This is a genomic window from Shewanella sp. HL-SH5, from assembly GCF_051163755.1.
GTDB classification, from domain to species: Bacteria; Pseudomonadota; Gammaproteobacteria; order Enterobacterales; family Shewanellaceae; genus Shewanella; species Shewanella glacialimarina.
The window spans coordinates 3452449-3567791 of record NZ_CP195038.1 but is presented as its reverse complement, the minus strand read 5'-3'; the positions used below and the strand labels follow the sequence as shown (position 1 = coordinate 3567791).

Below are 115343 nucleotides of genomic sequence, written 5' to 3'. Positions count from 1 at the left end.
ATAGCCAATTGAAGTAAGGGCTTTTGGATTTGATGTTGTAGGAAAGCGAATGCGGTTTAGGCCTATTCGCTTTTTTTGTGTTTAAGACTTTGGCTGTACTGTTATTGGGTAGCTTGTTTCAGTGTTGAGCCTCAATTGATTAGAATGAGTTATTGAGCTTAATTTATTTACCCAATATGATAATGGTCGGTGATGTAGGTTAGTTTAAGCTGATAGATATTTAGGGAGGTTTGATGACGTCAGGGAAGAATAAGTTTTTAATCTTGGGTGCAACGTCTAGTGCGGTAGCAGCTTTAGCTCATTTAGGTTGTATCATTTTTGGTGGTGACTGGTATCGTTTTTTTGGTGCCGGTGAGCAAATGGCTAGGATGGCTGAAAATGGTGATTGGTATCCTACAGTCGTGACTTCTATTATTGTTTTAGTGTTAACTCTTTGGGCGCTATATGGTTTGTCTGGCGCTAAAGTGATACCTAAGCTGCCTTTGCTAAAGCTTGGGTTACTCGTTATCTCTTTCATTTACTTAGTTCGTGGCGTCGCATTTGTTATGATTATGCCGATGTTTCCCGAAAACAGTTTGACGTTTTGGGTTGCCAGTTCAAGTATTTGTTTAGGTATAGGTGTCCTCTATTCTATGGGTACTTTTCAAAATTGGTTAACGCTAAGTGGAAAAGCTAATGCCTGAATAAAAAACGAGCGAAGAGAGCTCTCATTTTGCCAGTCATATTTCTACTTTATTTGCTAGTGGGTTGTCAGCTTACATAATGAGTGGTGTAGAACTACCTTATGTGTACTTTATTGATTCATTTCATATTGTAAAAATACTAACAAGAGCAGGAGTATTTGGTTTATTGTTTTATCCATTTAGTCAGTTTTTTCGTTGACTGTATTCAGACTCGAAAGCAAATATCAAGTCTAATAAATAAAACCAAGGCCCAGAACCGGCCTGAAGATATGGCTAAATCCCCTTGATTTTAGTAGGTAAAAAACGTCGTTTAAATGACCACAAATTAGATTACTCTCTACCTAGGTAAAGTTTGCTTCCGCTAATTTAAAAGCGACTTAATCAGTAAAAGTGCCTGTTACACTGTTTTAATCAAGTCGCTATTTTCGGGCTCTACTTCATTATTCAGCTAGAGTATTAAACCATTCGGCCTAATTTTCTAGCGAATAAGGTAACGGCATAATCGTTAAAGCAGATTCTTCATCACCAGCAATACGCAAAGTCGCATCAGCTTCAGTGTCATTGGCTAACACGGCCGTGAGTAATACTTGATCGCCTTGCTGAACAAACTCAATGATAGCGCCGCCACGGCGATAGCCGCCTTCAAGGGCGATTTCTAATGCGGTTTCTTCTGTTAACGTTTGGCTACTGGTGCCAGATAAGATATAAAGTGCGCGTTTGTTACCACCACGATACTTCATACGGGCGATGGTTTCTTGGCCCATGTAACAGCCTTTAGTAAAGCTGATGCCATTAATAGACTGCACGTTACACATTTGCGGTACGTATTGATTGGCATGTACGCCAGGAATATTGGGGTAACCTGCTTTGATTTCTAATGCTTGCCATGCAGCAGCGCTGTACAAGGTTTGGTTTGCATAAAGAGTTTGGGCTTTTTCTGGGCTTAACATGGCGATGAAACGCTGGCCATCTTTAAGCAGCAAACCACCATCAACCACAGTGACTTCACTGGCAGTTTCAGGGCTAACTTCGGCAAAATGTTGTTTTACAAAAGTGTTGGCATCGCTGCCTGCAATACCGATTAATTGCCAGTTAGCTGATGCATCAACTAACTCTGCTTTACTAAATACTGAATATTTTTTTAACTGGGGTAAATCAATCGCTAATGCGCTGGTGGGCATCAGCATAAATAAGCTGTCTTGTAATGCAAAAGCGCGGAAACTGGCTAACATTTTACCTTTGGCATCACAGTGCGCGCCCCAGCGCCATTGGTCTGCGGTAAGTGAGGTAATATCAGTTGTTACCTGGCCATGAATAAAACTGCGACCTTGCTCCCCCGTTACTTCTATAAGACCTAAATGATTCAGGTTAGCTAGCATTATTGCAGGTGTGTCTTGGGTGGGGGCCCAATCTGGTTGACTTATTGAAAGGCTCATAGGATTTTCCTGTAATACAGCAACATAATGCCAGCAGTGTAGCCCAATCGGTGGGGACTCTAAAGGGGCAAGACAATAAAAAACGACTATCTAAATATGATAAATAGTCGTTTTATTGTTACTGTGATCTGACGCTATCGATATTAAAACAATACGCGGGTACGAATTGTGCCTTCAATCAGTTTCAGTTCACCTAAGGCTTCTTCAGCTTGATCAGAATCGACTTCCATTACCACGTAACCAATTTCAGCGGTAGTTTGCAGATACTGAGCTGCAATGTTGATACCTTTAGCCGAAAATGCTTGGTTAATTTTGATCAACACACCAGGACGGTTATGGTGAATATGCAGTAAACGTGAGGCACCAGCGTGTTGCGCTAGTGATACTTCAGGGAAGTTAACGGCAGATACCGTAGAACCATTATCTGAGTATTTAGCCAATTTACCCGCAACTTCAATACCAATGTTTTCTTGCGCTTCAGCGGTACTGCCACCAATATGCGGTGTCAGTATCACATTCTCCAGGCCACGAAGTGGGCTAACAAATTCATCATCATTTGATTTAGGCTCAACTGGGAATACATCGATAGCCGCGCCTGCAATGTGCTCAGACTTAACAGCCTCTGCAAGTGCATCGATATCAACCACTGTGCCGCGAGAAGCATTAATGAAGAAACTGCCCTTGCGCATTTGGCTAAATTCTTTCTCACCAAACATATCTTTAGTTTGTGGCGTTTCAGGAACATGTAAGCTTACAACATCAGCTGTGGCCAGTAATGTTTCTAGGCTGTGAATTTGTGAGGCATTACCAAGGGGTAATTTATCTTCAATATCAAAGAAAATAACTCGCATGCCTAAGGTTTCAGCCAAAATACCGAGCTGAGTGCCAATATGGCCGTAACCAATGACACCTAGGGTTTTTCCTCTCACTTCAACGCTACCGTTGGCGCTTTTTAGCCAGCCGCCACGGTGACATTGAGCGTTACGTTGTGGAATGCCGCGCATCAGCATGATGATTTCACCAATGACTAATTCAGCGACACTGCGGGTATTAGAGAATGGCGCGTTGAAAACAGGCACACCGAGTTTTTCAGCTGCGGCAAGATCAACTTGGTTGGTTCCAATACAAAAACAGCCAATGGCAACCAGCTTCTCTGCATGGCTAAGTACTTCAGCAGTTAATTGAGTGCGCGAGCGTAAACCAACGAAATGGGCATCCTTGATGGACTCCAATAACTCACTTTCGCCTAGTGAGGCTTTGTGATATTCAATGTTGGTATAGCCTGCTCTTTCTAGTACATCTACCGCACTTTGGTGGACGCCCTCCAACAGCAGGATTTTTATCTTATCCTTGTCAAGCGAATGTTTCGCCATGATATGGGTACCCTCTAATGTATAATTGCTGATTTAGTACCTAGTTAAATTAGTACTTATGCTTATAATATCAATTAGTTTATGCTTGATATCTGTTCCCAAGTGACGTCAAGTTACTAACCTTAGAAACGGCCAATAAGGTCAATTCTACTTTGGGAATAATTTGCGACTTCCAGCGCCTAGTCAAAGTAGCACTTTTTTGGCCAGTTGTGGAGGGCTAGATGGCTAAAGTTAATATTCTAATTCTAGAACAATATCGAATAAGAGGAATTTACATTGCTGAATAAAGTTATATGGATGGTAATTTATGTCGCGGTGCTACTTTGGTCCGTGAGTGATCCCAAAGATATGTTCACTTGGTGGTTAGAAGCGATACCCGCTTTAATCGCGTTACCACTGTTATTTTATACTCGAAGCCGCTTCCCATTAACCCCTTTGGCCTATTGGCTGATTTTATTTCATTGCATAGTATTAATGGTTGGAGCGAGATTTACCTATGCGGAAGTACCGTTATTTGACTGGTTAGCGCAAGTGATGGGCAGTGAGCGAAACAACTATGACAAAGTCGGTCATTTTGCCCAAGGTTTTGTGCCTGTTATTGTCGCCAGAGAAATAATGTTGCGTAACGGAGTACTTCAGTTGGGAGCTTGGTGCCAGTTTTTGTCGGTATGTTTTGTATTAGCGTTCTCTGCATTCTATGAACTAATAGAATGGTGGATTGCCGCCGCAACGGGTGAAAATGCCGAAGCCTTTTTAGGCACTCAAGGCTATGTATGGGATACCCAGTCTGACATGTTTTTAGCCTTGATTGGCGGTATTTGTGGATTAGTCTTATTAACTAGTCTGCATAATCGACAAATTCAAAATTTAAATGTAGCTATTAAGCCCTAGTTAAAAACTTTATGATTTATCAGTCAAAAATACGATTAATACTTTTGACTGATAAACTTTCTCTTTGTTCTAGTTAATTTCTACTACCCTTATTACTCAGTTTATCCATTTACCTTACTTCTAGGCGTTTATGAGCAATTGTATCTGGCTTCAAGGTAAGATTTAGGTATAAAATCAAACACAGGATGATGTTCAAGTATTAAGCACTTTGGCTTATTGATGATGTGGTTAAACCTCATAGTTAGGAGCACTTGAACAAATTAAACTTTTCAGGGAGAAGAGTGATGAGTTCCAATACATATGAATTGGTTTTTTTACACCAATTATCGGCACCTTGTCATTTAGCTATTCTTGCTGAATCGATAGGCCTAAAGACACGCATCGTCAAGAGTGCTGCTGAATTAGAGTTCGAAAAAAAGTCTAATAGTTTTTACCTTGTGGCTCAAAAAGGCGCAGCCCTTGATAGCAAAGGTATTCCTCTATTAGTTTCGCGTATTGTTAATCATGTCCCCGTAGCCTTATATCAAGTAGAACGCGGCTCATTAGATCAAGAGACTGCATTATTGCTGGGGGTGCGTGGACTGCTATATTCAGATCAACGAATGGACTTAATGTTAACTGGTTTACGTAAGATGGTATCTGATGAGCTTTGGTACGACAGACCATTGATCAGTAAAATTTTTAGACGTTTAGTTCAAAAACTTGATAATAATAACGAAATCCCTGCAGATACGGTTGCCATGTTACAAATGCTGACTAATCGAGAAAGGACCATTATTCAGCTAGTGTCTAGTGGTGCTAGGAATAAAGAAATTGCCCATCGCTTATGCATTAGTGAGCACACTGTAAAAGCCCATATCTCTTCTGTTTTTCGTAAAACACAATCCCGAAACAGAGTTGAACTATTACGCTGGGCGCAAACTTATCAAACTCATTTTGAGTTGGTAAGCTAGAGTCTTTGTCTTCGGCGGATGCAGTTGATTTTCGTGGTAACAAAAGGGAGCATCATAGCTCCCTTTTTTGTATTTTTAGCGCGGCAAAATATACATTATAAAGATCAATTTGATAGTTAATTATTTATTCTGCCGTCATCTCACAGTACACTGGAAAAACAATTGTTAACTGGGTGTATTCAATGAGTATTTGGTTTAGAGAAGTAACACTTGCAGATTGCGAGCGCTTAGATGCAGGGATGAATGGCAAAGGCACACTGATGCAAACCCTAGGGATTAAAATTACCGAAATTGGTGATGACTATCTTAAGGCCACTATGCCCGCCGACCCTAGTGTACACAACCCACTTGGTATAGTGCATGGTGGTGCAAACATCGCGCTTGCTGAAACCGTTGCCAGTTATGCAGCAAACTTTGTTGTTGATTTCACCAAGTTCTATTGTGTTGGCCAGGAAATTAACGCAAACCATTTAAAAGCCTCTCGCAATGGCACATTAACTGCCACAGCAAAGCCAGTTCATATAGGCAAACGCAGTTCAGTGTGGGAAATTTTAATCCATAACAGTGCTAATGATTTATGTTGTATCTCACGGATGACAGCTGCGGTTGTTGAACGTTAGACCTCATCATATTGAGCTAAAATCTGTAGGTATGTTGAGATGAATTTTAGCATGGAAGATCCACAGACCCAGACTATACTCAATAAAACAGCGTGATAGGGGAATAAATATGGATACAGCAACAGTTTGGGAATGGGTGGGGTATCTTGCTTCGGTAGTGGTGGCGATATCCTTAATGATGGCGAATATTAAAAAACTTCGCTGGTGGAACTTAGTCGGCGCAGCGTTATTTGTTGCCTATGGTTTAGCGATTGATGCTATTCCAGTCGCGTTAGTGAATTTTTTCATTGTGTTAATTGATGCTTATTATTTAGTGAAATTGTATCGCGAGCCTGCAGCGGAACCATCTTCAGAATAACCTTGTTATTTTGCGACAACGCCGAAGCATGCTTCGGCTTTTTATTGCATTTTTAATCGGTTCTTACTTTCTTACATACTCTCCTGATTATCATAATCGATTGTTATTATCGTTTTTAATCGCTTTTATTGTTTTTTTGGTTGCTCTATTATCGCTTTATACGATAACGACAGCCGAGGAAAACACAATGGCAACCGTTTACGACTTAATTGAACAGTGGTTACTCGAAAGTAATTAGGGGAATATAAATGAGCAATGTAAATTATTTAACCAGTCAAAATGGTGCACCAATAGTTGATGATCAAAACTCTCTTTCAGCAGGTGAAAGAGGGCCTCTTTTATTGCAAGATTGGCATTTGATTGAAAAGCTGGCGCACTTTAATCGCGAGCGTATTCCTGAGCGTATCGTACATGCTAAAGGTACAGGTGTTTATGGCGTTTTTACGCTGACTAAAGATTTAAGTGACTACACCATAGCAGATCATTTTAACGGTGTGGGTAAGCAAACTGAAACTTTTGTGCGCTTCTCTACCGTAGGTGGCGAAATGGGATCAGCAGACGCAGAACGTGATCCTCGCGGTTTTGGATTACGTTTTTATACCGCTCGCGGTAATCATGACATTGTGGGTAATAATACCCCGACATTCTTTTTACGTGATGGTATTAAGTTTCCAGATTTTATCCATACTCAAAAACGTCACCCACAAACTAACCTAAAAGATCCACAAGCCATGTGGGATTTTTGGGCGCAAAACCCAGAAGCTATGCATCAAGTCACCATATTAATGTCTGATCGAGGCATTCCTGCAAATTATCGTCAAATGCACGGCTATGGGTCACACACATTTTCACTTTGGAATGCCAAAGGTGAGCGCTTTTGGGTTAAGTTTCACTTCAAGTCTCAACAAGGCGTAGTTAATTTAACCAATGAGCAAGCAGATAAGCTAAAGGGAATTGATCCTGATTCTTCACAACGTGACATGGTTGCCGCACTCGCTGACAAAAACTTCCCCAAATGGGCGGTTAATGTTCAAATTATGCCAGAGGCTGAAGCCAATACTTATGCTATTAATCCGTTCGATTTAACCAAAGTATGGCCGCACTCTGATTATCCATTGACTGAAATAGGTGAACTTGAGCTGAACCGCATGCCAGAAAACTACTTTGCCGAAGTGGAACAAGTGGCGCTATCGCCAAGTAACTTAGTACCTGGTGTCGGCGCATCGCCAGATAAGATGTTGCAAGCGCGCTTGTTTGCCTATGCCGATGCCCAACGTTATCGCATTGGGGCAAACTATAATCAGTTACCGGTTAACTGTCCGCATGCAGCTAAAGCCAACCATCATCAACGTGGTGGGGCAATGGCGGGAACTCAATGTCCATTTAATGGCAGCCAAACCGGTGGTGATGCGAGCGCTAACTATGGTCCGAATACCTCGACAACACCATTGCAGGAAGTGACTAATTTTGCTGAGCCACCACTGCGTTTAGACGGAGAAGCAGCGCGATATAGTCGTTACAACCAAGATGATTTTAGTCAGGCGGGTAATTTGTATCGCATGTTCTCAGCCGATGAAAAGCAGCGCTTAATTAACACCATTAGCGGATCGCTTATTCAAGCAAGCCTAGATGTGCAGCAAAAAATGGTCGCACATTTTAGCCAAGCAGATGATAATTATGGCCAGCGCATTGCAAAGGCATTAGGCTTATAGCAAACCCGTTAAGTTAGTGCTGATGGCATTTATATTGGTACATAAAAAGGACTGAAATTATTCAGTCCTTTTTAGCGTGTGCGGTTTGTTATTCATGCAACTAGGTTGTGCAAAGCTTGCACCCTTAGAAAATAAATTCATTATTGCTATTAAAGTTAAGGATAACCCATGAATCTTCGCGCAGTCGCTACAATTCTGTTCAGTGTTTTGTTATTACTAAGTGGTTACAGCTATAGCAATACCTCCTTGTTACAAGGCGATAATCTTTCTAAAGATGCAAGCATTAAAACAGTACCAAAACCACAAGATATCAATATCTTAATCCAAGCCGCTATAAATGATTCATTGCAGCCATTCAGTGGCAGCGTCATGTTACTCGAAAATGGCATACCACTTCTCGAACTGCAAAAAGGTGAGGGCATTCATCAAGCGTCAAGCTTCGTTATGGCATCACTCTCTAAACAAATCACCGCAACTTTGGTATTACAAGCGGTTGATGCTGGCAAGCTCGACTTAAATCACTCACTTAATCGTTATCTTTTTGACCATGTAACACTGGATAAAAGTAAGCTCCAACATGGCATTGAGACGAATTCCGATAAAAGTGCATCTTCATTTCTTCCCAACCAATATGATGAAAGAATTACCATACACCATCTGCTTAGTCACACATCGGGAGTGGATGAACTCGGCAAGCCCAATCGATTTGAGCCAGGAAGCCAATTTGAATATTCCAACTTTGGTTATGCGCTTTTAGGTCAACTGCTCGAAAAGGTAAATCAACAATCATTTGCTATGCAGATTGCTCAATTTTCACAGGTTAACAAGCTCAACGGAATTTATGCGCAAGTAGGCAGTATTGAAACCATTCGACAAAACCTGGCTTCGCTGGCTATAGGCTTGAATGAATCGGATGTTATTGCGCCTGCAAATCTGGTTATTGACGCATCATTACTTCCCGCTGGAGGATTGATTGCATCTGCAGCTGCGTTTGCCGAATTTCAGCATCAATTACACTCAGGAAAGCTTATCAGCCCTAAAAGCTATGATCTTATGACACGCTCTCATACCCGTATTAAATTTTTATGGCCGAATATGAGTTATGGCTATGGGCTTAGAATCAATACAGAAGATGGCATCACAGAATACAGCCATACAGGCTACTTACCTGGATATATGTCTATGTCACTTCATTACCCTGAATTCAATTTTGATCTGGTTATGTTAGAAAACCTATCCTTAAATCTAAATGATCTTAGTCGCGTTTTTGAACTTCACACCCAGATACGCCAAGCCATTCGGAGCAATTTATTGCTCACCAAAAAGTCACATCTAATGTGAACTGAGTCAGTTTAGCGATTTAACATGTTCTGCGGCAGCATCGATATGCCGTCCTTGGTCACTTTGGTTGCATTCCAACAAGCCTCTTAACGGAGTTTTAGTATTAAACATTGCTACCCCTAAACCGATTGTTTTGGTATTAAATTGGTTTAAATTTATGTGCTTAGATTCTTCAGGCGGTGTTGCTTTGAAGATGGCCGATACTATAGATGATTAATATTACCAATTGGTAGTGCCAAATTTTCCATTTTATGGTGAGTGTGATTGGCATTTAGCGAGCAGAACGAGGAAGAAAGCAGTACTGGATATACCACCAACTTTGTAGGATAAATATTAAATACTCAACTATGCTTTAGTGACTATTGCTAATAATGGTAATTGATTTCAGGCGCTATACTTTAAGCAGAATAAGGATATTTAGCGTTTTACCCGCACCGAGGTGATATGCAGCTTTTATTATTTTTTCATTTGGTCAAAGGATTGCTAGCACGATTATTGTTGGTATTGTCAGTCGTTTGTTTATTAAGCTTATTTTCGACCCCAACAGTATTGGCTAAGCAAACAAAATCACAATCATCTACGGTATTAAAATTTTGTATAGAAGATACTGAATTTCCACCTTTTAATTATTTTATTCGAGAAAATGGTAAACCTACTGCTGTAAGTGATGGTTATGACATTGAATTATTAGCTTTAGTTTTTTCCTCAACAGCTTTTGAATATGAAATTCAGGTACGTCCTTGGGTGCGATGCTTGCATTCTTTGCGTAATGGTTCGATTGATGCAGCCATGAGTGCATCGCTCAATGCCAAACGAGAAATCGATTTTCGTGCCTCCGAAGCCTATTATTATCTCACGCCAAGCTACTTTTACCTTAAAAGTAGCTTTATCTCAGAACCTATCATTGAAAAATTGGAAGACCTGTCGAAGTACGGTCAGGTATGTGGAATAAAGGGCTTTAATTATGTACAGTTTGGCTGGCCGCCACACTTAGGCCTAATAGAGACTCCCTACATGAGCCATTTGTCAGACATGCTCAAGAAAAATCGCTGTAAATTCTTTCTTGACCGTAAGGAGTCATTTTATGGCACCTTAGCCCTGAAACAACATGACCTTATGCCGCCAGACTTGGTGTCTAGGCCAACACCCAACAATGTAAAAGAAAGTTTTCATATGCTGGTATCAAGAAAGTCATTACATCAAGACATGATCCTTAGCCTTTTTAATGCCTCAGTGCGTAAAATGGAAAGCAGTGGCGAATTGGCTAAATTACTCAACAAGCATCAACAAAAGATCGGTGCTAATCGGTATACCGAGGAATAATCTCAATCATGGTTTTTTTACATTAATGGTCGGGTGATTTTAATTAGTTGGGCTGTTAATCAAGAAAAAACTCTCTAATAGCGGCTTCTTCTTCCATAGCATCCTGATAGCCTTTGCTAATCAGTTCGCTACAAAATCCGGGTTCAAACAGCAAGTAACTGGCAAAACTAGCGCCGCCTCCCTTACCCGTCGCGCCTGTGGTTTTCATCAAGGATCGCATGGCAAATGGCATGGTGTGCACGTGCTTAGCGGCGACTTTATCGAATTCCACTCTAGGATTTAGCGCTAACAAATTAACTGCCCGAACTTCACCTTGTTCAGTATAGGCAACTTGATTTTGAGTGATTCGAATCAGATCGTTCATCCTTAGCATGATATCCACATCATGCTCTAAGCTATCGACAAAGGCGCTATTAAATAAGTGCCCTACCATTTGTGCAAGCGAAGGCGAATGGGTGGTGGTTTCACGTTTGGGAATAACTCCCGCGTTACCACTAACCCCTATGACCAAGATTTTATCTGCACCAAATTTAAGTGCAGGACTCAGTGGCGCTAGTTGTCTTAAGGCACCATCGCCAAAATATTCTCGACTAACCTTCTCAGCGGGAAATATTGTAGGAATGGCAGATGAAGCCATAAGATGTTGAACTGCTAATCGTGTTGGCACCCCCACTCTGCGGCCTTTGCGCCAGCCTTTGATGTCTGATTTACCTTGGAAAAAACTGACCGACTCTCCTGATGTGTATCCTGTGGCGTTAATAGCGACAGCATCCAAATAACCGGCATCAATACGTTTTTGTATATTTTTAAATTGTATTGTGTGCGCGAGTAAGGCCCTTAAGGGGTCATTATTTAAAAAAGCCAACGGACGATTCATGCCAATGCCTTGATTTAGCATGGACGATAATAGGGTGCCGCCACTTTTGAGCAGATCCCATGCCCCCGCTTTATAAACCCGATCTACTGTTATGTGCTGCCAAAAATATTCAACCTTTTTTACCGCAAGACGAAAATTGTTAGCTGAAGCCGCCAGACCTACGGCATTAATTGCACCCGATGACGTCCCGCTAATAATTGAGAAAGGGTTGTGCGCATTTTTGTTGTGTAAATCAGCTATCGCCTTAAGTACACCGACCTGATAAGCACCTCTAGCACCGCCACCGGATAACACTAAGGCTCGTTTGGTCATAGTAAGATCTCTTTTGAGTTATTATCTTCATGAAATGGTAATTACATGTGCTTATTAATAGTCATGTCCCATATGACCTAGATTCACCTAGTTATCCGTTCTAGTACCTTGTAAGCATAGAACAAGTTACAGGTTATATAAGATTGTTTGCATAATTTTAACAATAAAATATGCTGATTAAATCGGCGCCTTATCATGTATTTTGTCTTATTGATTTAAAGCACGTTGTTGGCATTGAGGTCGCTGGTTTTTTAGCTGGCAGCTTGCTGCTGATAGATTAAGTGGTTAAATGTGTTTTGGACTTGGTTCTGGGGAAATGATTTAACTTACTCAGACAAATATCATCAAGAGGAGAGTGGTATTCGCTAGATGGTGTAGAATAGAGCACCTGAATAGGCTGTGAGTGGTTATTTATCACCCTTTGCGTGCTGCGCAGCTTTAAATTATTTACTGTAAACGAGATTTCAATGTCGAACGTCAATACCCTCGAACTTAATGGCTTTGTGCAACAATGTACCAGTGCTTTAGCTGATAATACGCTGCAACGTTTAGTGTTTTCAAAATACTGTGGCGACAATAAAGAACTTAAGCGTATTGCTATGCGTCCAGTGGAGCTAAAAGGCCTACGGTTGCTGTCTTGTTTATATGAATACCGTACCAATCACATTACTAAAAATGTTGAACTGGCTGAGGTTGAAACTTTGTGTCAACAATGGCTCGAAAGCGAATTTCAAAATGCACATTTGATCACCCAAGAGTGGGAGGTCCAACTGAGTATCAGCAAGAAAGGCAAGGTATTGATCAATAAATACCGCAATAAAAATGTGCCTAAAGCTGGTGAGGTCGATGCCGCAATTAATAGTGAAGCCGCGCCGCATAACCGTGCTAAAAAACGTTTTGTTGAACAAGACCGTCCTTATTTGCGCGAGTTAGGTATTACTGATGCCAGTGGCGAAATTATTCCTGCTATGTCGCGTAAGTGGAAGCAAATCAATAAATTTATTGAAGTGTTGTCACGTGCTATTGATAACACAGGTCTAGCCAACAATAGTGAAGTGCACATTGCCGATTTTGGTTCAGGTAAGGCGTATTTAACCTTTGCTGTGCACGACTATTTTATCGATAAACTGCAGGTGAGCACTCAAGTTACCGGTGTAGAACTTCGTCAAGGGCTGGTTAATTTATGCAATCAAACCGCGACTAAGCTAGCGTTAACTGGGATTAAGTTTGAGCAGGGCGATGTGCAACACTTTAAAGCCCAGGGGATTAACATCATGATAGCCTTACATGCCTGTGATGTTGCCACTGATTATGCTTTGCATATGGGGATTCAAACTGGCGCGGAAATTATCATGTGCTCGCCGTGTTGTCACAAACAAATCCGCCCACAAATGAAAAGTCCGACTTTGCTAGCACCGTTATTACAGCATGGTATTCATTTAGGCCAAGAAGCTGAAATGGTCACCGATGGCCTGCGCGCATTACTGCTTGAAGCCCACGGTTATGATACTCAAGTATTTGAGTTTATTTCACTTGAACACACCAGCAAAAATAAAATGATTTTGGCTCAAAAACGCACCCAAGCTCGCGATAACAGCGCTATATTGCAACAAATTGCCGACATTAAAGCTTTTTATGGCATTGAAGAGCAATGCTTAGAAACCTTGCTAGGTTAGACTAAAACGATATTATTTAAGCGGCTTAGATTTAAACTGAATGTGTTTAAGTTGTTTTAAATTTATGTATTGGACCTAGCTCTCGAAAGTTAAGTTTTAGCATGTGAGGTACTGCATCAAGGTGAGTTGCAGTTTACCGTAGCTTTTAAGTTGCCAAAGATTTTCTATACAGGCTAAAGATGAGTGAGCTTGATTTGGTAATTGTGGCGTGCAGTTTGGTATTGCTGTTAAATCGATAATTAGACTGTTAATAAGTGCCGTTAACGGTTGAGTATCTTGCTTTAATTGCTCACTGCACACTTTATGTTGCAGCATAGCGTGGCTAATCAGCATTATGCAGCGTAATAGTTGCTCAAAGGTACTCAGGTAAAGATCAGCTCTCGTCGAGGTGTCGGTTAATTGCTGGTTGTGTAGTTCATCTAGCGGATGACTTTCGCTATCAATCAGGTTAGCCATGTACTCCAAAGCGCTTTCTAGTTGCAGCCAATGGGTGAGTCCCATTTTGAGTAATGGTTTAAGTACTTCTGGGGATATATGGGCTGAGCTTTTCAGGTTATCTAGTTCAGTGGGCCAGTTAGTATTGAGCTTAATAGGGACTCGTCCTGATAATAAATAGCCTGTTAATGCCTTACTTTGCTGGCCTAATCTGAGTGGAATATACTCAACCATAATTAAGCCTAATAAGATTAATTCTGCACTGTTACCCTTTATCAATTCAAATTCCAGTTCACTTATTACTCCGTTATTTTTAGGGGTAATGACTTGTCCACTATCTAGCGCGACCTCAATCGTGCTTTGGTTGATGGCTACTACCCAAGTTTTTCGTGTGAAATTTGTGTCAAAAATAGCCATAAGCGCAGAGTTTAGCTCAGCTATTACTGTGCCTTTTGGCCAAATATGGTCGGGAAACAAAAAAAGGTTGGGTGTTTTTTCAGCGGTCGACACATTATATTCAGGGCGACTATGAAGGCCATTTATAACACTCCCTGTGGTTTTAAGGGTTTGCTCTTGATGGTTTTTTGAGCCGCGTACACGCAAGCCCATATCCCATTGGGCTAATTGTAATGTGCTAGTATCGAAATAATGATTAAATAAAAATTCACTTTTACAGTAAGATGAATTGTGTAATTTATTAAGGTTTTTTATTAATGAATCATGGTCTTGGGGAGACACCAACAGTTTCAACTCAATTTCAGCATTCATTGACTTATTACTCACCTTGTAATCAAATATTCATTAATGCGTCATATTTAGTTCACAATGTCACATTTCTGTAATAAAAATCCCTTAGGATTGCACCGCTCAGATAAATTATACTCTGTGCTGCAAGTGTAAATCACAGTAGTGCGAAATTGAAACTACACTGTTTCTTTATGTGGACGCTTGAGTTAGTATGCGCCCGCTTTTCCAAGTTGGAATTAATTAAATAGGTAAACGGCAATGCCAGTAAACTCTATTTTAGGTGTATTTGCAAAATCACCTTTAAAGCCTTTAGAACAGCATATCGATAAAGTTCATGAATGTGCTGCACTTCTTGTTCCTTTCTTTGACGCCACAATGGCAGGAGATTGGGATGAAGCGGTTAAAATTCGCAAACAAATTAGTATGCTTGAAAAAGATGCTGATTCGTTAAAGCGAGAAATCCGCTTAACTCTGCCCGGTGGCTTGTTTATGCCGGTTGAGCGTACTGACTTACTTGAGTTATTAACTCAGCAAGACAAAATCGCCAACACAGCAAAAGACATTTCTGGCCGTATCATCGGGCGTCAATTAGTCCTCCCTAAACCAGTACAAGAGTCGTTCAATGCTTACCTTAAGCGTTGCCTTGATGCTGTTGCGTTAGCAAAACAAGCAATTAATGAACTTGATGACTTACTCGAAACGGGTTTTCGTGGTCGTGAAGTGAAGTTGGTTGCCAATATGATCAACGAATTGGATAAAATTGAAGAAGATTCAGATGATCTTCAAATCCAGGTTCGCCGTCAACTGTATGCTGTTGAATCAGAATTGAATCCAGTTGATGTAATGTTCTTATACAAAATTATCGAGTGGGTGGGTGGTTTAGCTGATATTGCTGAACGTGTAGGTTCCCGTCTAGAGGTTATGTTAGCTCGTAACTAATCACAAGGTTATCAAGGAAAAGACATGGTTGATGTATTAATCACCAACGGCCCGACGCTAATCGCGCTTGCGGCCATATTTGGTTTTCTGATGGCGTGGGGTATTGGTGCAAATGATGTTGCCAATGCCATGGGAACTTCTGTAGGTTCTAATGCCATTACGATTAAACAAGCGATTATTATCGCAATGATTTTTGAATTTTCTGGCGCCTTTTTGGCAGGTGGAGAAGTCACCAGTACAATTCGAAACGGTATTATTGATGCTGCTTACTTTACTGATAAGCCTGAGTATCTCGTTTACGGTATGATTGGTTCATTGCTTGCAGCGGGTATTTGGTTAGTTGTCGCGTCAGCTTTAGGCTGGCCTGTATCGACCACTCACTCAATTATCGGCGCTATCATTGGTTTTGCTGCGGTAGGTGTCAATGTTGATGCAGTTGCTTGGGGTAAGGTAGTTGGAATTGTAGGTTCTTGGGTCGTAACTCCGGCTATTTCAGGTTTTATTGCTTATACCATTTTCCAAAGTGTGCAAAAACTGATTTTTGATACCGAAGACCCATTAGGTAATGCCAAACGTTATGTGCCTTTTTATATGGCGCTGGCAGGCTTTGTGATGTCACTTGTGACTATTACTAAAGGCTTAAAACATGTTGGGTTACATTTCTCTACTTTAGAAGCTTACATGCTAGCAACAGTTATCGCAGTTGCTGTTGGTCTTTTGGGTAAAGTGGCCATTTCTCGCTTAAAAATGAGTGAAAAAGCAGACCGTCAAACACAATTTGGCAATGTTGAAAAAGTGTTCGCGATTTTGATGGTTGTTACAGCGTGTTGTATGGCATTTGCCCACGGTTCAAACGATGTAGCTAATGCTATTGGCCCATTAGCGGCTGTGGTATCAGTTGTTGAAAGTGGCGGTGTCATTGGTTCTGAAGCTGTTTTAGCATGGTGGATCCTTCCGCTAGGTGCTGTCGGTATTGTGTTAGGTTTGGCGATATTTGGCCAACGCGTAATGCAAACTATCGGTAAAAACATTACTCATTTAACACCGAGTCGTGGCTTTGCTGCTGAGTTAGCTGCAGCTTCAACGGTTGTACTTGCTTCAGGAACAGGTTTACCTATTTCTACAACACAAACCTTAGTGGGTGCAGTGTTGGGTGTGGGAATGGCGCGTGGTATTGCTGCAATCAATATCGGTGTGGTTCGTAACATCGTAATATCTTGGGTAGTGACTTTACCAGCAGGTGCAGGCCTATCTATCGTGTTCTTCTACATAATTAAAAGTATCTTTAGTTAATAATAGAAGTTAATCTCGACTTAAGAAGGAAGTCCTATGACTTCCTTCTTGCATTAATGGGATTAAGTAAATAGCATTAATGGGATTACATAAATAACATGATTGCTATTTAATAGCGTTAGGGAAAAGGCTGTGTTGAAAGTCATTAATTTTTTTGCTTTGTTATTGTTGTCGTTGAGCGTTAATGCTCAAACGTCTTCACATTATATTTCAGATGATGTGTTTACCTATATTCACGGTGGACCAGGCACTGATTTTCGTATTATTGGTAGTGTAGAAGCGGGTCAACCTATTCAGTTTTTAGGTAAAACTGAAGGTGAGTATGCTCAAATTATCGATAATAAAGGCCGTGAGGGCTGGGTTCGTAGTGCGTTTGTTACCGAACAACCTAGTTTAAGAGAGCGTTTTCCGCTGGTTGAGCAAGAGCTTATTAAGGTTAATGAGCAACTTAATCAAATCTCATTGGGAACCGATAATGTTAGTCAAGACTTCGAGTTAGCCAAGCAAAAAGTGACAGAGCTTCAAGTTGCCTTAGAAAAAGCCTTAGCTGAACGAGATACCGCCCAAGCTAAAGTAGATACGACTAAACAAGATCAACAATATCAGATGTGGCAACAAGGTGGCATTATTGCTGGTATTGGTGCGCTAATTGGGATCATTTTAGTGTATTTACCCCGTCCTCAGCTGCGTAAAAAGAGTCGGTGGATGTAATTAGTCGACAATATATCAAATTTTCAAACAGAAAGGCTAACATATCATGTGTTAGCCTTTTTTGTTTTTTAGCACTGTAAGGTACTGATAATTATAAGTAGATTTTGTTCCTGACATTATCATTAAGTTAGCTAATATTAAACAGGTAAACCTTCTGCTACATTTTATGTGCACCGAAGCGAGTTTATGGACTAATAGAGAGTGTTCTTGATCACATTTTGATTGTATACTCGCCCGAATCGTACATTGTATACAAAATAAAATGCTGTAATGTACGTCACACCCATTGGTTTTTACCCTCCTTCAACTGACCATGATGGAAGCGATTATGATGTTCAAAGCGAGTGAAGTACTGGGCGGTCGCTATGACAACGCCACTCTCGAAGAATTGTTTAAAGCAGTTACTGACAATTACATTGTTGATGAAGAACAGTATCTAGCAGAGTTAATTACGCTGGTGCCCTCATCCGATGAAGAAATTCAGCAGGTGACTCGTCGAGCACATGAATTGGTGACTAAAGTTCGCCAATTTGAAAAGAAAGGCTTGATGGTTGGTGTTGATGCTTTTTTACAGCAATATAGCTTAGAAACCCAAGAAGGCATTATTTTAATGTGTCTTGCCGAGGCCTTATTACGCATTCCAGATGCTGACACAGCCGATGCATTGATCGATGATAAGTTATCAGGTGCTAAGTGGGATGCACATATCAGTAAAAGTAGCTCTGTACTGGTTAATGCCTCTACTTGGGGATTAATGCTGACGGGTAAAATCGTTAAGTTAGATCGTAAAATAGATGGTACTCCAAGCCATTTGATTAATCGTCTAGTTAACCGTTTAGGTGAGCCTGTGATCCGCCAAGCTATGCTTGCTGCGATGAAGATTATGGGTAAACAGTTTGTGCTTGGTCGCAATGTTAAAGAAGCATTAAAGAATAGCGAAGACAAACGTGAAATGGGCTATACCCACAGTTATGACATGTTGGGTGAAGCTGCGTTAACCGCTAAAGATGCACAAAAATATTTTACCGATTACAGTCATGCTATTCGCGATCTCGGTGCGCAGGCATACGATGAAACTGACGCGCCAAGACCGACTATTTCAATCAAACTTTCAGCGTTGCACCCGCGTTATGAAGTGGCCAATATCGACCGCGTATTGACTGAATTATATGACACCGTTATTAAGTTAATAGTCCAAGCTCGCCAGCTAAATATTGGTATTTCAATTGATGCTGAAGAAGTTGATCGTTTAGAGTTATCTTTAGCTTTATTCAAAAAGCTGTATCAATCACAAGAAGCAAAGGGCTGGGGCTTACTCGGTATTGTTGTTCAGGCTTATTCTAAGCGTTGTTTACCGGTGTTATGTTGGATTAACCGCCTTGCTAAAGATCAAGGTGATGAAATTCCGTTGCGCCTGGTTAAAGGCGCCTATTGGGACAGCGAGCTTAAATGGGCTCAACAAGCGGGTGAGGCGGGTTATCCGCTGTATACGCGTAAAGCGGGTACCGATGTATCATATCTAGCCTGTGCACGTTTTTTATTATCCGAATCAACTCGCGGTAACATTTACCCACAGTTTGCTACCCATAATGCACAAACGGTCGCTAGCATAGATGCTATGGCGGGTGATCGCCTATACGAGTTCCAACGTTTACACGGTATGGGACAAGAGCTTTATGACACTATGCTTGCTGAAAGCGGTGCAAAAGCTGTCCGTATTTATGCACCAATTGGTGCCCACAGAGATTTACTACCCTACTTAGTGCGCCGCTTATTAGAGAACGGTGCCAATACATCGTTTGTACATAAGTTGGTTGACCCGAAAACCCCAATCGAGTCTTTAGTGGTACACCCTTTGGTGACACTAAAAGGCTATAAGAGCTTTACCAATCATAAGATTGTTAAACCGGCGGATATCTTCGGCGTTGAGCGTAAAAATTCTAAAGGATTAAATATGAATATTATTTCAGAGTCTGAGCCATTTTTTGCGGCAATCGAGAAATATGCTCAAACACAATGGCAAGCAGGCCCATTGGTTAATGGCAAAACCTTAACCGGTGAAATGCGAGACGTAGTTAGCCCATTTGATACCACTAAAATGGTCGGTAAAGTGGCTTTTGCTGATAGCCAAGCGATTGAAACTGCTATTGCATCAGCTGAGAGTGCTTTTGCTCGCTGGTCACGTACTCCAGTTGAAATCCGTGCCACTGCATTGCAAAAACTGGCTGACTTATTAGAAGAAAATCGTGAAGAGTTAATTGCACTTTGTACCCGTGAAGCGGGTAAGAGTATCCAAGACGGCATTGATGAAGTCCGTGAAGCCGTTGACTTTTGTCGCTATTACGCGGTGCAAGCGAAGAAAATGATGGCTAAGCCAGAATTGCTTCCTGGCCCAACAGGTGAGTTGAATGAGTTGTTTTTACAAGGCCGCGGTATATTTGTGTGTATCAGCCCTTGGAACTTCCCATTAGCGATATTCTTAGGTCAAGCAAGTGCGGCATTAGCTGCGGGTAATACCGTTATTGCTAAACCTGCTGAGCAAACTTGCCTAGTGGGTTATCGCGCGGTTCAGTTAGCGCATGAAGCGGGTATTCCTACCGACGTGTTGCAATTCCTACCAGGTACTGGCGCGACAGTAGGGGCTGTATTAACCGCTGACGAGCGTATTGGTGGTGTATGTTTTACTGGTTCTACCGGTACGGCTAAGCTAATTAACCGTACTTTAGCAAACCGTGATGGTGCAATTATTCCGTTAATTGCCGAAACCGGTGGCCAAAATGCGATGGTGGTGGATTCAACTTCACAACCTGAGCAAGTGGTTAATGATATTGTGTCTGCCTCTTTCACCAGTGCCGGTCAGCGTTGTTCAGCATTACGAGTACTATATGTACAACATGATGTTGCCGATCGCGTAATTGAAGTGATGAAAGGCGCAATGGAGCAATTAACCATTGGCAACCCAAGTTCTGTGAAAACAGATGTGGGCCCGGTAATTGATGCGGCGGCTAAAGCGAACTTAAATGCCCATATTGATCATATTAAGCAAGTGGGTAAATTAATTAACCAACTAGCGTTACCTGCTGGGACTGAAAATGGTCACTTTGTTGCCCCGACAGCGGTAGAGATTGATTCGATTAAAGTGTTAGACAAAGAGCATTTTGGCCCAATCCTGCATGTTATCCGTTTCAAAGCGGCTGATTTAGGTAAGGTTATCGATGAAATTAATAGTACGGGTTATGGATTAACCTTAGGTATTCATAGCCGTAACGAAGGTCATGCTTTAAATCTTGCTGATAAAGTGAATGTGGGTAATGTGTACATTAACCGCAACCAAATTGGCGCAGTAGTCGGTGTACAACCATTTGGTGGTCAAGGTTTATCTGGCACGGGTCCTAAAGCGGGCGGCCCACACTATTTAACCCGTTTTGTTACCGAGAAAACCCGCACCAATAATATTACCGCTATTGGTGGTAATGCGACATTGTTATCGTTAGGTGACTCTGACGAATAAGTATTAATCGCTTAGTGTTAGTTAAAATAATGCCCGCAATTGCGGGCATTATTGTTTATCCCGTTTTATCAACGCAGTTGAGACAGACTCTATTGCAGAGTCGGTATGAGAGCGGGATGGTATTTTTGTTATATGATTGGCTAGATTAGTGGTGTTTTGTTTAATGATTGAGCTATTTTTGTAAAAAACCGACTGGAAGGAAAGAAGTCTAGACGTCTATGTTGCAATTTGAAATAACTTCTCTTATTCTTGGCGCAGATGATTAGGATGTGTAGGATGTAATCCTAGTATTCACTCAGATGAATATTGCTTTTCCGTCACAAGCCTAAAAATATAGAAAAAGAGAGATGACTTTGACTAAACCCACCACAAGTAACAGTTCGCCAACGGCATCCTTTATTGCTTTGTTGCCTTTATTTGTTTTTCTAGGACTATTTATTGGCGCTGGAGTGTACTTTCAAAGCCAAGGTGTTGATTATGCTTTTTATCAACTGCCGAGTGTGATTGCTATTTTACCTGCCATAATGTTGGCATTGCTGCTGTCTAAACAAAAAATCAACAACGCGATTGAAACCTTCATTGAGGGCATTGGCCATAGCAATATTATCGCCATGTGTTTAATTTATTTACTGGCGGGTGCATTTGCTTCTGTTGCGAAGGCAACCGGTGGTGTTGATGCTACAGTTGCTTTAGGTTTATCGCTGATTCCTGCTGACTTATTATTACCCGGTTTCTTTATGATAGCGGCATTTATTGCTACTGCTATGGGCACGTCAATGGGCACTATAGCGGCAGTGGCGCCTGTCGCTTTGGGTGTGGCAGACCAAGCACAAATTGAATACGCATTAATGGCGGGTGCGGTAATGTCTGGGGCATTGTTTGGTGATAATTTATCCATTATTTCGGATACGACTATCGCTGCGACTCGCACTCAGGGATGTGATATGAAAGATAAGTTTCGCGAAAATTTAGTCTTTGCTATTCCAGCCTCAATTTTAACGCTTGTTGCTTTTTCATTTGCAGGCCAAGGACAGGCTACTATTGCCCCACAACAAATTGAATTTATAAAAGTATTACCGTATTTAACCATATTGATTTTGGCCGTTTCAGGGTTGAATGTATTTGTGGTGCTAACCTTAGGTATTTTACTGGCTGGCCTGACAGGGATATTAGCTGCAGATTACAATGTCATCCAATTTGGCAATGATATTTATACTGGCTTTACCAATATGCAAGAAATCTTCATTCTTTCTATGTTGGTAGGAGGTTTAGCGGCACTGATGCAACAGCAGGGTGGCTTGGCCTTTGTGAATGATAAGGTCGAAGGGCTAATTAGCCGTTTTTCTAAGTCTGCGGGCGATACGTCACCACGCGCAGCTGAATTAGGCATAGCGAGTATTGTTGCGGCAACAAATACCTGCGTGGCAAATAATACGGTTTCCATTGTGGTGACTGGCGATATCGCTAAAGACTTAGCAGAAAAACACGGCGTTAGCCCTAAGCGAGCTGCCAGTGTAATGGATATTTTTGCCTGTATTATTCAGGGGTTGATCCCCCATGGGGCTCAAGCATTATTAATAGCATCAGTGTTTACTATTAGCCCATTAACGGCGGTATCGAATGCCTGGTATTGTATGATTTTGGCGGTTGTTGCGGTCATTATTGTGATATTTCGAAAGCGTGCATAATCTATCAATATTGATTTAAATATACCATCTGCTGACTGTATTAGCATTAGTACCAGTAAGCCCTAAACCGTGTTTAGGGCTTTTACTTTTTTAAAGATACAGGTAAGCTCGATTGTCTTATTTCTCATACCTGATCGCCTTGAATAAACAGCATACAAATTACGACTTACATCTAGTGATTGTCTTTATGTCATTAGCTGCGGCAATTATTGCCAGTATTGGCGTCTCGTCTGCATTATTTGCACAAGTACAACAAATGCAAACCAGCATCTTTACTATTCGTCCTGATATTTTAGGGGATTATATGAATTCTCCTTTAGCTGTGGTGTTTAACCTGTCTTTGCTTGCTGCTGGTGTATGTTTCTTGTTAGGCACTTTGGCTATCTATTTTACTTTTTCGGATGTCTTAAGCCGAGGAATTGCCGTTGTAGGGGGTATTGTTGGCTTGAGTATTGCGCTGATGGGGATGTTTCCAATTAACTTCTTAGAGTTACATCGTAAAGTTTCAACCTTGTACTTAGTTGGTTCGCTAGTCTTGCATTGCTTATGTTTCGCTGATTACTTTAAACCCAAAAGTACCATGACTCGAGTGGTGTTTGGATTATCGATAGTGGCAATAGTCACGTCCGTTAACTTAATTCGTTTATTAGATTGGCATTTACTTGATTTCCCTTCCTGCGATGATAATGGCAGTCATTTCTGTTGGGTGTCGTCTAGTATGTGGTTGTTAACTCAAACGAATATTTTATGGTGTGTATGCCTTGGATTAAGCATACGCCAACATATAGTTGTACAACAGTCATTATCACGTCACGTTGTGCCAGCATAAACCGGTATGACACAATATCGTTTAGCCCATTACCTTGCCCTTTGCGGCATCGCCTCAAGGCGTCAATGTTCAAGAATTATTGAGGCTAGTCGAGTCACTATTAATGGCTGTTTAGCTTTACATTCAACGGTTATTGATACTGATTTTATTGATGATATTCGTGTCGACGGTGTAAAAGTTCTTAAGCCTGAAGATAAAGTCTATTGGCTATACCATAAGCCTGTAGGAGTCGATTGTCGTTTAATTGAAAGCGACCCTAGTAGTTTACTGCATCATTTACCTGAAGGGCCAAGATTGTATCCTGCAGGGCGATTAGACAAAGATTCCCGAGGGCTTTTATTGCTCACCAATGATGGTCAATTAACCCAGCGATTAATGCATCCTGATTTTCATCATTCAAAAACCTATCATGTCAGTGTTGATAAACCTTTTGATGAGCTGTTTTTGACGAAAATGGCAGCGGGCGTGACCTATCAACAAGCCAGTCAAAACGTCACGACTCGAGCGTGCCTAGTAAAGTCTTTGGCTTCGGTACAATTCGAAATAGTATTGACCCAGGGATTAAACCGACAGATCCGTAAAATGTGTCAAGCACTAGGCTATCGGGTGATTGATTTAAAGCGAGTCGCGATAGGGGAGGTAGAATTAGGTGATTTGCCAGAAACCAAACGGCGACCGTTAACGGCCGCCGAATTAAGCATGTTAATGCAGCCAATAGGCGTTACTTAACGATTTCCATTTCTGCTAATAGATTATCGGCGTGATCAACATGCTCCATAATCCATAACATGTAGCGGCTATCAACCTGGATTGAACGGTTTTTATTGGCATCGTAGCCCCAATCACCAATAATACTTTCATACACACCATCAAATAGTAAACCGACTAATTCAGCGCGGCCATTTAGTGTTGGTGAGCCAGAGTTACCGCCAGTCGTATCTAAGGTTGATAAAAAGTTAACTGGAACAGAATCAATGGCTTTGACATAGTAGTCACCATATTGTTTTTGTTTGATTAACTCGAGTTGCTTAGCGGGCGCATCAAATGGGTCCATGCCTGTATCTTTAGCTAAGATGCCTTCTAAGCGTGTAAATGGTACTGCCACCAAACCATCTTGTGGTGTATAACCTTTCACATTACCTACGGAAACTCGTAAGCTTGAGTTGGCGTCAGCATAAACGGGTTTACCAAGCTCACGATTATAAGCAATGATAGCGTCCATAAACTGTGGACGTACTTTCATTAGGTCACCCGATAATTGCTTCTGTGCCTGCTCTAGCTTCATGCTTTCATCATAGGTACTGACGGCAAACTGAATGAAGGGGTCGTTAGACTTTTTAAAATCTGCAACCGACTTATCCATCCATGCTAAACGGGTAGCTTGATCAGCTAATTTTGTTTTAGCAAACATCTTATCTACGGTTTTATTCAGCTTCTTAGCGTCGAACTTGTTGCCAATATTGAAGGCTTTATCAAATGCTGGTAAGCGCTGTTCTGCTGGTAGGTTGGCGTAACGCGTTAACATTTCTATTAACAATGCCTTGTCGACTCTAGCTGCATAGCGACGATCAATACGTTCCATACTTGAGGTGAAATTGGCTATATCACGCTCTTGATAACCTGGTTCACGCTCCATGTCAGGTAGTGTTTTTTCGTTAGCTAAACGATATAAATCACGCGCTGTTGTCAGCATAGTTGTGTAGGTAATGTAGCCTAATAAGGTATCACGCTGCTGGTTTTGTTGGCTTTTAGTGACTAATTTATCTAATTCAACTAAGGTTTTACCATATTTTTCCTGGCGCGCCGAGTCAGTATTAATCCATGATGCTAGGTCGCTTTCTACCTTTTTGCGATCATCTAACATAGGCATTTTGCCGTAGAACTCAATCATGGAGGCAAAGTTTTTAGCATAGTTTGCTAGTCCAGCAATTAAGCTTTCATACTTAATGCGATCATCTGTGCCTTCTGCTGCAGTGTCTTTGATGATTTCAATCATGCGTTCACGCAGAATCTTACCTTCTGGATAAGCCCATTCGAATTGATTTTCAACCTCGTTTGCAGTGCGGTAACGATTAGTGCTACCCGGATAGCCTGCGACCATCACAAAGTCGCCATCACTAACGCCTTTAGCTGACACTTTTAAGAAACTTTTTGGCTCATACGGGACGTTGTCTGCATGGAAGTCCGCTGGCTTGCCATCTTTGCCTACATAAGCGCGATAAAATGAGAAGTCACCAGTATGACGAGGCCACATCCAGTTATCGATATCGCCACCATATTTACCGACACTACCAGCTGGGTTATAGGTTAAACGGACATCACGAATTTCGAGCTGCTTAACGAGATAATATTCTAAGCCGCCATGGAAGCTGTAAACCTGACAATGGTAACCGTCTTCTTTCTCACATTCAGCCACTAAGGCCTTTTCTTGTTGTTCGATACCGGTGTAAAAGTCGTTGCCTACTTTATCCATTTGGCCTTTTTTAACTTTATCGGTTACATCGGTTACCGCTTCGGTAACATAAACGCGCGACCCTGGTGTTGCCGGTAACTCTTCTTTATATGTTTTGGCTAAGAAGCCATCTTTTAATAGATTTTTTTCTGGGGTTGAGTTGTACTGAATTGCACCATAAGCACAGTGATGGTTAGTAACAACTAAGCCTTTTGGTGACACAAAGGATGCAGTACAACCTCCTAAACTAATGACCGCATTCATAGGGAATTCAGTGAGTTTAGAAATTGATTTCGCATCTATTTCTAAGCCTTTTTCTTTGAGCATGTCAGCCATGGCGGGTAACTGGTGTGGCTGCCACATGCCTTCATCGGCTTGGGCAGTAAAACTGGCAGCAATCGCCGCTGTAAGTAACCATGTTTTCATTGTTATAAGTCCATTTTGATAAAGTAATCACATGCTCAAGGGGTTTGGCAGTATGTGAAATAAACCGAATATACATTAGTGTATTTATTATTTTAGATATTTAGCGTGATGTTTAAACGACTATATTGACCCACAAAAAAGTCAGGCCTAGGCCTGACTTTAACAAAACTTGTAACAGGTTAACAGCGTCAGAAAAAACCAGTTACAAACTAAATTTAATTCTGTTAGCTATCCATTAACCCAATGCGACCATTAACTGTGCAATCACAATTAAGACCCCGATAATACCTGCTATTATCAGTGCCGGCATGCCACCCATCACTTGATAACCACCTAAGTTCTGAGGCCGCTGCTTTAGTGCCATCACGATCGGTAAAAATATGATCATCACAACTAAAGGAATAGCCGCAAAACCTAATACTTGAAAGAAGCCATCTGGATAGAATAAAGCACATAATAATGGCGGAATAAAGGTAATTAACCAGGTTTGAATACGGCCAGCGACATCACTTCGAGCACGAGTCAGTTCAGCCACATAATCAAACAGACTCATGGTGACGCCTAAAAATGAAGTGATGAGTGCGAGGTTGGCAAAAATATCAATAAATTGGCTGACAATTTGTGACTCAACTAACCCTTGTAGTGCCATTACCAGTTTAGGCAATGAGCCTCCAAGTTGATGAACTGTTGAGCCACCTAGCGTACCTAGTGTGACCAATAACCATAAAATGTAGCAAACTAATGGAATTGTAGAGCCAATTAACAGTACTTTACGCAGTGATATCGCATCACCATCAAGATAGCGCACAATCGTGGCAATACACACATGGAAACCAAATGAGGTAAACACCACAGGAATAGCAGCTAGCCATAAGTGAGTTAACTCATTGCCTTGAGCGACTTCACTCATTGTGTTAGTCAATGCAACAGCTAAATTAACATCTGGCAGTAAAAAGGCGACCACTAATACCAATAATACCACCATGGCGGTAAACAGCACTCGAGAGACTTTATCTATCCAGCTAACACCTACAGCAATAATGCCACCAAAAATGACGGTGAATAATAGCACTGCTGCTTGATTACTTAAGTTAAGACCTAATGGGGCTAAGCGGGTTTCCAGTAGGGAGGAGCCACCCATTAAATACACCATGGTTAAGGCGAATAATAAACTTAAAAACGATCCACCTTGAATTAATTGCCCTACCTTACCTAATGTTTTACCGGTAATGGCATGGACATTATCGCCTACACCGGTACGTAAATTGATTTCTAACATGAGTAAAGAGGTGTATGCAGAGATGCCCCAAATGACAATGAGCAGCAAGATAGCTGGGACGATCCCCAGTGCCGCAGTGGCTAAAGGTAATGCAAGCATGCCACCACCAATAGCAGTACCAGCGACTATCGAAATAGATCCAAGTGTTTTAAAATTCACGAACGCGTCCATATAGTTATTGTTTTATTGCAAGCGACATTAGCAGAAGGCAAACAGCTCAAGCAAGAAACTTAGTCGTTTAAAGACTTTTTGCACTGTGTAGAAACAATTACATAACATTTAGCCCGCCAACATCAAAGCCAATATTTGTATTGTGCATTCATTAGCTGGCTTGGGAATTAGGAAATGAGAAGAAGGGCATTATGATGTTGTATGCCTTTTAAGTTTGGGTTATATTGCAGCCCTCGTTTTAGGGGAGTAGCTAGCTTTAAGTTGTTGCCATCAATAACTTTTGGCGTTTATATCAACATAATTGGCCATATTGCCATGGTATAAACAACAAAGAAGCCCTTTGTTAAGCAAGACCTAGTACGGTAACAGTAGCTTAGAGGGCTTGCTGTTGCTTGTGCTTGGTTTATATGCCCTCTAATAACGCTAGGATTTTCCCTTGGAAGCACTTCTTACTTCAACCTTTACCGTGGCTATTGCTGAAATTGGCGATAAAACTCAACTGTTAGCATTATTGTTAGCGGCTCGTTTTCGCAATAAATCAGCCATTGTTCTAGGTATTTTGTTGGCAACACTACTCAATCATTTTGTCGCGGCTTGGGTCGGACAGTTTGCTATTAGCTGGCTTGATCCTCAATGGGCTAGCTATGCCGTTGCATTGTCATTTTTTGCTATTGCCCTATGGGTTCTGATACCCGATAAAATGGATGAGGATGATAATAGCTTTTATAAACTAGGCGCGTTTATGGCTACCTTCATTTTGTTCTTTATTGCCGAGATGGGTGATAAAACTCAAATTGCCACAGTCGTATTAGCGGCTAAATATGATGCACTTGCCATGGTGGTAATAGGCACTACATTAGGGATGTTAATAGCCAATGTGCCAGTGGTATTACTGGGTCATTTTAGTGCTGATAAATTACCGATGAAAATGATCCACAGAACTTGTGCAGCTTTATTTGTGGTGCTCGGCGTAGTCACTCTATTGTATGGCGTGTGATAGTTACAAAAGCCAATTCTATTAAGTGTGCGCTAATCGGCGTTATCTATTGCTTAAGAGTGCTTAAATTATAGTCAGTTGATAATCGGGTTGGGGTTAGCTTAACTTAGCTTTACTTCAACCTAGATTAACCATTGAAAATAAATGTAGAGGTTGAGCTATGCAAAGACATGGGATCACAATAGGAATTGAGCGTCATCAACAGCACTTTTTTATCATTATGAAGGTGGTGGGTAAGCTCACCCATGAAGACTATCAAATTATTACTCCGATACTGGATGATGCATTAGCGCAAGTTGCTAAGCCTAAGATGAACATGTTTGTGGATATAAGCGAACTTGAGGGCTGGGAGTTACAGGCCGCTTGGGATGACTTAAAGCTTGGAGTTAAACACCGCACCAGTTTTAATAAAGTGGCTATTTTTGGTGACCAAAATTGGCAAGGGTTAGCTGCAAAAGTGGGGGGATGGTTCATTAACGGTGAGATGATGTCTTTCAACGACAAACGTCAAGCTTTTGAGTGGTTGCAAAATTAACCACTCTTATTTGATTGCTTTAGACTGCCATGTTATCTATTTACTCGACTATTAACTTACAGCTTATTGGCGGCTGATTAATTTGTTCAATCGTCGCCTGTTGTTGATGAGTCCATAGGCTAGTATTTTGCGCCTGGTATTTAGCGCCAGAAGCTGTTCGAGTTAATAGTCCTAATTGGGATAAATTTGCTGGAGGCACGCTAGATTTTTTTTTCGCCTGACTGTAGCTGAATACTGCGGCGGGGATGACGGTATTGTTATAAAAATAGGCTGTTAATTTGTCTTGTGGATCATCACTACATTGATAATAAGTTGCACTTGGCACCTCTACAGCGCCTGCTAGAATTTGTAGCTCAGTGATGCGAGATTGGTAATTGAGTTTGGTACATTCTGTTGGGTTATTGGCTTTCCAGCAATCATTACGGCCTTTAATCCAGCCTCTTTGCTCAGCTTTAATCTGGTTAACTTGCTGCCCATCTACTTGTGAGACTAATTGGCTGAAAAGGGGCTGTAACTGAATATCCAGAAGGGCTAATTCATCAGATTGGCAAATAAGCTTCTCAATAGACCCGCGTGCTTTATTGCACTCAAAGCTAGGCGCTTGAGCCACAGATGTAGCGGCGTAGCTCTGCGGAATTGGAGTTAAACCAATCACAGTTAAACCAACCGCAGTTAACCCAATAGCAGCCAAAGCCGATAAATTTTTCATCAATGTATTTCTCTATCCATTATTCATGACAGACCATAATGACGTAATCACTAAGGTGTCGCAATTTAAGATAGCTAATTACACAGTAAAAATTTAGGCAGTCGTATTAATATTGTGACCTGCATTGCCAACAGGTGCAGGAGGCGCTGCTGCTTCAATAAGTTGCAGTGCCATTTGACCTTCCACTTTTTGCTGATCCTTCGCCATAACAGCGGCTTTCAAGCTATGGCCTGAATCAATATTTGCTGGCATGTTGCTTGGAGCGTTTACCGAAATTGTCATATAAACCTCACTTTTATTAAATAATGGTTTTTGTATTCTGTCTATTTGTATATCGGCAGGCGTATTGAATACTGTAGCAAAGATATCGGATTAATATGCTTCCTTAGCAAAATATAATAAATTCTTGGCAAAGTATTCTCTGTTGTTGGCAAATATTATAGATTGTGCACAACTAGAATATGTTATACTTGAGCAAATTTTAAAGGGAATATTTATGCCATCAGCCAACCCATTAGCACTTGAAAATCAGGTGTGTTTTTCATTATATAGCGTCACTAATGCGATGATCCGTGCTTATCGGCCTTTGCTTGATGAGTTATCACTGACATATCCGCAGTATTTAGTCATGTTAGTGTTGTGGAAAGAGGCGGGCATAAGCGTTAAAACCTTGGGTGAGCGATTGCATTTAGACTCAGGTACGTTAACCCCCTTACTTAAGCGCTTAGAAGTAAAAAAGTTAGTAATACGAGGACGTAGTGAAGAAGATGAGCGAGTTAGAGTATTACACCTTACCGAACAAGGCCAAATGCTTCGCCAACAAGCTGAATCAGTCCCTGAAATGATGCGTTGTAAAGTGGGTGGCGATCTGGCACAACTTCAGCAGCTTAAAAGTTTATGTGATAACGCGTTAAAAGTACTTAATTCTGATAAGGCATCAAGTTGTGAAGTGTGAGTTTTTTGAAAAAGGTCATTGTTTATCCTGTCGTGATATTCAAATCCCTATGTCAGAACAGTTACAGCATAAAATGACCAAACTACAGCAGTTTTTTGGCCAATTGCCTGTTGAGCAATGGCTTGAGCCTATTGCAAGCCAAGAAAATCGTTTTCGCAATAAAGCTAAAATGGTGGTGTTAGGTGCAGCACATCAACCTATTTTAGGTATTGTCGATCCCCAGGGGCAGCCCATTAGTTTATGCGATTGCCAACTGTATCCTGAAGATATGCGGCAGCTATTGCATAGATTGCAATTGTTTGTGCAACAAGCGGGAATTCCGCCTTATCGAGTCGATAAAAGTAAAGGTGAGCTTAAATTTATTCTGCTCACCAGAAGTTATATCTCTGGTGAATTTATGCTGCGCTTTGTGCTGAACAGTGAACAGGCAATTTCACGAATTAAGCGAGAACTACCTCAGTTACAGGCTGAATTTCCTAAAATCAGTTTAGTGTCGGTTAATATTCAACCTGTTCATATGGCGATTTTAGAGGGCGATCAAGAAATATTTTTAACCGATCAAACCCGTCTTGCTGATCGCTTTAATGATGTGCCTTTATATATTCGTCCTAAAAGTTTTTTTCAAACCAATCCACAGGTAGCTGAGCAACTTTATCAAACCGCTCGAGAGTGGGTAGCTGCATTTAATCCACAACATATTTGGGATTTATTTTGTGGGGTGGGTGGATTCGGACTGCATTGTGCAAGTGGCAAAATTCGGTTAACTGGGATTGAAATTGAGGCCGAAGCGATCGAGTGTGCCAAGATGTCTGCCGCAGAAATGGGTCTAGAGGACATCAGCTTTAGGGCGCTGGATTCTACCGATTTTGCTAATGGGATCGCAGCAAATGATAAACCTGATTTGATTATTGTTAATCCGCCAAGGCGCGGAATAGGCGAGTCGCTTTGTCAGTCATTAAGCGCATTTTCACCTAAAGCGATAGTTTATTCGAGTTGTAACCCAATCAGTTTAGTGAAAGATTTGGCGATGATATCAGGATATAAAATTACCAAGGTGCAGTTGTTTGATATGTTTCCACATACCGACCACTATGAAGTGCTGGTGATGTTAGAAAAGAACTCTCTTTGTCATTAAGTGTTCATAATAGTGTCATAAACTAAATCGATATAAGAATATTAGGAACTCAGCATGTGGCAAATTTTTAGTCGCTTTTTAGCATTAGGATTAATTAGTTTCGGTGGCCCAGCAGCACATATTGGCTATTTTAGAAAAACCTTTGTACAAGATTTAAATTGGCTGGATGATAAGCAATACGCCAGTTTTGTCGCATTGAGCCAGTTTATGCCAGGGCCAGGTTCAAGCCAAGTTGGCTTTGCGATTGGTTATCATAAAGGTGGATTGCCCGGGGCATTTGCAGCATTTTTAGGTTTTACACTGCCTTCATTTTTACTGTTATTTCTATTTGCTATATCTACTGCCAGTTGGTTGCAATTGGACTTGGTTGCAGGTGCTATTCACGGTTTAAAATTACTTGCTGTTGTTGTAGTCGCTGATGCTACTCTGGGTATGTTTAAGCAATTTTGCCAACGTAAAACGGCGCAATGTTTAATGGTAGCCACTGTCGCGTGTATTTTATTATTTCCGGCATTATTAACACAAATCGTGGTATTAATTGTTGCGGCTATTATTGGTGCTTTAGTTCTGACTCGCGGTGAAAATACTTCCCCTGATACACCTGAAATAAAGTTGAATTTACTGTGGTTAGCTATTTTTGTTTTAGGGTTAATTGCTTCTTACTTTTTAGCGTCTCAGCCCGATAGTCTTGGGCAAATTTTTGGACAGTTTTATCAAGTTGGCAGTTTAGTGTTTGGTGGTGGCCATGTTGTACTGCCGCTACTTGAGGCTAATGTTGGCGATCTCGTTACCCAAGATAGGTTTTTAACCGGCTATGCGCTAGCACAGGCTGTACCTGGGCCTATGTTTACTCTGGCGACGTTTCTTGGGGCTGATATTTGGCAAGAATCACCCATTTTAGGTGCACTTGTCGCCACCATCGCTATTTTCATCCCCGGATTTTTATTGATGTTAGTGGCATTAAATAGCTGGGGAGCCATTAGTCAACGTCCGGTTATCGCTGGTGGATTAGCTGGGGTGAATGCCGCAGTGGTAGGGTTACTGTTTGCCGCCTTGTATCAGCCTGTTTTTAGTAGTGGTGTGGCGAGTTCACTCGATATGGCATTGGTGGTAATTGGCTTTGGAGTATTAAAAATATTTAAGCCTAATATCGTGTTGCTTGTTGCCGGCTTTGCAGCTTTTGGCGCACTGTTAAGCTTGTTGTAACCTAGCATTTATATCCGTTTTATCACGCTTTTATTACTACAGTAGAACGTGGTTCAGTGTTTGTCATGGCAAGCGTGTTGGGAAAGGTAGCCTTAAGCCTGCCAATGATTAACGATTCATTTTTTTTACAAATACCACGACGAATAATGCAATCGTAAAGCTACCCGTAAAGGCCTCGATTGCCGCAACCAATTTGGAGTAGCCAATGGGTGTAAAGTCGCCATAACCTAAGGTGGTAAAGGTAACAACTGAATAGTAAATGCAGTTTAGAAGCAGCTTAATGTTTTGGCTAATGCTATTGTCGAAGTTGAATTGATGGATTTGTTCACCATAGCTAAGACCGGTGAAAAAGAAACACATTGCACAGATTGCAATCAGTGCCATAGAAAACCCTATCACTCGAAGCGGGGCTTCACCATAACCACACAATAGATCAATTGACTTAGATATCATGCGTTTTGATGACCACTTAGGCATCTGATGTCGTCGCATTATGAGCTCGTTACGCATAAAATGTCCGGCCATGGCAAATAAGCCTTCACGATCGGCAGCTTTACGTAAGTCACGATATATCTCTTCAGACTGTTGGTAATAATCCAAGGCAATTTCTATTTCTCCCAACCTATCTGCTTTACGAGCCATACGTTCTTGCTTGATTTTCGTTCCCGTATAAATGTTTTCAATTTTGGCACCTTTCCATTTTACGCCTAATAGATTGGTGTTGGTTAGGTTGGCGCAATGCATATTGGCATCACGTAAATCGGCCTTCATTAAGCTAGCTTGTTCAAGGTTGACATTGAACATATGTGCGCCTTGAAGGTTAGCTCGATATAGCTCTGCATGACTCATATCAAAACCTGTTTTTGCATGATGTTTAACTAAGTCAACACCCGTTAAATTTGCCCGCTTTAAACTAATGCCGCGAAGCATTCCTCCGCTACGAGCAAAAGCTTCAAGCCTAGCTTTGTCGTCAGGCTTGTTTTTAATAATGCGTGGGTCATGCCAGTAACAAAGACCTGAAGGCTCTGCAGCTTCATGGCAGGAAAATCCTTCATCTTCGTGGTAGCAACAAGTTGGGTTATCTGAGTTCATTATTACAGTATAGCTAAGCTATAAAATCTTGATAAATTCAGTTGAAATATATTCGACTTAATTAACCCCACTTCGGTCTAGGTTTAGTGCCGCGCATGGGGTAAAATACGCCGTTAAACCTTTTGTTAACCGCTATTTTTTAAGTTGAAAATTCATGTTTGAAGTTAATCCGGTAAAATTCAAAATTAAGGAGCTGGCCGAGCGCACAGAACTTCTTAGGGGGTACCTTTGACTACGCTGCTAAAAGTGAGCGTTTAGAAGAGGTTAGCCAAGAGCTTGCAAGTTCAGAAGTATGGAGTGAACCTGAGCGTGCCCAGGCGTTAGGGAAAGAGCGTTCAGCCCTTGAAGCGGTTGTAAAAACCATTGATGATATGGATTCTGGCCTTGAAGATGTCGCTGGGTTATTGGAATTAGCCATTGAAGAAGACGATGAAGAAACCTTTAATGATGCCAGTAACGAAATTGCCGAACTTGAAAAGCGTCTAGCAGATCTAGAGTTTCGCCGTATGTTTGCTGGCAAAAATGATGCTGCAAGCTGTTATCTTGATATTCAATCAGGTTCAGGTGGAACAGAAGCACAAGATTGGGCCAATATGGTACTGCGTATGTATTTACGCTGGGGCGAAGCGCATAACTTTAGCCCAGAATTGATTGAAGTTACCGCTGGGGATGTGGCCGGTATTAAAGGCGCTACCATTAAGTTTACCGGGGAATATGCGTTTGGCTGGATGCGAACTGAAACGGGTGTACACCGTTTAGTGCGTAAGTCGCCTTTTGATTCATCAGGTAAGCGTCATACTTCTTTTTGCTCGGTATTTGTGTACCCTGAAATTGAAGATGATATTGAAATTGATATTAATCCTTCTGATTTACGTATTGATACTTACCGTGCATCAGGTGCGGGTGGTCAGCACGTTAACAAAACGGATTCTGCAGTACGTATTACCCATATTCCAACCAATACTGTGGTGCAGTGTCAAAATGACCGCTCACAGCATAAAAACCGTGACTCCGCTTTTAAACAATTAAAAGCCAAGTTGTACGAGTTGGAAATGTATAAGCAAAATGCTGATAAGCAAGCCGCTGAAGACGCTAAGTCTGATATTGGTTGGGGCAGTCAAATTCGTTCATACGTTTTAGATGACTCCCGCATTAAAGATTTACGTACCGGTGTTGAAAACCGAAATACCCAAACCGTTTTAGATGGCGATTTGGACAAGTTTATTGAAGCTAGCCTTAAATCTGGCCTTTAACGAGAGAAGAAGATGACTGAACACACTCAAGATGAAAATAAGTTAATTGCAGAACGTCGTGCAAAATTGGATCACATCCGCACGAATTGCCCAGCAAATGGTCACCCAAACAACTTCGATCGAAAACATAAGGCTGCCGATATTGAAGCTGAGTTCGGTCACCACACCAAAGAAGAACTAGAAGGCATGGGCATTCAACGCTCTATCGCTGGTCGTGTTATGGCTAAGCGCGGTCCTTTTTTAGTGATTCAAGATGTGAGCGGTCGTATCCAGGCTTATGCGGGTAAAGATGTTCAAAAAGATTTGAAAGAGACGTTTCAGGGTTTAGATATTGGTGACATTATTGGTGTTACCGGTCAACTTCACCTGTCAGGTAAAGGCGACTTATATGTCAACATGGAACAGTATCAGTTACTGACTAAAGCATTGCGTCCATTACCTGAAAAATTCCACGGTTTAACGGATCAAGAAACACGTTATCGTCAACGTTACGTTGATTTGATCGTCAATGAAGATTCACGTAATGCTTTTATTATGCGTTCTAAAGTGGTTTCAGCTATTCGTAATTTCATGATCAAAAAAGAGTTCATGGAAGTTGAAACACCAATGATGCACAGCATTCCAGGTGGCGCTTCAGCACGTCCTTTTGCCACGCACCATAATGCGTTAGATATGCCTATGTATTTACGTATTGCGCCTGAGCTTTACCTTAAGCGTTTAGTGGTAGGTGGTTTTGAGCGAGTATTCGAAATTAACCGTAACTTCCGTAACGAAGGTTTATCGCCACGTCATAATCCAGAATTCACTATGATGGAATTCTATATGGCATACGCTGATTTCAATGACCTTATGGACTTAACCGAAGAAATGCTAAGCTCTATCGCGACTGAACTTTGTGGTTCTCCACAACTTCCATACGGCGAGCATACTGTTGATTTTGGTGGCCCTTACGCACGTTTAAGCATGTTAGATGCGATTAAGAAATACAATCCAGACAACGCAACCATTCAGTCAATGACCTATGAAGAAGTTAAAGACGTTGAATTTATGCGTACCCTTGCCAAAAGCATTGGAATGAAAATTGAGAAGTTCTGGACTTGTGGTCAATTGTTAGAAGAAATCTTTGGCGAAACCGCCGAAACTCAGCTAATGCAACCTACGTTCATTACTGGTTATCCAGCGGACATTTCACCATTAGCGCGTCGTAATGATGACAATCATTTTATTACTGACCGTTTCGAGTTCTTTATTGGCGGTCGTGAAGTCGCTAACGGTTTCTCTGAGCTTAACGATGCAGAAGACCAGGACAGCCGCTTTAAAGCACAGGTTGATGCTAAAGATGCCGGTGATGATGAAGCAATGTTCTATGATGCTGACTATATTACAGCACTAGAGCACGGTTTACCGCCTACAGCGGGTCAGGGTATTGGTATCGACCGTTTGGTGATGTTATTTACTAACACCCATACCATTCGTGATGTGATTTTATTCCCAGCGATGCGCCCACAGGGCTAATCTCTGTAATAAGTGTTCAAAGCTTACATAGAAAAACCAGCCAATAGGCTGGTTTTTTATGTTTAGTAAGGTCACCTAATCAAATTATGAATAATAAAAATGGCCCTTGATGGGCCATTTTTATTAAGCGAACGATATTACGATTATTGGCTAATTAAGCCATTGTTAATCGCAATAACATCATCTTCATTCAAGGTGCCTGCAGCTTGCTTTAGTGCTACGATTGAATTGATGTAACCATAGCGTGCATCAGACAATTTACGCTTTGAATCGTACAAGTCACGGGTACGATTTAATACATCAACAATAGTACGGGTACCGACTTCAAAACCGGCTTGAGTTGCTTTTAGTGCACTTTCAGACGAGACCACTGATTGCTCATATGCTCTGATCGAACTAATAGAAGCATTGACGTTGTTAAAGTTGTTACGCACATCTTTAACGACACCACGATGAGTTTGTTCTAGTTTTTCACTGGCTTCAACATATTGATATTGTGCTTTCTTAACCTGTGAAGAAACTTTGAAGCCTTCGAAGATAGGTACACGTAAAGTAATACCAATATTAGCGTTGTCATAGTCAGGTGTAGGTTGTTGATCAAGTCCTTTAGTGTAACCCGCATCAAAATTTAGGGTCGGCATATGACCAGCTTGATAAAGCTTAATTGTCTCACTAGCAATGTCTTTACCAATACGCTGTGCAAGTAATGATAAGCTGCTTGTTTCTGCCATTTTTAACCAGTCGCTAGAGCTAGCAGGTGCTGGAGTGCCCGCTGAAAAGCGGTTGGTGTCGAGAATGTTAATTGATTTATGGTCGATACCTGTGATTTCACGCAGAGCTTCATAACTATTGGCTAACGTGTTCTCAGCTAAAATCTCTTGTGCAGAAGCTAAATCGTATTGTGCCTGAGCTTCATGTACGTCAGTAATCGCAGTTAACCCCACAGCAAAGCGCTGTTTAGTCTGTTCAAGTTGGCGTTCGATAGCCGCTTTTTCAGCGCCTTGGAATTCAAAGTTATCTTTAGCTGTTAATACGTTGAAATAAGCATTAGTCACGCGAATGATAAGAGACTGAAGAGCTGATGCATAAGACGCATCGGCTTGCGATGCAGCCATTTCAGCAAGGTCTAAACCAACCCATGCACTGTGATCGTATATTAACTGGCTTAGTTTTACACCACCGGTAAGTCCAGCCGGTTCAACTCTTGGTTCACCTTCATACTTATTCCATGCTTTGGAATAACCGACAGTTGCGCTGATTGTTGGCAGTAAAGGAGCGCGGTTTTCTTCAATGCTCTCGTATAATGCATCACGCTGAGCTTGTGCTTGCAATACAACAGGATCGCTGGTGAGAGCTTGTTGATAAATTTGCATTAAATCGTCAGCTTGTACAGTTGGCGCGAACACTGCAAACGATAACGCTGCGTATAGAGTACCCATTTTGAATTTCATTTTCTGCCCTTTTAGACAATGCTTAAATATTGTAGTTAAAGATATAACGAACTAATTATTAAACCTATCTATTATTGATGGCATTAGCCGGGATAGGTCGATTTCAGTACACTTAATCAAATGATTAAAGTGGCAAATACTGGCAGCCTTATCGCCATTTTAAACGCGATTGCGATAAAGCTTAAATTTTGTAAACACTATTAGTTTAGAAAAAGCATAACAAATGACGGTGTCTTAACGTATTTGCATTTGTGCAATATCACTTACAAAAAGTGATTTTTTTCTAAGCTTAAGTATCTTATAGTTGGCCAAAGTGAGCTTTTATTCAATAGACGTAAAATGCTACTTATTCGACTATTAAAAACTTATCGATTTAAGTCAACTTTGAAGTGTAACAGATTTTATTTCACACTAGGCAACCTCAACAATAATTCAATTCATTTCATCTTATTATGCGGTGAATACTTTCTTAACCATATATCCATTTAACATTGGGTTTTTTATGAAAAATACAATACCGACAGTAAATTTTGATGCCGACAATGACTTTGAACTCTTGTCTAAGCGAGTGCTCTACCAAGGTTTTTTTCGGTTAGACGAATATCGCTTTAAACATAAGTTGTTTGCAGGTGGCTGGAGTGGTGAAGTCACTCGAGAAGTATTTGAGCGCGGCAATGCCGTTGTGGTATTGCCATATGATCCAATTCGAGATCAAGTCGTATTAATCGAACAGTTACGCGTGCCTGCATTAGCAACGACTAAATCAATCTGGCTTCTTGAGCTTGTGGCAGGTATGATCGAGCCCGGCGAAAAACCAGAGCAAGTTGCGACAAGAGAGTTATTTGAAGAGTCAGGCTTAGTCGCTAGTCATATTGATTATATCAATAGTTATCTTGTTAGCCCCGGCGGTACAAGCGAGCGTTTTTACATGTACCTTGGGCGAGTCGATGCTAGCCAAGCAAACGGCATTCATGGACTTGATAGCGAAAATGAAGACATTAAAGTTCATGTGGTTAGCCGTGAGCAAGCTTATGATTGGGTGAAGTCCGGTCGAATAGATAATGCATCAACGGTTCTGGGTATACAGTGGTTAATGTTGAATTATCAGCAATATCTGAATCAAGTGGATTAGGTTAAAACAACTGGTTACATATTTGAGGTGAAGTGAATCAATTGGCACAGCTAAGTTCGCAAGATAAGAGTAGATATCAACCCAATGTAAGTGCTTTTTTAGCATTGTGCGGGCGAAATTATGCGCTGATTTTAAAATGGTTGCCAGACGTGATTGAAACCGACATATCTTGGGTAGTTGAAGGTGAGTTTGGTTCACTGGCTATTACATTGATTGAAAACACTCGATATACCCAATTAGTTGAGATCTCGCGAAGTTTACCCCATAGCTTATTTGTATCATCCCCGAAAGTGGTGGTGAGAATATATCATGATGCTCAATTAGCAGAAGTGTTAACTAGCCAACAGATTTTTAGTTTTAAACCGGTATATGATTATCCTAATATACACATGCATCAGGCAGATGAAAAATTTCAAGTGAATGCATTTTTAGAAGAACTACTTAAGATAGGTTGTCACAGCATTACTTTTTAGTGACTTGCTTGAAAACTATATATTTGGGAATTGTACGTGCTGAAACCAGCTGTTAAATACACTTTTGAGGAAAATCAATCGGTGCGATTGGTCCAGGTTACGGATCCGCATCTTTTTGCCGATCCTGAATCTCAGCTTTTAGGTGTAAACACAGCTAATAGCCTGCAAGCGGTTATTGATACTTTCATGGCTTCTTCTGCAACAGCTGACTTAGTGATCGCCTCTGGTGATATTAGCCAGGATTACTCAGCCACTTCTTATCATAATTTTGTTCGCCAAATATCATCCACCAAATTACCATGCCACTACTTACCTGGTAATCATGACGATCCTCGTATGATGGCGTTACATATGCAGGGTGACAATATTTTGGGTCAGCAACGGATTATTGCTGGCAAATGGCAAATCCTCATGTTGGATTCCACGGTGCGTGGTAAGCCTGGCGGATTTATGGGGGAAGAGCAGTTTTCGATCATTGATGCCGCAATTAATGCTGAGCCAGATAAACACGTATTACTGGCCATGCATCATAATCCTATTTTGATGCAATGCGGCTGGTTAGATCAACACTGTATGGCGAATGGCAGCGACTTTATCCAAAGAGTCAGTCAATACCCACAAGTCAAAGGTTTACTCTGGGGGCATGTTCATCAGCAAGTAAACCAGCACCACCAAGGCCCACATGGGGCAATCGCATTAATGGCGACTCCTTCTACCTGTATACAATTTAAGCCTTTATCCGATCATTTTGCTTTAGATGGCGTTCAACCGGGTTATCGTTTGCTGGAGCTGCTTTGCGATGGTAGCATTCACACTGAGGTTCATCGTGTTGCGGGCGATCATTTCACACCAGACAATGAAGCCAGCGGTTATTAACTTCTTTCGACACACTATTCAATAAGTTTGTGAATGCGCGTTAATGTTAATTAACCGTTGCGTGAGGATATATGCTGCTTTATATACATGGTTTCAATAGTTCAAATCAGTCAGATAAAGCGCTGAAAACAGCAAAGTATATCAAGCAATATTATCCCGATTTAGTATTTTTTCAGCCACAAGTGCCAACATCAATCCATGAAGCGATGGCATTATTAACTAAGATAACCGAACAAGCATTTGCCAATGGCCAGCCACTTCGTTTTATCGGCTCATCCCTTGGTGGCTATTTCGCCAGTTTTTTAGCCGAAAAGTATGGTGGGAAAGCGGTATTAGTAAACCCTGCGGTAAAACCGTATGATTTATTTGAAGAGTTTTTAGGACCCCAATATAATCCATATATTGACGAGCATTATCAGGTACTACCTGAAGATCGTATAGCCGTAGCGCAATATGATACAAATGTCATTAACCACCCCGATAGATTCTTGGTTTTGTTGCAAACTGGTGACGAAGTGTTAGATTATCGTCAGGCTGTGCACAAGTATCATTGCTGTGAATTACATCTAGAACCTAATGGCGACCACAGTTTTGTGGGATACGAGCAACAGCTTGATAAAATTTGTCGATTTCTTCAGCTGCCTTAATAATCAACACTCTGCTTTATAGCTGAGTGAATAACAACAATGTGTGGAATATGACTAATCAATATACATCAGATGCAATTGAAGTCCTTAATGGACTTGATCCGGTTAAACGCCGTCCAGGCATGTATACCGATACAACTCGTCCTAATCATTTAGGTCAAGAAGTCATCGATAACAGTGTCGATGAAGCACTTGCTGGACATGCATCAAAAATTGAAGTGACATTACACACTGATAACTCATTAGAAGTGACCGATGATGGCCGCGGTATGCCAGTCGACATTCACCCTGAAGAGGGTATTCCCGGGGTTGAGCTTATTCTCACCAAGCTGCATGCGGGTGGTAAATTTTCCAATAAGAACTATCAATTCTCGGGCGGTTTACACGGAGTGGGTATTTCTGTTGTTAATGCTCTTTCTACGCGGGTTCAGATAACCGTTCGTCGTGACGCTCAAATCTATGAAATGGCCTTTGAAAATGGCTTCAAAGTCGAAGAGTTAACTGTAACAGGGACTTGTGGTCGTCGTAATACTGGCACCAGCGTTCATTTCTGGCCAGATAGTAGCTATTTTGATTCTGCCAACTTTTCAACCACTAAGCTTATTTATATTCTACGAGCCAAAGCAGTATTGTGCCCAGGGCTTAGAATTAAATTCACCAATAAACACAACGGTGAAGTCCACGAATGGTTTTATGAAAGTGGCTTAACAGATTATTTAAAAGAAGCGGTTAAAGATTCGGTTTTATTGCCAGAAGAGCCTTTTGTCGGCAGTTTTAAGGGCGATTTAGAAGCCGCAGAATGGGCTATTACCTGGCTACCTGAAGGTGGCGAAAGCTTAACAGAAAGTTATGTAAACTTAATTCCTACCCCATTAGGGGGCACCCATGTTAACGGCTTTAGACAAGGTCTATTAGAGTCGATGCGTGAGTTCTGTGAGTTTCGCAATTTAGTTCCCCGTGGTATTAAGCTGTCACCTGAAGATATTTGGGATAAAGCTGCGTTTATTGTATCAATCAAAATGCAAGACCCTCAATTTGCCGGGCAAACGAAAGAGAAACTTTCTAGCCGTCAAAGTTCAGCATTTGTATCGGGTATTGTGCGTGATGCATTTTCATTATGGCTGAATTCTAATACCGATCTTGCTGAACAATTAGCTGAATTATGTATTAGCAACGCCCAGCGTCGCCTTAAAGCCGCTAAAAAAGTGGCCCGTAAAAAAGTCACTTCAGGGCCGGCGTTACCGGGCAAGTTAACCGACTGTTCGGGTCAAGACCCTATGCGCGGCGAGCTATTTTTAGTGGAAGGTGACTCTGCTGGTGGCAGTGCCAAACAGGCGCGAGACCGTGAGTTTCAAGCGATTATGCCGCTGCGGGGTAAAATTTTAAATACCTGGGAAGTGGATTCAGCTCAAGTATTGGCTTCTCAAGAAGTACATGATATTTCTGTCGCGATAGGCTGCGATCCTGATAGCGCTAATATCGATGAATTGCGCTATGGTAAAATTTGTATTCTAGCCGATGCTGACTCGGATGGTTTACATATTGCCACCTTACTTTGCGCATTGTTTTTAAAGCATTACCGAGTGTTAGTCGAAAAAGGCCACGTGTATATTGCCATGCCGCCTCTATTTCGTATCGATTTAGGTAAAGAAGTTTTTTATGCCTTAGATGAAGCAGAAAAAACCGGTATTTTAGATCGTATTATCGCTGAAAAGAAAAAAGGTAAAGTTCAAGTCACTCGATTTAAAGGTCTAGGTGAAATGAACCCATTACAATTACGCGAAACAACCATGGACCCTAATACCCGTCGCTTAGTGCAGCTCACCATAGGTGATGATGATGGCACTGATGCATTAATGGATATGCTGCTTGCCAAAAAACGTTCATCTGATAGAAAGAGTTGGTTAGAAACCAAAGGTGACTTAGCTCAGGTATAAGCTGATGCTTTATTGAGAAAGTTTACTGAGACCATTGATTAAATGGGTTTTTGACCGCCAATAATAAAAATTAGAGGCAAATGAATAATTACATGTTGTATATCAAATCGAAATCATTCGAGCTCAATTGGCAATGGGCGGCAAAAGCTTGTGCATTATTTGGTTTTAGCACAATGCTTGTTAGCCAAGTTCATGCCGCTCAATCTGTAATGATTACTGTGACCAAAGGTTTTGGCCTGTCTTTATATGCCTCTGATTTAGGCGATATTAAACAAATGGCATTAGGTGAACATGGCACCTTATTTGTTGGTTCGCAAAAAAATGGCACCATTTACGCATTGGTCGATAATGATCAGGATGGTCAGGTGGATAAACGATATGTTATCGCCAGAGGGCTTGAAAACCCTGACGCTCTAGCATTTTATAAAGGCGATCTTTATGTCAGTGAAGAAGACAGAATTATCAAATATGAAGAGATTGAAGATCGTTTACGACGCCCATCACGTGCTAAAGAAGTCTACTCAAATCTACCTGACTTAGAGAAACGCTATAGCCGCGCGATGCGTTTTGGCCCAGATGGACGATTATATGTAGCCTTAGGTATGCCCTGTAATGTGTGTGAAGCACCAGCTCCCTATGGCAGTGTGCTAGCCATTAATGTGCAAACCGGTGCTAGTGAGCAAGTTGCCTTAGGTATTCGCAGTGTAACGGGTTTTGATTGGGAACCTGGCACTAACCAAATGTGGTTTGCGGATTTAGGCCGCAACTGGATGGGCGACAATTTACCCGCCGATGAGATTAATCGACTGGACATAAAAGGCACTCATTTTGGCTTTCCCTACATACATGCAAGTGATATCAAAGAACCCGCATATGATAAGCCAACCAATTTAAAAATTACTCCACCTGTTTTTGAATTACCGGCTCATGTAGCCCCAACCGGATTACATTTTTATACCGGCACTCAGTTTCCAGAGCGTTATCAACAGCAGTTATTTGTGGCTGAAAATGGTTCATGGAACCGTTCAAGTAAAGTGGGCTATCAAATAGTGATGCTGGCACTAGATAACAGCCAGCCGAAAACAACTATTGCACACCGGGAAACCGTAGTGAGCTTTTTAGACGGAGAGTTTCCCGTCGCCCGACCATTTGATTTGCTAACCGCACCAGATGGCGCAATTTATATTTCAGATGACTTAAAGGGCAATATATACCGTTTGTTCTATAAAGCCACTGATCCAATACAGGAAAGCACAGATGAGTGATGCGATTGAATTAAGCCTAGATGGCGTTGAGCAAATGCCATTACGCCGATTCACCGAAGAGGCTTATTTAAATTATTCAATGTACGTGATCATGGATCGTGCATTGCCGCATATTGGTGATGGTTTAAAGCCAGTACAGCGTCGTATCATCTATGCCATGAGCGAACTTGGCCTTAATGCGCAATCTAAGCCTAAAAAGTCAGCTCGTACTGTCGGTGATGTGTTAGGTAAATATCATCCCCATGGTGACAGCGCGTGTTATGAAGCTATGGTATTAATGGCACAGCCTTTCTCATATCGTTATCCGCTAGTAAAAGGTCAAGGTAACTGGGGTGCCCCAGATGATCCTAAATCGTTTGCGGCGATGCGTTATACCGAAGCGACTCTGTCTAAGTTTTCAGAAGTATTATTGTCAGAGTTAGCCCAAGGCACGGTAGAGTGGGGCGTTAACTTTGACGGCACCATGAAAGAGCCTAAAACATTACCTGCTCGACTACCGCATATTTTATTAAACGGCATCACCGGTATTGCAGTCGGTATGGCAACCGATATTCCGCCGCATAATGTGCGTGAATTAGTCTCTGCCTGTGTCGAGTTATTAGACAACCCTAAAACCGATTTAGCACGTTTAATGGAACTGGTCCCTGGGCCAGATTATCCAACCGAAGCAGAAATTATTACCCCAAGTGCTGATATTGCCAAAATTTACGAAACCGGTCGTGGCTCAATTAAAATGCGCGCGGTATACAGTATTGATAATCATGAAATTATCATCACATCACTGCCACATCAGGCGGGTAGTGGCAAAATTCTAGAGCAAATTGCCTTGCAAATGCAGGCCAAAAAGCTGCCAATGGTAAGTGATTTACGTGATGAATCTGATCATGAAAATCCTGTGAGGTTAGTCGTTGTTCCGCGCTCAAATCGAGTTGATTGCGACCAATTAATGACCCATCTATTTGCTACAACGGATTTAGAGAAAAGCTTTCGCATCAACTTAAACGTGCTTGGACTTGATGGTCGCCCGCAGGTGAAAGGCCTGCTGACCATGTTAACTGAATGGCTAGAGTACCGCGTGTCTACGGTGACCCGTCGTTTACAATTCCGTTTAGACAAAGTGATTGCGCGTCTGCATATTCTTGAAGCCTTAATGGTCGCGTTTTTAAACATCGATGAAGTGATTGAAATTATTCGCTTTCATGATGATCCTAAAGCGGAGTTAATGGCTCGTTTTAACTTAAGTGACAAACAAGCTGAATCCATTTTAGAGTTAAAACTACGTCACCTTGGCAAGCTAGAAGAATTTAAAATCAAAGCTGAGCAAGACGAGTTAATGGCTGAGCGTGACAAGCTAGAACTGATTTTAAGTTCAGATCGCCGCTTAAAAACCTTAGTGAAAAAAGAGCTAATTCAAGATGGTGAAACATTTGGTGACGATCGTCGCTCGCCAATTATTCAACGCAAAGAATCAAAGGCATTAACCGAACAAGAACTTATTCCTACAGAAGCTGTTACGGTTGTATTGTCTGATAAAGGTTGGGTACGTTGTGCTAAAGGCCATGATGTTGACCCACAAAGCTTAAGCTATAAAGCGGGTGACAGTTACTTGTGCAGCGCCATAGGTAAAAGTAATCAAGCGGCAGTATTTGTCGACTCATCAGGTCGTGCATTTGCCACCGACAGCCATACTTTACCATCGGCTAGAAGCCAGGGCGAACCGATCACGACTCGCTTTAATATGGCGCCTGGCGCTGTGATGCGACATGTCATTATGGGTGAGGACGAACAATGTTACCTATTAGCCAGTGACGCAGGTTATGGCTTTATTGGTGCATACTCAGACATGGTCAGCCGTAATAAAGCGGGTAAAGCTTTGTTATCTTTACCAGCTAATGCGCAGGTGCTAACACCTAAGCTTATTACTAAAGGTGCTGATGATGCTTTATTAGCCATCACCAGTGAAGGGCGTATGCTGATGTTCAGTTTAGATGCCTTACCACAATTATCTAAAGGTAAAGGCAATAAAATTATTGGTATTCCAACCGAGCGTGCCAAAAATCGTGAAGAATTACTAATGCACTTAAACGTAGTGCCAAGTGGGGCAGCAGTGACTCTGTGGGCCGGTAAGCGTAAACTCACCCTTAAAGCCAGTGATTTAGAGCATTATCGCGGCGAGCGTGGCCGACGTGGCGCTAAACTGCCAAGAGGCTTGCAGCGAGTAGACAGCGTTGAAATTGAAGCTATGGGTACTGCCAGTGATAATAACGTAATTGATAAGCTGGACAGTGAAGAGTAATTCATCAAATCAAAGTCAGCAGTTAAATACTGACTCGCTATACAATGCTTAATGCAAAAAAGCTCATGTTGTTAACGTGAGCTTTTTTGTTGATTTATAATGATGATTTTCAGTGAGAGGGAGTAAAAAATTCAGCCAAAATGCTTGTTCTAGACAAGTATAAAAATTAGGCGATTTTAACTATTTTTTCCGCACTACCGTGGTGGCCATCACGCTTCCAATCTACATCTAATAGCTCTGCGCCTGACAAACTAAATGCCTGACCAAACCCTTTAACATATAAACCCTGATGTGGATTGAGCTTAAATAGATTGAAGTCGGTTAGCACTGCTAAATTATCAACCATCTCGCCAAAACGTGCCTCAGTGACGTTTTCTTTCAAGGTATTTGAAGTGGTACAAATGGGGCTATATCCACTAACATTGAGCCTGCAGTAAGGTAATCTTCTAGTCGTTCAACAATTAGATAAAGTTGCGTTATCAGCACTTAAATGAGTGATTTTGAATCAAGGGATTGTTGTTGGAGATGGCAGCCCTAGTGAAGTATTAACGGCAGATATAATTAATCAGGTCTGGCAGTATGAGCCGTTAATGATAAAAGTGTCTGAAGATTCAACATCGCCGTTTTTTTAATAGTATTAAAATATTGCGCTGATAAATTATAAGTAACCTCAGCTCGGGATAATAAATGCTACTCAAACCCATAAACAAAAATGCAGCCATCTGGCTGCATTTTTATTGAATTAGGGGCTTTAAATAATCTTGTGGTTTAGGCTACTTCGTAGAAGTTTGGCTCGAACTCTAATTGAGTGCTAATAATCTGGCTTGCCATTCTGGCACATTTGCCACATTGATCGGCTACACCTAAACGCTTTCTGACATCAGCTAACGAGCAATCGCCTTGGCGAACTGCTTCTTTAATTTGCTTATCTGTAATTGCATGACAAAGACAAACGTACATATTAGCCTCTAGAACTCAGATGAAAAAGGGATATCAATATAGTCATTCCCTTGGATGAATCTAATTCTAAATGAAAACGGTTATCATTGGCAATAACTTTTTGGATAAAAATACGACATTTATTGTTTTTATACTGTCTGCAATATAAGGAGTTAAATTAAGCTACTGATCTTTAATAGCCTTTATCAAAATCGACAATAAAATTTAATGGTTGTTGATTTTGCCATAACTGATAATTGCTGCTAAATAGCGCAACAATTTGCTCGGGGAAACTCGGTGCAGCGATATGAGGAGTAATAATAGCATTAGCACATGACCAAATTGGATGCGTTTTAGGCAAGGGTTCTTGACTAAATACGTCCAAAATAGCCTGTTGATTTGGTGTTTGATTTAATTGACCTGTGAGTACATCTAAATCGAGCACATTGCCACGTCCTAAATTGCAAATGATGGCTTCTGGTTTTAGTAAGCTTAAGTTTTGCTGGTTGAGAATATTATCGGTGTCGGGGGTATTAGGTAAAATACTGGCCACTACATCGGCTTGACTGAGGTGTTGAGCTAAGTTATCAATACTATCGACCCGATCAAATCCATAGGTTGCAGTACCTAATCGATTTATCCCTGTTACTGTCATCCCAAAATGCTTCGCTGTTGCTGCAATATGTTGTGCTATTGAGCCTGTGCCAAGTAGCAGTATATTTTGACCCTGCAGCGTTCTATAACCTCCTGGTAACCAATTTTTTTGCTGCTGTTGCTGTTTATACTTAAGGTGCTCACGCTGGTGAGCAAGTAAATAACCAAATAGATACTCACTCATTAATGGGCCAAAAATACCTTTAATATTAGTCAGTAGATAATCACGTCTCAGTGTTGGCATGACGAGTTTATCTACGCCAGCGAAGGTTGATTGCAGCCAACGTAAATTTTTAGCCTGACTAATTAATGGTGCAGCAAGAGCGGGTTCGGCAAACCAAATATCGGCTTCAATAATACTGTCTGACTCGTTATTTAAGATGACTAAATCGGGTAAGTTAGATTGGGTTATTAACTCTCGATAAATTTCATTTTCACGCGTCAGTAACAGTAACTTATTGGCCATGATGGATTAATCCATTTAATGTTCGTTAACGGTAGATAGCAGTATATTAGTCATGGGGCATAACGGAATCAAATTATATAAACTTTAAATCATCAGAATAGGAGGATAAATCAACCCGTCTAATTCATACCATAAAAATAACCTCAGACATAAAAAAACCGAGTATAGGCTCGGTTTTATTTTATCGTACCCATATGTGATGGTCGATAATTAATCTTCTAAGTGACCACAAAAACGATAGCCTTCACCGTGGATGGTCGCGATGATTTCAGGCGTATCAGCTAAGCTTTCAAAGTGCTTACGAATACGACGAATGGTGACATCAACAGTACGATCATGTGGCTTAAGCTCACGGCCAGTCATTTTCATTAGTAGATCTGCACGGGTTAGTATTTTGCCCGGGTTTTCTACAAAGTGAAGCATGGCACGGAATTCACTGCGTGGTAACTTGTAAGATTCACCCTGTGGATTTACTAATGAGCGGCTATTAATCTCTAAGCTCCAGTCATTGAAACGGTAGTATTCAACAGACCCTTTCTCTTCGCTCTCAGTGACGGCACTGTTTACACGAGTTAATAAGTTACGCGCACGAATGGTTAATTCGCGTGGGTTAAATGGCTTAGTGATGTAATCATCAGCACCAATTTCTAGTCCTAAAATTTTATCAACTTCGTTATCACGACCGGTTAGGAAAATTAAGCCGATATTGTTGATTTCACGAAGTTCGCGCGCTAATAACAAACCATTTTTACCTGGTAGGTTGATGTCCATCACCACGAGGTTAATTTTATTTTCAAGCATGGCTTTGTGCATTTCAGCGCCATCATTAGCTTCAGTAACAACATAACCTTCAGCTTCAAATATGCTACGTAGGGTATTACGGGTTACAGCTTCGTCTTCAACAATTAAAATATGTGGATTTTGCATAATAAAATTACCTAAAAATTAATAAAATTTGTTATCTAGCATTGGGCTAGTGTTTACGTACGCTTAACTGCATACGTTAGAAATTCTGGATTATTGGTGTTTAACATTGTCTGCCTTGAATTTAAACACTCTCTTATTCTCTAATGTTTTTAATTGCTATTTTAAGCAATAGCTTAGAGTGAGTTTTACTAAGACTTAAAAAACCTTTCATCATGGCAACAATACGTACCGCTGTAGACTGTGAACCTAAAGATAGTTAAAAGTTCCTATTTAGACATAACTAAAATGAAATTTTTAAACAGACACCTAACAATATGACAGTAATTTTACGGCGGTAAAGTCTTAGCTTAATAGTATTAATCGTAAAAATTTGCCTTAAAAGCTGCTTTTTGTGACGATCAATCAGTAACTGACGGCTATTGTACCCTTTATTTGCATTTGTTAACAAATGAAATGTTAAAAAAAATAATTTATTAAGTATAAAAAATGAGTGTGATTATGTTTAGTTAATTGATTTAAAATAGTTAAATGTATATTTTATTACTATGAAATTTACATTTCTTTCGCTATTAAATCCTTTCTGCTACACTCTTTTGGGCTTATCTAGTGGAATTTATTATGCAAAATGTTATCGATACTGTGTGGCAGGACTATCAAAAAACGCACTTTTTGCTAACCCAGTCATTATCACCTGATTTTTCTTTCGCTATTATTACTGCTCATAACCCATTAGGGTGCTTACTTACTCCGAGCCAAAACCGCTTATTAGATCGTGAACTGCAACTGAAAATCCTTCAATATCAAAGCCCTTACCGTTGCTTAATGGGTGTTGCGCCTGATTTGTCACATGTTGAAAAAAGTTGGGCTATTTTTATTGATAAAAATCAAGCGATTGAGTTAGGTAGAGAGTTTAAGCAACATGCAATTTACTATGTTAATCAAGGCTTATTATCGCTTGTAGCCTGCTTTGATCAGCACAAAAGTGAGGTGCAAATGGGAGCCTTTAATCAACGTTTACGTTTAGTCAGTGATTTCCCTGAATGTTGTTAAATCGCTTTATTTTCATTTGTTAATTTTTAATTGGGACAATAAATTTAACAAATGAGTGTAATGAGCTAATACCAACGACTGATTTTATATTAAAGCTCCGTTTACCTCACTATTAGCATTCTGCATTTACAATGTCATCTTTATCCTGCCCATAACTTACCCAAAACCACATCTAATCGCTTTTTTACTGCCAAATCCTCATTGTACGTTACTGCAAATAATGCATTTGTTTATTTTTACTCAACTTGCAATCTTGCGCATTGACTTAACCCTAGGTTTATTGTTATTTTGCTGGTCCCTCCTTAGGGAGGCACAGAAGAGGAGCGTTAACTAGGTAGTAAGCTTGAGGAAGACCAATTCCCATGACAGCTTACGAGGGAGATTAACGCCGAGATACAATAAGATTTGGTTAACTTATTTATCGGTCGCTTAGGTTGAATCCTAGCGATTGTCACCTGTTATTTGGTGGAGAGCTTCTGGTGGTGATTGCTGTTTCCCTTCTTTAAGGGTGCGTTATCTTTGCACCAGGCTCTTCGAACGAAGTTTAGTTCGGAGTGTATTATATGTCGTTAAATCAATTAGTTGTAGCCAAGTTTGGCGGAACCTCTGTTGCTGATTTCTCAGCTATGAGCCGTTGTGCTGATATCGTTTTATCCAATCCTAATACCCGTTTAGTGGTGGTCAGTGCATCTAGCGGTGTAACCAACTTATTAGTTGAACTTACCAGTGCTAATGTCAACGACGAACGTCGTCTAAGCTTGCTTAAACAAGTTGCCCAAATTCAATATCGTATTATTGATGAATTGAGCCAGCCACAGGACATAGCTGCGCAAATTGATAAGCTTTTAAGCCGAATGTCTGTGTTAAGTGAATCATTAATTCTTGATCGCAGTAAAGCAGCGATGGATGAGCTGCTGTCTATGGGAGAGCATTGTTCGTCGGTATTGTTCTCAGCTGTTATCCGTGAAAAAGGCACATCTTCCCAGGCTTTTGATGTACGCCAAGTGCTGCGTACCGATAGTCATTTTGGTCGTGCTGAACCTCAAATTGAACAAATTGCTCATTTATCGGGTGATTTTTTACAACCACTATTAAGCACCAGTATTATTGTTACTCAGGGATTTATTGGGGCCGATGAGCAGGGGCGCACTACAACATTAGGTCGTGGTGGTAGTGATTATTCAGCCGCTTTATTAGCTGAAGCTTTATCTGCCCATGCGGTTGAAATTTGGACCGATGTTGCTGGCATTTATACCACAGACCCACGTTTAGCCCCAAATGCCCGCCCGATTGCTGAAATCAGTTTTAATGAAGCCGCTGAAATGGCCACTTTTGGTGCAAAAGTATTGCATCCAGCAACGATACTTCCAGCTGTTCGCCAGAAAATTCAGGTGTTTGTCGGTTCAAGTAAAGACCCTGAAGCGGGTGGAACCTGGATCCGTCATCAAGTAGAAGATACGCCAGTTTACCGCGCGGTGGCATTACGCCGTGACCAAACCTTATTAAATCTGCATAGCTTGCAAATGCTTCACGCCCAGGGTTTTTTAGCTGAAACCTTTGCTACATTAGCGCGCCATAAAATCTCGGTAGATTTGATCACCACCTCAGAAGTGAACGTGGCGCTAACATTAGATAAAACAGGCTCAGACTCAAGCGGTCAGGGCTTATTAAGTGAATCGTTATTGCAAGAGTTATCACAACATTGCCGGGTAAGAGTGGAAGATAACTTAGCCTTAGTGGCGATTATTGGTAATAGAATTGCTTCTACAGCCGGTATTTGTAGCCGAGTATTTCAAGTATTAGAAAAATACAATGTCCGTATGATATGCCAGGGTGCTAGCCCGCATAACTTATGTGTATTAATTGATGAAACTCAAGCTGCAGACGTTGTTAAAGCATTACATCAAAATCTTTTCGAGTAACCTATGACAAAGCAAATGATGACTAAAGCATTGCGCACATCACTGAATGTAGGTGAACTCGCTGCTGGGCAATCCCTTGAAGTGCCTTTATTCACTTTTAAAGGCATCGACAGCAGCGCACCGACCGTATACGTTCAAGCCAACGTGCACGGTGCTGAAGTGCAAGGTAATGCGGTAATTTATCAACTAATGACCTTGCTAGAAGAGCTTGAGGTTTTAGGGGATATTGTGTGTGCCCCTTTAGCCAACCCGCTGGGTATTAATCAAAAAAGTGGTGAGTTTACCCTAGGCCGATTTGACCCAATAACCGGTGTTAATTGGAACCGTGAGTACTTAGACCATAAAATCGACATAGCCGCCTGGTACAAACAGCATCAAGATTTACCCAATGATGAGCTGATTAAATCGTTTAAGGCAACGCTAATAGAGTCTTGTCACACCAAGCTACAACAGCCTTGGGGCATCACCACAGGCCACCGATTAGCGGTGAGTTTGCAGTCTTTGGCTCATCAAGCCGATATTGTGCTTGATTTACATACAGGGCCAAAATCTTGTAAGCATCTGTATTGTCCTGAGTATGAGCTCGACTCGGCAAAGTTTTTCTCTATTCCCTACAGTTTGATCATTCCGAATAGTTTTGGCGGCGCCATGGATGAGGCTGCATTTTGTCCTTGGTGGCAGCTCACTGATCATGCAGCGAGTAAAGGCCGTCATTTTGATGTGCCAGTAGCAGCGTTTACCCTTGAGCTGGCTAGCCAAGAGCGGATTGATATGGCGGATGCCTTAGTCGATGCTAACGGTATTTTGGCTTATTTAAGCCATCGAGGGGTGATTAAAGAATCTGTGTTACCGGCTGAAATGCCGCGTTATGGCTGTTACCTAAAAGATTATAAAAAATTTCATGCACCGCAATCAGGCATGGTTGAGTATTGCGCTACAGTCGGTGAGCCATTGGCAGCTGGGCAATCTTTAGTCAATATGCTGAGGTTGGATTTATACGGTTCAGACAAAGCGGTTACACCGCTGAGTTTAGATAAAAATTGCGTGCCGATTTTGCACTTTGCTTCGGCGTCTGTGCATCAAGGGACTGAGTTGTATAAAGTGATGACTAATGTATTCGAGCTTTAAGTTTGGTTTTGTTTTGCGGCCAAAACGGCCGAGGTAAGTTGTGGTAATTGACTTGATTCTATAAAAAGAGAGAAGCAACATCGCAGGATTCCATCCTGCACCGTTCAAAAGGAAATCAACAGCAATTCCCTCTTGGAACACCCTGTGCCCCAAACGAAAAATGCTGAAAAACGCATATTTTCGATGCGGATCGATCCAGCTTTTAGCCGTTTTTGTAGTTTGCTTCGCCATTATCAAAAATCCCTATCGCTTCCGATGGGCCGTCCTTGGCCCAACGAAAGCTATCGTGACATCTATGCCATGCTCACGGGTTCTCGGAGTAAAGAGCCTTGATGTCCTCAATTCAAATGAATCATTCAAAGATTCACTAGATTTATCTTCATATTTTGCTTTTGATAGTCGTTACGAGTGAACTAAATCGAAGAGATGAAATTTCAGGTGCAGATGAGCCAGCGAGTATCCAAAACAGGGAGGTTTTGGTTAAGCCCACAGGGACGCTGATTTTAAAATCAAGAACTGGCGTCTCGCTGGATTATCTGCACTAAGGCCTGCGGCAGGCAATTAGTAAACATGAGATATTAGTCTGAATTAACCGACTAAGTAATCCCTCAATTAACTCTTAAGTATCTCTAGTGGCATCCGCAACATATCATCACCTGTACCCGCAATAACCCAAATAATGCCGATTAACGCGCTAACGGTTAGCAAATACCAAATAGCTGAAAAGATCTGTCCATAACGGTCTAGCGGTAACAAATGGCTTTGATGACGACCGCGCCATTCAAAAACAATCTCTAAACTACCAATTAATAATAAAAAACCTAACAAGGCTAAGCCTAAGCTGTAACTAATAAATACCCCAATAGCGGCTCCGGCAACACAGGCGATTAACCCTGTGACGCTATTCATCGAAAAGCTGACACTTTTTAAAATATGGCCACCATCTAATGGCAGAATAGGCAATAGATTAAACAGGTTGAGTAACGCGTTAAAGGCAGCTAAGCCGGCAAAAAAAACATTGCCCGTGACCCAGTAAGCTACCAAGCAAGCGAGAGACAAAAACAAGCCAAATGTGGGCCCCATGATGGAGATGACCACATCTTGCCAGCGGGTGTTAATGCGCTCATCGCTTAATGCTAGACCGCCCATAAAAGGTATGAGATAGATGCCCTTGGTTTTCATGCCAAAGTGCTTCATGGCTCTAATGTGGCCATATTCATGGAATACTAGACAGGCAATTAAGGCGAGGGCGAATTCAATAGAGAATAACCAAGAATAGGCTGCGACACTGGCTCCTGCTAACAAGGCTTTGACCACTTTAGCGCTTTTTAAAAGCTTAAACCCTAGTGACGCTAAACCGACCATACTGATTTTATTAGCTTTAGGTACGGCTAATTCGGGGACTTGTTGTTCAATGTCTTTGGTTGTACGTTGACCTTGGCAGATTTGCTCTTCGTCAACTAACACGCAGTATTCAAGATAAAAAGGCTGCCATTTAACATCGACTTCAAGCCTTACTGGAATCGCATTGGTCTGAATGTTATCAATTATGACATCATCTAGCGCACTATTTTCTAAACCGTCGGTGTTTTGCTTAGCCGATGGAGTTGAGAGTGGGCGGGTTGATTGTGAGGTCAATTCAAACTGATGAATGTGAAACGCTTGGTTATTGGGGGAAGCTGATTTTTGTGACACCAACTGGTTGTCCCAATATAGCTGTTGCCAACCGGCCATTGAGCCTTCTAAACGTAGCCGTTTACCAAGACACTCAATATTTAATAACTCCATGCACACTCTCAAACTTACTCAGTAAAATTGTCGCTATTTTGCCAGAGGCCTGACAATAGCTCAATCAATTGCTCAATCAATCTAGCTTAATCAATCTAATTGCTCAATGATTGCAAAGCCCTGTTGAAAGTTTGAGAAGATTAATTTACTGCTGCAACACTGTCCTTGTAATTGTGCGAATCGCTGCACTATGGTAATAAATTGCTCAAGGCTGATTGGCGTGCTAGATGTTAATGTGTGCTGCTTAATAGATTCGGTCATTAACCAGCATTGTCCTTTGCTATCAATGAGTTTATCTTCAGCAACTAGATTAGCTGCCTCATGATCAAGATATTCTTGCCAGGCTGATTGATCGATAATATAGGCGAGGTCATCGTGTTGATGCAGCAACACGATGGCAGGCCAATTTATAATGGAGCTAATAGGCTTATTAGCTGGTTGCATTAACGACTGTAATCAAAGCTGATTTCTGCATTAATATTTTTGACCGAGCTCGGTCCATGTTCACGCTGAGTGCGGTTTTGAGCATTACCAATATGTAATTCAACATTGGCAAATATGTGTTTCTCAGCGCGAATAAAATATCGGTCGTAATAACCATTTACTTCATTCTTAACTTGCTCAAATTCAATTTCTTCTTTCAAACGTTCTGCAGCAATAAGATTTTTTTGATCTAGCATCATTTTGACTTGTTCAATCATGCCAGCATCGTTTTGCCAGTCTTTTTTGGGCGGAAGCTTGCGTAGTCTTGCTTCAATATCAAGACCTGCTAGCACAAGCTGCTTGACACTCTCATCCAATGCTTTTAACTCTTGCTTCAACTCTTGTTGCTGCATGGCGCAAAATAGTTCAGTTTTAGTCCCGGCGGTAGCCCCAAAAGCAACTGCACGTATCCCTTTTGCTGCGGTGGCTTTACCACCAACAAGATCTCCTCGTCGACCTTGGGCATCACTTACTGTAATAGTACTACCTGAGTGAGAATGACTATGTAAAAGCTGCTTGGTCACCAGAATTTCACCTTCGGCGATGAGATTTGAATATTGAACGAATTGGGCGCAAATCTGCCCTTGGGCATGAATTTTAGTACTGAACTCTTGTTCTTTAATTAAGCGACCAATAATCCCTTTACTGACGATAACATCACCCTCGGCCTCAAGACTGGCTGAGTCAACAAAACCCATTACGGTGATATCACCACTAGATTTTACCTGCATACCTTCATGTACATCACCGGTAATTAATATACTGCCTTTAAAGTTTACATGGCCGTAATTTACATCAACATTTTTAATCTGTAATACATCATCAACCTGCATGCCTTTTTTATTTTCGACCGGTTGACCAGATACCGTGGCAATAAGTTTATTGGGGTCACTAGGATGTAGGGCCGTACCACTACCAGGCGTCATTAACTTATCTTTACCCGGTGTTTGGTTTAATGTATCACCATGCACATTATAGCCAGCCGTACCAGAGGTTGCGGGTTGCTTTACCATCAATACGTCATTGGGTTTTACAGTAACTAATGCACCTAAGTTGCGCATGTCTACGGTACCATCTTCGCGTTCTTGCGGCTGTAATAAGCGTTCCCTGGCGAGTGGTACTTTACGGGTTAAAATTGCATGCTCGCCGTTTATTGCTGCTTTGCCCATGGCAATTTCGCCTTCGCAAGACTCTCCAGGGGGTAAAATATCTAATCTTTGTAGTAACGCCATAATTTTAGGCTTACTTAAGCCCATCTTTATTTTATGGTTTTTAAGATTATTGAGTACATCGGCCAATACAATATCTTTACCACCCCATGCGGAAGTGATTTTCATTGATGCCTGCATTTTATCGTCACTAATGCTGATGCTAATACTGCCATCTTTACGCTCAGCAATAGTGAAAAATAGCTCATGATTTCCCGGTTTTTGGCCACACAGGGCATTCACTTCTTTAACCGCTTTGTCTATCGCAGGCGTGACAGGAAACAGCATGGCAAAATCAGGCTGTTTAAGAAGCTGATTAACATCATCGGTAGAAATAGGGCCGTGAGTATTGGGGATAAGCCGTAATTCTACTTTAGATTTTTCAGCATTAAATGCTGCAACAGAAGGCTCTAACATAATGTCCTTTATTTATTATTTTTATTGGAGTGTTAAAACGAGTTTATATAAAAATCACTATACCTCGAATTTAGCGGAATTTAGCTAAATTATCCAGCATCAAAGTCACAGCTTAATAGACATTGACTTGCTAATGTTGATTTAATGACATGTTATTAAACATCTGTTCGGTAGATTATCGTTTACCGAGCAGATGCTTACTTTGTTAACTGGGTTACATTAACGTGCAATAGGCCTGCTATTGAGTGAATATTTTAATCCGAGTTGAGGTTATTTACTTTTATTACAGTACAGTTTGTACTTATTGTTTTCGGCTGGGACGTTAACTGAGCCGAATGTGTTGGCTATGTTGTCGGCATAGGGTAAGTGTCGATTCGCCACAATTTGCCACACTCCTTTAGCACTCAATCGTGTGGCACTTTGGGTGACAAAAGCATGTGCTATGGCAAATGTTCTATCTAAGCCATCGTGGAACGGGGGATTAGAAATAATCCCGTCGAACTTACCTTCAATTTGGTTAAAACCATCGGAAGGGTAAACCTTAGCTTGCATGTGGTTTGCCGCTAAGGTGAGCTCACATGATGCTAAAGCCATTGCATTGATATCGATACATTCAATATTAAGTTCAGGATATTGCTTGAGTAGCCCGACCGATATTACCCCTGCACCACAACCAAAATCTAATACTCGACCACTCAGTTTAGGTAAGTTAGACAGTAATAATTCAGTACCTAGGTCCAGTTTTTTCTCGCTAAAAACACCGACTAAATTACAAATGATAATGTCACCCTGGGGGGTGTCGACTGTGTATTGTGTCATCCAGTCAGTTAATTTTAACGGTGCTACGTCTTGTGTTAGATATGCACGGTATAGCAAGCTGTGACGGGCATTGTCTATCTTAACTGCTGAACTAAAAGCGTCAGGTAATAGTTTATCTACCGATTTTATGCCGCCCTTGTTTTCACCCACAACCAGCAGTAATCCTTCTTCGACAAGATGGCTGGCTGCTAAGGCAAATAAGTATTCCGCTAATGGCTTAGCTTTAGGGAAATAGACAATCACACAATCAAACTTTTCCAACTGCTGCGCGTCTGGCAACTTAGGGGCAAAGTAACAGCGTAAACGGTCATTTTCATAAGGTGATAGGGTTAAGTGGTGATTATAATCCAACGCCAATGCAGTCACGTTTTTGGCGTTCTCAATACATTGATGCGCTAAGGTATCGGACTCATAATTGAGGATAAGAATATTAAGGCCTGCAAATTCGTGATGGTTTCTTAATAATAATTGAGATGGATTAGTTAACACATTGACCTACTATCATTTGTATAATTAAAAAATTAAAGCGACTAATGTCGCTTTAATATATTGAGCTAGCCAAGGTTGAAATATCGGCTTAGCTAATCGTTAATAGTGCTTTACTGAGCTGAGCTTGGTAATAAGCTGAATATTTTATTGGCTATATCAGTATTGTCCTGATGGCCTGAAAATAGCTTAGCACCAGGGCCTGAAGCAAAAACTTGCACGTCATCACCAGTGTGGCCCAGAGTTGTCCAGCCGGTATTTGAATAAACATCAATTAACTTACGCAGTGATATTGCCATGGCTTCATTGCCTTGCATCCGTGCGTTGTTGAGTAATGTAAACTCTTGACTATTTGGCTCAAAACCTAATTGCTTAGTGACAATCGTTTGCCATGCTTGTGCTGCAATAGCCTTTGCAGCAATTACATCAGGGCTGGCTTTTACTTTATGTAGCACCGCCGGTTTCCAAACATATTCATCATTAGCACCAACAGACAGTCCGCCGGTATTATGATCGGCGGTGATTATCATTAAGGTATCTTTTTGCTGACGAACAAACTGTTCAACAATTTCAATGCTGTGGGCAAAACCATCCATTTCGGCCATCGCGGTTGCGATATCGTTGCTGTGTCCAGCCCAATCAATCAAACTGCCTTCGATTAACAGCACAAAACCATTTGGGTTTTGCGACAGTAATTCAAGTGACTTTTGGGTCAGCGCGCCTAAATGGTGTGCTTGCTTAGTATCAATAACCCAAGGTAATTGAACATCTGCAAATAAGCCTAATACTTTAGGTGAGCTGAGTGTATTTAACTGACTAAACTCAGTAATATGCTGATAACCTTTGGCCGTAAACTGGCTAAGTAGCTCGGCTGAAAAGTAGCGTTGTCCGCCACCCAAAATGACATCCGCGTCAGTATCAAGGTAGCTTTGTGCTATTTCAATATAGTTTTTACGGCTTTCATTATGGGTTAAAAACGCCGCGGGAGTCGCGTGGTTAACTTGTGAACTAACGGCTATACCAGTAGATAAGCCCAGTGTTTTAGCTTTCTCAAGCAAGGTGGTTAAGGGTCTTTTCTCGACATCAACACTAATAGCACCGTTATAGCTTTTTATGCCGGTTGATAAGGCTGTTGCTGACGCGGCAGAGTCTGTGACATAACCACTTACGGTAGCGGGGTAAGTACTTGCCATACCCACTAATAGTCTATCGAATACCGTTTGCTCAACTTCTTCTGTTTCAGGGTTATCTTTATAATAGCGGTAGGCTGATGTGTAAGCAGGTCCCATGCCATCACCAATCATCACAATAATATTTTTAGGACGTGATTGTGAAATGTTTTGGCTGCTATTTGCCATCGCTATCGCTGCTGGCGTGCTCACTTGAGCTTGGGGATCGCTAACGATATTGGCTTCATTGGCTAATGCGCTTGTGGCGACAAGGTTAGTCAAAGCAAACAAAAATACGCTAGCAAATCCACGATAAGTGTTTAAAAACAGCATGAAATTTCCTGATTATTGAGCTGGGTTAACACGTGCCTCGATGGCATCCATCAACATACCTGTAATATCAACGTCAAATGCCGCTTCAATTTCACGGATACACGTTGGGCTAGTGACATTAATTTCGGTGAGTTTATCACCAATTACATCTAAACCGACAAAAATTAAGCCACGTTTTTTTAACTCAGGGCCGATAGCTCGGGCAATTTTCCAATCACTTTCAGATAAAGGTTGAGCCACACCGCGTCCACCTGCCGCTAAATTGCCACGGGTTTCGCCTTTCATCGGAATGCGGGCTAATGAATAGGGTACTGGCTCGCCATCGACAACTAAAATACGTTTGTCGCCTAAGGTGATCTCTGGAATAAACGCCTGTGCCATCGCATATTGCTGACCGTAGTTGGTTAAGGTTTCAATAATCACCCCTACGTTAGGGTCATCTTTTTTGATCCTAAAAATAGAGCTGCCACCCATACCGTCTAACGGTTTGATAATGATATCTGACTTTTGCTGGTGGAACGCACGAATACGTTGAGCGTCACGGGTAACTACCGTTTCAGGGGTAAATTCAGAAAACCAGGCGGTAAATAGCTTTTCATTAGCATCACGTAAACTTTGCGGCTTATTGACGATTAATGTGCCTTCTTCTTCAGCACGTTCAAGCATATAAGTGGCGTAAATAAACTCGGTATCAAATGGCGGGTCCTTACGCATTAAAATGACGTCTAAATCAGCTAACGGTGTATCAATCGCCTCACCTAGCTCAAACCATTTAGCGGCATCATTGATCACGGTTAGTGATCGCATATTGCCCATAGCTCGACCATTTACCATAGCGAGATCTTTCATTTCTAAATAAAACAGCTGATAGCCACGGGATTGCGCCGCAAGTAGCATAGCAAAGCTTGAGTCTTTTTTGATATTAATGTCGCTAATGGGGTCCATCACGATGCCGAGTTTAATCATGTTGATATCCTTAAAGTGTCAATATGTGATAGCGGTTTGCAGTATATTGCATTAACCGATATCACCAAATTTGAGTTGTAATGCTGTTATCGCGGTCAGTGCAGCCGTTTCAGTGCGTAGCACGCGTGGGCCTAGCAATACGTCGGTAAAAGTAAATTGTTCAGTCATGGTGATTTCTTGATCTGACAAGCCGCCTTCTGGGCCAATTAGCAAGCGTACTTTATTCTTTTGGCCTAATTGGCTTAAGCCGTTAATACCGTGAGCCGCACGCGGATGTAAATTCAGCTTTAATGCTTGGGTTTGCTCCTGGCACCAATCCATTAATTCCATTGCGGGCCTAATTTTAGGCACCACACTGCGGCCAGATTGCTCACACGCACTGATGACAATTTTTTGCCATTGTTGAATTTTTTTATCTAATCTTTCGCCATTAAGCTTAACACCACAACGCTCAGAAAATAGCGGTGTAATGGTAGTGACACCCAGTTCTACTGATTTCTGAATGGTAAACTCCATGCGATCGCCGCGCGAGATCACCTGGCCTAAATGCAAATCTAAAGGTGATTCAGATTGATTCTCTGTAGCAGATAAGACCTTAACAGAGACGTTTTTCTTACTCGATTGAGTTATTTCGGCTAAATAGTCATTGCCATCACCACAAAAAAGACTGATTTGATCGCCTTCACCCATGCGCAATACTTTGCCAATGTGGGCTGCACCATCTTCATCTAAAGCAACGATTTGATCGACATTAAGTGAATCAATCGCTTGGTAAATCCTTGGGATTCTCATGGGTAGTGGTATCCGATCTTGTGTTATTGGCTTAACCCTAGATTCTGACATTGTTTTTGCACAAAATCATTATGATTACCTTGGGATTTGGCAATTAACTTATCACGTTTACATTCTGTTTTATCTACCGGATAACTTTTATCCCAGGCTTGAAATAATTGGCGCTGGCTAGATGAAATCTGTAATGCATAGGTTTGCTGCATATAAAAATAGGTTCTGGCTATCGCGCCACGGCTGCGAGCAGGCGGTTGAGCCTTACGGCCTTTAAAATCGATAATCATTTCACATTGACCGTATTGACCCGCTTTACCATTCCACTGGCTAAAACGGAAGTTACTGCGATCGCCATTGACCTCGCCAATTGCTGGGGTGAGGTTATGTAAGTCTGATTCCATTTTTTTAAACTGTGGGCTAGTTTTACCGCAGTTTTTACGGCCACCTTGCTGCCAACATTGTAGCTGGTGACCAAACTCCCAAGCCGGAACGACATGCTCCCACTCAATCCGGTTGGCGCGAATTTGCTGTTTACGGACTTGATAACCACAACTTTGATGTTCAGGCTGCCAAACTTTACCTGCGATGGCGATGTCACAACCACAATAAAAGCTCTTAAGCGGCAAGTTGTCCTGATAAATAGTGCGAATAATACGTTTAGCTTGACTGAAGTTAGTCGGGTGCTCCGCCGCTGCAGTAGTTAAAGGCAGTAAAGATGCACACAACAATGTGCAAAGTGCGAATAATCGCATTTTGATGGGGGGATAAAACATGATAGCGCGAACCTTAATATGATCAATATTGCAGACTAAAGCTGTTATGAAAACTGGCCTTGCCTGTCATTTTGGCGAAATGGTAAGGGATACTTTCGACTGATGCAATGATAGGGATGAAATCTGTTTGATGCTGTGGTTCTTGTTTACTACCTTGGCGCTTGTTCGTTATAGGTGAGGTAAGCAGTAAGTTTGCATTACGATTGTGAGAGCGGTGTATTTCGCAAGGTATGCTGACAGGACTTACAGCGATACTGGGTTTTACCCTTTAGCACATTGTTATGGCGTCGCACGCTAAGTTGCACGCTGCCACAACCGCAAAAATACTCGAATTGCTTGCCTCGTACCGACTGTGTATCAAGCTGGTGAGTGGTTTTTGGGACGCGGTTAAAAACCTTTCGCATAATAGTTTGCCATTCAGCCCCGTGGGGTTTAACTCGGCCAAATAGTTGAAAACTGAGTAAGTGGCTGATTTCATGGGGCACCACATCGTCAATAAATATAGCTGTGTTCTCATCAAGTAATATCGGATTAAAGCGCAGTTTATTGAGTTGCAAGTGAGCTGTACCAGCACTTTTACCCCTTAAGGTAAATTGAACCAATGGACGCGGAAACGTTTGCTTAAAATAGTGCTCAGCCAATTGATAATCAATTTCAATTTTATCGATAACACTTTGCTGAATCTCGCTAATATTCTTAGGATGAACAATGTGTGTGTGAGTGAAAGCTTGCTGGTTTGAATAAGCTAAGCTCACTTTGGGTTTTGCAGTAAGCGAATTAACGCTAAGGCCCAGTTTTTGAGCCATAGTGTGTAAATGCTGGTACAAACGTTGTGACAAGGTAATACCTTTAAATAAGTGGGCTGAACAAGCTGAGTTAAATTGTACTCGTTTAAACGATAAACCGTTAAATAACGTTAACTAGAAAAGTTATAGGCTTGCCGCCGCGGCTGTAATCATCACTTTAATTTGCTCGACAATGTCATGCTCAGCCTGTGAATCATAACCCTTTACCTTAGGTGTGTGTATATGACCAACAGGAATGTTACGACCAAATTGTTGCATCAATAAGATGCTACGATAAGAGATTTCATTAGAAAGGTAGCCACCACCAGATCCTTCTACAGACGTTTCATTTTGTAGTTCATTAAGCGACTTTGCTTCAAACTGGCCACGGTCAATGGTGCTAACCTGGTGATTGTCATTCACTTGCCAATGACCTTTTTCTTTTTGCATCGCCGCTATCGGCAGTGAAAACTCGACAAACTCAGGGCCAGTTAAAGGTTGGTTATTTAGCATTGGTGGCAATGGGTTAGTTTTAGAGGCGCCAGTTAAGACATTAAGGTTATCAGGTGCGTCAGCGCTGCGATTTCGAGCCGGAAAACGTTCGATATCAAATTGTTCACGGCCCATGCTAACAGTGAAAATCATATCAACGCTGTTATCGCGGTAAATAGGTGTGAGTAAAGATTCAATTATCCCCTTGTCAAAATCAGCAAAACGTACCGGGATCATGACTGTTTCTATTTGAGCTATTTTACCGTCGATATTGAATTGATAACCATCTAAGGCTAATGCGGTGACTCCTGAAGGATTACTTTGACCAATATCTTTATCGAGGAAGAAAGGGTCGAACCCTGTCAGTAAAATTTTAATACGTGTATCAGTTTTAAAATGAATATCACTAAAACCACGTGACGTTTTTTCAATCGCGCTGACCAAAATTTCACGCTGCCAAGGCGCAATGTTATAACCGACTCTTTGTGTTTTAAGGCTTTCACGCATCATCAGTCGGCTCCAATATAAAGCGCGATCATCCGTATGGCCTGATTGTACGTCTTTTACAGCCTGCAGCCATAAACGATGCCCTTCGTTAGCGACCATTTGAGTAATAGCTAGTTCATCGGTTGCACTGGACAGTTTATTGTTAAGGCCTTCGGTGACGTCCTGATAGCGGTCGACAATACGTGGCATGGTTTTACTGGCCAAAGGTAAGCGCAGCTCTTCTACATCTTTAGTTAACGTGTTTGCTTGAGCCATAGTAGCAGTGGCCATTAAAGCCAAACTAGAAAGCATAAGTAGGCGTGTTGATAGCATCTTGGCAGTCCTCGAGAAGCTGATAGCGACGAATATTATTGATAATCTCGTCATTAATGACTTGGTTATACCATAAAAACTGCCCTTATTGGCAAAGGGGTTTATGGATTAACTCCAGCTTATATAACTTATGCTTTATTTCATTATTGCGCTTAATGATTCTTGATTGCTGTAACGCTTAGCAATAAAGTCCAAAAAGGCACTGATATTTGAGGCTAATTGTCGCCTGCTTGAATATACGCCATACACTTTAATAGAATCCATTGGCCATTCTTGCAATATAGGCACTAAATTGCCTGAGGCGATTTCTTGCTTGCAACTGGTATTGGATAATAAGGCAATGCCAAAATCATCTAAGGCAAAGCGTTTAACCATTTTTGCACTGTTAACCCGTACTTTACGTTGAAAGGTGGCCATAAACTTACGGTTGCCTTTGCCTACCGACCAAATCGGCGCTGATAAACTCGTGCCTAATAATATGCCCTGGTGCTGATTGAGTTCTTGCGGTGAAGCGGGGACGCCATGTTTTTTAATATAATTTGGGCTGGCGACTAAAATCGGTTGTCTTTCAAATAATAATCTGGCAACTAAATCAGAAGACTGTAAAGGACCGTACTTAATGGCAATATCATAACCTTCACCCACTAGGCCAATGTCGCTGTCGGTAAACTGAATATCTAACTCTATATTGGGGTAAAGTCGCATAAAACTAGAGCATAAGTGACCAATTACTTCTTGTGAGAAAGACACTGGAATGGCAATTCTTAATGAACCAGAAATATCATTATGGGTGTTTTCTATGATGGCATTGGCGGCTTCAATTTCTTGGCTAATGGTTTCACAATGCTGAAAATATAGCGCGCCAACTTGGGTTAAGCTGATATTTCGGGTGTTACGTTGCAGTAAACGCACCCCTAATTCTTCCTCAAGTTGAGCAACTTTACGGCTAATTGTTGATTTAGCTTGTCCGATGTCTCGTGCAGCTTGAGAGAATCCGTTAGCCCTTACTACCGCTGCAAACAGCATCATACCGTTCAAATCCGGCATATTACCCTCACTGTCTCATTTATGGAACAAAGCGTCCAAGGTAGTTTATATGGTAATTAGCCTATTAACAAAGTTATATTTACGGGCTAAAAATTTCAGAGGCTAACGACGCAGAGGATCTAAGGATGACCAGCAAAAAGCAGCCCGCTAACAAGACTAAAGTACTATCAGCGGATCCATTATTTTTACAAGCTGAACACCTGGCTAAAGATTTTTCGTTATTTCCTGCCCATAGTAAGCAGAGTTTATCGGAAGAAGTTAAAGGGTTATTAACTGAAGATGCGATTCAAGCAAACTTAAAAGGTTTGGCGTCTTTGGATGTTGACGGCTACGTCAATAAAGTTATTTTACCGTCGCAAGACAAAAATCGCCCTGGCGCGAAACGCATGATTGCCGATTTAAAAGGTAAAATCATAGCAGAAAGCCATCTAGGATCATTCTACCGTGCTGAAGTTGAGTTAAACTTCGGCACTCGAACTCGCCGAATTGGTTTTGTTGCCCAAGAGCGCAGCACTGCTAACGGTGCTTGGATGCCTGAGCACCATTTAGCGGCCTGCAAAGCGATCCGTCACTTTGCTGAATTATCAATGCCTATTATTTACCTTATCGACACACCAGGTGCCGATGCGGGTGAAATCGCCAATAGTCAAAACCAGGCACATACTATTTCTAAAGCCATTGCAGAAAGCGCCAACGTTGATGTACCTACAGTGGGTATTGTGATTGGTGCAGGTTACTCTGGTGGTGCTATTCCACTGGCTGCAGCTAACATTTTGTTGTCTATCCGTGATGGTATTTTTAATACTATCCAACCGCAAGGTTTACAAAGCATTGCACGTAAGTACAACTTGTCTTGGCAGGAATGTGCTAAGTCTGTGGGGGTATCGCCTGAAGAGCTTTATACCGCAGGTTGTATCGACGGTATTATCGATTTCACCCCAAGCGATAAAGATGAGCGCCAACATAACTTACGTCGTGCCATTATTAGTTCAATTGAAGCGGTTGAGCGTGCGGCAGTGAACTTTGTGCGTGAGTCTGACGATTTAAAAGAACATTATGATCGCAGTTTACAGCGTTTCTTAGCACCGTCTAAGAATCTCGTTACCCTTGAAAATAATACCGGTTTGGCTGTGGCAAGCAACCCGACCATGCACCACAATATTTTTGGTAGTGCATACCGATATTTACGTTACCTGACCTTGCGCAGCCGTATCCATTCTATCTCGCTTGAGCAGTATGGTCGTTTATCAAAAGTGAGCGTACCAGAAGGTGATTTGCTTGAACGTATCAAGCAAGAGCAAGAGCGTGTGTTCCAAGCTTGGTTAACAAACCCTGATAAGCTGGTTTACGATGAAGACCTTAATAAGTTATGGGGCAATTTCTCGACTAAACGCAGTGAGGTGTCTACTGAGCGTAACGTCATTACTCGCTTTATTTTGGGTGAGCCGAAAGAGAACTATAAAAAAGCACGTAAGGCATTAATTTTTAACCTCGCCTGGTCTTTATTCCACCGTTGGAAAGGTAACGCAGCTAACAACTTTAAAGGCTTAATTCAGCATTTAGAGTCATTACCAAAATCAGCAACGCAAGCCGCATGGCCTGAGCTAAATCAACTGACCGTATTAGATGTAGTGGTTAATGATGAACTTCGTGAAGATTTTATTTGGCACTGTCACAATATTCTGATCTTTAACGCTTTGTATGACAACGTTGTAGGCAGCTTAGCGTCTATTTCGAAAGAAGCGATGATGTCGAAAAGCTTGGCGCGTGCATCAGTTGATAAATTACTGCATAAATCAATTGATAATGCACTTTCAACTAATGATGAAGCCAATGACAAAGCCAAGTTCTACAAATGGCTTAAATACTTTATGGCACAATCAAACCGTGCTGAATTGTTAACCCGTGTAGAACAATGGAAAAGTGTCGGTTTCCCACAACTTAACGATTCATTATTCGTTATCTTGACTTATTTCTTTGAGCGTTTATTACCAGAATACTTCGACAGTGAAGATGAGCACGATAAATACACAGGGACAATCAACCCTGTACGTATTGGTCGTCGTAAAGATTTCTGGAACCGTTTGACCATGGGTTATCAAGATTTGTTAATCCAGAAGGTCCTTCGTGAAGAGAAGCAAAAAGGCAAAATGGGTTGGGAGAATGTGGTTGCCAAATTCTTTACTCAGTTTGACGAAATTAATGCAGACAAAATGTCGGCTAACTTGCTTAACTTCCCTGGGTTCCGTTTATCGATTGAAGATGCCATTGATAAGAAAATTCGCCCATGTGGTTTGATAACAGGTCTTGCTGATTTTAAGCACGAAGGTAAAAAACTACGCGTGGGTGTGGCAGTATCAAATATCGCCTTCCAAGCGGGTGCATTTGATATGGCCAGCGCTGAGAAGTTTAGTGCGCTATTAATTGAATGTGCCAAGCGTAAACTTCCGGTTATCTGTTTTATTAGCTCTGGTGGTATGCAAACCAAAGAAGGCGCAGCGGCGCTATTCTCAATGGCTGTAGTAAACGATCGTATCACTCGTTTTATTCGTGATAACGAATTACCGGTATTGATGTTTGGTTTTGGTGACTGTACCGGTGGCGCACAGGCGAGTTTTGTAACGCATCCTTTAGTACAAACTTACTATTTGTCTGGCACAAATATGCCATTTGCAGGCCAAATGGTGGTACCAGCATATTTGCCGTCTACCGCGACACTGTCGAATTACTTGTCGAAAGTGCCAGGTGCAATGACGGGCTTAGTGTACAACCCATTTAGCGACACGTTAGACGGTTTGTTGACGGGTATTGATCCATTAATGCCACTGCCAACAGCACGTATTGAAGACGTTATTGGTCAAGCCTTATCAACATTGGTGCCTGAGGTGGTTGAGGTTGAAGAAGTTATTCTTCAAAATGATCCCCGTGCATTAATGAAGCCTATCAACACAGTGCTTATTCATGCCCGTGGTTGTACAGCGGTTAAGTTAATTCGCAAAGCCCATGATAATAATATCAACGTGGTATTAGTTGCATCCGATCCAGATATGACTTCTGTACCAGCGGATATGCTAAAAGAGACCGATAAACTGGTTTGTATTGGTGGTAATACCTCTGATGAAAGTTACTTAAACGCTTATTCAGTGTTAAGAGTGGCTGACTACGAAGATGTTGATGCGCTTCACCCAGGTATTGGTTTCTTATCAGAAAGCCCGCAATTTGCTGCATTGTGTGTGAATAATGGTGTCAACTTTGTTGGCCCAAGTGTGCATTCCATGACCACTATGGGTAATAAGTCTAACGCGATTCATACCTCTCAAGCACAAAATGTCCCAGTGGTTCCTGGCAGCCACGGTATTTTGACTAATGCTGAGCAAGCCGTAAATGTGGCAATTGAAATTGGTTATCCTGTACTACTTAAAGCAGTACAAGGTGGTGGTGGTAAAGGTATTCAGGTGGTTAAACGCGCCGAGGATATGATTGGTTTATTCCAAAAAACGGCTACAGAAGCCGCAGCTGCATTTGGTAATGGCGACTTGTATTTAGAGAAGTATGTCACCTCGTTACGTCATATCGAAGTCCAATTGCTACGTGATAAATTCGGTAATACCAAGGTATTAGGTATTCGCGATTGTTCTGTGCAACGTAATAACCAGAAAGTGATTGAAGAGTCTGGTTCAACTATGTTGCCAGAAGAGCTTAAGCAACGCGTGATGGAATATACTCGTGCATTGGGTGTCGCAACTGATTATATGGGCGCCGGTACTGTTGAGTTTATTTATAACTTAGATGCCAATGAAGTGTACTTCATGGAAATGAATACACGTCTGCAAGTTGAACATCCTGTTACTGAAGCCACTTCAGGTATTGATATCGTTAGTGCACAGTTTGATATCGCCGCAGGTCGTTCAATTGAAAACCTTCAGCCTGTTGATCAAGGCTATGCGATGGAAGTACGTGTGACGGCCGAGAAAGCCGCCTTAGACAGTCATGGTATTCTGCAGCTATTACCTAACCCAGGTATGATCACTGAATGTATAATGCCAAAGCGTGATGATGTGGAGCTGATTTCGATTGCTGAAGCCGGTAAAGAAATATCACCATACTATGACAGTTTAATCGCGCAGATCATTATTCGTGGTATCGATCGTGAAGATGTTATCAAGAAAATGTATGAGTATTTAGATACAGTAGTGATTAAAGGTATTGCGACCAACATTCCGTTGTTGAAGCGTATTCTTAAAGATCGCACTTTCAATGAAGGCGTATACGACACTAACTACTTACCACGCTTAATGGCTGAGCTAGATATTCCAGAGCTTATTGCGGAAATGGAAGCTGCGGCAGAAAACGTTAAAGTAGATACTGAGTCGTTACGTGTTGGTGAAAGTAATGAGCTGAAAGTATTGGCACAGGGCGCAGGTATTTTCTACACTTCACCAGCACCGGGTGAAGCTGATTTTGTTAAAGAAGGCGACATAGTGACTGTGGATCAAACATTAGCCTTAACAGAGGCTATGAAGATGTTCTCGCAAGTCACATTAGCAGGCTTTAACCGTCAAGATGCAGTTTTGTATCCTGAAGATCAGACATACCGTATAGAGCGTATTTTAAACAGTAACGGTCAACAAGTTTCACAAAATGACCTATTGTTTGTTATCTCACCGGTTGACGCATAACGGCTTAGCTAACTGATATAAGTTAATCTTGTAAGGCAGATAAAAATACCCGCCAAGTGCGGGTATTTTTTTGTTTAAATCAACTCTATTTTTCAATAAAAAATATCTTAATTGGCTTTAAGGTAGGTGAATTGCAGTATTTTGACCAAATGGTAGTTTTTTTCTTGTTTGGTTAAAAAATATTCAATTATTTTTATTTTGCTGTTTTGTATAGATTAATTGCCTTTTTTTGCATTTTTTTTTGATGAAAAGTCATAAATATTGCAACTCCTATTTGCGCCCAGCATGGTTCCAATTTACAATATGCGCCTAAAATAACCTGATGTGCGGTGTGTCGGTACTTTTCGCATGCTCCGTCTACTTCTTAAACTAATCATTAAAGTTGAATCATGACCGAATTATCCAAATACAGAAACATTGGTATCTTCGCTCACGTTGACGCGGGTAAAACCACGACCACCGAGCGTATCCTTAAGCTAACCGGTAAGATCCACAAAATCGGCGAAGTACATGACGGCGAATCTACAACTGACTTCATGGAACAGGAAGCTGAGCGCGGTATTACCATTCAGTCAGCAGCAGTAAGCTGTTTCTGGAATGATCACCGTTTCAACGTTATTGATACTCCAGGCCACGTTGACTTCACTGTTGAAGTATATCGTTCGCTTAAAGTACTTGACGGCGGTATCGGCGTATTCTGTGGTTCAGGCGGTGTTGAGCCTCAATCAGAAACCAACTGGCGTTATGCTAACGATTCAGAAGTTGCGCGTATCATCTTCGTAAACAAGTTAGACCGTATGGGTGCTGACTTCTTACGTGTTGTTAAGCAAACTAAAGACGTTTTAGCGGCTAACCCATTAGTGATGGTTTTACCAATCGGTATTGAAGACGAGTTCACAGGTGTTGTTGATCTATTGACTCGTAAAGCACACATTTGGGATGATTCTGGTCTACCAGAAAACTTCGTAATTACTGATGTGCCAGCTGACATGGTTGACTTAGTTGAAGAATACCGTGAAATGCTAATCGAAACTGCTCTTGAGCAAGACGATGACCTATTAGAAGCTTATATGGAAGGTGTTCAACCATCTATAGAAGACGTTAAGCGTTGTATCCGTGCGGGTACTCGTACAATGGCTGTGTTCCCAACATACTGTGGTTCAGCATTCAAAAACAAAGGTATGCAGTTATTGCTTGATGCCGTTGTTGACTACCTTCCAGATCCAGTTGAAGTTGATCCACAACCGCTAACTGACGAAGAAGGTAACGAAAATGGCGAATTCGCAATCGTTGACGTTGATGCTCCGTTTAAAGCATTAGCATTCAAGATTATGGATGACCGTTTTGGTGCATTAACATTCGTACGTGTTTATTCTGGTCGTTTGAAGAAGGGTGACACCATCCTTAACTCATTCACTGGCAAATCTGAGCGTGTTGGCCGTATGGTTGAAATGTATGCTAACGAACGTATAGAAATTGATTCAGCGCAAGCTGGTGACATTATTGCGATCGTTGGTATGAAGAACGTGCAAACTGGTCACACTCTATGTGATCCTAAGCACCCTTGTACACTAGAAGCTATGGTATTCCCAGAGCCAGTTATCTCTATCTCTGTAACGCCAAAAGATAAAGGCGGCAGTGAGAAAATGGGTATCGCTATCGGTAAAATGATTGCAGAAGATCCATCTTTCCGTGTTGAAACTGACATAGATTCTGGTGAAACCATCCTTAAAGGTATGGGCGAGCTTCACTTAGACATTAAAGTAGACATCCTTAAGCGTACTTACGGTGTTGAACTAATTGTTGGTGAGCCACAGGTTGCTTACCGTGAAACTATCACAGCAGAAGTTGAAGATAGCTACACGCACAAGAAACAGTCTGGTGGTTCTGGTCAGTTTGGTAAAATTGACTATAAAATCCGTCCAGGTGCTGCAAACACAGGTTTTGTGTTTAAGTCTTCTGTTGTTGGTGGTAACGTTCCAAAAGAATTCTGGCCTGCGGTTCAGAAAGGTTTTGGTAGCATGATGAACACAGGTACTATCGCTGGCTTCCCAGTGTTAGACGTTGAATTCGAATTAACTGATGGTGCATTCCACGCAGTTGACTCTTCAGCTATCGCGTTCGAAATCGCTGCTAAAGGCGCGTTCCGTCAGTCTATCGCTAAAGCTAAGCCACAACTTCTTGAGCCTATCATGAACGTTGACGTGTTCAGCCCAGATGACAACGTGGGTGACGTAATTGGTGACCTTAACCGTCGTCGCGGTATGATCAAAGATCAAAATGCTGGTATGACTGGTGTTCGTATTAAAGCTGAAGTACCGTTATCAGAAATGTTCGGTTATATCGGTTCTTTACGTACTATGACTTCAGGTCGTGGCCAATTCTCTATGGAATTCGCTCACTACTCACAATGTCCTAACAGCGTTTCTGAGAAAGTTGTTGCTCAAGTTAAAGAGCGTAAAGCAGCAGAAGCTAAGAAGTAATTCTTAACTTATCGCTGAAAAAACCGTTGCCTAGGCAGCGGTTTTTTTATGCTTTAAATTTGGCTTGGTATGATGAAAATAAGATAAAAGTGCATCAGAAAAATATTATTATTAATATTTTCTTGGCACTTAAGTTAAAGACTTATGCGAGCTTACATAGCAAGCCATTGACAAGCTAATCTCAATAACCTCTTTCAGTTGGGCTTTATTAGGTTCATACTGTTTGCTCTACTGATTGGCATCACAAACTTACATTGATGCCAAAAGCTAGGAACTGTCCTCAAGTTGACTCAAGCTGACTTTAGGTAATGCATTTGTTATTAAAGGAAAATATTATGAGCAAAGGACAAGACAGTAAAAAAGATGTGAAAAAGCAACCACTGCTAACCGCAAAGGAAAAGAAGGCTGCGAAGAAATCAAAGAAAGATGTATTAGGTAGATAGTCCGCGAGTGTTACCCATTCTACGGAGGCAGTCAAAACGACATTGCTTGCGCGTTTTGATTTCACCCTGAAGATTAGCCTCTATGACTTCATCACCAAGATTTAACCCAGATGTTGTCGCATTTGGTTAGGCTTAATTAAATCAACGTACTCATCAAGGAGTGTTTGTGCTGTTGGTCTAACAATATGAGCTTCGGTATTAATACCCGGTTAATTCCATATAGCCCACACCTGAGTGCGTGCCTTCGATTTGTATAGGGCCTTCCCAATACGTTGTCGACAACAACATTTCACTATTGGGATTAAGTGCTTGGGTGGTGATATGAATGTTTTCGCTTTCAATATCAATTTTCCAGCCCGTGGGGTAGCGCGTATTTTTGCTGGTATGCCAAGTGATAGGTTGCATACTGATGTCATTGGGATGACTTGCACTGGTAATGTTACGGCCACTGCCATCAGCCAGCATAAGTCTAGCGCTGTAAAAACTATCCTGTGGTTGTTCACCTCTTAATCTAAACATCATTAAAGTCTGTTTTTTATCAAGTCGAATAGAAAACCAGTCCCAACCTTGCTGACTATCTGTTAATAGCTGTGAGCTCCACTCTCTGTCTAACCAGGCTTGGCCGCTGACCATGTCAGTTTTACCGTTACGGTTAATTGTGCCTGATACGTTTATATAAGGTTGGCTGTAATAGTGGGAGGCGACTTTACCGTCAGCACTTTTAATGCTCAACCCTTGTTCACCCTGTAATTGCCATGGGCTTTGGCTGTCTAAACTCAATTGGTAACTAAACTGCTCACTTTCAACATTTAAGCTGGCGGGAAATGGGCTGTTGTTATGACTTTGCCAACGCCAATTATCTAAGTAAATTGCAAACGGATTGGCGGATACCTGTGCAAATTGTGGATGACTGCGGGAGAACTTCTCTGCGCTGTAATGCTCACTTTTACTGGTTAGCGCAGCATGGGCCATAAACATTTGATTGGTCGCCCAAGGAGACTGTTTAGGTGATATATTGTTATGTAGATCAGTAGATTGAGCCTTAGGTGGAGTCGGTGGGCTTAATGCGCTGCGAAATTGAGTCCATTGAATACCAATGGCTTCGCCATTTTGAGTGGTTAAGTTGGCCGTAATATACCACCACTCAATCCTGTAACCTTCATGGGGTTGATGATCCTGTGGAAATTCAAGTGTATTGGCGGGACTAACCTGGCTGTATTGCAGTAAGGTTTCATCGGCGGCCAAAAGCTTACCCATCGATATCCCCGTAGCGGGTTTACTGGTACCTTCTGATGATTCAGTACTAGGCTGACATCCCAGTAACATAAGCGTAAAAGTGGTTAGCAGCATTTTTGTTAACTTGCTATTTGAGCAACGCATTATAATGTCTCCTGCTGCAAGCTGCTGATCAGCGGTTTACGGGTTTGCCAATATAGCGGCAATGCTACTGAAACTAAGCAGCTTAGCATCGCAATCATCACCACTCTGCTGTAAGCTTGCCAATCCCATATCATGGCAATCGTCCAACCAAAAGCTTGCAAGGTGACTTTATTAATCAATAAGTAGCCTAATATTGCCCCCATTGGCAGGGCGAGTAAGCAGGTTAGTAATACAATTAACATCATTTGTGATGTCACCATGATTCTGAGCTGTTTGCGACTCACCCCCAAAGCATACAAACGCGCTAATGGCGCTAGCCTTGCCTGAGTTAGCATCATGCAAGCACTGAACAATCCAATGGCTGCGACCAGCAATGTCAGACTATTAAGCACTACTGTGATTGAGAAGGTTTTGGTGAACATTTTAATCGCTTCATCTTTGATACGTTGTTGACTATACATACTGGCCGATGAAAGTCCTTGTTGACTGATCAATGCTTGCTGAAGTAGCTCATTATCGCCTTGGTAATCCACAGCCAAACTTATGGGGTTGGGCGGTAAATGATAGTGTTGCCATAAATAGGGTGAAATGATCAGCTCGCCCATGGGGTTGCCATAATCAAAATAAATGCCGCCAATAGTGAACATCTCGCTATTGGTCTGTGCAACGGGTGTTGATAATAAGTTATTAGTAGTCTTGCTCAGTTTATCAATATTGATTTTATCACCGATATTAAGTTGATATTTTATCGATAATGGCTCGCTGATGAAGACGTTTTTACCCTGCTCAAATTCGCTCCAAAATGACTCATCTAAATTGTCTGGCGATTTAAATACAGTGGTGTTTTTAATCGAGTAAAAATCGCGACTGACCAGATTAATTGGAATTATGTTGCTAAGGTTAGATTGATCGCGTTGCAATTTAGCTTCTGTCTGCCATTGTTTATAAACAGCAGTCACCTTGGGCTCGGCATCCAGAAAAGCATTAACATCCAGTAGCGCATTCGGATTAGGCCGGATATATAAATCGGCATGAAGTCGGGCATCTAGCCATTGTTTTAAGGTGACTTCAAAACTGCCGACTAAGGTGTTCATTGAAATATTGGCGCAAAGGGCCAGCAATATAGCCATCATCGCCAATGATAATGGCGCGATAATCTCTTTTGTTTCTGCTACCACATATTGCCATAGACCTTTTGGCATTAAAGGTAATAGTAATCTCACGCCAATGCTGATTGTCATGGGTAACAATAACGGAATGGCAATGGTAACAATACCGAGCAATATCAAACTGTGCTTATATTGAGAGGTAAAATTAAACAGTATCGCGCTACTTGCTAATAATATACAGGCGGTTAACGCCTGTTGTTTAAACAGTTTTTCATAAGGTATTAACTGTGCTTGGCGTTGTGCACCCTGCGCTAAGGACATACGTGACAATTGTAATAACAATGGCCAACATGCTCCAAGCGAGGCAACTAAAGTTAACCCTAATCCTTGTGCGAACCATTGCCATTGCCATAAACCGGGCAGTAATTTTGCGCCATATATTTGTTCTAATGTCATCGCGACCATAGGTTGTAACCACTGGGATAATTGCAGTCCAATGATAAAACCGATAATACTGCCGACAATCACCAAACAGATAATTTCAATAATCAGCGCGATGAGTAAGTTATGACGACCTACACCCATTTGCAGTAACTGAATAAACAGCCTTTGCCGTTTCATTAGGCTGTAGCGCACGCCGTTGTAAGCAATAAATAACCCGACAACAAATGCCAACATACTCATAGCGTCTAAATTTAAATGAAAGCTTGCTGTGAGTGCACTAAGAGACTCTCCATCATCTTGATTGTCTATGAGTACCTGGCGACTATCAAATCCAGCCTGTTCTAAAGCGGCAATGATTTGAGTTCGCTGCGAGTCGATAACCGATGGTGATTTATCAAGCGGAAAAAAGATGGCGATATAACTTAACTTACCGGGCATATCTAATAATTGTTGCGCAAAAGAAATATCCGTCAACATGCTATTACCCAAACCGAGACTGGCTTCTATTGGAATAAGCTCTACTGGAATATCATTTAAAATGAGCTGCCCTTGGGTCAGTGCATTTATTCTTTCGATAAGATTGTCAGATATTACTACGCTAGGATAACCGGCTAATAAGCGCTGTAATGGAATGGCGGGTGTTGTTTGCTTGGCCTTTGATGACTGGTCATCTTGGTGAGGTTGCATTGACACAGCCGCCATAATGTCACTGCCATTGACCTTCCATGATCGCCCTTGTGGATCACTTGCTATGCCTTCAATGACCGCTAGTGCCGGAATACCAGCTTGGCGTAAGGCAAAATAAGCGGCTTCATCGATCCCAGTTTGATCTTTATCAGTAAGGTAAAAACTGGCGCGTTGGCTCAATAATTCGGTTGTTTCACCATAGCTTTGTTTAGCATTCTCATTAGTGGCTTTAACGCCTATCAGTAAGGTTACCGCCAGCATAATACCGAGTAAAATAGCGCTGGCTTGAATAGGGGCTTGGCGATAATGGCGGCTGAAAACCACTAGGCAGCGCTTAATAAGGGACAATGAAAGTGTCATAAGCAATTATACCGTGAGGCTCTGAGTTGCATGGGTTTCAACAATATGGCCTTGCTGTAAATGCCAACGGGTTTGCATAAATCGAGCGCATTGTTCGCTGTGGGTCACCATTAATATACAAGTATTAGCTTGCTTTGCCAGTTCAGTTAATAATGACATTACCTGCATGCCAGCTTGTTCATCAAGGTTTCCGGTGGGCTCGTCAGCGAGCAAAAGTTGTGGTTTATGTGCCAATGCCCTAGCTATAGCGACACGTTGTTGTTGACCGCCGGATAAGGTTTCAACCGGTCTGGAGAGTAATTCAGTGAGCCCAAGTTGCTGGCATAATTCATCACACCAAACATTCCAAGATTGATTATTTAACGCTAATGCAAAACTGATATTATCTTTGACATTCAATGGGGTGAGTAAATTAAATTGCTGAAATACCACACCTAAACATTGTCTACGGTATAGGCTCCAGTGTGCATCTTGCCAGTCTGTCGTGTTATTAAGATTTTGTGCGCGAAGGATATCCGGTGATGATGCTAATGATAAATGACCTGAGTCTAGGGTTTCAAAACCGGCAATAATGTTTAGCAGAGTGCTTTTACCACTGCCACTAGGGCCAGTTAATGCCACTGTTTGCCCTTGGCTTAACGTCAGGCTGACGTCATCAAGTACTTGATGAAATGTGCCGCCGTCTTTAAAACCTTTGTTGATATTTTTAAGTGCAACAATAATGCTCATTTTTATCCCTGTGCTGTAGCGCTTTAGGTGCGATATCAGTCTAAAGCAATACGTCCTTTTTGGTGCTGACGATCAGCGTATCAATTTAGTCTTGATGGCCTTTTTCATTAGCAGTTGTTATTTTATAAGGATCACTATTCAAACCAACCTGCATAATTGCCATTGGGTTCAGCCAGTGCGGCTTTGGCCTTGTCTGGGTAATTACTGAATACTCCGTCAACGCCAATCGTTTTTAAGGCACGAATGTCATCAGGGTTATCCACCGTATAAACATACACTTTAGCGCCACGCTGGTGGGCGTCATCGATTAATGCTTGGCTGATAAAACTCAAATCTATATGCGCAGAGTATGCTTGTAAATCTGTGACGATTTTGGCTAAATCGAGCGGGATCCCACCCAATAGCGGTGCCACGTAAGCCGTGGGTAATGCTTGTTTGATTTGGGCAAGGTAGGGATGATTGAATGAGCTCATTAATAGCTGTTCGGGTTTGAAGCCTAATAGTGAAATAGCCTGAGGGTATAAAGCCAGCAGTGGCGGTACAGTATTATCGCCTTTTAGCTCAATATTGACGATGCAGCGGCCTTTAATCAGTTCAAGCACCTGCCATAAAGTGGGTATAGGTTGGTGTTTAACATTAAGCTTAGCTAATTGATTTAATGTAGATTGGCGGATAAGACCGTGACCGTTAGACTTACCCTCTAAGCGACGATCATGAAACACCACCAATTGCCCTTCAACATTATGGACATCGAGTTCTATCGCTTCTACACCTAAATCCAATGCTGCTTGCATTGCAATCAAAGTGTTTTCGGGATGATAACCACTGGCCCCACGGTGGGCAAATATAAGCATGGTACGTTCTCTGGTTGGTGGTAAGCACAATACAATGGTGTTAATTTGCCCCAATTACAAAGATATGGCTAGTATTGAAAGGTTAAAGTTTGTTTTTCTTATGGCTTTGTTGAGTTTCAAATAATGCCGTTGCCACAATAATTGCTCCGCCGATTAAGGTTTGTGTACTTAACTGCTCACCCAACACAATTAAAGCCAATATCGCGCCATAAAATGGCTGTAAACAGGATACTAACCCGACCGTTTTAGCACTTAAATACCGCAGCGCAGTAGTGAATAAAGCATGCGGCGCAGCGGTAAATACCACTCCTAACAGAATAACCAATCCTACTGTGTGCTGATTAAGATCTGCCATACTGACATCTTGCCATGGGCTTAAAAACATCACTGCAACTAAAGTTTGATAAAACATCGCATGCGGGCCACTGTAGCCTGTGAAGTAACGTTTATGTAGCAGGTTACGGGCGGTGAATAACGCCGCAGACAACACGCCGACTAAAATGCCTAAGGTAATGTCATTATCAAGATTAGGTTCGGGGATTAATAAAATGACCCCAATCAATACGGCTAAGCCGGAAACTACATCGACCCATTTAAGTTGGGTGCGGTTGATTAAAGGTTCGACTAACACTGTCATCACAGGATAAGTGAAGAAGGCAATCATACCAATGGCAACAGATGATAATTGCATCGCGGCAAAATACGTTACCCAATGACAACTCACGAGAACACCGAGTAAAATGGCAATAAGGTAATCTTTGCTATGACGTAATTTGAGGGTTTGCTTGCTGGCCTTTACCAGTAAGGCCAGAACAAAGGCTGCGACGATACAGCGTAAAAAGGTAATGTTAAGCGCACTTAGCGGAATAAGCTTAGAAAAAAGCGCCGTACCACCAAACAGTAATACGGCTAGATGTACTTCAACTAACCCCGAGCGAGGTTGAGTGGTAGGCACTTTTAATCGCTATTTAAGGTTAATGTTTGCAAACGCTTGACCTAAACGAGTCACTTCGCCAGGTTCTACGCCATCAGCGAAGGTATCAATGGCATCTTGGGCAAATAACATCACCACAGTACTGCCTAACTTAAAGCGGCCCATTTCAGCGCCTTTCTCTAATGTTAATGCTTTAGGGCCTGTGGTTGGATAATCCCAACTAAAGACCTGCTTGCCACCGGGCGGTGTTACTGTGCCAGCCCAAATGGTTTCAATGCTAGCTACAATCGTTGCGCCAACTAATACCATGGCTAATGGGCCTATTTCAGTTTCAAAAATAGCGACCACACGTTCATTGCGGGCAAAAAGCCCTGGCACATTTTGCGCGGTGAGTGGGTTAACTGAAAACAAGTCGCCTGGTACATAAGTCATTTTAGACAAGGTGCCGGTAATCGGCATATGAATACGGTGATAGTCTTTTGGTGCAAGGTAAATAGTGGCAAAATCACCGCCGTCAAAACGGTCGGCATCGGCTTTATCACCACCGAGTAAAGCTTGCGAAGTGTAACTATGCCCCTTTGCCTGGAATATGTTGCCAGATTCAATTGGGCCACATTGGCTAACCGCACCATCAACTGGGTGCGCCATGATGGTTGCGTCTTGGTTTATTGGGCGTAAACCTTGTTTTAATTCACGGGTAAAAAAGGCATTAAAGGTGTTGTAAGCTTCAGGCTCACTTTTAGCTGCTTCTGACATGTCAATTTTGTATTGATTAATGAACCACTTAATAAATACGGTAGTCAGTACCCCAGCTTCTGCTGCTGCAAACTTACCGACTAAGCGTGATAAAAAATGTTTTGGCATGATGTATTGCAAAGCAATTTTTAATGAGTCCAATTTTATTTCCTTACTTTTTTATTAGTTTTGTACGATGAATATGTGTTAGTAAATTAAGTGACTTAAACATGTTTCGCTAAATTAACGTCGACATTCATTATTTCGAAATATCATCAATGGCACGAAAGTGTCGTGCATGTCGCTGTTCATCAAGGCTAGCAATAATACGGTTATAGTTATAAAACCTGTCTTGGGTAATTTTGCCTTCTTTTAAAGCCGTTTGTAGCGCACATCCGGGGTCGTCCCCATGTTTGCAGTCTCTAAACTTACAAGTGCCTAAAAACTCTCTAAATTCAATAAAACACCATCCCACTCGTTGAGCATCTAAATGCCATAGAGCAAACTCACGCACACCCGGAGAGTCGATTAAATCGCCGCCACTGGCAAAGTGTAATAATTTTGCGGTTGTAGTAGTGTGTTGACCTAAACCAGAATTACCAGACACATCGCCGATAAGTAAGTCAGCTTCAGGCATTAATGCATTAATGACCGATGATTTACCGACGCCAGATTGTCCTGCAAACACACTGACTTTATCTTTTAGTAAGTCTTTAAGATCTGCAATGCCTTCACCTGTATGACTACTCAGTTGATACACTTGGTAACCAATGTCGCGATAGCGGGCTAAGGCTTGTTCAATCTCAGGGCGGTTTTCATCATTCAATAAATCGATTTTGTTTAGCACAATAACCGGTGCAATATCAGTGTCTTCACAGGCCACCAGATAGCGATCAATAATTTGGGTCGTAAAGCTAGGTAATACCGATGACACAATTAGAATTTGATCAATATTGGCCGCAATAATTTTCACGCCGTCATATAAATCAGGGCGAGTGAGGGACGATTTTCGCGGATGAACAGCCTCAACAATACCGCCAATGTTGGCGTTTGATTGCACTTCAGTGGCTAAACGTACAATAACCTTGTCACCTGTAACTAAACTGGTGACCGCGCGGCGAATATTGCAGCGGGTGATAATGCCGTCTTGGGTTTCAATATCAGCATGTTGACCAAAACGAGATATCACCACACCGGCTTGTTCAGGTGTTAATAAATGATCTTGAATATCAGCACTGTCGCTGGCTGAATCGGTGCGATTTAATCGTTTTGATTGATTTGCACGCATGCGCCTTAATTGGCCTTGGCTTAGGGGTTTCTTTTTACTCACAGAGAGATCTTCATCAATTAAAGGTATTTTTTTGTGTCTTAAAAGGATTATGATACACGCAATGAAATAAAAATGCCTGAAATTAGGGCAATAGATAGAATAAGGCGAACGATATGGCTGCAGATGCGAAAAATTTGATTTGGGTTGATCTTGAAATGACAGGGCTTGAGCCTGAAGTCGATAGAATTATTGAAATTGCCACTTTAGTGACGGATCAAGATTTAAATATCATTGCCCAAGGACCTGTTTTAGCCATATATCAAACCGATGAAGTGCTAGCGGGAATGGATGATTGGAATCAAAAACATCATGGTGAGTCAGGTCTAATTGATCGGGTTAAAGCCAGTAAACACAGTGAGCAAGATGCGATTGATCAAACGATTGAGTTTTTATCTCATTATGTACCTAAGGGCGCATCACCTATGTGCGGTAATAGCATTGGCCAAGATCGCCGTTTTTTGAACAAGTATATGTTAGAGCTTGAAGACTATTTCCATTACCGCAATGTCGATGTCAGCACCATTAAAGAATTAGTCCGTCGTTGGAGCCCTGAAACTATGAATGGCTTTACAAAAAAGAATACCCATCAAGCATTAGAAGACATCAAAGAATCTATTGCTGAATTGCAGTATTATCGTGGTCAGGTATTTAAAATTTAACCAAACGATTCAGTTTTTGCAAAAAGAGTGCAAAAAGGGGTTGCAGCATATTAAATATTACCTATAATGCGGCCTCAACTTTCTACAGAGTGTTAAGCTCTGAGTCATAGAAAGTAGGAATTTGAAATTAAGCGACATTAGCTCAGTTGGTTTAGGTAGAAAGACGATACCTTGCTGATTGTTATAAATGAAGCAAATAGTAAGCGACATTAGCTCAGTTGGTAGAGCGATACCTTGCCAAGGTATAGGTCATCAGTTCGAACCTGATATGTCGCTCCAAAATCTGAATTTACAAAATGATTTTTGATATGCGACATTAGCTCAGTTGGTAGAGCGATACCTTGCCAAGGTATAGGTCATCAGTTCGAACCTGATATGTCGCTCCAAAATCTAAATTTACAAAATGATTTTTGATATGCGACATTAGCTCAGTTGGTAGAGCGATACCTTGCCAAGGTATAGGTCATCAGTTCGAACCTGATATGTCGCTCCAAAATCACTTACCTCCTTATAAACCTTCCCCTTTTACATCATCAAAATAGCAATAAAAATTAGCTCAGTTGCGATTTTAAAAATTGCGATACCTTTTTGTTTGCCAAGGTATAGGTCATCAGTTCGAACCACTCCTTATGAAGAGAGGGTCGCTCCAAAATCACATACCTCCTTAAAAACTTTCCCACTTTACATCATCAAAATAGCTAATAAAAATTAGCTCAGTTGCGATTTTAAAAATTGCGATACCTTGCCAAGGTATAGGTCATCAGTTCGAACCACTCCTTATGAAGAGAGGGTCGCTCCAAAATCACTTACCTCCTTATAAACCTTCCCCCTTTACATCATCAAAATAGCAATAAAGATTAGCCCAGTTGCGATTTATAAAATTACGATACCTTTATGTTTGCCAAGGTATAGGTTATCAGTTAGAACCATTCCTTATGAAGAGAGGGTCGCTGCAAAATCACTTTCTCAGTTTAAATATCTAATTTGAAATGCGATATTAGCTCAGTTGACCGAGTGAAAGGGCAAGTATCTTTTCACATCACTCGGGCTAAAAAAAGTAGTCGTTTATACGAATAACTTCCAATAAATACAAGAAGGAGCCAACTCTTCTGTCCAACTCCTGTTAAAGGCCTAGTCAAATAAATATAATAATGCTACTCATAGAAGTATGGGTGTTGTTCGATTGAATGTGTGTATTCTATTTATGCAAATATTGCGTATGTTTTCATGGCATACTAATCTTAAACTAATTAAAAAATAAAAAGGTTGTCTAATGAATATAGAGTCGATCAACACTGAACGATCGCTATGTACTAATTGTGCGAAGGATAATAATTTAGACTTTGATTTTACTATGGCCTTTCAACCAATTATTGACTGTAGCACGCAAAGGATTTATGGCTATGAAGCATTAGTTAGAGGGATTAATAATGAGTCAGCATATGCCATTTTGTCTCAGGTTACTGCTGACAATCGGTATGTTTTCGATCAGCTTTGTCGTATCAAAGCGATCGCTTTAGCGTCGGAGTTAAACATAAGCTCGATGCTAAGCATCAATTTTTTACCTAATGCGATTTATAACCCAGAGCGCTGCATTCGAACGACCTTAGACGCCGCTAAAAAGTATAATTTTCCAACAGAAAACATTATGTTTGAATTCACAGAAGTTGAAAAAGTTGAAGATAGCAAACATTTAAAGGAAATTGTTGAATACTACCAAAAGCTTGGTTTTAAAACCGCCACAGACGATTTTGGCTCTGGCTACTCAGGTCTTAATTTATTGGCAGATTTTCAGACTGATATTGTAAAACTAGATATGGCATTAATTCGAAATATAGATAAAGATAAAGTGCGTCAGTCAATTGTGACAAATACTTTAAATTTACTTACTGAACTAAACATTACGCCTTTAGCTGAAGGTATTGAAACGAAGGAAGAATATCTGTTTCTTAAAGAGGCTGGTGTTAAACTAATGCAAGGCTACCTGTTTGCGCAACCTGGATTCAAGTGTTTACCTGAAGTGAAATTCGACATGTTTTGAATGTTGAATATAGACATTTTCAACGGTTAACATAAGCGCTTTTTTTACAGCGCTGAGTTCCAAATATACACTAGCCCTATTATAAATTATGCCTTATTTTTGATATCGCTAAATTTTGATATCGCCAAAAACAGTATCCACGATCGATGGGGCCCATAGATATCCCAATCACCCCCATGTTGAGTAAGACATCAATACTCCTAAAATCTTCCTCAATTCCGTTAAGTGATCCAGCACGCATTTCTTCATTAATCCCTAATATAAAAACATCAAACAATCAAAAATATGACTTTGCTCAAATACTTGTTAAGTGAAATTTCTAATAATGAAGTTAATTAAGTTATCCCTGATAATCTCAGGCTGTAAAGTGAGGTAGTGATATATGCGTATTCAACAATTAAGTGAATTACTTGAGTATGTTGCCAAATGTCGATTAAACATGGGCAAGTTGTACAAACGATTACACCGTAACGCAGACTCTTCTCGCGTGAAGTTAATGTTGGAATACTTTCAACAGCATGAGAAGCATATCCACGATACGCTAGAAAGCTATATTGAAGATGCGCCAGCTAAAATTCTTGATACCTGGTATCAAGATGTTGTTTTTGAGGATTTTATTAAGCGTTGTGATGAAGCTGTTTTACCAGCTAATATGGATGAAGAGCAAGTGTTAGAGTTACATCTTGATCTTGAAAATCGTTTAATTGAGTTTCTCGAAAAAACTGCAGAATTAACCTCTTGCAATGATGCGAAAAGTGCACTGCTTGATGTGATCCATGTTGCGAAAACACAACAGAAGCGTTTAGTACACAGTGTACTTCGTATGGATGATATTTAAGCTTTAGCCAGCATTTAACTTTTGATTGACTCAAAAATGCCAGCAATGATATTGCTGGCATTTTTATTTGTTGAAAAAAGCCACATGCAGCTGTAGGAGATAAATATAGAACTCTGGTATATTGTGGCTTTGAACCTCTTTTATAATGCTTTTGGCTGTTTGATATGACTTCTATTGTTAAAAATCTTGAAAATGAACAAGCTACAGTGGCAATTGGACAATTTATTGCTCAAGGACTAATGCCGCCATTAACGATTTTTTTAACTGGAGACTTAGGCGCAGGTAAAACTACCTTGAGCCGCGGAATTATTCAATCTTTAGGTCATAAAGGCGCGGTTAAAAGTCCAACGTATACCTTAGTTGAGCCCTATGAGTTTGATGGCTTTGATGTATTTCATTTTGACTTATATCGTGTCGCTGATCCTGAAGAGCTCGAATTTATGGGAATTCGTGATTATTTTAATAAAACCAGTATTTGTTTGGTTGAGTGGCCTGAGCATGGGCAGGGTATGTTGCCTGATGCCGATCTTCATTTGCATTTACGCTATAAAAATAATCAACGAGAAATTGAAATTAACGCTTTGTCTGCTTCTGGGCAAACAATTTTGAAAAAATTAAAATAATAATGACTCTACATAAAGCCATTCTTCATCTTACCTGCTGGGTAATAATAAGTACCTCGTTTACAGCACACAGTGCTAACGAGCTCGATAGTGTGCGCATTTGGGCTGCACCAGAATCAACTCGTGTGGTTTTTGACTTATCGCAAGCGCCTCAGTATGAATCGTTTACGCTAACCAATCCTGAACGACTCGTTGTGGATATTAAAAATGCCAGCAATAAAGTCCAATTAGACAGATTAAGCAATAATAGTAAATTAATTAAACGTATTAGGGTGAGTCAATCGCCTGGGAAAGGTATTTTACGGCTAGTTTTGGACCTCAATAAACCAATAAAATCTAACTTGTTTACGCTATCTCCAACAGCTCCATACGGTAATCGTTTGGTGGTGGATTTAGATGATTCCTTTAGCGCAGAAACAAAAGCTAAAGTCACTACCCACTCTTCGGGTACGAACCGTAATATCGTTATTGCCATTGATGCTGGGCACGGTGGCGAAGATCCAGGCTCTATTGGTCCTACAGGTATTTATGAAAAGCGCGTTGTACTCGATATTTCAAAACGCCTTGCGGATAAAATTAATGCGACTCCTGGTATGCAAGCTGTGATGACGCGTACCGGAGATTACTTCGTTGACTTAAACCGTCGCTCAGAGTTAGCCCGCCGCAGTAAAGCGGATTTATTATTATCTATTCATGCTGACGCATTTACATCGCCTCAGCCTAGAGGAGCATCGGCGTGGGTGTTATCAATGCGCCGAGCTGACAGTGAATTAGGTCGATTACTTGAGCAAACAGAAAAGCATTCAGAGTTGCTAGGGGGTGTGGGTGATATTATTCAAAATTCTGATGTTGAAAAATATTTAGTGCAAACGCTTATCGACATGCAGAAAAATAATTCGATGGTAATGGGTAATGATATTGCCAAAGATATTTTGCGTGATCTTGGTAGCGTTACTCACCTTCATAAAAAAGAGCCAGAAGCGGCGAGTTTGGCGGTATTAAAAGCGGCGGATATTCCGTCTATTTTGATTGAGACGGGGTTTATCTCAAACCCAGGTGAAGAGAAACTACTCGTTAATTATAATCACCAACAAAAGCTGGCTAATGCTATTCATAAAGGTGTCGTGCGATATTTTGAAACCAATCCACCTTCAGGCACATTACTGTCTCAGAGTGCCAATACTAAGCATAAAGTTCAATCCGGTGAATCTTTGTCGGTTATCGCGAAACGCTATGGTGTGAGTGTTAATAATCTTAAAAAGGCAAATAATTTAAGGTCAGATGTTGTGCGTATCGGCCAACACTTGGTGATCCCAAGGGCATAATGATGGCTATCCAACTCCTTCCCCCTCAACTTGCAAACCAAATCGCCGCTGGCGAAGTGGTTGAGCGCCCAGCTTCGGTAGTAAAAGAACTGGTCGAGAATAGTCTAGATGCAGGGGCTACAAGGGTTGATATCGAAATCGATAAAGGCGGCAGTAAGCTGATTCGCATCCGTGATAATGGGTGCGGTATTCCCCAGGCTGAACTTGCATTAGCCTTGTCGCGTCATGCCACTTCTAAAGTGCACACATTAGATGATTTAGAAGCCATCATGAGTTTTGGTTTTCGCGGTGAAGCACTGGCGAGTATTAGCTCAGTTGCACGCTTGACGTTAACCTCAAAAACCGCAGAACAAACTGAAGCTTGGCAGGCCTTTGCTGAAGGTTCACAAATGGATGTTAAAGTGACGCCGGCGGCGCACCCTCAAGGTTCGACGATTGATGTTGTCGACTTGTTTTTTAACACTCCAGCAAGAAGACGTTTTTTAAAAAGTGATAAAACAGAGTTTACCCATATTGATGAATGGTTAAAACGTATTGCTATCGCGAGATGTGATATTCATTTCACCTTGACCCATAATGGCAAATTAGTCCGTCAATATCGTCCTGCTAACACCGAAATTCAGCACCAACAACGCTTGGGTCAGATATGTGGCCGTCAATTTGCTGAAAACGCGCTAACTGTGTCATGTGAGCATGCAGGCCTATCATTACAAGGTTATTTACAGTCGCCGTTTGATAATGTCATCAGTGATAGTAGCTATTTTTATGTTAATGGCCGTTTAGTGCGCGATCGTCTAGTGAATCATGCAGTAAAACAAGCATTTGCAGAGCAAGGAGTTGAGCATCAACCTGGTTATGTGTTGATGTTAGATTTAGACCCACATCAAGTAGATGTCAATGTGCATCCTGCAAAACATGAAGTACGGTTTCATCAATCACGTTACGTACATGATTTTATATTACAAGCTTTGCAGTCTGCTTTAGTGCAAGCGCTTGATTTTATTTCTGTACCTGACTCAGTAAATTCGGCAACCTCGGTCAACAGTGATGAGGCTTTTGCGGCGAATACTTATCCGCAAACTCAGTCTACTGCTGGTCACTTTTCACTTTCAGAGTCGGTAAAATCTGAATTATCTCATAATCATGCTTCAAGTGATGTCGCAGGCCGTCCCAATAGCATCAGTCAATTCGGCAGTATGCATATTCCGGGGCAAGCAAGTCACTCATTTGGCGGATATTCATCTGACCTTAAACCTCGTTATGATGTGAATTCTAACGAGAAAGCTCCAGCATCTAAGCCATATTCACAAGTCCCTAATAAACATATCAGTCAAACAACGATTGAGAGTTATGGACAACTTCTACAAGTATCCGATGACGTTAGCCAAAATACAGATACTAGTCACTATTCTGCCGGTATGCAGCCAAATACTTCAATAGTAAAACCTATGCCGAATGTGTTAAATAACCAATTTTGGGTCATAGTGTCTGAAAGTGAATTAAAATTAATGCCAATTATTGAAGTGCAAAAAACAGTTGTTCAACAGGAAATTTTGCACAAATTAGCGACAGGGTTAATCGGCCAGCCTCTATTAATGCCTGTATCGATAAAAGCCGATCCTGACTGGCAATTAATACTTGAACAGGGTGAACCTTTTTTGCGTCAACTCGGTATTGAGTTAACAATTCGCTACGGGCAGTTGATTATCAAAAAAGTGCCCCCATATTTGAGAGATAGCCAGTTGGCCACCGTGATACCAGAGCTATTACAATGGATGGCAGCAGTAAAGCCAAATAATGAAGCATTAGCACTTTGGATTGCACAGCAATCAAACGATAAGTTTGTTGCCCCGCAAACGATTTGGCAAAAGTTTTGTCTACTTACAGAGGCAACTCAGCAAACAATATTAGCCAATGCCAAAGCATTACCTTGGCAAGCATGGATTAAAGAAAACGCGTGAATAAAGTAGAACGGCCAAAAATCATCTTTTTGATGGGGCCCACAGCTTCAGGAAAGACTGCATTGGCCATACAAATGGCTCAGCAGCATAACTGTGAGTTAATTTCAGTCGATTCTGCGTTGATTTACCGTCAAATGGATATTGGTACCGCAAAGCCAACAGCTGAAGAGTTGGCGCAGGCACCACATCGTTTGATTGATATTTTAGACCCTAGTGAGAGTTATTCCGCGGCTGACTTTCGTCGTGATGCACTAGAACAGATTGAGCAAATTGTTGCCCGTGGTAAAACGCCTTTGTTAGTTGGCGGTACTATGATGTATTTCAAAGCATTGTTAGAAGGTTTATCGCCTTTGCCCGCAGCAGATGAGACGATACGAGCACAAATTTTAACTGAGGCAGAAAGCCTAGGTTGGGAGACATTACATCGACAACTGTGTGAAATTGACCCAGTTGCGGGTGAGCGAATTCATCAAAATGATCCACAAAGATTGTCGCGTGCATTAGAAGTTTTTCGTATCACAGGTAAGACGATAACAGAGTTAACTCAGATTAAGTCTGCCGAACTACCGTATGATGTAATACAATTTGCGATAGCGCCTAGCGATAGAAAGGTATTACATGGGTTGATCGCAAAACGCTTTCTGCTTATGTTAGACCAAGGTTTTATCAATGAAGTGGCTCAATTAAAGGCCCGTGGCGACTTGCATTTAGATATGCCATCTATGCGTTGTGTCGGTTATAGGCAGTGTTGGGAGTACCTTGATGATGAGGTTGATCATGCGACTATGGTCGAAAAAGCTACCGCTGCCACTAGGCAATTAGCCAAACGTCAATTAACATGGTTGAGAAGTTGGCCTGAATTGCAATGGCTAGAAAGTGGCGATGAAATGAATTTAGTTACACTTATGCGACAATGCTGCTAGCTAATTAGCTGTTACTGTATAATACTCAAACTAAAGAATAAAACTTGAATTACATATTTTAAAAAGAAAAAGGAAATTACAAAATGGCTAAGGGGCAATCTTTACAAGACCCATTTTTAAACGCTCTGCGTCGTGAGCGTGTACCCGTTTCGATATACTTAGTAAACGGTATTAAGCTTCAGGGACAGGTTGAGTCTTTCGACCAATTCGTGATCTTGTTGAAAAACACAGTGAGTCAAATGGTGTACAAACATGCCATTTCGACAGTCGTTCCAGCCCGTCCATTTAATGTGACAAGTCATCAAGGCACAAATGCTTCTGATGAGGATGATACGGAATAAATAACTTAAAAAGGATACTGCTTCTTGTTTGATCGTTATGAAGCTGGAGAAACAGCCGTACTTGTTCATATCGAATTTTCTGACGAAGAACGTCGTGAAGATTTATTGGAGTTACAACTATTAGTTGAGTCTGCAGGTGCACGCTCGGTAGGAGTAATAACAGGCAATCGTCGTTCGCCAGACCGAAAGTTTTTCATCGGTTCAGGTAAGGCAGAAGAGTTAGCAGCCATGGTAGCTGCAACAGAAGCTAATGTAGTGATTTTCAATCATGCATTGAGCCCAGCTCAAGAGCGTAACCTCGAAGTGGTTTGCCAATGTCGAGTGTTAGATCGCACTACATTAATATTAGATATTTTTGCTCAACGTGCTCGAACTCACGAAGGTAAGATGCAGGTGGAGCTAGCGCAACTGCGCCACATGTCAACGCGCCTGATCCGAGGTTGGACTCACCTTGAGCGACAAAAAGGCGGTATCGGTATGCGCGGGCCTGGGGAAACTCAGCTTGAAACCGATAGACGTTTACTGCGAGGCCGCATTAAGAATATTAATAAACGCCTAGATAAAGTAGATAAACAACGTGAGCAAAGTCGCCGAGCTCGCAAACGTAGTGATATGGCTACCGTTGCATTAGTAGGTTATACCAATGCGGGTAAGTCGACATTGTTTAATTCGTTAACATTATCTGATGTTTATGCAGCGGATCAATTGTTTGCGACACTTGATCCAACACTACGTAAATTAGATTTACCAGATGGTTCAGTGATATTAGCTGATACCGTTGGATTTATTCGTCATTTACCCCATGACCTAGTGGCGGCTTTTAAAGCCACGCTACAGGAAACACGCCAGGCAGATTTACTATTACATATAGTGGATTGTGCTGATGAAAATATGACCGAAAATTTCGATCAGGTACAAAGCGTACTTGAGGAAATTGAAGCTGATGAAATCACACAATTAGTCGTATGCAATAAGATCGATTTACTTGAAGACTTTGCTCCTCGTATAGATTATGACGATGAAGGCAAACCTGAGCGCGTTTGGGTATCTGCACAAAAACAGATTGGATTTGATCTGCTTTTACAGGCTATTACCGAGTTGATCGGGACAGTGATTTATGAGCAGACTTTGAAAATACCAGCTTCTGCTGGACATTATCTTGGCCAGTTTTATCGACTGGATGCAATACAGCAGAAAGAGTATGACGATCTGGGGAACTGTATTTTATCTGTTCGCGTGTCGGAAGCCGATTGGCGCCGATTACTGAAACAGAGTCAGGGGGAATTAGAGACATTTATTTTTGAAGCTTCAGAAGTAGACGTTTCTTGTTAATCTCATTTATTTCATCCAATTATGGAGTGCTAAATGGCTTGGAATGAGCCCGGTAACAAGGGAAATAAAGACCCTTGGGGAAATAAGGGTGGTAACGATAAAGGACCACCAGATCTAGACGAAGTATTTCGTAACTTATCAAAACGTTTTGGTGGCAAGGGCGGTAATAGCGCTCCAGGTCAGCCATTTAACTCATCTATATTGATTGTGTTTGCCTTGATTGCCCTGATTATTTGGGCATTGTCTGGTCTATACACAGTTAAAGAAGCTGAGCGTGGTGTATTACTCCGTTTTGGTCAACACATTGGTGAAGTGAGCTCAGGTTTACACTGGAAGGCAACCTTTATTGATGAAGTGACAACCGTTGATGTGGAAACGTTCCGTTCGGTTCCTGCATCGGGCAGTATGCTGACATCCGATGAAAACGTCGTGAAAGTTGAGCTTGTGGTTCAATATAGCGTGTCAGATGCATATGAATATTTGTTCAGTGCTGTTGATGCCAACGCCAGTTTGCGTGAAGCCACCGACAGCGCGCTGCGTTATGTCATTGGTCACAACCGAATGGATGACATTTTAACCACTGGGCGTGACGCAATTCGTCGTGATACCTGGAAAGAGTTAGAGCGCATTATTGAGCCTTATAAAATAGGCTTACAAATTCGTGACGTTAACTTTTTACCAGCACGTCCTCCTGAAGAAGTGAAAGATGCATTTGATGATGCCATTTCTGCGCAGGAAGATGAGCAACGCTTTATTCGTGAAGCAGAAGCTTATTCTCGTGAGATTGAGCCAAAAGCTCGTGGCCAAGTTGAACGTATGTCACAGCAAGCCAATGCTTACAAACAACGTGTTGTACTTGAAGCTGAAGGTAAAGTCGCTCGATTTGAGAAGTTATTACCTGAATATAAAGCTGCACCAAGTGTAACTCGTACGCGTTTGTATTTAGACGCAATGCAAGAAGTGATGTCTGGTACCAACAAAGTATTAATTGATGCTAAAAACAACGGTAATCTAATGTATTTACCATTAGATAAGCTGATGAACAACAATAAAGCTGACGGTAAAGCCGGTGAGCCAGAAGTTGAGCGTCATATTAATTCAGTATCAGGTAGTGCCAATATCCCGATGACAAGTGTTCCTACGGATGGACGCTTATCTCGTGAAGAACGCACTCGTCAAGGGAGGGGATAACTCATGGGTAGATTAGGTTTAATTCTTCTTGTTGTTATCTTAGGTCTTGGTTTTTCATCTGTCATGGTTGTCAATGAAGGCGAGCGTGCGATAGTTTCTCGTTTTGGTAAAGTTGTTAAAGACAATATCGATGGCGAGGACGTTACGCGTGTCTTCATTCCAGGATTACACTTTAAGTGGCCTGTTATTGATAAACCTAGATACATGGATGCCCGCATTCAAACTCTAGATGGCGCTGCAGATCGTTTTGTGACTTCTGAAAAGAAAGATCTAATGGTTGATTCATACGTTAAATGGCGTATTAGTGATTTTGAAAAGTATTATCTTTCAACAAACGCAGGTATTAAAGCCAACGCGGAAAAGCTATTACAAGCAAAAATCAGTAACGACTTACGTACTGAGTTTGGTCGCCGTACAATTAAAGAAATTGTCTCTGGAAAGCGCGATGAACTGCAAATTGATGCGTTAACTAATGCTTCTGAAAGTGCTGCAAATTTGGGTATTGAAGTGGTTGATGTACGTGTTAAGCAAATCAACTTACCTGCAAACGTGAGTAATAGTATTTACCAACGTATGCGTGCTGAGCGTCAAGCTGTGGCAAAAGAGCATCGTGCTCAAGGTAAAGAGCAAGCTGAAATCATCCGTGCAACGACTGATGCCGGTGTGACTGTTAAAGTCGCAGGCGCTGAACGTAATGCATTAACTATTCGTGGTGAAGGTGATGCGCTAGCGGCTAAGATTTACGCTGATGCTTATAACAAAGATGCTGAGTTTTACGGCTTTTTACGTAGCTTAGAAGCTTACAAAGAAAGTTTTTCCGGTAATTCAGATATTATGGTGTTAGAACCTGAAAGTGATTTTTTCAAGTACATGAAGTCGATGGACGGAAAATAAAGCTAACTTGTTAGTTTGCGAGTAAAAGCCCGATGAATATCGGGCTTTTTTGTGTCCTAAGTGCGGTAGGATTATTGATCGTTTTATATAAAAATAATTATTTTTTTCATCCTACTACCTTTAACTAAATTAGTTAAACTTTGTTAACTATATAGTGATTTAAACCAGTATGTTAGCTAGTTTTTACCTTGTCTTTTTGACACAAAAAAAACATCTTCAAAGCAAAAAAAATAACATTTTTAAGCCAAAGAGGCTTAATCCGCAATTTAGTTGTGTGTTTTCTCTATGATCTGCTTCTAATTTTTCGCTATAATGAGCCCTGCCTCAAACTATGATAGTTTAACACTACCTTTTTTAGAGGTTAAACTATTGAAATATAAAAATTCCAACACCCTCTGGGAGATAAGTGGATGAGCAATGCGCCAGTCGATACCGGACGTCGCAGATTCCTGACAGCCGCAACCGCCGTAGTTGGTGGTGCAGGAGCCGTTGCTGTAGCGGTTCCTTTCATAAAGTCATGGAATCCGAGTGCCAAAGCGAAAGCTGCAGGTGCGCCGGTCGAAGTAAATATTAGTAAAGTAGAGCCAGGTCAGTTAATTCGTGTTGAATGGCGCGGAAAACCGGTTTGGGTAGTTCGTCGTACAGAAGCTGTACTAAATACTCTTCAAACTTTAGACAGCCAACTACGTGACCCAGCATCTGAAGAAATGCAGCAGCCAGAATATGCAACTAACCCTGCACGTTCTATCAAGCCTGAATTTTTTATTGCTGTTGGTATTTGTACCCATTTAGGATGTTCTCCAACTTATTTGCCTGATTCATTTGGTGAGCAGGTTGAGGGTGTTACATCTGGTTTCTTTTGTCCATGTCATGGTTCTAAGTTTGACATGGCTGGTCGCGTGTTTTCGGGTGTTCCTGCTCCATTGAACCTCGTAGTCCCGCCGCATAAATATATCGATGATGCCAACGTAATTATCGGTGAAGATACGGGAGCTGCGTAATGGTTAAGAACATTATTGATTGGATCGATGCGCGCATTCCAATGACGGCTACCTATAACCGTCATATAGGGCAGTATGCGACACCAAAGAACTTTAACTTTTGGTACTTTTTTGGTTCATTAGCATTATTAGTTCTAGTTAACCAGTTGCTTACGGGTATTTGGTTAACGATGAATTACGTACCAACAGCTGAAGGTGCTTTTGCTTCAGTTGAATACATCATGCGTGATGTTGAGTACGGTTGGTTGTTACGTTATATGCACTCTACGGGTGCATCGGCGTTCTTCTTTGTTATCTATATGCACATGTTCCGCGGATTAATCTACGGTTCATATCAAAAACCAAGAGAGCTATTATGGCTGTTTGGTATGTTGATTTTCCTTGTGCTGATGGCTGAAGCTTTCATGGGTTACTTATTACCTTGGGGACAAATGTCTTACTGGGGTGCGCAGGTAATTATTTCATTGTTTGGTGCTATTCCCTTTATTGGTGATGACCTGACACTTTGGATCCGTGGTGATTATGTTATTTCGGGTGCAACACTAAACCGTTTCTTCGCGTTACACGTTATTGCGCTTCCACTTGTATTGGTTGTATTAGTGTTCTTACACTTAATAGCCTTGCATGAGGTCGGCTCAAATAACCCTGATGGCGTTGAAATTAAAAAGAACAAAGATGAGAACGGATGGCCTATTGATGGTATTCCATTCCACCCTTACTACACTGTAAAAGATATTATGGGTGTAGCAGGTTTCTTAATCGTGTTCTGTTATGTGTTGTTCTTCATGCCTGAAGGCGGCGGATACTTCCTTGAGAAGCCAAACTTTGAAGCGGCTAACCCAATGAAAACTCCTGCTCATATAGCACCTGTTTGGTACTTCACACCATTCTATGCAATTTTACGTGCAGTTCCTGATAAGTTATTGGGTGTTGTCGCTATGGGACTGTCTATTGCAGTATTATTTATTCTGCCTTGGATTGACCGTTGTAGAGTGAAGTCTATTCGCTATCGCAGCATGATCCACAAGATTAACATTGCTCAGTTTACTGTGTCGTTCATCATATTAGGTTATTTAGGTGTGGTTCCTGCAACTCCTGAGTTAACTATTGCGGCACGTATATTCACTTTCACTTACTTTGGTTTCTTCGTAGCCCTATGGGTCTACAGTAAGAATGAGAAAACAAAGCCAGTACCTACGAGGGTGACTCACTAATGAAAAAGTTATTAATAGCATTAGTTACATTGTTGCCATCGCTCGCAATGGCAGCAGGTGGACATGAAGTTGATTTAGAAAGTGCTAACGTTGACCTGCATGACAAAGCATCATTAGAGCGTGGTTTGGATTTATTCCAACATTATTGCTCTGGTTGTCACAGTACTCAGTACCAACGTTATGACCGTGTTGCTACCGATTTAGGTATTTCAACAGACGATATGCGTAACAAGTACATGTTCACCGATGCTAAAACGGGTGAATTAATGGAAAACGCCATTCCTACGGTTGATGCGGCTAAATGGTTTGGTGCAGCGCCACCAGACCTGACCTTAGTTGCTCGCGTACGTGGTGCCGATTGGGTTTATACTTACCTAAAAGGTTTCTACGCTGATGAAAGCCGTCCATTTGGTGTTAATAACACAGTATTTCCACTAGTCGGTATGCCGCATGTTTTACAAGAACTTCAAGGTCTTAGTGTAAAAGATGAACATGGTAATCTAGTGACTACAGGTGGTTCAATGTCTGCTGAAGAGTACGACCAAGCTGTACGTGACTTAACCGGTTTCCTAGTTTATTCGGGCGACCCTGTTAAGTTAGAGCGTGAAGCATTAGGTTGGTGGGTACTCGGATTCCTGTTTATTTTCTTCATCATTGCTTACTTGTTGAAGAAAGAATACTGGAAAGATGTGCACTAGCATCAAATAACGGGTAAAATGTATTATCCGCGTAATGTAAACGAGGGGCTTAGCCCCTCGTTTGTTTTGTTTTTTTAGATTTCTGGAGAGTATAAATGGCTGTAGCTGCCAACAAACGCTCTATCATGACACTGTTTTCAGGTGCCGATGATTTATATAGCCATCAAGTGCGTATCGTATTGGCTGAGAAAGGGGTTACCGTTGATGTTTTACAGGTGGACCCAAGTGAAATGCCAGAAGATTTACTTGAAGTAAATCCATATAACTCTGTGCCAACGTTAGTTGACCGCGAATTAGTGTTATATGAATCTCGTATCATCATGGAATATTTGGACGAGCGTTTCCCGCATCCACCACTTATGCCTGTTTACCCTGTATCACGTGGTCAAAGCCGCTTGATGATGCATCGCATCGATACCGATTGGTACGTACTTGTTGATCGTATTCGCAATGGTGATAAAGCTGATGCTGCTCGTAAAGAGTTAACTGAAAGTTTAGTTGCATTGGCACCAGTATTTGCTGAAATGCCTTACTTCATGAACGAAGACTTTGGTTTAGCTGACTGTTATTTAGGCCCACTATTGTGGCGTCTGCCTGTATTAGGTATCAATTTAGATCCTCGTACTGCCAAAGAAATTAATGCTTATATGACCCGTATTTTTGAGCGTGAATCATTTAAAGCATCATTAACAGAGGCTGAGCGCGAAATGCGCATGGGTATGTAATGAAAAGCATTACTCCAAATCGTCCTTATTTATTGCGGGCTTATTATGAGTGGTTGATGGATAACCACTTTACGCCGCATGTTGTGGTTGATGCATTTGTAAAAGATACTCAAGTACCTCAGCAATTTGTTAAAGATGGGCAAATTGTATTAAATATCGCCACAGGTGCTGTGGTTAATTTACAAATGAATAATGACGCAGTTGAATTCAGTGCCCGTTTTGGCGGCGTACCTCAGCAAGTTTACTTGCCTATGGCATCTATTATTGCTATCTACGCGCGTGAAAATGGTTCTGGTACCGTATTTGATATAGAAGATGCTTATATTATTGATGATGAAACTAAAGTGACATCACCAGGTTTAACTTCTGTTGATACTACGATAGATAAATCAGTACCAGAAAAAACTGATGAAAAACCTAAGCGTAAAAGCCACCTCACTGTTGTAAAATAACAACATAAGGTCTACTAAAAACCAGCCCTTTGGCTGGTTTTTTTAATGGTGTTATATCCACTCAGTTGGACAGTTACATGTTGCTAATGATAGATAATTACGATTCTTTTACCTTTAATTTAGTGCAATACTTTCAAGCACTAGGTGAAGATATTGTGGTTAAGCGAAATGACGAAATTACACTTGCTGATATAGAGAGTATATCACCGACGCACATTGTGATATCACCCGGCCCCTGTTCCCCTAATGAGGCTGGAGTTTCACTCGATGTTGTTCGCCATTTTGCCGGCAAGTTACCTATTCTTGGTGTGTGTTTAGGCCATCAAGTTATTGCGCAGGTTTTCGGTGCTAATGTGGTACGCGCAAAACGGGTTATGCATGGAAAAACTAGTGCAATAAAGCATACGGGAAAAGGTTTATTTCAAGGGTTAAATCAGCCGTTAACCGTTGCTCGTTATCATTCATTACTTGTTGATGCATTGCCGGAAGGTTTTGTTCTTGATGCTTGGTTTGATGACCCCATTCATGGCTGTGAAATAATGGGCATGAGTCATCTTAATATGCCGCTTTACAGTGTTCAATTTCATCCTGAGGCAATATTGACCGAACAGGGTCATGAATTGTTGGCTAATTTTCTGCGCCAATGATGTAAAAGTAGCTTTATAATGTGATTTATAAAGTCATTCTGTTACAACTTTCCCCATAAATCTGCGCGAAATATCGTATACACTTGTGCTATAAAGTATCCCTAAAATAATAACATCATCATTATAGGGATAATTATGTCTGGTTTTGCGATCACTTCGCCTTTCATTCGTCGTTTTGCTTTTAGTGCGTTAACACTGGCACTTGTGAGTGGATGCAGTGCTACAGCACAAGCTCCTGCTCAAATTAATACCCTGAACAATAACGTATCTGTTCAAGTAGCCTTAGAGCAGCCTCCAAAAGCCGAACAGCCATTAACGTTAAACCAAATCATGGCTAACCCAGATTGGATGGGCATTTTTGCCCAAGATGCTTATTGGTCAGACGATAGCCAGTCCGTTTATTATAAACGCCAAGTCCACCAAGCGCCTGTAGCGGATTATTACCTACAAGGTGTAGCTCAAAAAACGGCTAGTAAACTAAATTTAGATCAACTGCATTTAGCCGATCAAAAAAACGCGGTACTTAATTTAGCTGGCACTAAAAAAGCCTACCTTTACCAGGGCAACCTTTTTGTTAAAGATTTAACTGATGGTGAAATTAAGCAAGTGACTAAACAAAATGCTGCCATCAGCGGTGTGCGTTTTCTTTCTAATGGTGATTTAGCTTACTGGCAGGGAAATAATATTTTTCGTTTACATCAGTCATCAGGATTGATTGAACAGATTGCTAATATCCAAATGGCAAATGAGCCTAAACTAATCCAGGATCCAAGCTCTTATATTGCTAAGCAGCAACATCGTTTAATCGAATACGTTGCACTGCAGCATGATAACGCCAAAGCACAACAACAATACCAACAACAGTTAGCGGATGCCGATCCTAGCTTTGCTGCCAAGACCTGGTATTTAGGTGATTCTGAAGTGGTTTCTGATATCAGTTTGTCGGCTGATGGACGCTATGCCATTTTGGCCTTAACTGACAAAAATTATTCCTGGCGAGCCGAGCACGACATTATGCCCAATTATCTTGGGCAAGATGGCTATGTTGATCCTGTGCCAGCGAGGTCTAGGGTTGCCGAAGATAAATTCCCTGGTCAACGTTTAGTATTATTAGATTTAAATGAGCATGTTAAAAAAGATATTACCATCGAAGGGCTAACGGGTTTTGATGAAGATGTGCTTGCTGACGTTAAACAAGAAAATGCAGTGGCTAAGGGTGAGAAATATGAAAGCAAAAAGTCACCACGTTTAATTCAATTAATGCAAGATTGGGAGTGGAGCCAAAGCGCGATCCAATGGCACCCAACAAAAAATAAACTGCTTGTTATGATTGAAGCCGTAGACAATAAAGATCGCTGGATAGCTTCAGTTGATTTAGATAAAGGATCCTTAACAACTGAGCATCGTTTACATGACGATGCATGGGTTAACTATAATTTTAATCAATATGGTTGGTTGCCTAACTCTGATAGCTTTTACTTTTTATCAGAAGAAACGGGTTATTCACATTTATATGTAAAAACAGTGGGCCAAAAAGCACGAGCACTGACTCAAGGTAAGTTTGTGGTTGATGATGTGACATTATCGCCAGACGCTAAGCATATTGTGTATCGGGCTAATGCCGATCATCCTGGTAGTTATAACGTTTACCGTGTAGAAATTGAATCGGGAAAAATTGAACAGTTGACTAACTGGTTTGGTACTTTATCGTATGTATTAAGTCCGGATGGGCAATCGTTATTACTTGATGCTTCGTCACTCATTAAACCTAACGAGTTGTACCTTCAGCCTATTGGTGGAAAACTTTCTCAATTAACCGATTACACAAGTGATGCGTTCAAAGCATATGCTTGGCAAGCCCCTAAAGTGGTTGCTGTGCCTTCTAATCATGGTGCGGGTGAAGTTTATGCCAGAGTGTATTTGCCTCAAGGGTTCGAGGCTCAGGGCGCAGACAAATACCCCGCCGTAATTTTTAATCATGGTGCGGGTTACCTGCAAAATGCCCATTATGGCTTTTCAGGATACTTCCGTGAATTTATGTTCCACAATATGTTAGCGCAACAGGGCTATGTAGTGATGGACATGGATTTTCGTGGTTCGAAAGGTTATGGCCGCGACTGGCGCACAGCTGTTTACCGTAATATGGGTACCCCTGAAGTTGAAGACTTAAAGGATGGTGTATCTTGGATGACAAATAACGCCAATGTTAATGCGGCTAAAGTCGGTACTTATGGCGGTTCATACGGTGGCTTCTTAACCTTTATGGCACTATTTAATGAACCAGAGTTATTTCAGGCAGGGGCTGCATTACGTCCTGTAACGGATTGGGCACATTATAATGCGCCGTATACCTCTAATATCCTCAATACACCGGATATCGACCCTATTGCCTATGAGCGTAGTTCGCCAATAGAACATGCTGATGGATTGCAAAAACCGTTATTGATTATGACAGGTGTATTGGATGATAACGTTTTCTTCCAAGATAGCGTGCGCTTGGTGCAACGTTTAATTGAACTTGAAAAACCGATGTTTGAAACGGCAATTTATCCTGTCGAACCCCATGGTTTTAAACAGCCATCAAGCTGGTTAGATGAATATCGTCGAATTTATAAACTATTTGAACAAGAGTTAAAGAAATAACCTTGGTTAATCAAATTAAGGCTTCCTTTAGGAAGCCTTAATTTTTATTATGTTACCTATGATTAATTACAGGATTTATTTGAGTGACAGTATCGACAGCAGGTGGCGTTCGTCCTGGTAAATTGATTGAAATTGAACGACGTCTATATCAACACCTTATTGTTGGCAAGCATACAGCGGCCGCCATGGAGGATGATGCTAATGAAAAACTGGAACAAGATGCCAATAAATTGGAAATCGAGCGTAAAGCTATTCAGCTTAGGTTAGATAAGCAGGCAGAAGCTAAAGCTATTTATAAGGCTATTTCTGCTCAACTTGTCGATACAGTGAATAATGCCCTCGAACATAAGCTAACCAACCTTGACAGCTTGTTAGCCAGCTCAGGTATACAAGATAGTCAAATTTTATTGCTCGATTTACTGCTAGAAAAAGATCCTAATATTAATCGTATCCGGCCTATTATAGCTAGCCTTCCTTGGTTAACGAGGGATCTTGTTACCTTAATAAATAGTCCTGCATCCACACATAGACGTCCTAAAAACTCAGATGTACAGGTCACGGATATTAAATTGATATTGAATTATATCGGTTTAGAAAACTTACGTTTATTGATCCCCTATTTTTGTATCAGAAATTGGCTACCAAGTGGCCATGCCAATCTACTTTGGACAACCCGAAAGTTATGGCGATACAGCATGATTACCGCTATTGCTGCGCAAGCGTTAGCGATATTGCATAACCGTCCAACACATATCAGCTACACCTGTGCACTTTTGTATCAATTAGGCACCTCAGTTATTTTATCTAATAGCGCGCGTTTATTTGAAAAGTATTGGGGTACCTGGCTGAGAGAGGCTAGTGGTAGTCGCGATAAAGAAGTTTATGATGCTGTGATGGCGACAGAGTTTCCTGCGCAGCAAGTATTTAACCAAGTTATTGATCATGGACATCACTTAAACTGGCAATTACTTGAACAGCTAGATTTTGAACAAAGCTCGATTACCAAAGTCTTAAAAGAATTAGATCAAGATTATCATTTTAATGAGTTATCGATTGATGCATCTATCGTAGCCAAAGCAAGTTGCTTTGCTAAAATAATATTATTAGAAGAACATCAATTACTCGCACCACAAGAGCGAAAAGTGATGCTTGATTATTATGAATTTAGTCAACAAGAAGTGATCCGTCTAAAAGCGCAAAACTACCGTAAGTTAGATCTAACTTAATTCGCTTCGTCTACCCAAGCACAATGCATATAACAATGTTAATAGTGTGTAATTATGCACAATTGACCAATTGTGCCGTTAAAAACAGTCAAATAACTTTTTTTATGACTACTTATGCTGTAAAGCCCCTATTAAAGCGCTTCGTTTAGTCATTTTTATCAATCTTTATTCAGTTTTAGACGCGTCTTAACAGAAGTTAATTGTTGATAACTGGTATTTTGATCACATTTTCGTTAATAATAACTAATACTGTATACAAGCAGTCGTCGTTTCAAGACTATATAACAAAGAAAACGACGATATATAGCGGCTTTGCGGCCGTTTACACAAAATGAAGGATGAAATGGAATGACTGTTGAAATGAATCTTAACCGCGCCCAATTTGATGAAGTCATGGTGCCTAATTATGCGCCTGCAGCGGTAATTCCCGTTAAAGGTGAAGGTAGCCGTGTTTGGGATCAAAACGGTAATGAATTTATCGATTTTGCTGGTGGTATAGCAGTTAACTGTTTAGGACATTGTCATCCTGCATTAGTGTCAGCGTTAAAAGAGCAGGGCGAGAAACTGTGGCATTTATCGAACGTGATGACGAACGAGCCAGCTTTAGCGTTAGCTACAAAATTAGTTAACGCTACGTTTGCTGAACGTGTTTATTTTGCAAACTCTGGTGCAGAAGCAAACGAAGCGGCTTTAAAATTAGCACGTCGTTATGCTTTAGATAACCACGGGCCACAAAAAGATCAAATTATTGCCTTTGATAAAGCTTTCCATGGTCGTACTTTTTTCACCGTCACTGTCGGTGGTCAAGCGGCTTATTCAGATGGTTTTGGTCCTAAGCCACAAAGTATCACTCATGTACCATTCAATGATATCGCAGCATTAGAAGCCGTTGTTTCTGACAATACCTGCGCCATCATGCTTGAACCTTTACAAGGCGAGGGCGGTATTATCAATGGCGATCCTGAATTCTTAAAAGCGGTTCGCGCACTAGCTGACAAGCACGATGCATTGGTCATTTTTGATGAAGTGCAAACAGGTGTAGGTCGTACTGGTGAATTATTTGCTTATATGGGTACTGATATAGTGCCTGATATTTTAACCAGTGCTAAAGCATTAGGTGGCGGGTTCCCAATCGCAGCTATGCTAACAACAGCTAAAATTGCCGCACACCTTAAAATAGGTACCCACGGTTCAACATACGGTGGTAATCCATTGGCTTGTGCTATAGGTAATGCGGTAATGGATGTCGTTAATACCAAAGAAGTCTTAGACGGTGTAAAACATCGTGAACAGTTATTCCGTGATGGTTTAGCGGTAATTAATGAAAAGTATCACGTATTTAGTGAAGTCCGTGGTAAAGGTATGTTGTTAGGTGCTGTGCTAAACGAAAAATATGAAGGTCGTAGCCGTGATTTCTTAGTCGCGTCAGTTGCAGAGGGGGTTATGACCCTTATGGCTGGTGCCAATGTGGTTCGTTTTGCTCCATCACTGGTTATCCCAGAAGCTGATATCGCTGAAGGTTTAGCGCGTTTTGAACGTGCTGTAGCCAAAGTGGTTGCAGGTTAATACAAAAGGAGTGCAGCTTGCTGCGCTCCTTTTGTTTGGGTAAGTGTTAGATAGAGGCGTTTACTTTAGTTGTTAACGCCTTATCCATCTTGCACCATGAGGAGATTTAGATGTTAATCATACGTCCGATCCGTGCCAACGATTATCAAGCGCTCTACGATATTGCTGTAGAGTCTGGACACGGATTTACTTCTTTACCAGTAAATGAAGAATTACTGCGTTCGAAGATTGCAAGGGCTGAATCATCTTTTTCCAAAGACGTTAATAAGCCTTTTGATGAAAGCTATTTAATGGTTCTTGAGGACACAAGCACACAACAAGTTGTAGGTACTTGCGGTATTGAAGCCGCAGTGGGTATGGAAGATGCATTCTATCATTACCGACTAGGTACAGAGGTCTATCATTCACAACAAATTGCTGTGCGTAACGAAGTTGAAACCCTGACGTTATGCCACGATTACACTGGTGCAGCAGAATTATGTACTTTGTTTTTAAAGGATGCATACCGCAAAGGCAATAATGGTCGCATGCTATCGCGTTCACGATTTTTACTGTTGGCGCAGCATAAACACCGCTTCGGTGAGACTGTGATTGCTGAAATGCGTGGGGTCAGCGATGACAAAGGTGACTCGCCTTTTTATCAGTGGCTACAGAAGCATTTTCTTGGCATTGATTTTGTTGAAGCTGATTACTTATCAGGTTTAGGTAAAAAAGCCTTTATGGCCGAAATGATGCCGCGCAACCCAGTTTATGTGTGCTTACTGCCTAAAAAAGCCCAGAAAGTGATTGGTGAAGTACATCACAACACCAAGCCAGCTTTGCGTTTACTGCAAGCTGAAGGCTTTAAGTTTAGGAACTATGTCGATATTTTTGATGGTGGCCCAACGGTTGAATGTGGATTGAACGATATTAAGTCGGTTAAACGCAGTCGTTTATTAACCGTTGAAATTGGCAAAGCGCATCATACCGACACCCAATTCATAATTTCAAATACTAAACTAGCAGATTATCGCGCAACCGCGGCAAAGCTAAAAGTATCTGATGAGCACGATAATGTTGTTCTATCACCAGAACTTGCCCAAGGGCTAATGGTGGAAGACGGTCAACAAATTCGCGTGCTTTCATTATAGGAATATACGATGACTCAATTTATTCAAGGTAAATGGTTAGCTGGCGAAGGCCATGATGTGCAATCAATTAACCCAGCCAACGGCGAAGTTATTTGGCACGGCAAAACAGCCACTGCAGCTCAAGTAGACAGCGCGGTTGACGCCGCACGTGCTGCACAGTTTGATTGGTTTATGCTAGGCTATCAAGGCCGTTTAGCGATTGTTGAAGCTTACCGTGATCAGTTAGAAGCCCATAAAGCTGAAATGGCTGAAACTATTGCCCAAGAAACGGGTAAACCACAGTGGGAAACCGCGACAGAAGCAGCCGCTATGATTGGCAAAATTGGTTTGTCAGCTAAAGCCCATGACAAGCGCACTGGCACTGAGACCAATGATTTACCCGCAGGTCGTGCAGTATTACGTCATAAGCCTCACGGTGTTGTTGCTGTGTTTGGCCCGTATAATTTTCCTGGGCACTTACCTAATGGTCATATCGTACCGGCCTTATTAGCGGGTAATACTGTTGTATTCAAGCCATCTGAATTAACGCCTAAAGTCGCTGAGTTAATGCTAAAGTGCTGGGAAAAAGCAGGCTTACCAAAAGGGATTATTAACCTGGTTCAAGGTGAAGTTGATACCGGTAAAGCACTTGCTTCTCACCCTCAAATTGATGGTTTATTCTTTACAGGTAGTTCACGAACTGGTCATATATTGCATCAACAATATGCCGGTCATCCAGGTAAAATATTAGCCTTAGAAATGGGCGGTAATAATCCGTTAATCATTAAAGGCGTTAGCGATACTAAAGCGGCAGTTCACGATATTATTCAGTCAGCCTATATTTCATCAGGCCAGCGTTGTACTTGTGCTCGTCGTTTATATGTTGAAACAGGTGCTCAAGGCGATGCGTTAATTGCTGCACTTATCGTTGCTGTAAAACAAATTAAAGTCGGTGCCTGGAATGCTCAGCCACAGCCATTTATGGGATCAATGATCTCTGAAACGGCAGCGCGTGGCATGGTTGCTGCGCAAGCGACATTGCAATCTTTAGGTGGCGTGTCCTTGATTGAACTGAAACAAGTTGAAGCAGGTACGGGCATTGTCTCTCCTGGTTTGATTGACGTATCGGCGATAGCCAAACTGCCAGATGATGAGTATTTTGGACCTTTACTGCAGTTAGTTCGCTACAGTGATTTTGATGAAGCAATTCGTCTTGCAAATGATACCCGTTATGGTTTGTCAGCTGGCTTATTAGCTGACAGCAGAGAAGATTACGATTACTTCTTAGCGCGTATTCGTGCAGGCATTGTTAACTGGAACAAACAAATTACTGGTGCTTCTGGTGCTGCACCGTTTGGTGGTATTGGTGCTTCAGGTAATCACCGAGCTAGCGCATTCTATGCTGCTGATTACTGTGCTTACCCTGTGGCTTCGATGGAAGCTGATAGTGTCAGTTTTCCAGCGAGTTTAAGCCCTGGTTTATCGATTTAACTTTAGTCAGATTTTTAGACAAAGTTCCAGCGCGCTTTAAGCAAATACTTGAAGCGCAATTAGCGTGATTTAACAGATTCTTATTGCCCGACCTCAATTAAGATCTGCTTTTTAGAAGGATTTTACCATGCATACTGACGTCAATTCGTTATTTGCGGCTATCTGGCAAGACTATATAAAAATGACCCCATCAGCAGCCAAAATTCACCAATTGCTGAGTAAAGGTGCGCCGATCATTAATGATCATATCGCTCTGCGTACGTTTAACATTGATAAAGTGAATCTTAGTGTGCTGGCCAAGCATTTTACCTCTATTGGTTATGTTGATTGCGGTGACTACAAGTTTGAGCAGAAAAAGCTGATAGCGAAGCATTTTGAACATCCAGATCCAAGCCAACCTAAAGTGTTTATTTCTGAATTGTTAGTGGAAGAGTTTAGCCCTGCGCTGCAACAAACCATTAAAGGCTTTATTGAGCAGATTGATGTTGCTGCAACCGTTGCAGATAACTTCATCTATTCAGGCCGTCACTGGCAGCTTGATAAAGCCACTTATCAAGCATTACTGGCTGAAAGTGAATATGCGGCCTGGGTTGCTGCTATTGGTTATAGAGCAAACCATTTCACAGTATCAATAAATGATTTACCAGAGTTTGAGCGCATCGAAGATGTGAACCAAGCTTTGAAAGACGCAGGCTTTTTACTTAATGCTTCTGGTGGTGAAATCAAAGGCACACCTGAAGTGTTATTAGAGCAATCTTCTACCATGGCAGATAAAGTGGTTGTTAGCTTTACCGATGGTGATGCAGAAATTCCAAGTTGTTTTTATGAATTTGCCCGCCGTTATCCAATGGACAATGGTAAGCTATATACTGGATTTGTTGCGGCGTCTGCTGATAAGATTTTTGAAAGTACTAATGCGATGATGTAATCGATATTCGGTTTACTAAAAGCCTCACTTTGTGAGGCTTTTTTATGTCCAGCGTTTGTGCGCTTATTCGGTTTTAGATTGCTGGCTTATTGAGTGGAATAACAATGGATACCGCCAAGCCGCTTAAATGTTCACTGGCGTTAAATTGCAGCTGAAAGCCATACTGCTCGCAAATTTCCTTCACTATAGATAAACCTAAGCCATGGCCCATAACATCCTCGTCTAAGCGTTTTCCTCTGGCGGTTAACAAAGCTAATTGATCTTGTTGTACGCCTGAACCGTCGTCTTCGACTGTGATAGTAATTGAATGATTGTGCTGTTTTTTTAATGATAATTGCACACAGGAATCTGTCCATTTAAATGCATTATCAAGTAAATTACCAAACAGCTCCATTCCATCCTCACGGTGAATAGGAATACGTGATAACTGTTGCGGGTTATGAATATTCTCAATCACAGTTTTATGCCGATACACTTTTTTAAGGGTATTCAGTAAACTGGTAAAATCTTTATCGACAGTCATTTGAGCGGCAGGAAGCATATCGCCGGTGACTCTTGCAGCAGCAAGCTTTCTTTCAATCATTTTTCTGATTTGGTCTAACTGCTGTTGCATTGCTATTGCCGCATCTGGATCTGTTAATCCTAAGGCTTCTACTTGCTGCTGCATAATAGCTAAGGGGGTCTTTAACCCGTGGCTTAAGTTACCTAGATTGTTACGGCTACGTTCAATCTGTTTGGCGGTATAGTCGAGTAGCTGGTTATAGGTTTCTGCTAAGGGTTTTATTTCTGAAGGTATATGTTGAGTCTCTAGGGCGCTGATTTCCCCTTGGCGTAATTTGGCTAACGACTGCTGTATCTTTTTTACCGGTTTAAAAGACTGACGTAGAATAATAAAAATACCCGCTATCATTGCCAATAGCATACCAATATTAATTGCCAGTTTAGTGCCAAAAACCTCACTAAATACCCGCCTACCTATGCTTAAATCCTGGGCCACGGTTAATGTGGCCGTATTAGGGGTGTCATCAGATCCAATGCCAATAGATAGCAACTGCATATCGTTATTTTTCGGGCCTTTTGCCTGCCAGACACGTTTTTGTGAATCGGCTAATGGTTCTATTTCTAACTCAACGTCCCACAGTGAGCGAGACCTAATCACCTGGTTTGGTAAATTAAGTTGGAAATAACGGCCTGAATAGGCTGGTTTGTAAAAACTAGACAGTTGTTGATGATCGATCTCTATTTGACCATCTTGTAATCGAGTGGCCAGAATGACATGTTCAAGATCTTCTTCTAAGCGGTTAATAATAGAATCGTGAAATGCTTCTCTAAGCATAGATTCAAACAATATTAATCCAATAATCGTGCTTAATATGATTAACCCGGTTAACCATAGGCTGAGCTTAGAGCGAATCGAGATCATTGTTCGATTATGCCATGGAAGATATATCCCTGTCCTCGGCGTGTTTCAATCGCTGTTTTACCCAGTTTTTTGCGCAAGTGAGTCACATAGACTTCTACCACATTACTTTCTTTTTCATCGTCAAATTGATACAACTTATCGGTTAGCTGTGTTTTTGATAGTAATTTTTTGGGTGACATCAGAAATATTTTAAGCAGCCTGAATTCCATTGCTGTTAGTTCAAACTCTTGATCCGCCACAATCACTTTTTGCTCGTTTTCATCTAATGTAATACCTGAGTAGCAAAGCTGTTTTGAGGCAGTATTTGCTCGGCCATGGGCACGGTTTATCAGTGCTTGTATGCGAGCAAGTAATTCTTGAGTATGGAATGGCTTGCCAAGGTAATCGTCCGCACCAGCATTAAATCCTTCTACTTTCTCGTGCCACTGTGATCGTGCTGTGAGCATTATTACTGGTGTGACTATGCCTTTTTCACGCCAACTAGTGATAAGATTTAACCCATTTCCATCGGGTAAACCAATATCGAGTATCACACAATCATATTGAGTTTCTTTGATAAGATAGTCAGCTTCAACCGCTTTATCTGTTACATCGGTAACATAGCCGGCTTGTTTAAGTTGCTTTTCTAATTCAGCCACTAAAAGTGGATTATCTTCAACGAGTAGCAGTTTCATGTTGCGTGCATTCACTAGGTAATTGAGTTAACGAATTTAGAGTACCACTTTGTGCATCAAATTGCAGATTTACAGTGTGGCCTTGTTTTAATTTTAGCTGTAAATTATACCGCCACTTATCTTTTTCTTGAAATAATTGTGCATCTACTAGCTGAACATCACAATATTGAGCTAGCCAGTTAAGGCATTCATCTAAAGAACGTATATGGCCTGCACTCACCAGTTTTTGAACATGATTATGGTCTGCCTCATACAAGGTTTGAGTATTATTGAAGTTAGCGTTTAATGTGCTAAGGCTGAATAAGCCAATAGTGATAAACATGGACATACTCTCTCCAAGGCATAAAAAAAGTGGTGTGCAGATAAACTGACACCACTTTAATAATCTTGGCTTAAATCAAGCTGAAGCTTATCTTAACGCGTACCGTAAACCACTATCGTTTTACCGTGTGCTTGAATTAGATTTTGCTCTTCAAGCATTTTCAAAATACGCCCAACGGTTTCACGTGAACAACCTACAATTTGACCAATCTCTTGACGAGTAATCTTAATTTGCATGCCATCAGGGTGAGTCATTGCATCTGGCAGTTTGGCAAGATGTAATAATGTTTGCGCAATACGACCAGCCACATCCAAGAAGGCTAGATCACCTACTTTTTGGCTAGTACTTTGTAAGCGCAACGCCATTTGTGCTGATAGTTTCATCAGAATTTCAGGGTTTACTTGAATCAATTGCTTGAATTTCTTGTAAGAGATTTCGGCAATTTCACATGCTTGTTTAGCACGGACCCATGCGGTACGTTCGGCTTGTTCTTCAAACAGACCTAGCTCGCCGATAAAGTCACCTTGGTTAAGATAAGAAAGGATCATTTCTTTGCCTTCTTCATCTTTAATCAATACGGCAACCGCACCTTTAACGATATAGTATAAAGTATCAGAATCTTCGCCAGCATGAATTAGCGTGCTTTTAGCTGGATATTTATGAATGTGACAATGTGACAGAAACCATTCCAAAGTTGGATCCGGTTTTGGCTTACCAATCAGAGCCATATTGATGTTCCTCGATTGATTGAAAAATAAGTAATCTCTAATTAAGTACTTTACGCTATTTAAATAGATAAAACTTTGATGGAGATCTAGTTTAACGACTCGGCATTTTATATTAACTTTTTACAATGTAGGTTTATTTGATCAAATTTGGGAGTTAAGTCAATAAAACTGCCAGATTCTAACCTAAGTCACAATTGTTTTTTAGCGCCGCTAAACTATTTAGTATGATTAACGTTTATTCATGAGTAAGAGTATCGTTAGTTGTGGTGAATATTCTATTATGGTTTATTGTAATGCCAACTTAAGTTGGTTTATGTTTATGATGTTATTGCTGTGGTTTATGAGGTGGATGTGAAGAAGTTATTCCAGATTAGTGTGGGCTGTATTATTTTTTGCTGTTTATTATTGTCTAAGGTACAGGCATTTTCACAGCCGCAAACTATGCAGTCGAACGAGCAATCAAGAGTGGTGCATATTCAATTAAAAGCCGCTCAAGGTGATGCAGATGCCCAATTTTTACTAGGACTGATGTATTTATCTGGACGATTTGTTGATAAAAATATTACAGAAGGTTTTATGTGGGTTGAGCTAGCGGCAAATCAACAGCATATTAAGGCGCAACAGACTATTGCTGATTTAGCGTTTGAAGGTAAATTAATTCCCCGTAATTTACTTAAAGCTGAAAAATGGTACTTAGACATGAGCCAGCAAGGTGATAAGTGGGCGCATTTTCGGTTAGGTTTTATTTATTCTGCTGGTGGTGATGGCGTAGAGCGCAATTGTGGTAAAGCGCTAACTCAGTTTGGTGCCGCCGGTGATGATGTCTCTTTAGGCAATATCGCCTGGATTTTGGCAACATGTCCTGAGCCTGAATATCGTGATGGCTCAAAAGCGGTGAGTTTGTCACTTAAGCTGCTTGAAACTAATCAAGGCGACCCGACAATTTTGGATAACTTAGCGGCAGGTTATGCTGAATTAGGTGATTTTACTCAGGCCATTAGTGTGCAGAAAAAAGCCATTGATGCATTAAAGTTGTACCCTGAAATAGCTAAAAGTGATGAGTTTTTACAGCGTTTAAAAAGCTATCAAAATAATCAAGCCTACAGAGAAATTATCCCACTTATGGATTAATGTATATCCATAAGTTTGTAGATGCTAATGCTGGAAAAGATATGAATAAGAGGGGATATAATTAAGTTGAGTGTCACATTATAAAATTTTGAATCATAAACAGGCTTTGAGCGCTGACATACTCAAGATGCTAACAGATCGAGATGGGGGGAATTAACATCTGAGCATATCAACTATCGTTCTTTCGCCTGAAGTCCCGATAGTTGTAGCCTAATCTATCTAGCTTAATGCAAACTTAAGTGTCTATTAATTCAGTATGTTTTGAATTATTTGCAGGAATGATATGTTAAATTAATCTAACTTTTGTAACTCTAAGCGTTTATCCATCAAATCACGAATTAACGGTGTTAAAATTAGCTCCATCGCTAGAGACATTTTGCCACCAGGTACCACCAAAGTGTTGACCCTAGACATAAATGCGCCCTGTATCATGTTCAAGTAATAGGGGAAGTCGACATTATTCATACCGCGAAAGCGAATAACCACAAAGCTTTCATCTAAACTTGGAATATCTTTTGCGCTGAATGGATTAGAGGTATCAACCGTAGGCACGCGTTGGAAGTTAATATGAGTACGAGAAAACTGTGGCGTCATGTGGTTGATGTAATCATCCATACTGCGCACGATTGACCCCATGACTTTTTCACGACTATGGCCACGGTCATTGGTATCGCGAATAATTTTTTGAATCCACTCTAGGTTAACAATAGGTACCATGCCGATCAGTAAGTCGACATGTTTAGCCACATCGGCATCATCAGTGACCACTCCGCCATGTAAACCTTCGTAATACAACATATCAGTTTTAGGGGGTAAGTCTCGCCACTGAGTAAATGTACCGGGCATTTGGTTAAAGGGCACTGCTTCATCAAATGTATGTAAATAGCTGCGGGTTTTACCCATACCTTTAGTGCCATAACTTTCGAAGCACTCTTCGAGTTTGATGAAGTTATTGGCTTCTGGGCCAAAATAACTGATGTTACGATTTTCAGCTTGAGATTTACGGATTAACACTTCCATCTCAGCACGGGTAAAATTATGAAAGCTGTCACCCTCTACAAAGGCGGCATTAATTCCCAATTGACGAAAAATATGGGTAAAAGCCGTTGTAGTCGTTGTTGTGCCGGCACCAGATGAGCCCGTCACAGCAATAATAGGATGTTTAGCTGACATTGTTCCTGCCTAGAAATTATCACGTTGAACATGGGGTAACAAAGCGAAATGCTTAGGCTTTGTAATCGTTGGACTAACATTTATACGGTAGTTAAGACCTTCTGGTCAATGCTCACAGGCTTTATTATTTTGAGAGAATAATATTTTTGATATGACGAATGGCTACCGACTCATCCTCTTCACTGTATTCAACCACCAACTCACCTTGCTTTAAAGCCTGCTTACATTGCTTAATCATATTTAAAAGTTGTTGGCTATCGAGTTCACTAAAACTGCCATCTTCTACCTGAGTGAACAAGTACTCTTTGATTAAATTGTTTAGAGTATCACCTTCTAAACCGTGTAATGCGCTGTAGGGAATAATCATGCAGTATTACCTTTGCTACTGGATACTTGTGGATCTGCAAGCAAAAAATCAATGATGCGGTTTTCAAGATAAAACTTAGGCTTCCAAGGCCAACCGCCATCGATAAAGCCGACATGACCACCGGATAAATGCAGCTCGTAGTGTATCGCTGCTGACAGCTCATCTTGTGTGGGAATAACCGCTTCAGTCATAAAGGGATCATCTTTAGCGTGAATGATAAGTGTGGGGTTACTAATGTGTTTTAGTAAGTTCAGCGCACTTGAACGGGAATAATAATCATCAACACCGGCAAAACCATGCAAAGGTGCGGTAACTTTGTCATCAAATTGATAAAATGTACTCAGCTGCTGTAGTTCAGCCTTATTCAAAGGCATTTGTGCGACTAAGTTATGATTATCGAGTTTCTCGAGCATTTTTTCCTGTAAACGCTTAATCAAATGTGATTGATAAACTTTTGAAAAGCCACTCTCTAATTTTTTAGCGCAAGCACTGAGGGTTAGCGGTGCTGAAACGATAACCGCCCGATCGAGTAAACTTTGATTTCGCTTACTGCCTTGGTATTT

99 protein-coding genes, 3 tRNA genes, 1 pseudogene and 2 riboswitches (2 of these 105 only partly in view) are annotated in these 115343 nt (G+C 41.2%); of the genes and pseudogenes, 64 read left to right on the top strand and 39 right to left on the bottom strand.

The genetic code is table 11. The annotated features are described in order from the left end of the window. Positions 1–17, top strand: the 3' portion of a protein-coding gene (locus tag ACRWQM_RS15545; protein WP_434930564.1) for a S9 family peptidase. It extends 2296 nt beyond the left edge of the window; only the last 17 of its 2313 coding nucleotides appear in the window; its start codon lies beyond the left edge, outside the window; the stop codon is at positions 15–17. Positions 18–233: 216 nt separating this feature from the next. Beyond that, on the top strand, positions 234–683 hold the full coding sequence (locus ACRWQM_RS15540; RefSeq protein WP_434930563.1) for a hypothetical protein: 450 nt from the start codon (positions 234–236) through the stop codon (positions 681–683). Positions 684–1153: 470 nt separating this feature from the next. Here ACRWQM_RS15540 and ygfZ read toward each other — a convergent pair whose 3' ends face one another. Beyond that, positions 1154–2119 carry a tRNA-modifying protein YgfZ gene (gene ygfZ / locus ACRWQM_RS15535; protein WP_434930562.1) on the bottom strand — a complete coding sequence of 322 codons (966 nt, stop codon included), beginning with the start codon at positions 2117–2119 and terminating at the stop codon, positions 1154–1156. A 143-nt stretch (positions 2120–2262) separates the two neighbouring features. Next, positions 2263–3492: a phosphoglycerate dehydrogenase gene (serA, locus tag ACRWQM_RS15530; RefSeq protein WP_434930561.1), complete on the bottom strand. Its 1230-nt coding sequence runs from the start codon at positions 3490–3492 to the stop codon at positions 2263–2265. Between the two features lie 297 nt (positions 3493–3789). Between serA and ACRWQM_RS15525 the strand changes: the two genes are divergently transcribed. The 7 genes from ACRWQM_RS15525 to ACRWQM_RS15495 all read left to right on the top strand — a co-directional run bounded on the left by ACRWQM_RS15525 (position 3790) and on the right by ACRWQM_RS15495 (position 10690). Beyond that, the gene (locus ACRWQM_RS15525) at positions 3790–4383 is read left to right on the top strand and encodes a DUF2238 domain-containing protein (RefSeq protein WP_434932045.1); all 594 of its coding nucleotides are present in this window, start codon (positions 3790–3792) and stop codon (positions 4381–4383) included. Between the two features lie 284 nt (positions 4384–4667). After that, positions 4668–5336, top strand: coding sequence for a response regulator transcription factor (locus tag ACRWQM_RS15520; RefSeq protein ID WP_434928169.1), 669 nt, complete (start codon positions 4668–4670; stop codon positions 5334–5336). A gap of 182 nt (positions 5337–5518) precedes the next feature. Next, complete coding sequence (locus tag ACRWQM_RS15515; protein WP_226411349.1) at positions 5519–5956, top strand: PaaI family thioesterase; 438 nt, start codon at positions 5519–5521, stop codon at positions 5954–5956. A gap of 109 nt (positions 5957–6065) precedes the next feature. After that, entirely contained in the window at positions 6066–6314 is a 249-nt protein-coding gene (locus ACRWQM_RS15510) for a YgjV family protein (RefSeq protein ID WP_226411347.1), read from the top strand. Positions 6315–6562: 248 nt separating this feature from the next. Next, on the top strand, positions 6563–8026 hold the full coding sequence (gene katB, locus ACRWQM_RS15505) for a catalase KatB (RefSeq protein WP_434930560.1): 1464 nt from the start codon (positions 6563–6565) through the stop codon (positions 8024–8026). A gap of 168 nt (positions 8027–8194) precedes the next feature. Continuing rightward, positions 8195–9367, top strand: a complete 1173-nt coding sequence (locus tag ACRWQM_RS15500) for a serine hydrolase domain-containing protein (protein WP_434930559.1) — start codon at positions 8195–8197, stop codon at positions 9365–9367. Between the two features lie 444 nt (positions 9368–9811). Continuing rightward, positions 9812–10690, top strand: a complete 879-nt coding sequence (locus ACRWQM_RS15495) for a substrate-binding periplasmic protein (protein ID WP_434930558.1) — start codon at positions 9812–9814, stop codon at positions 10688–10690. A 55-nt stretch (positions 10691–10745) separates the two neighbouring features. On the opposite strand, the gene ACRWQM_RS15490 is transcribed toward ACRWQM_RS15495, so the two are convergent. Beyond that, positions 10746–11879, bottom strand: coding sequence for a patatin-like phospholipase family protein (locus ACRWQM_RS15490; protein ID WP_434930557.1), 1134 nt, complete (start codon positions 11877–11879; stop codon positions 10746–10748). Between the two features lie 467 nt (positions 11880–12346). On the opposite strand from ACRWQM_RS15490, the gene ACRWQM_RS15485 reads away from it, so the two are divergent. Continuing rightward, positions 12347–13555 carry a class I SAM-dependent methyltransferase gene (locus ACRWQM_RS15485; RefSeq protein ID WP_434930556.1) on the top strand — a complete coding sequence of 403 codons (1209 nt, stop codon included), beginning with the start codon at positions 12347–12349 and terminating at the stop codon, positions 13553–13555. 96 nt (positions 13556–13651) lie between these two features. Here ACRWQM_RS15485 and ACRWQM_RS15480 read toward each other — a convergent pair whose 3' ends face one another. After that, positions 13652–14758, bottom strand: a complete 1107-nt coding sequence (locus tag ACRWQM_RS15480; protein ID WP_434930555.1) for an inorganic triphosphatase — start codon at positions 14756–14758, stop codon at positions 13652–13654. 237 nt (positions 14759–14995) lie between these two features. Here ACRWQM_RS15480 and ACRWQM_RS15475 point away from each other — a divergent pair, with 237 nt between their 5' ends. The 7 genes from ACRWQM_RS15475 to ACRWQM_RS15445 all read left to right on the top strand — a co-directional run bounded on the left by ACRWQM_RS15475 (position 14996) and on the right by ACRWQM_RS15445 (position 24437). Continuing rightward, on the top strand, positions 14996–15676 hold the full coding sequence (locus ACRWQM_RS15475; protein WP_434930554.1) for a TIGR00153 family protein: 681 nt from the start codon (positions 14996–14998) through the stop codon (positions 15674–15676). A gap of 24 nt (positions 15677–15700) precedes the next feature. Next, positions 15701–16969 carry an inorganic phosphate transporter gene (locus ACRWQM_RS15470; RefSeq protein WP_434930553.1) on the top strand — a complete coding sequence of 423 codons (1269 nt, stop codon included), beginning with the start codon at positions 15701–15703 and terminating at the stop codon, positions 16967–16969. Between the two features lie 132 nt (positions 16970–17101). Beyond that, positions 17102–17680 (top strand): TIGR04211 family SH3 domain-containing protein, encoded by a 579-nt coding sequence (locus tag ACRWQM_RS15465; RefSeq protein ID WP_434930552.1) that lies wholly within the window; start codon positions 17102–17104, stop codon positions 17678–17680. 316 nt (positions 17681–17996) lie between these two features. Beyond that, entirely contained in the window at positions 17997–21191 is a 3195-nt protein-coding gene (putA, locus tag ACRWQM_RS15460; protein ID WP_434928931.1) for a bifunctional proline dehydrogenase/L-glutamate gamma-semialdehyde dehydrogenase PutA, read from the top strand. 347 nt (positions 21192–21538) lie between these two features. Then, positions 21539–22879 (top strand): Na+/H+ antiporter NhaC family protein, encoded by a 1341-nt coding sequence (locus tag ACRWQM_RS15455; RefSeq protein ID WP_434930551.1) that lies wholly within the window; start codon positions 21539–21541, stop codon positions 22877–22879. A 112-nt stretch (positions 22880–22991) separates the two neighbouring features. Further along, positions 22992–23708, top strand: a complete 717-nt coding sequence (locus ACRWQM_RS15450; RefSeq protein WP_434930550.1) for a hypothetical protein — start codon at positions 22992–22994, stop codon at positions 23706–23708. A 6-nt stretch (positions 23709–23714) separates the two neighbouring features. Further along, the gene (locus tag ACRWQM_RS15445) at positions 23715–24437 is read left to right on the top strand and encodes an RNA pseudouridine synthase (RefSeq protein ID WP_434930549.1); all 723 of its coding nucleotides are present in this window, start codon (positions 23715–23717) and stop codon (positions 24435–24437) included. Here the strand turns inward: ACRWQM_RS15445 and ACRWQM_RS15440 are convergent. Together ACRWQM_RS15440 and ACRWQM_RS15435 are read right to left on the bottom strand one after the other, a co-directional pair. Further along, on the bottom strand, positions 24430–26586 hold the full coding sequence (locus ACRWQM_RS15440) for a S46 family peptidase (RefSeq protein WP_434930548.1): 2157 nt from the start codon (positions 26584–26586) through the stop codon (positions 24430–24432). The two genes, ACRWQM_RS15445 and ACRWQM_RS15440, sit on opposite strands and share 8 nt — an antisense overlap. Before the next feature lie 235 nt (positions 26587–26821). Continuing rightward, complete coding sequence (locus ACRWQM_RS15435; protein ID WP_434930547.1) at positions 26822–28024, bottom strand: aromatic amino acid transport family protein; 1203 nt, start codon at positions 28022–28024, stop codon at positions 26822–26824. 241 nt (positions 28025–28265) lie between these two features. Further along, positions 28266–28381, top strand: a riboswitch (yybP-ykoY riboswitch). Positions 28382–28472: 91 nt separating this feature from the next. On the opposite strand from ACRWQM_RS15435, the gene ACRWQM_RS15430 reads away from it, so the two are divergent. Continuing rightward, positions 28473–29033, top strand: a complete 561-nt coding sequence (locus tag ACRWQM_RS15430) for a TMEM165/GDT1 family protein (RefSeq protein WP_226411318.1) — start codon at positions 28473–28475, stop codon at positions 29031–29033. A gap of 160 nt (positions 29034–29193) precedes the next feature. Then, positions 29194–29568: an STAS/SEC14 domain-containing protein gene (locus ACRWQM_RS15425; RefSeq protein ID WP_434930546.1), complete on the top strand. Its 375-nt coding sequence runs from the start codon at positions 29194–29196 to the stop codon at positions 29566–29568. 40 nt (positions 29569–29608) lie between these two features. On the opposite strand, the gene ACRWQM_RS15420 is transcribed toward ACRWQM_RS15425, so the two are convergent. Both ACRWQM_RS15420 and ACRWQM_RS15415 read right to left on the bottom strand, forming a co-directional pair. Further along, positions 29609–30277, bottom strand: coding sequence for an MliC family protein (locus ACRWQM_RS15420; protein ID WP_434930545.1), 669 nt, complete (start codon positions 30275–30277; stop codon positions 29609–29611). Between the two features lie 93 nt (positions 30278–30370). Further along, positions 30371–30559: a cytoplasmic protein gene (locus tag ACRWQM_RS15415; protein ID WP_226411312.1), complete on the bottom strand. Its 189-nt coding sequence runs from the start codon at positions 30557–30559 to the stop codon at positions 30371–30373. Between the two features lie 214 nt (positions 30560–30773). Here ACRWQM_RS15415 and ACRWQM_RS15410 point away from each other — a divergent pair, with 214 nt between their 5' ends. From ACRWQM_RS15410 to chrA, 3 genes are read left to right on the top strand one after another with little or no spacing between them, the layout of a single operon-like run. Then, the gene (locus ACRWQM_RS15410; RefSeq protein ID WP_434928196.1) at positions 30774–31232 is read left to right on the top strand and encodes a MarR family winged helix-turn-helix transcriptional regulator; all 459 of its coding nucleotides are present in this window, start codon (positions 30774–30776) and stop codon (positions 31230–31232) included. Then, entirely contained in the window at positions 31222–32367 is a 1146-nt protein-coding gene (gene rlmC, locus ACRWQM_RS15405; protein WP_434928198.1) for a 23S rRNA (uracil(747)-C(5))-methyltransferase RlmC, read from the top strand. Before ACRWQM_RS15410 ends, rlmC begins: the two co-directional genes overlap by 11 nt. Positions 32368–32421: 54 nt before the next feature. Next, positions 32422–33573 (top strand): chromate efflux transporter, encoded by a 1152-nt coding sequence (gene chrA / locus ACRWQM_RS15400; protein WP_434930544.1) that lies wholly within the window; start codon positions 32422–32424, stop codon positions 33571–33573. Between the two features lie 108 nt (positions 33574–33681). Here chrA and ACRWQM_RS15395 read toward each other — a convergent pair whose 3' ends face one another. Further along, entirely contained in the window at positions 33682–34665 is a 984-nt protein-coding gene (locus tag ACRWQM_RS15395; RefSeq protein ID WP_434930543.1) for a pentapeptide repeat-containing protein, read from the bottom strand. Positions 34666–34819: 154 nt separating this feature from the next. Here ACRWQM_RS15395 and prfB point away from each other — a divergent pair. Continuing rightward, positions 34820–35918, top strand: a protein-coding gene (prfB, locus tag ACRWQM_RS15390; RefSeq protein WP_434928203.1) for a peptide chain release factor 2 whose coding sequence is annotated in 2 segments (ribosomal slippage) — positions 34820–34894 and positions 34896–35918 — 1098 coding nt in all. Because the reading frame shifts where the segments join, the coding sequence is not laid out codon by codon here. A 12-nt stretch (positions 35919–35930) separates the two neighbouring features. Further along, on the top strand, positions 35931–37433 hold the full coding sequence (lysS, locus tag ACRWQM_RS15385; protein ID WP_434930542.1) for a lysine--tRNA ligase: 1503 nt from the start codon (positions 35931–35933) through the stop codon (positions 37431–37433). A 143-nt stretch (positions 37434–37576) separates the two neighbouring features. On the opposite strand, the gene tolC is transcribed toward lysS, so the two are convergent. After that, positions 37577–38884: an outer membrane channel protein TolC gene (tolC, locus tag ACRWQM_RS15380; protein ID WP_434928205.1), complete on the bottom strand. Its 1308-nt coding sequence runs from the start codon at positions 38882–38884 to the stop codon at positions 37577–37579. A gap of 502 nt (positions 38885–39386) precedes the next feature. On the opposite strand from tolC, the gene nudF reads away from it, so the two are divergent. The 7 genes from nudF to parC all read left to right on the top strand — a co-directional run bounded on the left by nudF (position 39387) and on the right by parC (position 47510). Next, positions 39387–40016, top strand: coding sequence for an ADP-ribose diphosphatase (gene nudF / locus ACRWQM_RS15375; protein ID WP_434928206.1), 630 nt, complete (start codon positions 39387–39389; stop codon positions 40014–40016). A 41-nt stretch (positions 40017–40057) separates the two neighbouring features. Beyond that, positions 40058–40489 carry a DUF1249 domain-containing protein gene (locus tag ACRWQM_RS15370; protein WP_434932044.1) on the top strand — a complete coding sequence of 144 codons (432 nt, stop codon included), beginning with the start codon at positions 40058–40060 and terminating at the stop codon, positions 40487–40489. A gap of 36 nt (positions 40490–40525) precedes the next feature. After that, on the top strand, positions 40526–41365 hold the full coding sequence (cpdA, locus tag ACRWQM_RS15365; protein WP_434930541.1) for a 3',5'-cyclic-AMP phosphodiesterase: 840 nt from the start codon (positions 40526–40528) through the stop codon (positions 41363–41365). Between the two features lie 71 nt (positions 41366–41436). After that, positions 41437–42012: a YqiA/YcfP family alpha/beta fold hydrolase gene (locus ACRWQM_RS15360; RefSeq protein ID WP_434928207.1), complete on the top strand. Its 576-nt coding sequence runs from the start codon at positions 41437–41439 to the stop codon at positions 42010–42012. 50 nt (positions 42013–42062) lie between these two features. Further along, the gene (gene parE / locus ACRWQM_RS15355) at positions 42063–43949 is read left to right on the top strand and encodes a DNA topoisomerase IV subunit B (protein ID WP_434928208.1); all 1887 of its coding nucleotides are present in this window, start codon (positions 42063–42065) and stop codon (positions 43947–43949) included. A 92-nt stretch (positions 43950–44041) separates the two neighbouring features. Next, the gene (locus tag ACRWQM_RS15350; protein WP_434928210.1) at positions 44042–45214 is read left to right on the top strand and encodes a PQQ-dependent sugar dehydrogenase; all 1173 of its coding nucleotides are present in this window, start codon (positions 44042–44044) and stop codon (positions 45212–45214) included. Further along, complete coding sequence (parC, locus tag ACRWQM_RS15345) at positions 45207–47510, top strand: DNA topoisomerase IV subunit A (protein ID WP_434928211.1); 2304 nt, start codon at positions 45207–45209, stop codon at positions 47508–47510. Before ACRWQM_RS15350 ends, parC begins: the two co-directional genes overlap by 8 nt. A gap of 166 nt (positions 47511–47676) precedes the next feature. On the opposite strand, the pseudogene ACRWQM_RS15340 reads toward parC, so the two are convergent. Continuing rightward, positions 47677–47880, bottom strand: a pseudogene (locus ACRWQM_RS15340) (hypothetical protein); the annotation flags it as partial. A 130-nt stretch (positions 47881–48010) separates the two neighbouring features. Here ACRWQM_RS15340 and ACRWQM_RS15335 point away from each other — a divergent pair. Beyond that, entirely contained in the window at positions 48011–48142 is a 132-nt protein-coding gene (locus ACRWQM_RS15335; protein ID WP_434930540.1) for a hypothetical protein, read from the top strand. 136 nt (positions 48143–48278) lie between these two features. Here the strand turns inward: ACRWQM_RS15335 and ACRWQM_RS15330 are convergent, their stop codons facing one another. The 3 genes from ACRWQM_RS15330 to arcA all read right to left on the bottom strand — a co-directional run bounded on the left by ACRWQM_RS15330 (position 48279) and on the right by arcA (position 50496). Further along, positions 48279–48470 carry a bacterioferritin-associated ferredoxin gene (locus tag ACRWQM_RS15330; RefSeq protein WP_226411272.1) on the bottom strand — a complete coding sequence of 64 codons (192 nt, stop codon included), beginning with the start codon at positions 48468–48470 and terminating at the stop codon, positions 48279–48281. 172 nt (positions 48471–48642) lie between these two features. After that, on the bottom strand, positions 48643–49569 hold the full coding sequence (locus ACRWQM_RS15325) for a D-2-hydroxyacid dehydrogenase (protein WP_434930539.1): 927 nt from the start codon (positions 49567–49569) through the stop codon (positions 48643–48645). Between the two features lie 210 nt (positions 49570–49779). Beyond that, positions 49780–50496: a two-component system response regulator ArcA gene (gene arcA, locus ACRWQM_RS15320; protein WP_434928217.1), complete on the bottom strand. Its 717-nt coding sequence runs from the start codon at positions 50494–50496 to the stop codon at positions 49780–49782. Positions 50497–51114: 618 nt separating this feature from the next. Here arcA and ACRWQM_RS15315 point away from each other — a divergent pair. From ACRWQM_RS15315 to ACRWQM_RS15305, 3 genes are all read left to right on the top strand, one after another. Beyond that, positions 51115–51546: a DUF3293 domain-containing protein gene (locus ACRWQM_RS15315; RefSeq protein WP_434930538.1), complete on the top strand. Its 432-nt coding sequence runs from the start codon at positions 51115–51117 to the stop codon at positions 51544–51546. Between the two features lie 308 nt (positions 51547–51854). Continuing rightward, positions 51855–52030: riboswitch (Lysine riboswitch) on the top strand. Positions 52031–52109: 79 nt separating this feature from the next. Further along, a complete protein-coding gene (lysC, locus tag ACRWQM_RS15310; RefSeq protein WP_434928220.1) occupies positions 52110–53468 on the top strand; it encodes a lysine-sensitive aspartokinase 3 in 1359 nt (452 codons plus the stop codon). 3 nt (positions 53469–53471) lie between these two features. Then, positions 53472–54596, top strand: a complete 1125-nt coding sequence (locus ACRWQM_RS15305; RefSeq protein WP_434930537.1) for a succinylglutamate desuccinylase/aspartoacylase family protein — start codon at positions 53472–53474, stop codon at positions 54594–54596. A 612-nt stretch (positions 54597–55208) separates the two neighbouring features. On the opposite strand, the gene ACRWQM_RS15300 is transcribed toward ACRWQM_RS15305, so the two are convergent. The 11 genes from ACRWQM_RS15300 to ACRWQM_RS15250 form a co-directional block, all read right to left on the bottom strand. Continuing rightward, entirely contained in the window at positions 55209–56384 is a 1176-nt protein-coding gene (locus tag ACRWQM_RS15300; RefSeq protein WP_434930536.1) for a site-2 protease family protein, read from the bottom strand. 90 nt (positions 56385–56474) lie between these two features. Beyond that, positions 56475–56828, bottom strand: coding sequence for a DUF4144 family protein (locus tag ACRWQM_RS15295; RefSeq protein ID WP_434930535.1), 354 nt, complete (start codon positions 56826–56828; stop codon positions 56475–56477). Further along, entirely contained in the window at positions 56828–58492 is a 1665-nt protein-coding gene (locus ACRWQM_RS15290) for a DUF342 domain-containing protein (protein ID WP_434930534.1), read from the bottom strand. Before ACRWQM_RS15290 ends, ACRWQM_RS15295 begins: the two co-directional genes overlap by 1 nt. A 270-nt stretch (positions 58493–58762) precedes the next feature. Then, positions 58763–59800, bottom strand: a complete 1038-nt coding sequence (locus ACRWQM_RS15285; RefSeq protein WP_434930533.1) for a methyltransferase — start codon at positions 59798–59800, stop codon at positions 58763–58765. 110 nt (positions 59801–59910) lie between these two features. Next, complete coding sequence (locus ACRWQM_RS15280) at positions 59911–61155, bottom strand: alkaline phosphatase (protein ID WP_434932043.1); 1245 nt, start codon at positions 61153–61155, stop codon at positions 59911–59913. Between the two features lie 156 nt (positions 61156–61311). Next, on the bottom strand, positions 61312–62265 hold the full coding sequence (gshB, locus tag ACRWQM_RS15275; RefSeq protein ID WP_434930532.1) for a glutathione synthase: 954 nt from the start codon (positions 62263–62265) through the stop codon (positions 61312–61314). A gap of 51 nt (positions 62266–62316) precedes the next feature. Beyond that, positions 62317–63057 carry a 16S rRNA (uracil(1498)-N(3))-methyltransferase gene (gene rsmE, locus ACRWQM_RS15270; RefSeq protein WP_434930531.1) on the bottom strand — a complete coding sequence of 247 codons (741 nt, stop codon included), beginning with the start codon at positions 63055–63057 and terminating at the stop codon, positions 62317–62319. Positions 63058–63080: 23 nt separating this feature from the next. Beyond that, a complete protein-coding gene (locus ACRWQM_RS15265; protein WP_434930530.1) occupies positions 63081–63824 on the bottom strand; it encodes an endonuclease in 744 nt (247 codons plus the stop codon). Positions 63825–64021: 197 nt separating this feature from the next. Continuing rightward, entirely contained in the window at positions 64022–64663 is a 642-nt protein-coding gene (locus ACRWQM_RS15260) for a SprT family zinc-dependent metalloprotease (RefSeq protein WP_434930529.1), read from the bottom strand. 90 nt (positions 64664–64753) lie between these two features. After that, the gene (locus ACRWQM_RS15255) at positions 64754–65920 is read right to left on the bottom strand and encodes a hypothetical protein (protein WP_434930528.1); all 1167 of its coding nucleotides are present in this window, start codon (positions 65918–65920) and stop codon (positions 64754–64756) included. Positions 65921–66055: 135 nt separating this feature from the next. Further along, the gene (locus ACRWQM_RS15250) at positions 66056–66967 is read right to left on the bottom strand and encodes a LysR family transcriptional regulator (protein WP_434928239.1); all 912 of its coding nucleotides are present in this window, start codon (positions 66965–66967) and stop codon (positions 66056–66058) included. A gap of 125 nt (positions 66968–67092) precedes the next feature. On the opposite strand from ACRWQM_RS15250, the gene ACRWQM_RS15245 reads away from it, so the two are divergent. Both ACRWQM_RS15245 and fusA read left to right on the top strand, forming a co-directional pair. Beyond that, on the top strand, positions 67093–71646 hold the full coding sequence (locus ACRWQM_RS15245; RefSeq protein WP_434930527.1) for a biotin carboxylase N-terminal domain-containing protein: 4554 nt from the start codon (positions 67093–67095) through the stop codon (positions 71644–71646). 389 nt (positions 71647–72035) lie between these two features. Next, complete coding sequence (gene fusA, locus ACRWQM_RS15240) at positions 72036–74129, top strand: elongation factor G (protein ID WP_434928243.1); 2094 nt, start codon at positions 72036–72038, stop codon at positions 74127–74129. A 641-nt stretch (positions 74130–74770) separates the two neighbouring features. On the opposite strand, the gene ACRWQM_RS15235 is transcribed toward fusA, so the two are convergent. The 7 genes from ACRWQM_RS15235 to rsgA form a co-directional block, all read right to left on the bottom strand. After that, positions 74771–75952: a lipocalin-like domain-containing protein gene (locus ACRWQM_RS15235; protein WP_434928245.1), complete on the bottom strand. Its 1182-nt coding sequence runs from the start codon at positions 75950–75952 to the stop codon at positions 74771–74773. Then, the gene (locus ACRWQM_RS15230; protein ID WP_434930526.1) at positions 75952–78552 is read right to left on the bottom strand and encodes an FtsX-like permease family protein; all 2601 of its coding nucleotides are present in this window, start codon (positions 78550–78552) and stop codon (positions 75952–75954) included. Before ACRWQM_RS15230 ends, ACRWQM_RS15235 begins: the two co-directional genes overlap by 1 nt. Positions 78553–78558: 6 nt before the next feature. Beyond that, a complete protein-coding gene (locus ACRWQM_RS15225) occupies positions 78559–79281 on the bottom strand; it encodes an ABC transporter ATP-binding protein (RefSeq protein WP_434930525.1) in 723 nt (240 codons plus the stop codon). A 134-nt stretch (positions 79282–79415) separates the two neighbouring features. Beyond that, positions 79416–80135: a glycerophosphodiester phosphodiesterase gene (locus ACRWQM_RS15220; protein WP_434930524.1), complete on the bottom strand. Its 720-nt coding sequence runs from the start codon at positions 80133–80135 to the stop codon at positions 79416–79418. An 82-nt stretch (positions 80136–80217) separates the two neighbouring features. Continuing rightward, a complete protein-coding gene (locus ACRWQM_RS15215) occupies positions 80218–81090 on the bottom strand; it encodes a DMT family transporter (RefSeq protein ID WP_434930523.1) in 873 nt (290 codons plus the stop codon). A gap of 9 nt (positions 81091–81099) precedes the next feature. After that, a complete protein-coding gene (gene asd, locus ACRWQM_RS15210; protein ID WP_226411233.1) occupies positions 81100–81966 on the bottom strand; it encodes an archaetidylserine decarboxylase in 867 nt (288 codons plus the stop codon). A 97-nt stretch (positions 81967–82063) separates the two neighbouring features. Then, on the bottom strand, positions 82064–83134 hold the full coding sequence (gene rsgA / locus ACRWQM_RS15205; RefSeq protein ID WP_226411232.1) for a small ribosomal subunit biogenesis GTPase RsgA: 1071 nt from the start codon (positions 83132–83134) through the stop codon (positions 82064–82066). Positions 83135–83247: 113 nt separating this feature from the next. Here rsgA and orn point away from each other — a divergent pair, with 113 nt between their 5' ends. The 26 genes from orn (at position 83248) to ACRWQM_RS15075 (ending at position 108962) form a co-directional block, all read left to right on the top strand. Then, positions 83248–83793: an oligoribonuclease gene (gene orn, locus ACRWQM_RS15200; protein WP_226411230.1), complete on the top strand. Its 546-nt coding sequence runs from the start codon at positions 83248–83250 to the stop codon at positions 83791–83793. A gap of 203 nt (positions 83794–83996) precedes the next feature. Then, a tRNA-Gly gene (locus ACRWQM_RS15195) sits at positions 83997–84072 on the top strand. A 31-nt stretch (positions 84073–84103) separates the two neighbouring features. Next, a tRNA-Gly gene (locus ACRWQM_RS15190) sits at positions 84104–84179 on the top strand. A 31-nt stretch (positions 84180–84210) separates the two neighbouring features. Then, positions 84211–84286: transfer RNA gene (locus ACRWQM_RS15185), tRNA-Gly, on the top strand. Between the two features lie 780 nt (positions 84287–85066). Beyond that, positions 85067–85834, top strand: coding sequence for an EAL domain-containing protein (locus ACRWQM_RS15180; RefSeq protein ID WP_434930522.1), 768 nt, complete (start codon positions 85067–85069; stop codon positions 85832–85834). 382 nt (positions 85835–86216) lie between these two features. Beyond that, the gene (locus tag ACRWQM_RS15175) at positions 86217–86672 is read left to right on the top strand and encodes a hypothetical protein (RefSeq protein ID WP_434928252.1); all 456 of its coding nucleotides are present in this window, start codon (positions 86217–86219) and stop codon (positions 86670–86672) included. 164 nt (positions 86673–86836) lie between these two features. Then, complete coding sequence (gene tsaE / locus ACRWQM_RS15170) at positions 86837–87295, top strand: tRNA (adenosine(37)-N6)-threonylcarbamoyltransferase complex ATPase subunit type 1 TsaE (RefSeq protein ID WP_226411225.1); 459 nt, start codon at positions 86837–86839, stop codon at positions 87293–87295. Between the two features lie 2 nt (positions 87296–87297). Next, positions 87298–88620 (top strand): N-acetylmuramoyl-L-alanine amidase, encoded by a 1323-nt coding sequence (locus ACRWQM_RS15165; protein WP_434930521.1) that lies wholly within the window; start codon positions 87298–87300, stop codon positions 88618–88620. Beyond that, a complete protein-coding gene (mutL, locus tag ACRWQM_RS15160) occupies positions 88620–90581 on the top strand; it encodes a DNA mismatch repair endonuclease MutL (RefSeq protein ID WP_434930520.1) in 1962 nt (653 codons plus the stop codon). The genes ACRWQM_RS15165 and mutL overlap by 1 nt, the downstream gene beginning before the upstream one ends. Further along, entirely contained in the window at positions 90578–91504 is a 927-nt protein-coding gene (gene miaA / locus ACRWQM_RS15155) for a tRNA (adenosine(37)-N6)-dimethylallyltransferase MiaA (protein ID WP_434930519.1), read from the top strand. The genes mutL and miaA overlap by 4 nt, the downstream gene beginning before the upstream one ends. An 83-nt stretch (positions 91505–91587) precedes the next feature. Continuing rightward, on the top strand, positions 91588–91845 hold the full coding sequence (hfq, locus tag ACRWQM_RS15150; RefSeq protein WP_434928256.1) for an RNA chaperone Hfq: 258 nt from the start codon (positions 91588–91590) through the stop codon (positions 91843–91845). 24 nt (positions 91846–91869) lie between these two features. Further along, complete coding sequence (gene hflX / locus ACRWQM_RS15145) at positions 91870–93177, top strand: ribosome rescue GTPase HflX (protein ID WP_434928257.1); 1308 nt, start codon at positions 91870–91872, stop codon at positions 93175–93177. A 33-nt stretch (positions 93178–93210) separates the two neighbouring features. After that, entirely contained in the window at positions 93211–94368 is a 1158-nt protein-coding gene (gene hflK / locus ACRWQM_RS15140; RefSeq protein WP_434930518.1) for an FtsH protease activity modulator HflK, read from the top strand. A gap of 3 nt (positions 94369–94371) precedes the next feature. Then, entirely contained in the window at positions 94372–95262 is an 891-nt protein-coding gene (gene hflC / locus ACRWQM_RS15135) for a protease modulator HflC (RefSeq protein WP_434928259.1), read from the top strand. Positions 95263–95672: 410 nt separating this feature from the next. Continuing rightward, on the top strand, positions 95673–96263 hold the full coding sequence (gene petA / locus ACRWQM_RS15130; RefSeq protein ID WP_226411210.1) for a ubiquinol-cytochrome c reductase iron-sulfur subunit: 591 nt from the start codon (positions 95673–95675) through the stop codon (positions 96261–96263). Then, the gene (locus ACRWQM_RS15125) at positions 96263–97477 is read left to right on the top strand and encodes a cytochrome b (protein ID WP_434928260.1); all 1215 of its coding nucleotides are present in this window, start codon (positions 96263–96265) and stop codon (positions 97475–97477) included. Before petA ends, ACRWQM_RS15125 begins: the two co-directional genes overlap by 1 nt. Beyond that, positions 97477–98175 (top strand): cytochrome c1, encoded by a 699-nt coding sequence (locus ACRWQM_RS15120; RefSeq protein ID WP_434928261.1) that lies wholly within the window; start codon positions 97477–97479, stop codon positions 98173–98175. The genes ACRWQM_RS15125 and ACRWQM_RS15120 overlap by 1 nt, the downstream gene beginning before the upstream one ends. Positions 98176–98270: 95 nt before the next feature. Further along, positions 98271–98900 (top strand): stringent starvation protein SspA, encoded by a 630-nt coding sequence (gene sspA, locus ACRWQM_RS15115; RefSeq protein WP_226411205.1) that lies wholly within the window; start codon positions 98271–98273, stop codon positions 98898–98900. Next, positions 98900–99352 carry a ClpXP protease specificity-enhancing factor gene (locus tag ACRWQM_RS15110; protein ID WP_434928262.1) on the top strand — a complete coding sequence of 151 codons (453 nt, stop codon included), beginning with the start codon at positions 98900–98902 and terminating at the stop codon, positions 99350–99352. Before sspA ends, ACRWQM_RS15110 begins: the two co-directional genes overlap by 1 nt. A 77-nt stretch (positions 99353–99429) precedes the next feature. Beyond that, positions 99430–99999 carry an anthranilate synthase component II gene (locus ACRWQM_RS15105; RefSeq protein WP_434928263.1) on the top strand — a complete coding sequence of 190 codons (570 nt, stop codon included), beginning with the start codon at positions 99430–99432 and terminating at the stop codon, positions 99997–99999. Positions 100000–100134: 135 nt separating this feature from the next. Beyond that, positions 100135–102642, top strand: coding sequence for a prolyl oligopeptidase family serine peptidase (locus ACRWQM_RS15100; protein ID WP_434930517.1), 2508 nt, complete (start codon positions 100135–100137; stop codon positions 102640–102642). Between the two features lie 83 nt (positions 102643–102725). After that, positions 102726–103868, top strand: coding sequence for an HDOD domain-containing protein (locus ACRWQM_RS15095; protein ID WP_434930516.1), 1143 nt, complete (start codon positions 102726–102728; stop codon positions 103866–103868). A 348-nt stretch (positions 103869–104216) separates the two neighbouring features. Next, complete coding sequence (locus ACRWQM_RS15090; RefSeq protein ID WP_434930515.1) at positions 104217–105434, top strand: aspartate aminotransferase family protein; 1218 nt, start codon at positions 104217–104219, stop codon at positions 105432–105434. A 110-nt stretch (positions 105435–105544) separates the two neighbouring features. Then, the gene (gene astA, locus ACRWQM_RS15085; protein WP_434928267.1) at positions 105545–106564 is read left to right on the top strand and encodes an arginine N-succinyltransferase; all 1020 of its coding nucleotides are present in this window, start codon (positions 105545–105547) and stop codon (positions 106562–106564) included. Positions 106565–106573: 9 nt separating this feature from the next. Further along, positions 106574–108034 carry a succinylglutamate-semialdehyde dehydrogenase gene (gene astD, locus ACRWQM_RS15080; RefSeq protein WP_434930514.1) on the top strand — a complete coding sequence of 487 codons (1461 nt, stop codon included), beginning with the start codon at positions 106574–106576 and terminating at the stop codon, positions 108032–108034. 127 nt (positions 108035–108161) lie between these two features. Further along, complete coding sequence (locus ACRWQM_RS15075) at positions 108162–108962, top strand: DUF1338 domain-containing protein (RefSeq protein WP_434930513.1); 801 nt, start codon at positions 108162–108164, stop codon at positions 108960–108962. A 73-nt stretch (positions 108963–109035) separates the two neighbouring features. Here the strand turns inward: ACRWQM_RS15075 and ACRWQM_RS15070 are convergent, their stop codons facing one another. From ACRWQM_RS15070 to crp, 4 genes are all read right to left on the bottom strand, one after another. Further along, entirely contained in the window at positions 109036–110385 is a 1350-nt protein-coding gene (locus ACRWQM_RS15070) for an ATP-binding protein (RefSeq protein WP_434930512.1), read from the bottom strand. Then, positions 110382–111059, bottom strand: coding sequence for a response regulator (locus ACRWQM_RS15065; protein WP_434930511.1), 678 nt, complete (start codon positions 111057–111059; stop codon positions 110382–110384). Before ACRWQM_RS15065 ends, ACRWQM_RS15070 begins: the two co-directional genes overlap by 4 nt. After that, positions 111040–111387, bottom strand: a complete 348-nt coding sequence (locus tag ACRWQM_RS15060; RefSeq protein WP_226411183.1) for a PepSY domain-containing protein — start codon at positions 111385–111387, stop codon at positions 111040–111042. The genes ACRWQM_RS15065 and ACRWQM_RS15060 overlap by 20 nt, the downstream gene beginning before the upstream one ends. 86 nt (positions 111388–111473) lie before the next feature. Further along, entirely contained in the window at positions 111474–112109 is a 636-nt protein-coding gene (gene crp / locus ACRWQM_RS15055; RefSeq protein WP_226411181.1) for a cAMP-activated global transcriptional regulator CRP, read from the bottom strand. A gap of 441 nt (positions 112110–112550) precedes the next feature. On the opposite strand from crp, the gene ACRWQM_RS15050 reads away from it, so the two are divergent. Beyond that, the gene (locus tag ACRWQM_RS15050) at positions 112551–113240 is read left to right on the top strand and encodes a sel1 repeat family protein (protein ID WP_434928937.1); all 690 of its coding nucleotides are present in this window, start codon (positions 112551–112553) and stop codon (positions 113238–113240) included. Between the two features lie 291 nt (positions 113241–113531). Here the strand turns inward: ACRWQM_RS15050 and ACRWQM_RS15045 are convergent, their stop codons facing one another. From ACRWQM_RS15045 to ACRWQM_RS15035, 3 genes are all read right to left on the bottom strand, one after another. Next, complete coding sequence (locus ACRWQM_RS15045) at positions 113532–114413, bottom strand: phosphoribulokinase (RefSeq protein WP_434930510.1); 882 nt, start codon at positions 114411–114413, stop codon at positions 113532–113534. A gap of 124 nt (positions 114414–114537) precedes the next feature. Continuing rightward, entirely contained in the window at positions 114538–114780 is a 243-nt protein-coding gene (locus ACRWQM_RS15040; protein ID WP_434928272.1) for a YheU family protein, read from the bottom strand. Continuing rightward, a protein-coding gene (locus ACRWQM_RS15035) for a hydrolase (protein WP_434932042.1) crosses the window boundary here: on the bottom strand, positions 114777–115343 show its 3' portion. It continues 432 nt past the right edge of the window; the window shows 567 of its 999 coding nt (coding positions 433–999); its start codon lies off the right edge, out of view; its stop codon occupies positions 114777–114779. The genes ACRWQM_RS15040 and ACRWQM_RS15035 overlap by 4 nt, the downstream gene beginning before the upstream one ends.

Coding starts and splice junctions, on each gene's coding strand:
- ACRWQM_RS15290 (WP_434930534.1), bottom strand. CDS start 58,492: ATGTTAGAGCCTTCTGTTGCAGCATTTAATGCTGAAAAATCTAAAGTA.
- ACRWQM_RS15325 (WP_434930539.1), bottom strand. CDS start 49,569: ATGGCCAATAAGTTACTGTTACTGACGCGTGAAAATGAAATTTATCGA.
- ACRWQM_RS15420 (WP_434930545.1), bottom strand. CDS start 30,277: ATGAAAAATTTATCGGCTTTGGCTGCTATTGGGTTAACTGCGGTTGGT.
- ACRWQM_RS15235 (WP_434928245.1), bottom strand. CDS start 75,952: ATGCGTTGCTCAAATAGCAAGTTAACAAAAATGCTGCTAACCACTTTT.
- ACRWQM_RS15470 (WP_434930553.1), top strand. CDS start 15,701: ATGGTTGATGTATTAATCACCAACGGCCCGACGCTAATCGCGCTTGCG.
- ACRWQM_RS15245 (WP_434930527.1), top strand. CDS start 67,093: ATGACCAGCAAAAAGCAGCCCGCTAACAAGACTAAAGTACTATCAGCG.
- gshB (WP_434930532.1), bottom strand. CDS start 62,265: ATGATTAAACTCGGCATCGTGATGGACCCCATTAGCGACATTAATATC.
- ACRWQM_RS15280 (WP_434932043.1), bottom strand. CDS start 61,155: ATGGCAAATAGCAGCCAAAACATTTCACAATCACGTCCTAAAAATATT.
- ACRWQM_RS15495 (WP_434930558.1), top strand. CDS start 9,812: ATGCAGCTTTTATTATTTTTTCATTTGGTCAAAGGATTGCTAGCACGA.
- mutL (WP_434930520.1), top strand. CDS start 88,620: ATGATGGCTATCCAACTCCTTCCCCCTCAACTTGCAAACCAAATCGCC.
- fusA (WP_434928243.1), top strand. CDS start 72,036: ATGACCGAATTATCCAAATACAGAAACATTGGTATCTTCGCTCACGTT.
- ygfZ (WP_434930562.1), bottom strand. CDS start 2,119: ATGAGCCTTTCAATAAGTCAACCAGATTGGGCCCCCACCCAAGACACA.
- ACRWQM_RS15425 (WP_434930546.1), top strand. CDS start 29,194: ATGCAAAGACATGGGATCACAATAGGAATTGAGCGTCATCAACAGCAC.
- ACRWQM_RS15125 (WP_434928260.1), top strand. CDS start 96,263: ATGGTTAAGAACATTATTGATTGGATCGATGCGCGCATTCCAATGACG.
- orn (WP_226411230.1), top strand. CDS start 83,248: ATGGCTGCAGATGCGAAAAATTTGATTTGGGTTGATCTTGAAATGACA.
- ACRWQM_RS15500 (WP_434930559.1), top strand. CDS start 8,195: ATGAATCTTCGCGCAGTCGCTACAATTCTGTTCAGTGTTTTGTTATTA.
- rsmE (WP_434930531.1), bottom strand. CDS start 63,057: ATGAGAATCCCAAGGATTTACCAAGCGATTGATTCACTTAATGTCGAT.
- ACRWQM_RS15445 (WP_434930549.1), top strand. CDS start 23,715: ATGACACAATATCGTTTAGCCCATTACCTTGCCCTTTGCGGCATCGCC.
- nudF (WP_434928206.1), top strand. CDS start 39,387: ATGAAAAATACAATACCGACAGTAAATTTTGATGCCGACAATGACTTT.
- ACRWQM_RS15300 (WP_434930536.1), bottom strand. CDS start 56,384: ATGGAGTTATTAAATATTGAGTGTCTTGGTAAACGGCTACGTTTAGAA.
- serA (WP_434930561.1), bottom strand. CDS start 3,492: ATGGCGAAACATTCGCTTGACAAGGATAAGATAAAAATCCTGCTGTTG.
- ACRWQM_RS15050 (WP_434928937.1), top strand. CDS start 112,551: ATGCAGTCGAACGAGCAATCAAGAGTGGTGCATATTCAATTAAAAGCC.
- ACRWQM_RS15075 (WP_434930513.1), top strand. CDS start 108,162: ATGCATACTGACGTCAATTCGTTATTTGCGGCTATCTGGCAAGACTAT.
- ACRWQM_RS15105 (WP_434928263.1), top strand. CDS start 99,430: ATGTTGCTAATGATAGATAATTACGATTCTTTTACCTTTAATTTAGTG.
- ACRWQM_RS15230 (WP_434930526.1), bottom strand. CDS start 78,552: ATGACACTTTCATTGTCCCTTATTAAGCGCTGCCTAGTGGTTTTCAGC.
- ACRWQM_RS15040 (WP_434928272.1), bottom strand. CDS start 114,780: ATGATTATTCCCTACAGCGCATTACACGGTTTAGAAGGTGATACTCTA.
- ACRWQM_RS15395 (WP_434930543.1), bottom strand. CDS start 34,665: ATGAACTCAGATAACCCAACTTGTTGCTACCACGAAGATGAAGGATTT.
- ACRWQM_RS15120 (WP_434928261.1), top strand. CDS start 97,477: ATGAAAAAGTTATTAATAGCATTAGTTACATTGTTGCCATCGCTCGCA.
- ACRWQM_RS15330 (WP_226411272.1), bottom strand. CDS start 48,470: ATGTACGTTTGTCTTTGTCATGCAATTACAGATAAGCAAATTAAAGAA.
- hflK (WP_434930518.1), top strand. CDS start 93,211: ATGGCTTGGAATGAGCCCGGTAACAAGGGAAATAAAGACCCTTGGGGA.
- ACRWQM_RS15315 (WP_434930538.1), top strand. CDS start 51,115: ATGCAAAATGTTATCGATACTGTGTGGCAGGACTATCAAAAAACGCAC.
- ACRWQM_RS15485 (WP_434930556.1), top strand. CDS start 12,347: ATGTCGAACGTCAATACCCTCGAACTTAATGGCTTTGTGCAACAATGT.
- ACRWQM_RS15350 (WP_434928210.1), top strand. CDS start 44,042: ATGTTGTATATCAAATCGAAATCATTCGAGCTCAATTGGCAATGGGCG.
- ACRWQM_RS15525 (WP_434932045.1), top strand. CDS start 3,790: ATGGTAATTTATGTCGCGGTGCTACTTTGGTCCGTGAGTGATCCCAAA.
- hfq (WP_434928256.1), top strand. CDS start 91,588: ATGGCTAAGGGGCAATCTTTACAAGACCCATTTTTAAACGCTCTGCGT.
- ACRWQM_RS15175 (WP_434928252.1), top strand. CDS start 86,217: ATGCGTATTCAACAATTAAGTGAATTACTTGAGTATGTTGCCAAATGT.
- ACRWQM_RS15220 (WP_434930524.1), bottom strand. CDS start 80,135: ATGCTTATATTTGCCCACCGTGGGGCCAGTGGTTATCATCCCGAAAAC.
- ACRWQM_RS15255 (WP_434930528.1), bottom strand. CDS start 65,920: ATGCTATCAACACGCCTACTTATGCTTTCTAGTTTGGCTTTAATGGCC.
- katB (WP_434930560.1), top strand. CDS start 6,563: ATGAGCAATGTAAATTATTTAACCAGTCAAAATGGTGCACCAATAGTT.
- ACRWQM_RS15090 (WP_434930515.1), top strand. CDS start 104,217: ATGACTGTTGAAATGAATCTTAACCGCGCCCAATTTGATGAAGTCATG.
- ACRWQM_RS15070 (WP_434930512.1), bottom strand. CDS start 110,385: ATGATCTCGATTCGCTCTAAGCTCAGCCTATGGTTAACCGGGTTAATC.
- ACRWQM_RS15060 (WP_226411183.1), bottom strand. CDS start 111,387: ATGTCCATGTTTATCACTATTGGCTTATTCAGCCTTAGCACATTAAAC.
- ACRWQM_RS15540 (WP_434930563.1), top strand. CDS start 234: ATGACGTCAGGGAAGAATAAGTTTTTAATCTTGGGTGCAACGTCTAGT.
- sspA (WP_226411205.1), top strand. CDS start 98,271: ATGGCTGTAGCTGCCAACAAACGCTCTATCATGACACTGTTTTCAGGT.
- ACRWQM_RS15165 (WP_434930521.1), top strand. CDS start 87,298: ATGACTCTACATAAAGCCATTCTTCATCTTACCTGCTGGGTAATAATA.
- ACRWQM_RS15520 (WP_434928169.1), top strand. CDS start 4,668: ATGAGTTCCAATACATATGAATTGGTTTTTTTACACCAATTATCGGCA.
- ACRWQM_RS15475 (WP_434930554.1), top strand. CDS start 14,996: ATGCCAGTAAACTCTATTTTAGGTGTATTTGCAAAATCACCTTTAAAG.
- ACRWQM_RS15455 (WP_434930551.1), top strand. CDS start 21,539: ATGACTTTGACTAAACCCACCACAAGTAACAGTTCGCCAACGGCATCC.
- parC (WP_434928211.1), top strand. CDS start 45,207: ATGAGTGATGCGATTGAATTAAGCCTAGATGGCGTTGAGCAAATGCCA.
- lysC (WP_434928220.1), top strand. CDS start 52,110: ATGTCGTTAAATCAATTAGTTGTAGCCAAGTTTGGCGGAACCTCTGTT.
- hflC (WP_434928259.1), top strand. CDS start 94,372: ATGGGTAGATTAGGTTTAATTCTTCTTGTTGTTATCTTAGGTCTTGGT.
- ACRWQM_RS15510 (WP_226411347.1), top strand. CDS start 6,066: ATGGATACAGCAACAGTTTGGGAATGGGTGGGGTATCTTGCTTCGGTA.
- parE (WP_434928208.1), top strand. CDS start 42,063: ATGACTAATCAATATACATCAGATGCAATTGAAGTCCTTAATGGACTT.
- astD (WP_434930514.1), top strand. CDS start 106,574: ATGACTCAATTTATTCAAGGTAAATGGTTAGCTGGCGAAGGCCATGAT.
- petA (WP_226411210.1), top strand. CDS start 95,673: ATGAGCAATGCGCCAGTCGATACCGGACGTCGCAGATTCCTGACAGCC.
- astA (WP_434928267.1), top strand. CDS start 105,545: ATGTTAATCATACGTCCGATCCGTGCCAACGATTATCAAGCGCTCTAC.
- lysS (WP_434930542.1), top strand. CDS start 35,931: ATGACTGAACACACTCAAGATGAAAATAAGTTAATTGCAGAACGTCGT.
- ACRWQM_RS15100 (WP_434930517.1), top strand. CDS start 100,135: ATGTCTGGTTTTGCGATCACTTCGCCTTTCATTCGTCGTTTTGCTTTT.
- ACRWQM_RS15180 (WP_434930522.1), top strand. CDS start 85,067: ATGAATATAGAGTCGATCAACACTGAACGATCGCTATGTACTAATTGT.
- ACRWQM_RS15410 (WP_434928196.1), top strand. CDS start 30,774: ATGCCATCAGCCAACCCATTAGCACTTGAAAATCAGGTGTGTTTTTCA.
- ACRWQM_RS15360 (WP_434928207.1), top strand. CDS start 41,437: ATGCTGCTTTATATACATGGTTTCAATAGTTCAAATCAGTCAGATAAA.
- ACRWQM_RS15225 (WP_434930525.1), bottom strand. CDS start 79,281: ATGAGCATTATTGTTGCACTTAAAAATATCAACAAAGGTTTTAAAGAC.
- chrA (WP_434930544.1), top strand. CDS start 32,422: ATGTGGCAAATTTTTAGTCGCTTTTTAGCATTAGGATTAATTAGTTTC.
- ACRWQM_RS15065 (WP_434930511.1), bottom strand. CDS start 111,059: ATGAAACTGCTACTCGTTGAAGATAATCCACTTTTAGTGGCTGAATTA.
- ACRWQM_RS15440 (WP_434930548.1), bottom strand. CDS start 26,586: ATGAAAACATGGTTACTTACAGCGGCGATTGCTGCCAGTTTTACTGCC.
- ACRWQM_RS15415 (WP_226411312.1), bottom strand. CDS start 30,559: ATGACAATTTCGGTAAACGCTCCAAGCAACATGCCAGCAAATATTGAT.
- ACRWQM_RS15045 (WP_434930510.1), bottom strand. CDS start 114,413: ATGTCAGCTAAACATCCTATTATTGCTGTGACGGGCTCATCTGGTGCC.
- ACRWQM_RS15480 (WP_434930555.1), bottom strand. CDS start 14,758: ATGAATGCTGAAATTGAGTTGAAACTGTTGGTGTCTCCCCAAGACCAT.
- arcA (WP_434928217.1), bottom strand. CDS start 50,496: ATGCAAAATCCACATATTTTAATTGTTGAAGACGAAGCTGTAACCCGT.
- tsaE (WP_226411225.1), top strand. CDS start 86,837: ATGACTTCTATTGTTAAAAATCTTGAAAATGAACAAGCTACAGTGGCA.
- ACRWQM_RS15110 (WP_434928262.1), top strand. CDS start 98,900: ATGAAAAGCATTACTCCAAATCGTCCTTATTTATTGCGGGCTTATTAT.
- ACRWQM_RS15250 (WP_434928239.1), bottom strand. CDS start 66,967: ATGCCGGATTTGAACGGTATGATGCTGTTTGCAGCGGTAGTAAGGGCT.
- tolC (WP_434928205.1), bottom strand. CDS start 38,884: ATGAAATTCAAAATGGGTACTCTATACGCAGCGTTATCGTTTGCAGTG.
- ACRWQM_RS15265 (WP_434930530.1), bottom strand. CDS start 63,824: ATGTTTTATCCCCCCATCAAAATGCGATTATTCGCACTTTGCACATTG.
- ACRWQM_RS15490 (WP_434930557.1), bottom strand. CDS start 11,879: ATGACCAAACGAGCCTTAGTGTTATCCGGTGGCGGTGCTAGAGGTGCT.
- ACRWQM_RS15295 (WP_434930535.1), bottom strand. CDS start 56,828: ATGCAACCAGCTAATAAGCCTATTAGCTCCATTATAAATTGGCCTGCC.
- putA (WP_434928931.1), top strand. CDS start 17,997: ATGGAAGCGATTATGATGTTCAAAGCGAGTGAAGTACTGGGCGGTCGC.
- ACRWQM_RS15515 (WP_226411349.1), top strand. CDS start 5,519: ATGAGTATTTGGTTTAGAGAAGTAACACTTGCAGATTGCGAGCGCTTA.
- ACRWQM_RS15305 (WP_434930537.1), top strand. CDS start 53,472: ATGACAAAGCAAATGATGACTAAAGCATTGCGCACATCACTGAATGTA.
- crp (WP_226411181.1), bottom strand. CDS start 112,109: ATGGCTCTGATTGGTAAGCCAAAACCGGATCCAACTTTGGAATGGTTT.